This window comes from Borborobacter xinjiangensis, from assembly GCF_047739745.1.
Taxonomy (GTDB): Bacteria; Pseudomonadota; Alphaproteobacteria; order Rhizobiales; family Rhizobiaceae; genus Pseudaminobacter.
The window spans coordinates 1-112,792 of the sequence record NZ_JBLLVA010000008.1; the positions used below are offsets into that span (position 1 = coordinate 1).

107 protein-coding genes (1 of these 107 cut by a window edge) are annotated in these 112,792 nt (G+C 62.6%); 61 read left to right on the forward strand and 46 right to left on the reverse strand.

Annotation, left to right across the window (positions count from 1 at the left end; translation table 11 throughout):
- Positions 1-61: 61 nt before the first annotated feature.
- Together ACLKMW_RS10830 and ACLKMW_RS10835 are read right to left on the reverse strand one after the other, a co-directional pair.
- On the reverse strand, positions 62-544 hold the full coding sequence (locus ACLKMW_RS10830; RefSeq protein ID WP_415724637.1) for a hypothetical protein: 483 nt from the start codon (positions 542-544) through the stop codon (positions 62-64).
- A gap of 8 nt (positions 545-552) precedes the next feature.
- Positions 553-1,323, reverse strand: coding sequence for a response regulator transcription factor (locus tag ACLKMW_RS10835; protein WP_415724475.1), 771 nt, complete (start codon positions 1,321-1,323; stop codon positions 553-555).
- A gap of 584 nt (positions 1,324-1,907) precedes the next feature.
- Between ACLKMW_RS10835 and ACLKMW_RS10840 the strand changes: the two genes are divergently transcribed.
- The 8 genes from ACLKMW_RS10840 to ACLKMW_RS10875 all read left to right on the forward strand — a co-directional run bounded on the left by ACLKMW_RS10840 (position 1,908) and on the right by ACLKMW_RS10875 (position 14,996).
- Entirely contained in the window at positions 1,908-3,764 is a 1,857-nt protein-coding gene (locus tag ACLKMW_RS10840) for a hypothetical protein (RefSeq protein ID WP_415724476.1), read from the forward strand.
- Positions 3,765-3,896: 132 nt separating this feature from the next.
- A complete protein-coding gene (locus tag ACLKMW_RS10845; RefSeq protein ID WP_415724477.1) occupies positions 3,897-5,897 on the forward strand; it encodes a type I secretion protein in 2,001 nt (666 codons plus the stop codon).
- A 21-nt stretch (positions 5,898-5,918) separates the two neighbouring features.
- Positions 5,919-8,285 carry a type I secretion system permease/ATPase gene (locus tag ACLKMW_RS10850; RefSeq protein WP_415724478.1) on the forward strand — a complete coding sequence of 789 codons (2,367 nt, stop codon included), beginning with the start codon at positions 5,919-5,921 and terminating at the stop codon, positions 8,283-8,285.
- A gap of 15 nt (positions 8,286-8,300) precedes the next feature.
- Complete coding sequence (locus ACLKMW_RS10855) at positions 8,301-9,644, forward strand: HlyD family type I secretion periplasmic adaptor subunit (RefSeq protein WP_415724479.1); 1,344 nt, start codon at positions 8,301-8,303, stop codon at positions 9,642-9,644.
- Positions 9,645-10,073: 429 nt separating this feature from the next.
- Positions 10,074-10,499, forward strand: coding sequence for a dihydrofolate reductase family protein (locus ACLKMW_RS10860; RefSeq protein ID WP_415724480.1), 426 nt, complete (start codon positions 10,074-10,076; stop codon positions 10,497-10,499).
- A gap of 152 nt (positions 10,500-10,651) precedes the next feature.
- Positions 10,652-13,276 (forward strand): DNA translocase FtsK, encoded by a 2,625-nt coding sequence (locus tag ACLKMW_RS10865; protein WP_415724481.1) that lies wholly within the window; start codon positions 10,652-10,654, stop codon positions 13,274-13,276.
- A 107-nt stretch (positions 13,277-13,383) separates the two neighbouring features.
- Positions 13,384-14,067 carry an outer membrane lipoprotein carrier protein LolA gene (locus ACLKMW_RS10870; protein WP_415724482.1) on the forward strand — a complete coding sequence of 228 codons (684 nt, stop codon included), beginning with the start codon at positions 13,384-13,386 and terminating at the stop codon, positions 14,065-14,067.
- 116 nt (positions 14,068-14,183) lie between these two features.
- On the forward strand, positions 14,184-14,996 hold the full coding sequence (locus tag ACLKMW_RS10875) for an exodeoxyribonuclease III (protein WP_415724483.1): 813 nt from the start codon (positions 14,184-14,186) through the stop codon (positions 14,994-14,996).
- Positions 14,997-15,464: 468 nt separating this feature from the next.
- On the opposite strand, the gene ACLKMW_RS10880 is transcribed toward ACLKMW_RS10875, so the two are convergent.
- Positions 15,465-15,920, reverse strand: coding sequence for a cyclic nucleotide-binding domain-containing protein (locus tag ACLKMW_RS10880; protein ID WP_415724638.1), 456 nt, complete (start codon positions 15,918-15,920; stop codon positions 15,465-15,467).
- 168 nt (positions 15,921-16,088) lie between these two features.
- Entirely contained in the window at positions 16,089-16,772 is a 684-nt protein-coding gene (locus ACLKMW_RS10885) for a response regulator transcription factor (protein WP_415724484.1), read from the reverse strand.
- A 100-nt stretch (positions 16,773-16,872) separates the two neighbouring features.
- Here ACLKMW_RS10885 and ACLKMW_RS10890 point away from each other — a divergent pair, with 100 nt between their 5' ends.
- Positions 16,873-17,451 (forward strand): L,D-transpeptidase family protein, encoded by a 579-nt coding sequence (locus tag ACLKMW_RS10890; protein WP_415724485.1) that lies wholly within the window; start codon positions 16,873-16,875, stop codon positions 17,449-17,451.
- 5 nt (positions 17,452-17,456) lie between these two features.
- Here ACLKMW_RS10890 and ACLKMW_RS10895 read toward each other — a convergent pair whose 3' ends face one another.
- From ACLKMW_RS10895 to tsaD, 5 genes are read right to left on the reverse strand one after another with little or no spacing between them, the layout of a single operon-like run.
- Complete coding sequence (locus tag ACLKMW_RS10895; protein ID WP_415724486.1) at positions 17,457-18,146, reverse strand: class I SAM-dependent methyltransferase; 690 nt, start codon at positions 18,144-18,146, stop codon at positions 17,457-17,459.
- A complete protein-coding gene (locus ACLKMW_RS10900) occupies positions 18,101-18,535 on the reverse strand; it encodes an EVE domain-containing protein (protein WP_415724487.1) in 435 nt (144 codons plus the stop codon). The genes ACLKMW_RS10895 and ACLKMW_RS10900 overlap by 46 nt, the downstream gene beginning before the upstream one ends.
- Positions 18,536-18,547: 12 nt before the next feature.
- The gene (locus ACLKMW_RS10905) at positions 18,548-18,844 is read right to left on the reverse strand and encodes a YciI-like protein (protein ID WP_415724488.1); all 297 of its coding nucleotides are present in this window, start codon (positions 18,842-18,844) and stop codon (positions 18,548-18,550) included.
- A 25-nt stretch (positions 18,845-18,869) separates the two neighbouring features.
- On the reverse strand, positions 18,870-19,853 hold the full coding sequence (locus ACLKMW_RS10910) for an NAD(P)H-dependent glycerol-3-phosphate dehydrogenase (RefSeq protein ID WP_415724489.1): 984 nt from the start codon (positions 19,851-19,853) through the stop codon (positions 18,870-18,872).
- On the reverse strand, positions 19,850-20,938 hold the full coding sequence (tsaD, locus tag ACLKMW_RS10915) for a tRNA (adenosine(37)-N6)-threonylcarbamoyltransferase complex transferase subunit TsaD (RefSeq protein ID WP_415724490.1): 1,089 nt from the start codon (positions 20,936-20,938) through the stop codon (positions 19,850-19,852). Before tsaD ends, ACLKMW_RS10910 begins: the two co-directional genes overlap by 4 nt.
- 94 nt (positions 20,939-21,032) lie before the next feature.
- Here tsaD and hemC point away from each other — a divergent pair, with 94 nt between their 5' ends.
- From hemC to ACLKMW_RS10935, 4 genes are all read left to right on the forward strand, one after another.
- Positions 21,033-21,962, forward strand: a complete 930-nt coding sequence (gene hemC / locus ACLKMW_RS10920; RefSeq protein ID WP_415724491.1) for a hydroxymethylbilane synthase — start codon at positions 21,033-21,035, stop codon at positions 21,960-21,962.
- 2 nt (positions 21,963-21,964) lie between these two features.
- On the forward strand, positions 21,965-22,684 hold the full coding sequence (locus tag ACLKMW_RS10925) for a uroporphyrinogen-III synthase (RefSeq protein WP_415724492.1): 720 nt from the start codon (positions 21,965-21,967) through the stop codon (positions 22,682-22,684).
- A gap of 91 nt (positions 22,685-22,775) precedes the next feature.
- Complete coding sequence (locus ACLKMW_RS10930; RefSeq protein WP_415724493.1) at positions 22,776-24,161, forward strand: COG4223 family protein; 1,386 nt, start codon at positions 22,776-22,778, stop codon at positions 24,159-24,161.
- 16 nt (positions 24,162-24,177) lie between these two features.
- Positions 24,178-25,809: a heme biosynthesis protein HemY gene (locus ACLKMW_RS10935; RefSeq protein ID WP_415724494.1), complete on the forward strand. Its 1,632-nt coding sequence runs from the start codon at positions 24,178-24,180 to the stop codon at positions 25,807-25,809.
- Positions 25,810-25,816: 7 nt separating this feature from the next.
- Here ACLKMW_RS10935 and ACLKMW_RS10940 read toward each other — a convergent pair whose 3' ends face one another.
- Positions 25,817-26,884, reverse strand: coding sequence for an ornithine cyclodeaminase (locus tag ACLKMW_RS10940; protein WP_415724495.1), 1,068 nt, complete (start codon positions 26,882-26,884; stop codon positions 25,817-25,819).
- Positions 26,885-26,889: 5 nt separating this feature from the next.
- Positions 26,890-27,810: an arginase gene (rocF, locus tag ACLKMW_RS10945; protein WP_415724496.1), complete on the reverse strand. Its 921-nt coding sequence runs from the start codon at positions 27,808-27,810 to the stop codon at positions 26,890-26,892.
- Positions 27,811-27,938: 128 nt separating this feature from the next.
- Here rocF and ACLKMW_RS10950 point away from each other — a divergent pair, with 128 nt between their 5' ends.
- Together ACLKMW_RS10950 and holA are read left to right on the forward strand one after the other, a co-directional pair.
- Entirely contained in the window at positions 27,939-28,379 is a 441-nt protein-coding gene (locus ACLKMW_RS10950; RefSeq protein WP_415724497.1) for an Lrp/AsnC family transcriptional regulator, read from the forward strand.
- Positions 28,380-28,505: 126 nt separating this feature from the next.
- Entirely contained in the window at positions 28,506-29,555 is a 1,050-nt protein-coding gene (gene holA / locus ACLKMW_RS10955; RefSeq protein ID WP_415724498.1) for a DNA polymerase III subunit delta, read from the forward strand.
- 32 nt (positions 29,556-29,587) lie between these two features.
- Here holA and ACLKMW_RS10960 read toward each other — a convergent pair whose 3' ends face one another.
- From ACLKMW_RS10960 to hemE, 8 genes are all read right to left on the reverse strand, one after another.
- Positions 29,588-30,460 (reverse strand): ParB/RepB/Spo0J family partition protein, encoded by an 873-nt coding sequence (locus ACLKMW_RS10960; protein WP_415724499.1) that lies wholly within the window; start codon positions 30,458-30,460, stop codon positions 29,588-29,590.
- A gap of 32 nt (positions 30,461-30,492) precedes the next feature.
- The gene (locus ACLKMW_RS10965; protein WP_415724500.1) at positions 30,493-31,290 is read right to left on the reverse strand and encodes a ParA family protein; all 798 of its coding nucleotides are present in this window, start codon (positions 31,288-31,290) and stop codon (positions 30,493-30,495) included.
- A gap of 48 nt (positions 31,291-31,338) precedes the next feature.
- Positions 31,339-31,971 (reverse strand): 16S rRNA (guanine(527)-N(7))-methyltransferase RsmG, encoded by a 633-nt coding sequence (gene rsmG, locus ACLKMW_RS10970; RefSeq protein ID WP_415724501.1) that lies wholly within the window; start codon positions 31,969-31,971, stop codon positions 31,339-31,341.
- The gene (gene mnmG, locus ACLKMW_RS10975) at positions 31,968-33,842 is read right to left on the reverse strand and encodes a tRNA uridine-5-carboxymethylaminomethyl(34) synthesis enzyme MnmG (RefSeq protein WP_415724502.1); all 1,875 of its coding nucleotides are present in this window, start codon (positions 33,840-33,842) and stop codon (positions 31,968-31,970) included. The genes rsmG and mnmG overlap by 4 nt, the downstream gene beginning before the upstream one ends.
- Positions 33,843-33,993: 151 nt before the next feature.
- Positions 33,994-35,316: a tRNA uridine-5-carboxymethylaminomethyl(34) synthesis GTPase MnmE gene (gene mnmE, locus ACLKMW_RS10980; protein WP_415724503.1), complete on the reverse strand. Its 1,323-nt coding sequence runs from the start codon at positions 35,314-35,316 to the stop codon at positions 33,994-33,996.
- 493 nt (positions 35,317-35,809) lie between these two features.
- Positions 35,810-37,075: a transcription termination factor Rho gene (gene rho, locus ACLKMW_RS10985; RefSeq protein WP_415724504.1), complete on the reverse strand. Its 1,266-nt coding sequence runs from the start codon at positions 37,073-37,075 to the stop codon at positions 35,810-35,812.
- A 165-nt stretch (positions 37,076-37,240) separates the two neighbouring features.
- The gene (gene hemJ, locus ACLKMW_RS10990) at positions 37,241-37,777 is read right to left on the reverse strand and encodes a protoporphyrinogen oxidase HemJ (RefSeq protein WP_415724505.1); all 537 of its coding nucleotides are present in this window, start codon (positions 37,775-37,777) and stop codon (positions 37,241-37,243) included.
- Positions 37,774-38,808, reverse strand: coding sequence for a uroporphyrinogen decarboxylase (gene hemE / locus ACLKMW_RS10995; protein ID WP_415724506.1), 1,035 nt, complete (start codon positions 38,806-38,808; stop codon positions 37,774-37,776). Before hemE ends, hemJ begins: the two co-directional genes overlap by 4 nt.
- Before the next feature lie 399 nt (positions 38,809-39,207).
- Here hemE and ACLKMW_RS11000 point away from each other — a divergent pair, with 399 nt between their 5' ends.
- The 5 genes from ACLKMW_RS11000 (at position 39,208) to dnaQ (ending at position 42,874) form a co-directional block, all read left to right on the forward strand.
- Entirely contained in the window at positions 39,208-40,029 is an 822-nt protein-coding gene (locus tag ACLKMW_RS11000) for a pyruvate, water dikinase regulatory protein (protein WP_415724507.1), read from the forward strand.
- Between the two features lie 30 nt (positions 40,030-40,059).
- On the forward strand, positions 40,060-40,659 hold the full coding sequence (locus ACLKMW_RS11005) for a Maf-like protein (protein WP_415724508.1): 600 nt from the start codon (positions 40,060-40,062) through the stop codon (positions 40,657-40,659).
- Positions 40,652-41,494, forward strand: coding sequence for a shikimate dehydrogenase (locus tag ACLKMW_RS11010; protein ID WP_415724509.1), 843 nt, complete (start codon positions 40,652-40,654; stop codon positions 41,492-41,494). The genes ACLKMW_RS11005 and ACLKMW_RS11010 overlap by 8 nt, the downstream gene beginning before the upstream one ends.
- A complete protein-coding gene (gene coaE / locus ACLKMW_RS11015) occupies positions 41,491-42,081 on the forward strand; it encodes a dephospho-CoA kinase (protein ID WP_415724510.1) in 591 nt (196 codons plus the stop codon). Before ACLKMW_RS11010 ends, coaE begins: the two co-directional genes overlap by 4 nt.
- A gap of 64 nt (positions 42,082-42,145) precedes the next feature.
- Entirely contained in the window at positions 42,146-42,874 is a 729-nt protein-coding gene (gene dnaQ, locus ACLKMW_RS11020; protein ID WP_415724639.1) for a DNA polymerase III subunit epsilon, read from the forward strand.
- Positions 42,875-42,881: 7 nt separating this feature from the next.
- Here dnaQ and secB read toward each other — a convergent pair whose 3' ends face one another.
- Together secB and ACLKMW_RS11030 are read right to left on the reverse strand one after the other, a co-directional pair.
- Positions 42,882-43,385 (reverse strand): protein-export chaperone SecB, encoded by a 504-nt coding sequence (gene secB / locus ACLKMW_RS11025; protein ID WP_415724511.1) that lies wholly within the window; start codon positions 43,383-43,385, stop codon positions 42,882-42,884.
- Between the two features lie 104 nt (positions 43,386-43,489).
- Positions 43,490-43,975 carry an FxsA family protein gene (locus ACLKMW_RS11030; RefSeq protein WP_415724512.1) on the reverse strand — a complete coding sequence of 162 codons (486 nt, stop codon included), beginning with the start codon at positions 43,973-43,975 and terminating at the stop codon, positions 43,490-43,492.
- Between the two features lie 213 nt (positions 43,976-44,188).
- Here ACLKMW_RS11030 and ACLKMW_RS11035 point away from each other — a divergent pair, with 213 nt between their 5' ends.
- From ACLKMW_RS11035 to ACLKMW_RS11050, 4 genes are read left to right on the forward strand one after another with little or no spacing between them, the layout of a single operon-like run.
- Entirely contained in the window at positions 44,189-44,908 is a 720-nt protein-coding gene (locus ACLKMW_RS11035) for a Tim44/TimA family putative adaptor protein (RefSeq protein WP_415724513.1), read from the forward strand.
- A 22-nt stretch (positions 44,909-44,930) separates the two neighbouring features.
- The gene (mltA, locus tag ACLKMW_RS11040; protein ID WP_415724514.1) at positions 44,931-46,025 is read left to right on the forward strand and encodes a murein transglycosylase A; all 1,095 of its coding nucleotides are present in this window, start codon (positions 44,931-44,933) and stop codon (positions 46,023-46,025) included.
- Complete coding sequence (locus ACLKMW_RS11045) at positions 46,025-46,564, forward strand: Smr/MutS family protein (RefSeq protein ID WP_415724515.1); 540 nt, start codon at positions 46,025-46,027, stop codon at positions 46,562-46,564. The genes mltA and ACLKMW_RS11045 overlap by 1 nt, the downstream gene beginning before the upstream one ends.
- Positions 46,561-46,920 (forward strand): helix-turn-helix domain-containing protein, encoded by a 360-nt coding sequence (locus ACLKMW_RS11050; RefSeq protein WP_415724516.1) that lies wholly within the window; start codon positions 46,561-46,563, stop codon positions 46,918-46,920. Before ACLKMW_RS11045 ends, ACLKMW_RS11050 begins: the two co-directional genes overlap by 4 nt.
- Positions 46,921-46,940: 20 nt before the next feature.
- On the opposite strand, the gene sugE is transcribed toward ACLKMW_RS11050, so the two are convergent.
- From sugE to hslV, 7 genes are all read right to left on the reverse strand, one after another.
- Positions 46,941-47,258 carry a quaternary ammonium compound efflux SMR transporter SugE gene (gene sugE, locus ACLKMW_RS11055; protein ID WP_415724517.1) on the reverse strand — a complete coding sequence of 106 codons (318 nt, stop codon included), beginning with the start codon at positions 47,256-47,258 and terminating at the stop codon, positions 46,941-46,943.
- A gap of 29 nt (positions 47,259-47,287) precedes the next feature.
- Positions 47,288-48,037, reverse strand: coding sequence for a F0F1 ATP synthase subunit A (locus ACLKMW_RS11060; protein ID WP_415724518.1), 750 nt, complete (start codon positions 48,035-48,037; stop codon positions 47,288-47,290).
- Between the two features lie 282 nt (positions 48,038-48,319).
- Positions 48,320-49,282: a DUF1402 family protein gene (locus ACLKMW_RS11065; protein ID WP_415724519.1), complete on the reverse strand. Its 963-nt coding sequence runs from the start codon at positions 49,280-49,282 to the stop codon at positions 48,320-48,322.
- 120 nt (positions 49,283-49,402) lie between these two features.
- Positions 49,403-50,716 carry an ATP-dependent protease ATPase subunit HslU gene (gene hslU, locus ACLKMW_RS11070; protein WP_415724520.1) on the reverse strand — a complete coding sequence of 438 codons (1,314 nt, stop codon included), beginning with the start codon at positions 50,714-50,716 and terminating at the stop codon, positions 49,403-49,405.
- A 4-nt stretch (positions 50,717-50,720) separates the two neighbouring features.
- Complete coding sequence (locus tag ACLKMW_RS11075) at positions 50,721-51,311, reverse strand: DUF2585 domain-containing protein (protein WP_415724521.1); 591 nt, start codon at positions 51,309-51,311, stop codon at positions 50,721-50,723.
- Positions 51,301-51,831: a GNAT family N-acetyltransferase gene (locus ACLKMW_RS11080; protein WP_415724522.1), complete on the reverse strand. Its 531-nt coding sequence runs from the start codon at positions 51,829-51,831 to the stop codon at positions 51,301-51,303. The genes ACLKMW_RS11075 and ACLKMW_RS11080 overlap by 11 nt, the downstream gene beginning before the upstream one ends.
- Positions 51,821-52,369: an ATP-dependent protease subunit HslV gene (gene hslV / locus ACLKMW_RS11085; RefSeq protein ID WP_415724523.1), complete on the reverse strand. Its 549-nt coding sequence runs from the start codon at positions 52,367-52,369 to the stop codon at positions 51,821-51,823. Before hslV ends, ACLKMW_RS11080 begins: the two co-directional genes overlap by 11 nt.
- Positions 52,370-52,559: 190 nt before the next feature.
- Between hslV and hisB the strand changes: the two genes are divergently transcribed.
- From hisB to coaA, 7 genes are all read left to right on the forward strand, one after another.
- Positions 52,560-53,159: an imidazoleglycerol-phosphate dehydratase HisB gene (gene hisB / locus ACLKMW_RS11090; protein ID WP_415724524.1), complete on the forward strand. Its 600-nt coding sequence runs from the start codon at positions 52,560-52,562 to the stop codon at positions 53,157-53,159.
- Between the two features lie 3 nt (positions 53,160-53,162).
- Positions 53,163-53,636: a DUF2628 domain-containing protein gene (locus tag ACLKMW_RS11095; RefSeq protein ID WP_415724525.1), complete on the forward strand. Its 474-nt coding sequence runs from the start codon at positions 53,163-53,165 to the stop codon at positions 53,634-53,636.
- 1 nt (position 53,637) lies between these two features.
- Positions 53,638-54,288 (forward strand): imidazole glycerol phosphate synthase subunit HisH, encoded by a 651-nt coding sequence (gene hisH / locus ACLKMW_RS11100; RefSeq protein ID WP_415724526.1) that lies wholly within the window; start codon positions 53,638-53,640, stop codon positions 54,286-54,288.
- Entirely contained in the window at positions 54,285-55,049 is a 765-nt protein-coding gene (hisA, locus tag ACLKMW_RS11105) for a 1-(5-phosphoribosyl)-5-[(5-phosphoribosylamino)methylideneamino]imidazole-4-carboxamide isomerase (protein WP_415724527.1), read from the forward strand. The genes hisH and hisA overlap by 4 nt, the downstream gene beginning before the upstream one ends.
- Before the next feature lie 61 nt (positions 55,050-55,110).
- On the forward strand, positions 55,111-55,896 hold the full coding sequence (hisF, locus tag ACLKMW_RS11110; protein ID WP_415724528.1) for an imidazole glycerol phosphate synthase subunit HisF: 786 nt from the start codon (positions 55,111-55,113) through the stop codon (positions 55,894-55,896).
- 24 nt (positions 55,897-55,920) lie between these two features.
- Entirely contained in the window at positions 55,921-56,244 is a 324-nt protein-coding gene (locus tag ACLKMW_RS11115; RefSeq protein WP_415724529.1) for a phosphoribosyl-ATP diphosphatase, read from the forward strand.
- A 22-nt stretch (positions 56,245-56,266) separates the two neighbouring features.
- Complete coding sequence (gene coaA, locus ACLKMW_RS11120; RefSeq protein WP_415724530.1) at positions 56,267-57,226, forward strand: type I pantothenate kinase; 960 nt, start codon at positions 56,267-56,269, stop codon at positions 57,224-57,226.
- 162 nt (positions 57,227-57,388) lie between these two features.
- Here the strand turns inward: coaA and ACLKMW_RS11125 are convergent, their stop codons facing one another.
- Entirely contained in the window at positions 57,389-58,861 is a 1,473-nt protein-coding gene (locus tag ACLKMW_RS11125; RefSeq protein WP_415724531.1) for an aldehyde dehydrogenase family protein, read from the reverse strand.
- A 535-nt stretch (positions 58,862-59,396) separates the two neighbouring features.
- Here ACLKMW_RS11125 and ACLKMW_RS11130 point away from each other — a divergent pair.
- Positions 59,397-59,765 carry a septal ring lytic transglycosylase RlpA family protein gene (locus ACLKMW_RS11130; RefSeq protein ID WP_415724532.1) on the forward strand — a complete coding sequence of 123 codons (369 nt, stop codon included), beginning with the start codon at positions 59,397-59,399 and terminating at the stop codon, positions 59,763-59,765.
- Positions 59,766-59,814: 49 nt separating this feature from the next.
- Here ACLKMW_RS11130 and cobF read toward each other — a convergent pair whose 3' ends face one another.
- Complete coding sequence (gene cobF / locus ACLKMW_RS11135) at positions 59,815-60,579, reverse strand: precorrin-6A synthase (deacetylating) (RefSeq protein WP_415724533.1); 765 nt, start codon at positions 60,577-60,579, stop codon at positions 59,815-59,817.
- A 200-nt stretch (positions 60,580-60,779) separates the two neighbouring features.
- Here cobF and ACLKMW_RS11140 point away from each other — a divergent pair, with 200 nt between their 5' ends.
- The 10 genes from ACLKMW_RS11140 to ACLKMW_RS11185 all read left to right on the forward strand — a co-directional run bounded on the left by ACLKMW_RS11140 (position 60,780) and on the right by ACLKMW_RS11185 (position 70,435).
- Entirely contained in the window at positions 60,780-61,034 is a 255-nt protein-coding gene (locus ACLKMW_RS11140) for an acyl carrier protein (RefSeq protein ID WP_415724534.1), read from the forward strand.
- A gap of 1 nt (position 61,035) precedes the next feature.
- Complete coding sequence (locus ACLKMW_RS11145; RefSeq protein ID WP_415724535.1) at positions 61,036-62,247, forward strand: beta-ketoacyl-[acyl-carrier-protein] synthase family protein; 1,212 nt, start codon at positions 61,036-61,038, stop codon at positions 62,245-62,247.
- A gap of 367 nt (positions 62,248-62,614) precedes the next feature.
- Complete coding sequence (locus ACLKMW_RS11150) at positions 62,615-65,533, forward strand: monovalent cation/H+ antiporter subunit A (RefSeq protein ID WP_415724536.1); 2,919 nt, start codon at positions 62,615-62,617, stop codon at positions 65,531-65,533.
- The gene (locus tag ACLKMW_RS11155) at positions 65,533-65,874 is read left to right on the forward strand and encodes a Na+/H+ antiporter subunit C (protein ID WP_415724537.1); all 342 of its coding nucleotides are present in this window, start codon (positions 65,533-65,535) and stop codon (positions 65,872-65,874) included. Before ACLKMW_RS11150 ends, ACLKMW_RS11155 begins: the two co-directional genes overlap by 1 nt.
- Complete coding sequence (locus ACLKMW_RS11160) at positions 65,874-67,511, forward strand: monovalent cation/H+ antiporter subunit D (RefSeq protein WP_415724538.1); 1,638 nt, start codon at positions 65,874-65,876, stop codon at positions 67,509-67,511. The genes ACLKMW_RS11155 and ACLKMW_RS11160 overlap by 1 nt, the downstream gene beginning before the upstream one ends.
- On the forward strand, positions 67,508-67,993 hold the full coding sequence (locus ACLKMW_RS11165) for a Na+/H+ antiporter subunit E (protein WP_415724539.1): 486 nt from the start codon (positions 67,508-67,510) through the stop codon (positions 67,991-67,993). The genes ACLKMW_RS11160 and ACLKMW_RS11165 overlap by 4 nt, the downstream gene beginning before the upstream one ends.
- A complete protein-coding gene (locus ACLKMW_RS11170; protein WP_415724540.1) occupies positions 67,990-68,271 on the forward strand; it encodes a K+/H+ antiporter subunit F in 282 nt (93 codons plus the stop codon). Before ACLKMW_RS11165 ends, ACLKMW_RS11170 begins: the two co-directional genes overlap by 4 nt.
- On the forward strand, positions 68,268-68,636 hold the full coding sequence (mnhG, locus tag ACLKMW_RS11175) for a monovalent cation/H(+) antiporter subunit G (protein ID WP_415724541.1): 369 nt from the start codon (positions 68,268-68,270) through the stop codon (positions 68,634-68,636). Before ACLKMW_RS11170 ends, mnhG begins: the two co-directional genes overlap by 4 nt.
- 166 nt (positions 68,637-68,802) lie before the next feature.
- Positions 68,803-69,387 (forward strand): peroxidase-related enzyme, encoded by a 585-nt coding sequence (locus ACLKMW_RS11180; protein ID WP_415724542.1) that lies wholly within the window; start codon positions 68,803-68,805, stop codon positions 69,385-69,387.
- Positions 69,388-69,448: 61 nt separating this feature from the next.
- The gene (locus tag ACLKMW_RS11185) at positions 69,449-70,435 is read left to right on the forward strand and encodes an MDR family oxidoreductase (RefSeq protein WP_415724543.1); all 987 of its coding nucleotides are present in this window, start codon (positions 69,449-69,451) and stop codon (positions 70,433-70,435) included.
- A gap of 18 nt (positions 70,436-70,453) precedes the next feature.
- Here the strand turns inward: ACLKMW_RS11185 and ACLKMW_RS11190 are convergent, their stop codons facing one another.
- A complete protein-coding gene (locus tag ACLKMW_RS11190; RefSeq protein ID WP_415724544.1) occupies positions 70,454-71,071 on the reverse strand; it encodes a ribonuclease D in 618 nt (205 codons plus the stop codon).
- Between the two features lie 15 nt (positions 71,072-71,086).
- Positions 71,087-72,475: a M20/M25/M40 family metallo-hydrolase gene (locus ACLKMW_RS11195; protein ID WP_415724545.1), complete on the reverse strand. Its 1,389-nt coding sequence runs from the start codon at positions 72,473-72,475 to the stop codon at positions 71,087-71,089.
- A gap of 385 nt (positions 72,476-72,860) precedes the next feature.
- On the opposite strand from ACLKMW_RS11195, the gene polA reads away from it, so the two are divergent.
- Both polA and mgrA read left to right on the forward strand, forming a co-directional pair.
- Positions 72,861-75,770, forward strand: a complete 2,910-nt coding sequence (polA, locus tag ACLKMW_RS11200) for a DNA polymerase I (protein WP_415724546.1) — start codon at positions 72,861-72,863, stop codon at positions 75,768-75,770.
- 41 nt (positions 75,771-75,811) lie between these two features.
- Positions 75,812-76,861 (forward strand): L-glyceraldehyde 3-phosphate reductase, encoded by a 1,050-nt coding sequence (gene mgrA, locus ACLKMW_RS11205; RefSeq protein WP_415724547.1) that lies wholly within the window; start codon positions 75,812-75,814, stop codon positions 76,859-76,861.
- 27 nt (positions 76,862-76,888) lie between these two features.
- Here the strand turns inward: mgrA and ACLKMW_RS11210 are convergent, their stop codons facing one another.
- Positions 76,889-78,472, reverse strand: a complete 1,584-nt coding sequence (locus ACLKMW_RS11210; protein ID WP_415724548.1) for a peptide chain release factor 3 — start codon at positions 78,470-78,472, stop codon at positions 76,889-76,891.
- Between the two features lie 167 nt (positions 78,473-78,639).
- On the opposite strand from ACLKMW_RS11210, the gene ACLKMW_RS11215 reads away from it, so the two are divergent.
- Entirely contained in the window at positions 78,640-79,368 is a 729-nt protein-coding gene (locus tag ACLKMW_RS11215; protein WP_415724549.1) for a class I SAM-dependent methyltransferase, read from the forward strand.
- Positions 79,369-79,375: 7 nt separating this feature from the next.
- On the opposite strand, the gene ACLKMW_RS11220 is transcribed toward ACLKMW_RS11215, so the two are convergent.
- Positions 79,376-79,594 (reverse strand): DUF6356 family protein, encoded by a 219-nt coding sequence (locus tag ACLKMW_RS11220; RefSeq protein WP_415724640.1) that lies wholly within the window; start codon positions 79,592-79,594, stop codon positions 79,376-79,378.
- A 99-nt stretch (positions 79,595-79,693) separates the two neighbouring features.
- Here ACLKMW_RS11220 and ACLKMW_RS11225 point away from each other — a divergent pair, with 99 nt between their 5' ends.
- The 4 genes from ACLKMW_RS11225 (at position 79,694) to ACLKMW_RS11240 (ending at position 82,639) form a co-directional block, all read left to right on the forward strand.
- Positions 79,694-80,164, forward strand: coding sequence for an Lrp/AsnC family transcriptional regulator (locus ACLKMW_RS11225; protein WP_415724550.1), 471 nt, complete (start codon positions 79,694-79,696; stop codon positions 80,162-80,164).
- Between the two features lie 55 nt (positions 80,165-80,219).
- Positions 80,220-80,693: a dUTP diphosphatase gene (gene dut, locus ACLKMW_RS11230; RefSeq protein ID WP_415724551.1), complete on the forward strand. Its 474-nt coding sequence runs from the start codon at positions 80,220-80,222 to the stop codon at positions 80,691-80,693.
- Between the two features lie 135 nt (positions 80,694-80,828).
- The gene (locus ACLKMW_RS11235; RefSeq protein WP_415724552.1) at positions 80,829-81,638 is read left to right on the forward strand and encodes an isocitrate lyase/PEP mutase family protein; all 810 of its coding nucleotides are present in this window, start codon (positions 80,829-80,831) and stop codon (positions 81,636-81,638) included.
- On the forward strand, positions 81,635-82,639 hold the full coding sequence (locus ACLKMW_RS11240; RefSeq protein WP_415724553.1) for a proline racemase family protein: 1,005 nt from the start codon (positions 81,635-81,637) through the stop codon (positions 82,637-82,639). Before ACLKMW_RS11235 ends, ACLKMW_RS11240 begins: the two co-directional genes overlap by 4 nt.
- Positions 82,640-82,645: 6 nt before the next feature.
- Here ACLKMW_RS11240 and ACLKMW_RS11245 read toward each other — a convergent pair whose 3' ends face one another.
- Positions 82,646-83,374: a sulfate transporter family protein gene (locus tag ACLKMW_RS11245; RefSeq protein WP_415724554.1), complete on the reverse strand. Its 729-nt coding sequence runs from the start codon at positions 83,372-83,374 to the stop codon at positions 82,646-82,648.
- Between the two features lie 175 nt (positions 83,375-83,549).
- Here ACLKMW_RS11245 and ACLKMW_RS11250 point away from each other — a divergent pair, with 175 nt between their 5' ends.
- Entirely contained in the window at positions 83,550-84,542 is a 993-nt protein-coding gene (locus ACLKMW_RS11250) for an adenosine kinase (RefSeq protein ID WP_415724555.1), read from the forward strand.
- A gap of 9 nt (positions 84,543-84,551) precedes the next feature.
- Here the strand turns inward: ACLKMW_RS11250 and ACLKMW_RS11255 are convergent, their stop codons facing one another.
- Positions 84,552-86,837 carry an NADP-dependent malic enzyme gene (locus ACLKMW_RS11255; RefSeq protein WP_415724556.1) on the reverse strand — a complete coding sequence of 762 codons (2,286 nt, stop codon included), beginning with the start codon at positions 86,835-86,837 and terminating at the stop codon, positions 84,552-84,554.
- A gap of 138 nt (positions 86,838-86,975) precedes the next feature.
- Here ACLKMW_RS11255 and mutS point away from each other — a divergent pair, with 138 nt between their 5' ends.
- Positions 86,976-89,672, forward strand: a complete 2,697-nt coding sequence (mutS, locus tag ACLKMW_RS11260; RefSeq protein WP_415724557.1) for a DNA mismatch repair protein MutS — start codon at positions 86,976-86,978, stop codon at positions 89,670-89,672.
- Between the two features lie 192 nt (positions 89,673-89,864).
- On the opposite strand, the gene ACLKMW_RS11265 is transcribed toward mutS, so the two are convergent.
- A complete protein-coding gene (locus ACLKMW_RS11265) occupies positions 89,865-90,842 on the reverse strand; it encodes a small ribosomal subunit Rsm22 family protein (RefSeq protein WP_415724558.1) in 978 nt (325 codons plus the stop codon).
- Positions 90,843-91,134: 292 nt separating this feature from the next.
- On the opposite strand from ACLKMW_RS11265, the gene ACLKMW_RS11270 reads away from it, so the two are divergent.
- The 5 genes from ACLKMW_RS11270 (at position 91,135) to ACLKMW_RS11290 (ending at position 97,963) form a co-directional block, all read left to right on the forward strand.
- Entirely contained in the window at positions 91,135-93,942 is a 2,808-nt protein-coding gene (locus tag ACLKMW_RS11270; RefSeq protein ID WP_415724559.1) for a [protein-PII] uridylyltransferase, read from the forward strand.
- 16 nt (positions 93,943-93,958) lie between these two features.
- Positions 93,959-95,563, forward strand: coding sequence for a murein biosynthesis integral membrane protein MurJ (gene murJ, locus ACLKMW_RS11275; RefSeq protein ID WP_415724560.1), 1,605 nt, complete (start codon positions 93,959-93,961; stop codon positions 95,561-95,563).
- 77 nt (positions 95,564-95,640) lie between these two features.
- Positions 95,641-96,708, forward strand: a complete 1,068-nt coding sequence (trpS, locus tag ACLKMW_RS11280; RefSeq protein WP_415724561.1) for a tryptophan--tRNA ligase — start codon at positions 95,641-95,643, stop codon at positions 96,706-96,708.
- Between the two features lie 78 nt (positions 96,709-96,786).
- The gene (locus ACLKMW_RS11285; RefSeq protein WP_415724562.1) at positions 96,787-97,278 is read left to right on the forward strand and encodes a universal stress protein; all 492 of its coding nucleotides are present in this window, start codon (positions 96,787-96,789) and stop codon (positions 97,276-97,278) included.
- A gap of 109 nt (positions 97,279-97,387) precedes the next feature.
- On the forward strand, positions 97,388-97,963 hold the full coding sequence (locus ACLKMW_RS11290; protein ID WP_415724563.1) for a NifU family protein: 576 nt from the start codon (positions 97,388-97,390) through the stop codon (positions 97,961-97,963).
- A gap of 152 nt (positions 97,964-98,115) precedes the next feature.
- Here ACLKMW_RS11290 and ACLKMW_RS11295 read toward each other — a convergent pair whose 3' ends face one another.
- Positions 98,116-98,736 carry a L,D-transpeptidase gene (locus tag ACLKMW_RS11295; protein WP_415724564.1) on the reverse strand — a complete coding sequence of 207 codons (621 nt, stop codon included), beginning with the start codon at positions 98,734-98,736 and terminating at the stop codon, positions 98,116-98,118.
- Between the two features lie 251 nt (positions 98,737-98,987).
- On the opposite strand from ACLKMW_RS11295, the gene ACLKMW_RS11300 reads away from it, so the two are divergent.
- Positions 98,988-99,488 carry an MmcB family DNA repair protein gene (locus ACLKMW_RS11300; RefSeq protein WP_415724565.1) on the forward strand — a complete coding sequence of 167 codons (501 nt, stop codon included), beginning with the start codon at positions 98,988-98,990 and terminating at the stop codon, positions 99,486-99,488.
- A gap of 50 nt (positions 99,489-99,538) precedes the next feature.
- Here the strand turns inward: ACLKMW_RS11300 and ACLKMW_RS11305 are convergent, their stop codons facing one another.
- From ACLKMW_RS11305 to ACLKMW_RS11330, 6 genes are all read right to left on the reverse strand, one after another.
- Entirely contained in the window at positions 99,539-100,099 is a 561-nt protein-coding gene (locus ACLKMW_RS11305) for an ActR/PrrA/RegA family redox response regulator transcription factor (RefSeq protein WP_415724566.1), read from the reverse strand.
- A 140-nt stretch (positions 100,100-100,239) separates the two neighbouring features.
- Positions 100,240-101,565, reverse strand: a complete 1,326-nt coding sequence (locus ACLKMW_RS11310; RefSeq protein ID WP_415724567.1) for an ActS/PrrB/RegB family redox-sensitive histidine kinase — start codon at positions 101,563-101,565, stop codon at positions 100,240-100,242.
- A 37-nt stretch (positions 101,566-101,602) separates the two neighbouring features.
- Entirely contained in the window at positions 101,603-104,065 is a 2,463-nt protein-coding gene (hrpB, locus tag ACLKMW_RS11315) for an ATP-dependent helicase HrpB (protein WP_415724568.1), read from the reverse strand.
- A complete protein-coding gene (locus tag ACLKMW_RS11320) occupies positions 104,062-104,709 on the reverse strand; it encodes an ATP-binding cassette domain-containing protein (protein ID WP_415724569.1) in 648 nt (215 codons plus the stop codon). The genes hrpB and ACLKMW_RS11320 overlap by 4 nt, the downstream gene beginning before the upstream one ends.
- A 30-nt stretch (positions 104,710-104,739) precedes the next feature.
- Positions 104,740-106,419 (reverse strand): ABC transporter permease, encoded by a 1,680-nt coding sequence (locus ACLKMW_RS11325; protein WP_415724570.1) that lies wholly within the window; start codon positions 106,417-106,419, stop codon positions 104,740-104,742.
- A gap of 90 nt (positions 106,420-106,509) precedes the next feature.
- Complete coding sequence (locus tag ACLKMW_RS11330; RefSeq protein ID WP_415724571.1) at positions 106,510-107,733, reverse strand: ABC transporter substrate-binding protein; 1,224 nt, start codon at positions 107,731-107,733, stop codon at positions 106,510-106,512.
- A 374-nt stretch (positions 107,734-108,107) separates the two neighbouring features.
- Here ACLKMW_RS11330 and phnN point away from each other — a divergent pair, with 374 nt between their 5' ends.
- Positions 108,108-108,734 carry a phosphonate metabolism protein/1,5-bisphosphokinase (PRPP-forming) PhnN gene (gene phnN, locus ACLKMW_RS11335; RefSeq protein ID WP_415724572.1) on the forward strand — a complete coding sequence of 209 codons (627 nt, stop codon included), beginning with the start codon at positions 108,108-108,110 and terminating at the stop codon, positions 108,732-108,734.
- A 10-nt stretch (positions 108,735-108,744) separates the two neighbouring features.
- Here phnN and ACLKMW_RS11340 read toward each other — a convergent pair whose 3' ends face one another.
- Positions 108,745-109,632 (reverse strand): D-alanyl-D-alanine carboxypeptidase family protein, encoded by an 888-nt coding sequence (locus ACLKMW_RS11340; RefSeq protein ID WP_415724573.1) that lies wholly within the window; start codon positions 109,630-109,632, stop codon positions 108,745-108,747.
- A gap of 174 nt (positions 109,633-109,806) precedes the next feature.
- Between ACLKMW_RS11340 and ACLKMW_RS11345 the strand changes: the two genes are divergently transcribed.
- Both ACLKMW_RS11345 and ACLKMW_RS11350 read left to right on the forward strand, forming a co-directional pair.
- Complete coding sequence (locus tag ACLKMW_RS11345) at positions 109,807-110,415, forward strand: nucleoside triphosphate hydrolase (protein WP_415724574.1); 609 nt, start codon at positions 109,807-109,809, stop codon at positions 110,413-110,415.
- Positions 110,416-110,509: 94 nt separating this feature from the next.
- The gene (locus ACLKMW_RS11350; protein ID WP_415724575.1) at positions 110,510-110,638 is read left to right on the forward strand and encodes a hypothetical protein; all 129 of its coding nucleotides are present in this window, start codon (positions 110,510-110,512) and stop codon (positions 110,636-110,638) included.
- Positions 110,639-110,682: 44 nt separating this feature from the next.
- On the opposite strand, the gene folE is transcribed toward ACLKMW_RS11350, so the two are convergent.
- Positions 110,683-111,285, reverse strand: a complete 603-nt coding sequence (gene folE, locus ACLKMW_RS11355; RefSeq protein ID WP_415724576.1) for a GTP cyclohydrolase I — start codon at positions 111,283-111,285, stop codon at positions 110,683-110,685.
- A gap of 168 nt (positions 111,286-111,453) precedes the next feature.
- On the opposite strand from folE, the gene ACLKMW_RS11360 reads away from it, so the two are divergent.
- Positions 111,454-112,792 carry the 5' portion of an FAD-dependent oxidoreductase gene (locus ACLKMW_RS11360; RefSeq protein ID WP_415724577.1) on the forward strand. Its footprint extends 188 nt past the window's final position, so the window shows 1,339 of its 1,527 coding nt (coding positions 1-1,339); its start codon is at positions 111,454-111,456; its stop codon lies off the right edge, out of view.

Here is a 112,792-nt window from a genome sequence, read left to right on the forward strand (position 1 = left end):
CCGTTTGCTTACAGCTGCAAAGACTAAGGACGGGCCGCCGCTCAGACCACGGTCATAACGTCTAGAATGGGAAGGCGTTTTCCTTCACCACCTTCCAGATCCGCTTGTTGATTTTACCGATTTCATCAATGCTTTGCGTGACCCGCGCGAGCTCGGCGTCGTTCAGCTCCTCGATTTTCCCGTAGCGAATCTCGTCCTTGGCGTCGAAGATGCGCATGAGCTGCGTGCTGCCATTGGCCCCGGTTTCATCGAACGAATAGATGCAATGATTATATTTGTTCCGCAGCTTGCCCTGCTGGGTCAGCTCCGCGGTGATATCGAGAATTTCCCGGCGGCGGGCCGCAGGCGTCTTGCGCATCTTGGCCAGCCGCTCGACCAGGTCGATGCGTGCCCGCGTGGTGTTCAAGGTGAGAAAGATGACGATCGCCGTTTCCTTGTCGACCTTGGCGAGTCCTGCGATCAGGTAGATGAGCAGGCTTTCGGTGTTGGTCCATGTATAGTTGAGCTGGCCGACAAGAAGCAGGATATCCTGGAAGCGCGGCATCTGCATGCTCATTCGCTCGGCCTGTTGCCTATGCCGTCCGCGCCTGCCCCGCCCGAACCGGCAAAACGGGCGCCCTCGAGAAAGATGGCGGCGGCGGCCGTGCGGTTCTGTGCGCCGAGCTTCTTGATGATGTGGTGGAGGTGAACCTTCACCGTATATTCCGACAGCTTGAACTTCGCCGCGATCAATTTGTTCTGAAGGCCATGCGAAACCATCTCCAAAATCTGGATTTCGCGTTCGGTAAGGGTCTTCAGACCTCCCTTGCGTGCCTTTTCGGGACCATGCCCGTTGTACAAGGCCTCGCCGTTGCGGCCGAATCCGGTCCTTGCCTGGAACAGGGAGGAGGGAAAATATTCCCCGCCACGCAGCATCAGGCGGATGATCGAAAGCCAAAGATCGAGCTTCAGATTCATGGGCAGCACCCCGCGAACCGTTCGTGAGGCCAATATCCTTTCAGCCGCGTCGCCGCGCCCAAAAGCATCGTCATACATCACCGCCATGAGCGCTGCAGGGTGACGGAGCGAAACTTCACCGCAGAAGAGATCGAGATCGTCGAGCAGGCTGGGATCGACGAGGATCAGCGAGACCGGATGATCGAAGCTGCCGCAGGCGTCCTTGATGCAGTCGACCTGTTCGACGGATATCCAGGGGAACTCCTGCTGTATGGCGCAGATCAGGCAATCGGAAACGCTTCCGACCGGGGCGGCGACCACCAGCGCCCTACCGAAAGCGGAAGTGACCCGCTCAATTCCCGGCGTGGCATTCTTCGTCCCGAACATTGATGTGCCTCACCCATGCCCATGCGGAAGCTTTGATCATTCCGGCTGGAGCATCGTAGATTGCGCAAAAGGCGTCGCTGCGTCCATTCCTCCGCTAAGCGACAGCCATTCTCTTAATGAATGACACGCTCTTCCTACGCGGGGCGTAAATAGCTCGAACGACGTAAGCTTCTTACACGCTCGGCGCGCAAAATCCGGCGACTGCCATCCGCCAGTCGCCCGGCCGATCATTGGAGCTATGAGCCGCGGGCTGTCCCGCTCAAACGAGCTAGCTCCATTTCGCAACTATTCTTTTCGGACCTCCCGGCCGAAGGTTTTCGTGCCTGGGCAATGGCTTGGCGAGCGCGCGGTTGTTTTGTTCAAACACGTGCGATCGTCCTGGATGGAGGCGTTCGGCAGCATAATGCGGGCCTCAGAGCCGCACCGCTCGCCTCCGACCACAACCAGGAACGGCAAAGGTGCATCCGGATCTCGACGCTCCGGCGGCCCTTTCCGAAAGGCAAAGCAACCGTCCGCAGCAGCTGAAAACACCGTATGAGATGAATGGTGGTTATGCTGTCCGCGGCCTTGATGAGGACAGTGAAATGGGTACTAACGGTAATAACAACCACAATCTTTTCTGGCTTCCCTCGCAGAGCCAACATCAGGACCAGGACCAGGATCAAGACCAGTTGCAGGCTCAGGCGCAGGCCCAATTGGGACTCCAACTGCAGGGCCAGGGCCAAGGTCAGTACCAGGAATCCTACAACACCAACGAGAACGACAATACAAACGGCAACGACAACACGAACGACAACACCAACAGCAATTCCAACACCAGCGATAACACGAACGACAATACCAACGACAACACGAACGATAACACCAATTCCAATACCAACGAGAACACCAGCACCACCAATGTCGATGTGCAGGTGGACCTTGACTTGACGGGGTGGGACCCGTCCGATGACGACTTTGCCGATATCGATCTTCAGAACTCGACCGTCGACAATCTGTTCGTCAATCGCGACGGCGAGATCCACTACAATCCGGGCGACGACATCTCCTTCGACGACATGCTGAACGGCGCGCTGGGCGGTGAAGGCAACGACATGTCCTTCGTCCAGAACCAGGTCGGCGACCTTGAAGACAACGACACGCTCGAAAGCGCCTATGTCGAGAACAACGCCGCCTTCAACCAGAACGGTAATGCGAATGGCGGCGAAGCCTTTGCCGACGAAGGCATCGATGCCGGCGGCGGCGGCGGCGGCGGCGGCGGCGAAGCCTTTGCCGATGGCGGCAACGGCGCCGATGGCGGCAATGCCACTGGCGGCGGCGCCACAGGCGGCGCAGGCACAGGCGGCGCGGCCACCAGCAGCGCGACCGGCGGAGCCGGAACGGGCGGATCGGCGTTTGGCGGCATAGCCACGGGCGGTCAGGGCTTCAGCGGCGCGGCCACCGGCGGAGCCGGAACGGGCGGTGCTGGCGCCGGTGGCGCAGGCGCGGCAGGCGGTGCCGGCAATGGCACGGGCGCCGGCCTCGGCGGTCTCGGTGTAGGCGTCGGCGTTGGTGCTGAAGGCGGCGATGGCGGCGATGCTGGCGACGGCGGCGCCGGCGGCGACGGCACCGGCGGCGCGGGTGGCAATGGCAACGGCGGGGACGGCGGCGATGGAACTGTCGGCGATGCCGGCGATGCCACCGGCGGCGATGGCGGCGCGGCAGCGGCTGCTGCAGCGGCTGCGGCTGCGGCAGCGATCGTTGCTGACGCTGACGCCGGGGCTATTGCGGCCGCGATAGGCGGCGCGGGTGGTGACGGCACAGGCGGAGCTGCTGGAGACGGTACAGGCGGCGACGGCGGCCTCGGCAGAGGCGGCGATGGTGGTGACGGTACTGGCGGCGCGGGCGGCGACGGCGGTGACGGTGGCGCGGGCGGCGAAGGCGGTCTCGGCGCAGGTCTCGGCTTAGGGGCCGGAGTGGGCGTCGGGATCGGCGCGGGCCTCGGCGGTGACGGCGGCAACGGCGGTGACGGCACCGGTGGTGACGGCACGGGCGGCGCAGGCCGGAGCGGTGACGGCACCGGCGGAGCAGCCACGGTCGGCGCAGCCAATGGCGGCGACGGCGATGGCGGACACGGCCTCAGCGGCGCCTGGGCCGGTGACGGCAATGGCGGCGATGCGTGGGGCGGCGACGCCACCGGCGGGGACGGCGGCAATGGCGGCGATGGCGGTGTTGCCACGACCGGCTTCGGCGGCGCCGGCGGTAACGGCGGACAGTGGGGTTCCGGGAATGGCGACGACGGCATCGTCAACGGCATTTCGGAGGCTCATGCCGACGCGTCCATCGATCTGACCGCCTTCAACCAGAGCATCGTCATGGGTGCCAACCTGATGGGCAACACCATCGACATGACGGTTGTCGGTAGCGATCTCAACAGCACGTTCACCGGCGAAGACGTCTAAACGATAAAAATCCGCAGTCGCACAATCAAGAAGGGCTGCGCGGAGATTCTCCGCGCAGCCCGCCACTGAGCAAGTCCGCATTGGTCGTCAGTACGCGTCGACCGCACCAAGAAGGAGGCTACTCCCGTGGTTATGGACAAGATCACCGAGGCGATCGCGCATTTCATCGGCTTGTTCGAAATCGCGGTCGAAGAAGACCGCCTGAGAAAGGATTATACGGAATTCCAGGCCGCGAAAGCCGCGGCGGCAGAGCAGCCGGAACTGCCCGACTTCGACGCGCAAACCAAGGCGCCCTTTGATTTTCTCGGCATGGATCCGGGGCTGCGCTACGTGCCGCCCGCTCCTGAACTGGTCAAGGCGGCCACCTGGTGGGAAGGCGTCTATCCGGCGCCCGAGGTTCCCACTGGCCCGGTACGTTTCCTTTCGCCTGAGGGACGACTGCCCGAGGCGGATTTGCCGTCCATGGCGTCGGTGCGCTTCTCCATGGAAATCGATCCGCCGCATTCCGTGGCGGCCCGGATGAACCAGGACATCGCCCTTCACGACAATGACTATGTCAGCGTCGGTGGCCACGGCCTGAAGTTCACGCCGGTGACCGATCATGCCCCCGAAATCGCCGAACTCATCGCAAACAGCGCCGAACTGTCGCCCTTTGGAGCGCTGCAGCAGCCGGGTTCGTCTGAAGAGATCGGCAGCTTCATTCAGCAGGCTGCCTCCACCCTGACTGCTTTCGCTCAAGAACACGCCGAAGACGACGGCATGTTCATCGTCGATCAGGATGTGATCACCGGCATCTACGTCAACGGACAGGTGGTCGCCGAACGACCGGACCTGAAGGAGCACCTCCCCGGAAATGACGAGGAGGAGACGGAGGAGGAGACGGGCGATGCATCCGATCCGACGGTGCATCAGGTTTCCGGCTCCGGCGAGTTGCAGATCGACGCATCGGTCGAACTGGAAGCCGGCGGCAATACGCTGGTCAACACGGTGATGGTGAGCAGCAACTGGCTGGCCGCAACGGTGACCGCCGTCGTCGGCGATCATATCGAGCTCAACGCGATCGTTCAGATCAACGCCTGGAGCGACAACGACCTCGCCGGCTCTAGCCTGAACGGGTGGACGCTGGATCCCGAGAGCCTGACCGAGAGTTTCAACATCGCGATGTTCCAGCGCATCGACCCGACCGACAGCGCCGAGCAAGCCGCGCAGCCGGTCGACGACTTTCCCGAGAATTGGGTGGTTACTCAGATCGATGGCGACATGATCTTCATGAACTGGATCGAGCAGTTCAGTTTCGTCATGGACAACGACGTTCACGTCCTGTCCTCGTCCGGGGTCACGACCACGGTAACGACTGGCGCCAATACCGCCTTCAACGACATCTCCTTCCAGGAGCTTGGCTTCTACTACGACCTCATCATCGTCGGCGGAAACATCTATGACGCCAACATCATCCAGCAGATGAACGTGCTCTTCGACGACGATCTTGTCGGCGCGGTCGACGGTTTCCAGACCACCGGTGATGCGAACCTTTCCACCAGCGGCAATTTGCTCTGGAACAGCGCCAGCATCACGAATATCGGCGGGGCCGACCGTTTCGACGCGCTGCCGGACGCTTATCGCCTGGCTGCCGAAAATCTCGCGGCCGGCAACAAGGATTTACCCGACCAGGTGTTGCAGGACGACGCCTTCGCCAATTTCGGCGGCCTGCGGGTGCTCTATGTGACCGGCGACATCCTCGACCTGCGATATGTCAAACAGACCAACGTGCTCGGCGACGCCGACCAGGTTGCGTTGGCCATGGAGCAGGTGGGCGAGGGCCATCCCGAGGCCGATTGGACGATTGCCACCGGATCGAATGCGTTGGTCAATGTCGCCGGCATCATCGACGTCGATTCGGGCGCGAAAACCTATGTCGGTGGCGATCACTATTCGGACGAGATCCTGATTCAGGCCGAACTCGTCTCGGCCGACCCCGAACTTGGCGGCCGCGACCCGGACGTACTGGTCAGCGAGGCGGTCGCCTTTCTCGATGACGACACGTCCGATGCGAGCACCGGAGAAGCCCTCCCTGCTCCTCCTCCGGCAATCGATGCCGGGCACGCGGATGGCATGCAGTCGATATTGGCTTGAACGGAATCTCAAGGGGGCAAGATGTCTGGTCAACCATGGTGGCGGCCGCTTGACGATGAAGACGAGCGCGAATTTCCAAGGGCGCCTGTCGCCGAGATGAACGGCCCTCTGTCGCTCGTGCTCGACAGGCAGGAAAGGATCATCGAACAATCGCTAGCCGATCTCGACAAGGTCATTGCCGACCTCTACCAAACGGCGGGTCCGGAGCGCGCGAGACCAGTCCCTGACCAGAGCATCCTGCCCGCCCTCGACACCGCTTCCCCAGAACCCCTCCAGATCGATCGTACCGCTCAGTCGCCGGAGCAGAACTCCGCCATCGAAGCGGTCACCGCTGCCGCCGCCGCGGAACTGGAAGCCAGCTACGCGGAACTGAGCCAAGCCGTCCAATCGGAACGCCGGCAGCACCCGGTGATCGAACATCGCGAACCGGAAGCTGCAACTCCCGCGCAGGAATCGTCCCCGGCCGAAGCCGCGCCCGAACCGGCAACCGGGCGCAGCGCGCCGGAAGATCCGGCACCCTCCGCACCAGAAGCGAAGTCAGCGCATGGGACGCCTGGAACATTGACCATCGAAGGCGACAGCGGTCCGATCAAGTCCGAGAGCCAGGTGCCGACGGCAGACGGCAACAAGGGTGGGAAGGGCGGCGGAGGGCGGTTTCATCGCCGGCTGGGGCCGATAAATTTCGCGGACAACCTCAAGGCAGGGCTGAATGCGGTCAGGCAGAACCTGCTGATCGTGATGATGTTCACCGTTGCCAGCAACATTCTCGTATTGGCGATTCCCATCTATCTCTTCCAGATTTCCGACCGCGTGCTGACGAGCCGTTCGCTCGACACGCTTGTCATGCTCACCGCCGTGATCGTCGGGGCGGTGCTGCTGCAGGCGACCCTCGACGCCATCAGGCGCTTCATCCTCATGCGCACCGCCGTCGAGGTCGCCGCCCAGCTCGGCGGGCCAATCCTGAGCGCTGCCGCGCGCGCTTCGCTGCACAGCAACGGTCGCGAATACCAGACGCTCGGCGACCTCCAACAGCTTCGCTCCTTCCTGGTTTCGGGAACCTTGCTGGCGTTTCTGGATGCGCCGATGGCGCCCTTCTTCATCCTGGCGGTGTTTCTCGTGCACATCCATCTCGGCTTCATCGTCGTCGGATGCGCGCTGCTGCTGCTGGTGGTCGCGCTGATCAACCAGCGCGCGACCGCCGGCCCTTTCGGAGAAGCCAGCGTTCATCAGAGCAAGGCCAATCTGCATCTCGATTCGATGTCGCGGAATTCGCAGATCATCAACGCGCTGGCCATGATACCGGAGGCGGTGCGCCTATGGGGCCGCGACACCGCCGGTTCGCTCAAGGCGCAGGTCATTGCACAGGACCGCAACATCGTTTCGGCCGCTACCTCGAAGGCCTGTCGCCTGCTGACGCAGGTCGCCATGCTTGGCTGGGGCGCCTATCTGGCGATCGAAGGTCAAATCACCGGGGGCATGGTGATAGCCGCTTCGATCATCGCCGGCCGCGCCCTGGCGCCCGTCGAAGGGGCGATCGAAGGCTGGAATCAGTTCGTGCAGTCGAGAGCCGCCTATGGGCGCATTTCCGCGCTGCTGAAGTCCTCACCGCTCAATTTCGAGCGCCTCAACCTGCCGCGTCCGGAAGGGCGGCTCGATGTCGAGCGCCTGCTGTTCGTGCCGCAAGGGACGAAGCGCGTGGTGCTCAACGGCATCACTTTCTCGCTCAATCCGGGCGATTCGCTGGCGATCATCGGCAATTCCGGCGCAGGCAAGACGACGCTCGGCAAGATGCTCGTCGGCTCGATCCTGCCCACCTCCGGAAATGTCCGGCTCGACCTCATGGACCTGCGCAATTGGGACCAGCGTCAGTTCGGCGAGAACATCGGCTACCTGCCCCAGGACGTCCAGCTCTTCCCTGCCACGATCAAGGCGAACATCGCGCGCATGCGCGAAGACGCCAGCGACGCCGACATCTATCAGGCCGCGATGCTGGCCGATGTCCACGAGATGATCGCCACTTTCCCGCAAGGCTACGAGACCTTCGTGGCGGGCGACGGCGCACCGCTGTCTGGCGGCCAGAAGCAGCGCATCGCGCTGGCGCGCGCGTTCTTCGGCAATCCGCGCATGGTCATCCTCGACGAGCCCAACTCCAATCTGGACAGCGCCGGCGATGCCGCACTGGCGCGCGCGCTTGCCCATGCCAAGCAGGAGAAGATCACCGTCATCACGATCACCCAAAGACCGTCGCTGCTTCGCAGCGTCGACAAGATCCTTCTGCTCACCAACGGCACCGTGTCGCTGTTCGGCCGGCGCCAGGAGGTTCTGGCGGCACTGGCGGCGAGGGGGATGGGGCCGGATGCCGGCGCGGTCGCCAAGCAGGCGGGTTGAACAGGGCAAATGACGATGACGATAGTCGACGACGCGAAGCCTCACCACGCCGAATGGTACTCGGAAGTTCCCCGCTCCATCCGCAAGCAGACCATTATCGGCCTGACGTTGATGGCGGCTTGTTTCGGCGGCTTCGGCACCTGGGCCATGACAGCCCCGCTGGCCGCCGCCGTGATAACCCAGGGCAGCTTCGTCGCAACCGGGCAGAACAAGATCGTCCAGCACTTCGGCGGCGGCATCATCAAGGAACTGCTGGTCAGCGAAGGCGATCATGTCGAGCTCGGTCAACCGCTGATCAAGCTCGACGAGACGGCAGCCGAGACGAATGAACGCCAGCTGTTCCTGCGGCGGCTGCGGCTCGAGGGCATCATCGCCAGGCTCTCGGCCGAAGTCGACGGTCGCGAGACGATCTCCTTTCCCGACATAATCATGGAAAATCGGACCGACGACGACGTTGCGGCGATCATGGAGAGTCAGAATCTCAATTTCCAGGCGTCGCGAAGCAAGCTGAAGAGCGAGATCGGACTGCTCACTCAGAACATCGAGGCGCTGAAATTCCGCGCCAGCGGCTACCAGCAGCAGCTGGAGTCGATGGAGCGGCAGCTCTTGCTCCTCAAGGAGGAGTATGTCGGCAAGAAGACGCTTGCGGAGAAGGGACTTTTGCGCGCCACCGAGGTGAAAGCGATCCTGCGCGCCATCGCCGACGCCGAAGGTCAGATGGGCAGGCTGCAGGCCGAGGTGTCGGAAACCGGCGCGCAGATAAAGAAGCACGACCAGCAGATCATCCAGACGACCGATGCCTACAAGCAGGTCGCGCTCGATGAACTGCAAAGCATCGAGGCCGAGCTTGATACCGTGCGCGAACAGTCGCGCGAAGCCGAAAGCACGCTGCGGCGCACGACCATCCATGCCCCGGCTGCCGGCACGGTGGTGCGCATGATGTATCACACCTCGGGGGGCGTCATCGAAAGCGGCAAGACCATCCTGGAGATATTGCCCTCCGAAGTGCCGCTCATCATCGAGACGCAGGTGCCGCGCACCGACATCGACAATGTCCATGTCGGGCAGAAGGCGACGGTGCGGCTGATAGCGCTCAACATGCGCACGACGCCCGTCCTCAATGGCGAGGTCTACTATGTCTCGGCAGACTCCCTGCCGGACACGACCGGCAATGGCCAGCGTGAGGTCTATCTTGCGCGCGTCAACCTGCCGGTCAGTGAACTAACCCGCGTTCCCGGCTTTTCCCCGACGCCGGGCATGCCTGCCGAGATCATGATCCAGACGGCCGAGCGGACCTTCTTTTCCTACCTTACCAAACCGATCGCCGACAGCATGTCGCGGGCATTCATGGAACAGTGAGGCGGACGCGGGCGCATCATGCCGGCGCCTCAATAACGCCTCTTGGGAAATCCGGTTTGTGCGCCTCTCTTGACGGCGGGCGTGGTCCGCTGTCCGCAGTCAGCCGCCAGGAAGCTGGGGCGGCTTTGGCGTCCGGTCGGGCTTCGGCCTTGGCGACGGGCCGGGACCTGCGGGCACCGGCTCGTCAGGCACCTCGGGATGCTCCTCCGGTTGATGGTCGCTATCCTGCGGTTTTGACGAATGGCGACGGTTCGGATCAGTCTTTTTGGGATCATCGCTCATTGTTGTTTTCTCCTGTCATCCAATGACAATTCGACGGAAAGGCCGATTGTTCCAAGGACAGGGTCGGCCTGCGAGGCTGGATGAAACGAACCTGGACTTCGAGCGTTTGGCATTGGCAGCAAGCTTGCACGCCCAGGGATGACTCCCATGCAGCAAACCATAGTCAGAGTGATCTGCGCCATCGGCGAATCGGGGCAGCTTGGTCTCGAGGGCCGCTTGCCTTGGGAAGGCAACCGATCACCGGAATTTACAGCCGACGTTGCGCGCTTCTTCGACATCACCAGAGGACATGTCGTGATCGCCGGCCCCAAAACGATAGCCAGCGTTCCCGAATTCGCCCGTGTTGACCGGGAGTTTTTCCTGCTTCGCTCCAGCATGGCCCCTGAGGAGACGCTCAAGCGCTTTGCCGGCCGTGTCGTCTTCATCGGCGGCGGACCACCGGTCTGGGACGCCTATGCGCGCTTCGTCAGCCATTGGGATATCACACGACTGCCCTATGACGGGCCGGCTGACCGCTGGTTCAATCCGCGATGGCTCACGGCAGGCGGCTCGCAACCAGAATCCAAACCGTAAGTGATGCTGAGCGACGGCGGCAAGATTGGCGCTGCAAGCTTACAAAAACTCCATGGTTAATGCCGCCTTAACCTTCGCCCCGATAGTCTGACGGCGGAATCTGCCTGTGCGCGTTCGCGCCGGGGGACACATTGTTGCGGACGGGGAAAGGCATGCGTTCAGCCACACAATTCGCGCTGACCGAGGCGGAGCACGGTATCCAGGCATTTGCGCGTCGGCAGCTCGGCCGAATCGCCGGACTGGCGTGTTTCGCCTTTGTCGGTTTCGGCCTAGCCAGCCTCGGCACCTGGAACGTCGCCGATCCCAGCTTCAGCCATGCCACGGACAATCCGGTCACCAATGCGATGGGCTATCCCGGCGCGGTCTTTGCCGACCTCGCCATGCAGTTCTATGGACTTTCATCTGTGGCAGCGCTGGTGCCGGCGGTCATCTGGGGGTTTCTGCTGGCGACGGCGCGCGGCGTAGACCGCAAACCACGCCGCGCCGCCACCTGGTTCGGCGCCTCGCTCCTGCTTGCCGGCATCGCCGGCTGCACGACGCCGCCGGCAACCTGGCCGCTGCCGACGGGCCTTGGCGGCGTCTTCGGCGACATGGTGCTGAAAGTGCCGGGCATGGTCACCGGCGGATATCCTAACGGTTGGGCTGCAAGCCTGGTGGCGGTGATTCTTGCGGGCCCGGCGGTCTGGCTGCTTGCCTTCGGATCGGGACTCACATCGCGGCCTAACGGCTTTGCGGTGATGGACGATGCCGATGTCGCGCCCGAGCGGGAACCGGACAATCTTACCTTCGATGACGAGGAGGAAGGCGAAGGCATCCTGGCGATCGGCGCGATCACGCATTGGTGGCTGTCGTTCCGGGCCTTTTTGCGCCGCCGGGCGGCACGCCGCAGCGCGCATGACGAATTCGGCGGCCTCGACGCCCGTCCGCCGAGTGCCTGGCGGCAGGCGGCCGCGCGCGTCGACTTTGCCGAAGAGGCCGAGGCACGCGTCAGCAAGAATGGCAGGGCGCGCGTCGAGCCGGAATTCTTCGCCTCGATGGTGGCCGACGGCCGCACTGTTTCGGTCGACCCCGACGACGAGGATAGCGAGCCGGAAGACAATCTCGACTTCATGCCGGCTCCCGAGGCACCAGCCGCGCAGCCGGCCCAAGTACAGAATTTCCGTTCGCCGGCGCGCGTCGCAAGCCCAGCGCAACGCCCGGTTCCGGGAGCGCGCATCCAACGCGAGGCGCAGGCATCTCTGATCGGGTCCAACGATTTTGAAATGCCGTCGCTGCATTTCCTCAGCGAACCGAAGAATGTCGCTCGCGACCCTAGCCTGTCCGAAGACGCGCTCGAACAGAATGCGCGCCTGCTCGAAGGCGTGCTGGAGGATTTCGGCGTCAAGGGCGAGATCATCCATGTCCGGCCGGGTCCCGTGGTGACGCTCTACGAACTGGAGCCGGCTCCCGGCATCAAGTCCTCGCGCGTCATCGGGCTTGCCGACGACATCGCCCGGTCGATGAGCGCCATCGCCTGCCGCGTCGCGGTCGTGCCTGGCCGCAACGCCATCGGCATCGAACTGCCGAACGCCAAGCGCGAAACCGTCTATCTGCGCGAGATCATGGCAAGCCGCGATTTCGAACAGACCAAGGCGAAGCTCGCGCTGGCGCTCGGCAAGACGATCAATGGCGAGGCGGTGATTGTAGACATCGCCAAGATGCCTCACGTCCTGGTCGCGGGCACCACCGGCTCGGGCAAGTCGGTCGCCATCAACACCATGATCCTGTCCTTGCTCTACCGGATGACGCCGGACCAGTGCCGTCTGATCATGATCGATCCGAAGATGCTCGAACTGTCGGTCTATGACGGCATCCCGCATCTGCTCACCCCGGTGGTGACCGATCCGAAGAAGGCTGTGGTGGCGCTGAAGTGGACGGTGCGCGAGATGGAGGACCGTTATCGCAAGATGTCCAAGGTCGGCGTGCGCAACATCGACGGCTTCAACGCCCGCGTCGCGCAGGCGCAGAAGAAGGGCGAGCAGATTTCGCGCACCGTGCAGACCGGCTTCGACCGCCAGACCGGTGAGGCGATCTACGAGACGGAGGAACTCGACCTCGAACCGCTGCCCTATATCGTTGTTATCATCGATGAGATGGCCGACCTGATGATGGTCGCCGGCAAGGATATCGAAGGCGCGGTGCAGCGTCTGGCGCAGATGGCGCGTGCCGCCGGCATCCACGTCATCATGGCGACGCAACGCCCCTCGGTCGACGTCATCACCGGCACGATCAAGGCGAACTTCCCGACGCGTATTTCCTTCCAGGTGACCTCCAAGATCGACAGCCGCACCATCCTGGGCGAGCAGGGCGCCGAACAACTGCTTGGCATGGGCGACATGCTCTATATGGCAGGCGGCGGGCGCATCCAGCGCGTGCACGGTCCCTTCGTCTCGGACGATGAAGTCGAGAAGATCGTCGCCCACCTCAAGCTTCAGGGCGTTCCGGAATATCTCGACGCCATTACCGAGGACGATGACGAGGGAGACGAGGGCTCCTCGAAGGGCGGTGGCAGCGGCGGCGGCAATTTTGAGGAATCCGACGACCCCTACGACCAGGCCGTCGCCGTCGTACTGCGCGACGGCAAGGCCTCGACCAGCTACATCCAGCGTCGCCTCGGCATCGGCTACAACCGCGCCGCCTCGATAATTGAGCGGATGGAACAGGAAGGCATCGTCGGACCGGCCAACCACGCCGGCAAGCGCGAAATCCTGGTGCCGACGGAAGAGGACAAGTTCTGAAAATGCCGGCTTTGGTGGGCGCGGCCCCTTGCCGCCGCCCAACTTCAGCCCAAGTAAATGCTTACCGAACGATGGCGATATCGACGAATTCGAGAGTGATCAACGGTATGAACAGAAACGCATCGACCTCGAGCTTCCGGATGCAGGCAGGCCGTCGCAAGTTTGTCGGCATCATGCTCGCCGGCCTTGGACTTGCGACCCTCCAGGGTGCCGGCTTCGGCATGGTCACCCCGGCCTCGGCGGTGCCCTCGGACACCGCGCAAAAGATCGCCGATCATTTCGCCGGCGTGCGTACGATGACCGGTGAATTCGTGCAGTTCGGCCCTCGTGGCGAGCAGACCGGCGGCAAGTTCTATATCGAACGACCCGGCAAGATCAGGTTCAACTATGAGGGCTCGTCGGGCTTCAAGGTGATTTCGGATGGCCAGTCCGTCGTTCTCGACAACAAGAAGCTGAACACGGTCGATCTCTACCCGCTATCGAAGACCCCGTTGAAGCTTCTGCTCGACGAGCGCATCGATCTCTCCGGCGACAAGGTCAGGAGCGTCAAGGAAGAAGACGACCTCACCACGATCCAGCTTGCCGACAAGTCGGTGTTCGGGAATTCGACCATCACCATGATGTTCGATCCCAAGTCCTATGAGTTGCGCCAATGGACGATCACCGATGCCCAAGGCAAGGACACGACCGTCATGATCTTCAATGTGAGGAACGGCGTGACGTTCGACCAGGATCTGTTCAAGATCGATTACCGGCGCAATCTCGAGGTCAACAGGAAGAAAAACCGCTGATCCGCAGCCCGCATTGTGGACAGGGGCGTCGCGACGACATGGCGCCGCCTCTGGGCTTGTAATTTGTCGCCTGCACTGCCAGTTTCCGGGCATCTTCCTTAAGTGCCGGATTCCCCATGACGTTTTCGATTGCGACCTGGAACATCAATTCCGTACGGTTGCGCATGCCCTTGGTCGAGCGGTTTCTTCTCGACCATGCCCCCGACGTTCTTTGCCTGCAGGAAACCAAGTGCCCGGACGATCTGTTTCCGGCCAAGGCGTTCCAGAAGCTCGGCTACGAGCACATCGCAATCAGCGGCCAGAAGGGCTATCACGGCGTGGCGACCGTGGCGCGGCGTCCAATCGAACTCGTCGAAAAGCGGCAATTCTGCATGATGAACGATTGCCGGCACCTTTCGGTGCGGGTGACCGGCCGCAATAAGACGCTGCTTCTGCACAATTTCTACGTGCCCGCAGGCGGCGACGAACCTGACCCCGAGATCAATCCAAAGTTTCGTCACAAGCTTGATTTCGTTGCCGAAATGAACACGATTCGCGCCGAGCACGACGAAACGTCGGGTTCAATCCTGGTCGGCGACCTCAACATCGCGCCGCTCGAGCACGACGTATGGTCGCATAAGCAGTTGCTGAAAGTGGTCAGCCACACGCCGATCGAGACCGAGAATTTCGAGGCGATGCGCAAGGCCGGCAACTGGGTCGACCTGATGCGCCTCAACGTGCCGGACGACCAGAAAATCTACACCTGGTGGAGCTACCGCGCCCAGGACTGGGAGGCATCGGACCGGGGACGCCGGCTCGACCACGTCTGGTCGTCAGCAAACCTGGCGCCGAGCCTGCGCGGCATCGAGATCCTGCGCGAGGCGCGCGGCTGGGAACGACCTTCCGACCATGTGCCGGTGATCGCGCGCTTCGATCTGGCGCAGCTTTGAGTATACAGGCGCTTCCGGATTTTACGGAAACCGTTCTGTTTTACCGATGACGTGGCGAATCCCAAGAGGGCGCCGCCGCTGAACTAGGGCAAAACCCTGCGGGCGGGTTCAGGTCGGCGACGCAGACTTCACATCGGACCGCAATCTGCGGTCCATATCGGCCTGTCAGTAACCGCCACCATTCGTTCCACCACCATTCGTCCCGCCGCCACCCATGCCGCCTCCACTCGCATCTGAGGTGCTCGATGGTGGCGGTGGAGCTTCGGTGCGTGGTGCGGTCTGGCAAGCTGTCAAAAGCAACGCCAGGAGCAGGATAAGCAGGCGCATCGCAATGGACCTCCCTTGTCTCTCGACAAAGAGCATCGCGCCGATCGCCGAAGCCGTCAATTGGCCTTGATCCGCCCTCGTCTGCTCCTGAAGGGAACTGGCTCGGAGCAAGCCTGGCGCGGGAGACCATTCGCTATTCTGCTAGGGCGCCAGGCGCGGCGCGACCTCCTCGATGCGGCGGATCAGCGCCTGCAACTCCTCGGTGATGCGCCTATGCAGCCCAATCGCCAGTTCCGGATATTCCTCCAGGATGCGGCGAAACATTTTACGATTGAGGCGCAGCACCTCCGCATCCGTAGCCGCCGCCGCACTGGTCAGCCGTCGCGTGTCGCCGACCAGCGCCAGTTCGCCGAGAATCGCCCCTGGTTTGACGGTTGCGATGGGCGTGCGCGCCGCGTCGCCTTCGCTGAACAATACGATGCTGCCCTTGACCACGACATAGGCCGAGTCGGCCTCGTCCTCCTCGAGATAGAGCTTGCGCTGTGCTGGCAGCCGCATCGATTCGGCGCCGAAGGCCAACAGGCGAAGCTGCTCCTGGCTGAAGCCCTCGAACAGCCCCACGCCGGACAGAATGCGGATGTCGTCATCCAGCGCCATAGTGTCCCCGACTGCGTAGTGCATGATCCACCAAAGTCAGCATCTTTGGTGGATCATGCGCTAATTCAATAGCTTAGAGCGTGATCGAAGGCAAAACCGGAATTTCCCCCGTGATCGCCCGCCCCTCTGGCGCTCCTGCCCCGCATGCGGTCCCCCAACCGCAGCCGGTCAGGGAACCAGCTTGTATCCGCCGCTTTCTGTCACAAGAATTTCAGCTTTGGAAGGATCGCGCTCTATCTTCTGGCGCAACCGATAGACATGCGTTTCAAGCGTATGGGTGGTGACGCCCGAATTGTAGCCCCAGACTTCCTCCAGCAGCACGTCCCGGGTCACCACTTTCTGGTCGGCACGATAGAGATATTTGATGATCGATGCTTCCTTCTCCGTCAGGCGCACCTTCGCCCCTCGCTGATCGAGCAGCAATTTCTGGCTCGGCTTGAAGGTATAAGGCCCGACCGAAAACGTCGCGTCCTCGCTCTGCTCATGCTGGCGCAACTGCGCCCTGATCCGCGCAAGCAGCACCGCGAAACGGAACGGTTTGGTCACATAGTCGTTGGCGCCGGCCTCAAGCCCGAGAATGGTGTCGGAATCCGTGTCATGCCCGGTCAGCATGATGATCGGCGCCTTGTAACCGCCCTTGCGCAGCAGCTTGACTGCCTCGCGCCCGTCCATGTCGGGCAGGCCGACATCCATCACCAGAAGATCGACCAGCCCGGCGCGGGCGGCGGCAACACCCTTGGCGGCGGTGGCTTCCTGCAGCACATCGAATTCCTCGTAGAGCGACAGTTGCTCGACGAGCGTGGCGCGCAGGTCTTCGTCATCGTCGACGATCAGGATGGTGCGTGATGTCATGGATCAATCCATTGTTTTGAAATCAAGAATTCTGTTGACCACTCATCGTTTATGCGGAACCTCGTCGCCGAGACAGGCGGTCACGGTGATTTGTTTGCGCATGCGATCATACTCCAAAAAACGTGAGTACAATGCGGCTGGGGCAAAAATACGCAAAGGCCTGCGCATAGTGACGGTGCGCGCCAAGCCGGGCGACCAGCGCAGGGGCCTCCTGAACGCCGGCGGTACGGTGTTTTCCTGCGCGCTGGGAAGCGGCGGCATCTCGGCAAACAAGCGCGAAGGCGATGGCGCCACGCCGCTGGCGGCCATGCGCATACTATCCGGCTATCACCGCCGCGACAACCTCGCGCTCCCGCCGACGCGGCTGAAGATGACTCCGATCGGCCCTCGCCTTGGCTGGTGCGACGCGCCGCACGACCGCAACTACAATCGCCCGGTCAAGCGGCCTTATCCGGCAAGCCACGAAGATATGTTGCGGGCGGACCACCTCTATGACGCCTGCCTGGTTCTGGATTGGAACATCCGGCCGCGACGAGGGGGACGCGGCAGCGCCATCTTTTTCCACCTCGCGCGACCGGGCTTAACGCCGACACATGGCTGTGTTGCGATCACCGCAAGGGCCATGGCGCGGCTGTTGCCGCATCTTTCAAGACACACGATTTTGAAGGTTCTGCGGTAACTCGTTCAGGCGAAACGCCACACCGTCGTTCGCTTGACCTCCGAGTCCTCCAGCGCGCGAGTGACCGCAACCTCGTAGACGGCGAGCGCTTCCAGCCCGCCCTTCGGCAAATAGGCGCGACCAGGATCGCCAACGAGGACGGTCGCGCCGCGCTGCCGAAGCGCGGCAAACCACGGGCCCAGCCGGTCGGCCAGCGGCTTGTCGTAGAACACGTCGCCGGCGAGCACCACATCCCAACCGTCGTCAGTGCCGATCCGGTCGACGCCGGAAAAGCCCAGGCGAAGTCCGTTAGCTCGGCTGTTGAGCTCGACGGCCATCCGGCAGAAAGGATCTATATCGGCGGCTACGACCTCGCGCGCCCCGGCCTTTGCCGCGGCGATCGCCACCAGCCCGGAGCCGGAGGCGAAGTCGAGCACGTATTTGTTGCGCACAGTCTGCGGCTGGTCGAGCACATAGCGGGCCAATCCTTGCCCACCGGCCCAGGCAAACGCCCAATAGGGCGGCGGCAGGCCTATCGCCGCCAGTTCTTCCTCCGTCTTGTGCCAGAGATCGTGGGCCTCATCGGCGAGGTGAAGCTTAATCTCCGGCACATGTGGCGGCGCCATCAGCGCCGTATTGGCAAGGATGAAGTCTCTGGCGGCCTTCGGTGTCACGGCGCCGGATCGAGCCCGCCCATGCGACAGACTTCCCGCCATTCGTCGGGGGTAACCGGCTGCACCGAAAGCCGCATCGAGGTGACCAGCGCCATCTTCGCCAACGCCGGATTAGCCTTGGCATCCGCCAGGCTCACCGGCTTCGGCATGTCGCGCACGGCGCGAATATCGACGCATTCCCAGCGCGGATCGTCCGTCGTCGTATCATGGTGGGCAAGTGCGCAGACTTCGACGATGCCAACCACCTCCAACCCCTCGTTGGAATGATAGAAGAAGCCGAGATCGCCGATCTGCATGGCGCGCATATTGTTGCGCGCCTGATAGTTGCGCACTCCGTCCCATTGCTCGCCGGCCTTGCCCTTCGCCTTCAGCATATCGAAGGAGAATTTGAACGGCTCGGACTTGAACAGCCAATAGTTCTTCACGCTCATGCCGCCCATGCCTCAACCGTTCGCCGGATTGTTGAAAACCCAATTCCACGGCTGAATCTCGACAGCCGCGAACAGGCCAGCCTTCGCATAGGGATCGCCCGCTGCGATCGCCGCCGCGGCCGGCTTGTCTGCTGCATCGATCACCACGAGACTGCCGCATGGATTGCCGTTGTCGTCGAGAAACGGGCCGGCGAATTTAAGTGTGCCGGTGGCGTTGAGGTCCTTGAGATAGGCGACGTGGTCCGGCCGGATGTCGAGCCGCAATTGCAGATGATCGGGCTTGTCCTTGCAGATGAAGGCAAACAACATGTCTTATGGCTCCTCGGCGGCTAGGTTATTCGGCTTCGTGGCGCAGCGGCCGCGACATCAGCGCCGACACCGCTTGCTGGATGGTGATCTGGCCCGACAGGATCTGCGCAACGGCGACAATGATCGGCGCGTCTACGCCCCGCTCCCGGGCAATCCTTGAAGCGATGCCCGCAGTGGCAACACCTTCGGCGAGCGGACGCCCGGCAAGGGGCTCGCCACGGCCGAGCGCCAGCCCGTAGGCGAAATTGCGCGACTGGGCGGACGAGCAGGTGAGCAGCAGATCGCCAAGCCCTGAAAGACCCATCAGCGTTTCGGGCCTTGCGCCGAAAGCCGCGCCGATGCGGCGCAGCTCCACGAAACCACGTGTGACCATGGCTGCCTGCGCGCTGGCGCCAAGGCCGGCACCAGTGACGGCGCCGGCGGCAATCGCGAACACGTTCTTCAGCGCGCCGCCGATTTCGACGCCGGTGAGATCGTCGGTGGAGTAGCAGCGGAACATCTCGGTCGAAAATCGATGCGCAAGTTCCGCGGCACGCGCCTCCTCGCGCGCGGCGACGACCACGGCGGTCGGCAGGCCGCGCGCGACATCGGCCGCGAAACTCGGGCCGGACAGGAATGCCACCGGATTGCGCCCGACAATCTTCTCGGCGATTTCGGACAGAAGCGTGCCGGTGTCGCTCTCTATGCCCTTGGCGCAGATCACCAACGGAACGGAATCCGGAATATGGGTCTTGGCTTGCCCAAGCACCTGCCGCAGCACCTGCGCCGGCGTGACCACGAGCACGCAATCTGCCCCTGCCAGGGCGGCTGCGAGATCCGTGGTCGCTTCAAGCTCCGGCTCCAGCCGAATGCCGGGCAGATAGCGCGGGTTTTCACCCTTGGCGAGTGCCGCCACTGTTTCGGCGTCACGCGCCCACAGCCGCACTTGGTGGCCGGCGCGCCGCATGGTGAGCGCAAGCGCCGTCCCCCAGGCGCCGCCGCCCAAAACGGTCACACGATAGTCGGTCATGCCTTGGCCCCCCGTCGTCCCGAACCGACACGCGGCGCCGATATGCCATCCAGCGGCCAGCGCGAGCGCGGCACGAAATCCATCGCGTCAGGCTCGCTGAGGCCGGCGCGCAGCCGCTCGATGCCGGCCCAGGCGATCATCGCCGCATTGTCGGTGCAAAGCGCGTGCGGCGGCGCCACAAAAGCGAAACCCCGCTCGCTGCACAGCCTCTCGAGCGTGGCGCGAATCTCGCGATTCGCCGCAACCCCGCCGGCGACCACCAGCGCCGGTGCAGCGGCACCCGGATACTCCTCGTGGAAGCGGGTAAGCGCGCGGCCGACGCGATCGCCAAGCGCATCGGACACCGCAGTCTGGAACGACGCGCAGATGTCAGCGACATCCTGCTCGCCAAGAGGAGCGATGGCTGTCGCCGCCTGGCGCACGGCGGTCTTCAATCCGGAAAACGAAAAGTCCGGACGTACCTCGCCCTTCATCGGGCGCGGAAAGACGAAGCGCGCCGCATCGCCCCGCGACGCCGCCTTCTCGACATTCGGTCCGCCCGGATAGGGCAGACCAAGCATCTTGGCCGTCTTGTCGAAGGCTTCGCCAAGCGCATCGTCAATGGTGGTGGCCCAGCGCTGATAGTCGCCGACGCCAGCAACCCGCACGATCTGGGTGTGGCCGCCGGAAACCAGCAGCAGGAGATAGGGAAACGGCAGGCCGTCCGTCAGCCGCGCCGTCAGCGCATGGCCTTCGAGGTGGTTGATCGCAATCAGCGGCTTGCCCGCGGCCGAGGCGATGGCCTTCGCCATCATCAGGCCGACGATCAGCCCGCCGACGAGCCCCGGCCCGGCAGTGGCGGCAATGGCATCGATATCGCCAAGCCCGGTCTCGGCATTTGACAATGCTGCTTCGATGATGCCGTCCAGCGCCTCGACATGAGCGCGCGCGGCAATTTCCGGCACCACGCCGCCGAAGGCCGCATGCTCCTCTATCTGGCTCAGCACGACATTCGACAGGATTTCGGGCGCAGCTCCCGGACGAAGGCCGACCACGCTGGCCGCGGTCTCGTCGCAGCTTGTTTCGATCCCGAGCACGCGGATCATGGCGTCATTTCGTTGCATTGCCCGACCGTTGTTTCCCCGATAGGAGGATAAAGGGTATAACCCATCGCCGGGTGGGTATCACGGACCGAGCCTCATGCAAACAAAAGCGTTGAAAATCGGCACGCGCGCCAGCCTTCTGGCGCTTGCGCAAGCCACCGAAACCCGCGATCGCCTGATGGCGGCGCACGGGCTTGGCGAAGACGCGTTCGAGATCGTGCCGCTCACCACCACCGGCGACCAGATCCAGGACAAGCCTCTGTCCGAAGTCGGCGGCAAGGGTCTGTTCACCAAGGAATTGGAAGACGCGCTGTTCGACGGACGCATCGACATCGCGGTGCACTCGTCGAAGGACATGGCGACAGTGCTGCCTGAGGGCCTCCATGCCTCCACCTTCCTGCCGCGCGAGGACCCGCGCGACGCCTTTATCGGCAGGCTTGCCCCCTCCATCGAGGAGCTGCCGCAGGGCGCCACCGTCGGCTCTTCTTCCTTGCGTCGACAGGCGCTGATCCGGCGCATGCGGCCCGACCTGAACGTCATCATCTTTCGCGGCAACGTGCAGACGCGTCTGCGCAAGCTCGACGATAAAATCGCCGATGGCACAATCCTGGCCAATGCCGGCCTGCGCCGCCTCAACCTTACCCACATCATCACCGACCTGATGCCGCTGGACAGATTTCCACCGGCCCCCGGCCAGGGTGCAATCGGCATTGAAAGCCGGATAGGCGATGCGAATGTGGACCGCCTGCTGGCGCCGATCCACCATGCCCCGACCGGCCACGCCCTTGCCTGCGAACGAGCCTTCCTGCGCGTGCTCGACGGCTCTTGCCGCACACCCATCGCCGGCCATGCACAGGTGGAGGGCGACCGTCTCACATTCTACGGGCTGATTCTGTCGCTCGACGGCAGCGAAGCGCATGAGGTGCGGCGGGAGGGCACAACCGCCGAGGCCGCCGCCATCGGGCGCGCCGCAGGCGAATATCTGCGCCAGCAGGCCGGCACCCGCTTCTTCGAGGCATGGGGCTGAGAATGGCCGGCGCTCGGGTGCTGGTGACGCGCCCGGAGCCCGGCGCGTCGAAAACCGCACGGCGGTTGGAGGAAGCCGGATTTTCGCCCGTCATCCTGCCGCTTTCACGGACAGTGCCGTTGCCGGTTGGTATTTTTCCTACCGGACAGATCGATGCGGTCGCGGCGACCAGCGTTAACGCGCTTCGACATGCTCCCGCCGATCTGATCGCATCGCTCGCCTGTCATCGTTGCTTTGCGGTTGGCGCAAAGACGGCGGCTGTCGCGCGAGAGATGGGGTTTGCAGCGATTGTCGAAGGGCATGGCGATGCGGCAAGCCTTGCCGACATGCTCCTTGGCGAACCGGATATTGCAAATGTCGTTTATCTTGCTGGCCGAGTGCGGCGGGACGGGTTCGAGGACCGCCTTGCCGGAGGCGGCATAAAGATTTCCGTTATCGAGACATACGACACGCGGCCGGTAAAATACATGCCCGACGAACTGGATGCGGCGCTGGACGGCGGCACGATAGATGCCGTGCTGCTCTATTCGGCGAAGGCAGCCGAAGGGTTTTCAAACCTGCTTGCCGACCCGCTCCGGCATTCCCTTTTCGAAAGCGCGCGCTATTTCTGCCTTTCGCCAAGGATCGCCGCAGCTTTGAGCGGCGGCTCCAGGTCCAGGATTTTCACGGCCTCGAAGCCGACGGAGGACGATCTGCTGGCACGGCTGATCGAGGTCTTGTGACGCCCCGCCATCACCCGGCCCCTTTTCACATCATGCTGGTGTGATAGGGGTTCATGGTCCCACCCACTAGCAGGCAACGCGGAGTTCTCACATGGTCAAGACGCCGAAGATGCGGCACTCGAAACCACATCGGGACCCGGTGACGATCGACTTGGAGCCAGGTGCGGTTTCACGCGTTTCGGGCACCGAAGCACGCACGGAGGCCGACACCGAGGAGCAAGCCGACTTCGACCGGACAGCGACGTCGGACGCAGCCTCACCCGAGGATATCGCCACCGAAACCTCCACCGCCAAGACGGAATCCGGATCGGAACAGCCCGAGCCCTCCGGCTATGATTTTTCAGCAGACAGCGCGGCAAACAACAGCAGCGGCGGCGAGCCTCAACCAGTGACGCGCCCCGAGGAGACTGCGAGGAAGGCCGATTCGCGACCTAGCGGTCTTTCGATGCTTGCCGCCGGCCTAGCCGGTGGGCTGGTCGCGCTCGCCGGTGCCGGCGCGTTGCAGTTCGCCGGAATTCTGCCGACAGCCGGCTCTAACGGCACGTCGGCACTAGAGCCCGTCCAGGCTGAAGTCGCGCAAATGCGGCAGGACCTCGTGACGCTCAGGGACAATGCCGGCGGCAGCGATGCCGGATTGACGGGCCGCGTCGATGCGCTCGGCCAATCGGTCGAGCAGGTGAAAACTGATCTCGCTGGCCTGCAACAGGCCCTTTCATCTGCCGACAGCGGCGACGCCGGTGGCAACGAGGCGCTGAATGGCCGCATAGACGAGATCGAAAAGTCGATCGCGGCGCTGCGTCAGCAGAACAATCAGACCGAAGCCGCCGACATCGGCGCTATCAACGAACGGATTGCTGAGGCCGAGGCCTTGGCCAAGACGGCGAGCGACGCCATGACGGCGGCCAACAGCCGCGTTGCCGCACTCGAGCAATCGCTCAATTCCATGTCGAAGACGGTCGAAGCGCAGGCCGCCCAGCCAAAGATCGCGCTTGCGATTGCCGTTTCCGCCTTGAAATCGGCGACGGAGCGCGGCGGTCCGTTTCAGGCTGAATTGGAGACGTTCGCGGCGATCGCGCCCGATGCGCCGGAAATCGCCGCCCTTCGCCCCTATGCCGAAGAGGGTGTGCCCTCCCTCGACGATATCCTCGCCGAAAGCGATGCCGCGGTGAAGGCGATGATCGCCGCCTCGCGGCCGGTGGACGAGCAGGCCGGCTTCTTCGACCGGCTTTTGACCAGTGCTGAATCGCTGGTCACCGTTCGGCCTATCGGCGCTGTGGAAGGAACCGGCGTGCCGGAAACCGCCGCGCGCATGGAACTTGCGGCAAAGGCCGGAAACCTCGAAGAGGCGCTGGCCGAATATGACAGCCTCCCGGAAACGGTGCGGGCGGCGGGCAGTGAATTTGCCGGGAAGATGCGCGCGCGGCTGGAAGTGAAGAAGCTCGTCGATCAGGCAATCGCCGACGCGATGAAGTCATGAGGCGAGGGGCAGGCCAATGATCCGCATCCTGATTTTTCTAGCTGTCGTCTTTGCTCTCGGCCTGGGCTTTGCCTGGCTCGCCGACCGTCCCGGCGACATGGTGGTGACCTTCGGCGGCTATCAGTATGAAGTCAGCCTGATGGTCGCGGCGGTCGCCGTCACCGCCATTGTCGCCGCCCTCATGCTCGTCTGGTGGCTGGCCAAGGCAATCTGGAACAGCCCTTATACGATCGCGCGCTATTTCCGTGTTCGCCGCCGTGATCGCGGCTATCAAGCGCTGTCGACCGGCATGATAGCGGCCGGTGCCGGCGACGCAGCGCTGGCGCGCAAGATGAACAAGCAGGCGAAGCTCATCCGCTCCGACCAGGAGCCGTTGATCCAGCTGCTCGACGCACAGGCCTCCTTGCTCGAAGGCGATCACGAAACGGCGCGCCGCAAATTCGAGTCGATGCTCGATGATCCTGAAATGCGGCTGCTCGGCCTGCGAGGACTTTTCCTCGAAGCCGAGCGTCTCGGCGACAAGGCCGTCGCACGGCACTTTGCCGGCCGCGCGGCCGAGATCGCCCCGCAGCTTAACTGGGCCTCGGATTCCACCATCGAAGAGAAGGTGGAGCGTGGCGAATGGGATGCGGCCTTGCAACTCGTCAACGCACAGAAGTCGACCCGTCAGATCGAGCCGGCGGCCGCAAACCGCCGTCGCGCGGTGCTTTTGACCGCCAAGGCGATGTCGCTTCTCGATGTCGACCTGCCGAACGCGAAACTCGCCGCCGTCGAGGCAAATCGTCTTCAACCGGACTTTACGCCGGCGGCATTGATCGCCGCCAGAACGCTTTTCCGGCAAGACGACATACGCAAGGGCTCGAAGCTGCTGGAAGCAGCCTGGAAAGCCGAGCCGCACCCCGAAATTGCAGCTCTCTACGTCCATGCCCGTCCAGGAGACGCCGTTCTCGATCGCGTCGCGCGGGCGCGCAAGCTTCAGTCGCTGCGGCAGAACCATGCCGAATCGTCCCTTGCCGTCGCACGTGCCGCGCTCGACGCCGGCGACTACAGAGCCGCCCGCGCCGAAGCGGAAGCCGCCATCCGCATGCAGCCGCGCGAAGGTGCTTATCTGCTGCTGGCGGATATCGAGGAAGCCGAAACCGGCGACCAGGGCCGAGTGCGGCAGCTTCTGGCCAAGGCGGTGCGGGCACCGCGCGATCCGGCCTGGGTGGCCGATGGCGTCGTATCCGAGCACTGGGCTCCCGCCTCGCCCGTCACCGGCAAATTGGACGCCTTCGAATGGCGCGTGCCGGTCGAGAAACTAGCACCCTTGATCGAGCAGGAGGATTTTTCAGCGGCCGACACCAAGCCCGCGATCGCCCCGCCCGAGATCATCGCCCACGACGAAGACAAGATCATCGATGTCGCACCGGCGGCGACCGAAACCCCTCCCGCCGGCAGCGAGCCCATCGCCAATGCGGACGGCCAGACCGGCGGCAAGTCGCAGCCGGCTGCGGAAGCTGACACGGCCGCCGCCGCAGCTACGCCTCCACCGGACGTGGAAAAGCCGGGTGAGGAAGACAACGGGCCAATCCGCCTGCCCGACGATCCGGGCGTGGAGCCGGAAGATGCTACCCAACAATCGTCGAGCCGCTTCCGCCTGTTTTAAGCCGCCGCTATCCACCCGCGGTCGCGGCGCCTTCCTTTGCAGCCGCCCGCAGCAGCATGCCGAACAGGTCGCGCGGCTCATCCGGATCGGCAAGCAGGTCGAGCTCCTCGTACAGCCCGGTATGTCGAAGCTGGTCGCGGACATAGCGTAGTGCGGAAAAATCCTCGATGGCAAAGCCGACGGAATCGAACAGCGTTATCTGCCCGCTGTCGCTGCGTCCCGGCGCATTTCCGGTCATCACCTGCCAGAGTTCGGTGACGGGATAATCGGGGTCGAGCTGCTGGATTTCGCCTTCGATACGAGTTTGGGGCGTATACTCGACGAAAATGCCGGAGCGGGTCAGTATATCGCGGTGCAGCTCGGTCTTGCCGGGGCAGTCGCCGCCGACCGCATTTATGTGAACGCCGGCACCGACCATATTGTCTGTCAGGATCGTCGCATATTGCTTGTCGGCGGTGACGGTGGTGACGATCTGCGCGCCCTCGACCGCTTCCTGGCCTGAAGTGCACGCGGTGATGTCGAAACCTTTGTTGGCGAGATTCCTCGCACATTTGCGTGTCGCCGCGGGGTCTATGTCATAGAGCCGCAACCGGTTCACCCCGAGCAGCGCCTTGAAGGCGATCGCCTGGAATTCCGACTGCGCGCCATTGCCGATGATGGCCATCGTGTCGGCCCCCTTCGGCGCAAGGTATTTCGCCGCGACTGCCGAGGTTGCCGCGGTGCGCAATGCGGTGAGTATGGTCATTTCGGTGAGCAACATCGGATAGCCGCTGCCGACATCGGCGATCACGCCGAACGCTGTCACCGTCTGCCGGCCTTCTCGCGTGTTCTTGGGATGGCCGTTGACATATTTGAAGCCGTAGAGCTTTCCGTCGCTGGTCGGCATAAGCTCGATCACGCCTTCGGCGCTGTGCGAGGCGACCCGCGGCGCCTTGTCGAACAGCTCCCAACGGCGGAAATCCTCTTCGATATAGGCGGCGAGCTCGGTCAGGAAGCGTTCGACGCCGATGGCAAGCACCAGCTTCATCATGTGATCGACGCTGACGAACGGAACGATATTGAGTCTTGCGTCCATGATGATCAGTAGCTCCTTGTCGGACGATCCATGATGCGGCGGCCCATGAGGCTTGCGGTCAGATCGACCATCAACGTTGCAGTACGGCCGCGCTCGTCGAGAAACGGATTGAGCTCGACAAGGTCGAGGCTGGTCACCAGCCCGCTGTCGGAAAGCATCTCCATCGCCAGATGCGCTTCGCGCACGGTCGCACCGCCCGGAACAGTGGTGCCGACCGCCGGCGCGATGGACGGGTCAAGAAAATCCACATCGAGGCTCACATGCAGCATTCCGTTCACAGCAGCGACGCGTTCCAGAAAGGCGCGCAGCAGAGGCGCGATGCCGTGCTCATCGATTGCCCGCATGTCGTGAACCGTCACGCCGGCGCGGGTCAGCGCCGCACGCTCGGCGGCGTCCACGCTGCGCAGGCCGAGCGTGCAGATGCGCTCCGGTTCCACTGCGGCGGCGAGCGGCGGAAAATAGGGTTCAAAGCCGGGTTGCCCGCTGGCATAGGCAAGCGGCACGCCGTGCAGATGGCCAGTGACTGTGGTGTCGAGCGTGTGGAAATCGGGATGGGCATCGAGCCAAAGAACAAAAAGCGGGCGGCCAGTTTCGGCGGCGCGGCGGGCCACGCCTGAAACTGTCCCGGCCGAAATGCTGTGGTCGCCGCCGAGAAAGATCGGCATCGCATCGGCACTTGCCGCATAGGCAGCGTCGGCTATCGCCGCTGTCCATGCCGAGATTTCCGGTAGCGACTTAACTGCAGGATTGCTGTGTGCGCGAACCGGCGTCGGTGTTGCCGAAACAGCGCCGAGATCCGTGACCTCATGGCCCAGTTCGACAAGTGCTGCGACGAGACCGGCGGTCCTGAGTGCGCTCGGCCCCATCTCGCATCCCATGCGACCGGCACCATCCTGAACTGGTGCGCCAACAATCCGGCAGTGCATTCCGCTATCTCCAGGAAACCCTTCGCTAATGAAGGCCAATTCTCCGGCGATATGAACAGTGAGGATTGGCAATTACCGCATCGATGCTTATCATACTGAGCAGAGCAATTGCCGTTTTGGTAAATCGATTGGACTCTCTCGACGAAAATCTCATTAAATTACTGCGCCATGACGCCAGACGCAGCATTTCCGACCTTGCCGGCGATCTTGGGGTTTCGCGAGCAACCGTTCGCGCGCGCATGGAGCGCCTGGAACGCAGCGGGGATATCATCGGCTACACCGTTATCCTGCGAACTGACGCCGCCGACCAGCAGTCTATCCGCGGCATCATGATGATAGACATCGAGGGACATGCCGCCGACCGCGTGGTGCGCGCGCTTGGCGGGCTGGCAGAGGTCTCGGCGATCCACACCACCAATGGAAGATGGGATCTGGTGGCCGAACTCAGCGCCGCAACGCTGAGCGATTTCGATGCAGTGCTGCGGCGCATCCGGCTGATTCCGGGGATCACCGGCAGCGAAACCAACCTGCTGCTGGCAACGCCACGCAGCACAAGGGCCCGCCTGTAAAACCCACAGGCTCAAAGCCCGTTCGAATCGAGAGTGACGAAGCTCCGCAAGGGCTGGCCGCACCCGTTACGTCTTACGTGGCTGATTTCTATTCATTGCCGTCAACGGCCGTGCTAACCGACAGCGATGGCACAGAAGAAGGCACATGAGGTCGATTCGTGGCTTGCGCGGCCAAGTACGCAGGCGGCGATAGTGCTTATTTACGGCCCGGATCGCGGTCTGGTTGCCGAACGTGCCCGCGCATTCGCAGCAAAAACAGACTTGCCGCTCGATGATCCGTTTTCGGTCGCTCGCCTCGACGGCTCCGAGCTCGAGAAGGATGCGGGCCGCTTACTCGATGAAGCAAGGACCGTGCCGATGTTTTCGACGCGCCGCCTCCTCTGGGTTCGAAATGCTGCCGGTCAAAAGGCCCTCTCCGATGATGTGAAGGTGCTTTGTGCCGAACCGCCCCGCGACGCGACAATCCTGATCGAAGCCGGCGATCTTAAAAAGGGCGCCGCCCTTCGAAGCGCGGTCGAAACCAGCGAATGGGGCATGGCCCTGCCCTGCTATGCCGACGAGGCGAAAGGGATCGATTCGGTTATAGACGAGGAATTGCAAAGTGCCGGCATGTCGCTCACGCTGGAGGCGCGCCAGGTCCTGCGCCGTAATCTCGGCGGCGATCGGCTCGCCTCCCGTGGTGAAATTCGCAAGCTCGTGCTCTATGCAATGGGTCGCAAGCAGATTGAGCTTGACGATGTAAAGGCGGCAATCGGCGATGCGTCAGGCCTCTCTTATGACGACGCGATCGACGCGGTTCTGGAAGGCAGGGTCGATGAATTCGACTCTATCTTTGCTCGCCACACGCAGTCAGGCGGCCCGCCGTTCCTGCTGCTCGCTGCCGCCATGCGGCAATTCCAGGCAATACAGCTCATGCGCGGCGCAATGGAGGAAGGCGGGCGCACGGCATCCGCAGCGGTCGCCTCGGCGCGGCCGCCGATCTTCTTTTCGCGGCGGACGCTCATGGAAAACGCGCTGAAGCGCTGGGACGGCAATACGCTGGCCAGATGCCTGACCCGGCTTCAGGAAGCCGTTCTGCAAACACGCCGCAGACCGAACTTGTCGGTCGCCATCGCTCGCCAGGCTTTGCTGGGAATAGCTTTGGAAGCGTCGCGTCTGAAGCAGCGAAGAGGGTAAATTAGCCGGCTCTCCATCCCATTGCCGGCTAATCAATGCTGCAAACGGCGGCAGAGCTCATCGAGTTGTTCGAGCGATCGATAGGCGATTCGGATTTCTCCGCCCGAGCCGCGATGCGTGATGCCCACCTTCATGCCGGTGACATCGGATAGCAACTTCTCCAGCGCAAGCGTGTCGGCATCCTTTTCTACCGGAGCCGAAGTCTTGGCTTCATTCACACGTTCAGGCGGAAGCTGCGACAGAACTTCCGCCTGCCGCACCGAAAGGCCCTCCTCGACAATGCGCTTCGCCAAGCCTGCGGGATCCGCCGCGCTGACCAGCGTGCGGGCATGTCCTGCCGACAAGGCACCGTCGACCAGCATGTCGCGTATCACCTCCGGCAATTTGAGCAGCCGCAGCGTATTGGCCACATGACTGCGGCTCTTGCCGATCACCTGGCCAAGATCGGCCTGGGTATAGCTGTGCTCCTCAATCAGCTGCTGATAGCCGAGCGCCTCCTCGACCGGATTGAGATCGCTGCGCTGAACGTTTTCGATGATGGCCAATTCAAGCGCCGTGCGATCGTTGACGTCGCGCACGATGACTGGAATTTCCGTCAGTCCAGCCCGCTGCGATGCGCGCCAACGCCGCTCGCCTGCGATAATCTCATAGTGACCATTTTGACCGGCCGGTCGCACCACCACTGGCTGGACGACGCCATGCTCGCGGATCGACTGCGCCAGATCCGTGAGCTCCGCATCGCCAAAATTCCGGCGCGGATTTTTCGGATTCGGCGAGATGAATTCGATCGGCACGTGCCTGTCGGACGACACCGGCGCTTGGGACGGCGCGTCGGGCTTGTCCATTTCGCCGATCAGCGCCGCAAGACCCCGACCCAGGCGTCGTTTTGAGAGATCTTCGTTCATATGACGTCCAAAGCGTTCCTCAGAAATACTGATCAGGCGGCGCGCAGCTTGCGCTCCTGGCGAATGACTTCGGACGCCAGTTGCAGATAAGCCTGGCTGCCCGAACATTTGAGGTCGTAGAGAATCGCAGGCTTGCCGTGCGACGGCGCCTCCGAGACTCGCACGTTCCTCGGAATCACGGTTTCGTAGACCTTTGCGCCCATATATGCGCGAACGTCTTCAACCACCTGATTGGCAAGGTTGTTACGACCATCATACATGGTGAGAACGATGCCCTGGATGGTCAGATGAGGGTTGATGGACTGCCGAACCTGCTCCACGGTTTCAAGTAACTGGCTGAGTCCCTCAAGCGCAAAGAATTCGCATTGCAGCGGAACAAGAACTGAGTCCGCCGCGGCCATCGAGTTCAAAGTCAAAAGATTGAGCGACGGGGGGCAATCGATCAGCACGTAGGAGAACCGGCTTGCCCGAGCGGAAGACGCGCGTACCGCATTGCGCAACCTCACAGCCCGGTCCGGTGCTCCCGCAATCTCCATCTCCACGCCGAGAAGGTCCAGCGTCGATGGCACGATCGACAGTCCGGGCACCGCCGTCTGCATTGCCGCGTCTTCCAAGGCCCTGACACCGGTAAGGACGTCGTAGGACGAAATCGTACGCTCATGCCTATCGATGCCGACACCGGTGCTGGCATTTCCCTGAGGATCGAGATCGACGATAAGCACCTGCTCGCCGATCGCGGCAAGCGCTGTGGCCAGGTTGATTGCCGTCGTCGTCTTGCCAACGCCGCCCTTCTGGTTCGCGACAGTGATGATACGGGGGCCGCTTTTCATGCTCACGCTTCTTGTGATGAACCTATTCGACTGATCGGCGCCGCTCGACTACACCGCATTCAAATTACGAATTTCGAGGATGATACCTTCCCGGTCGATCTTACTTTCATGTTCTACCAGCTCGAATCGCCACAGTTGAGCGCTTTCTTCGAGTTCACGCCGGTAATCCCGGCCTTTGTGAAAGAGGCCCTTTGCTCCATTGGTCAGCCAGGGGGCAGCGAGGCCCAGCAACAGCGGCAAGGGCGCTAGCGCCCTGGCGGTTATGATCTCCGCATCGCGAATCACAGTGTAGCATTGTTCGACGCGCTGCGCATGAACCCGGCAAGGCAGCCCGAATTGGCCGACGACCGCCTGCAAGAAGGCGGCTTTCTTGCGATTGCTCTCGATCAGCTCGATCCGCGAACCTGGGCGGTCCATTAGCAGGAAGGCGATGACCAATCCGGGAAAACCGCCGCCCGAACCCAGATCGACCCAGCGCATCGCCCCTCCATCCAGCGAGGCAAGCTGACCACTATCGAGTATATGGCGGCTCCAGACCTCCTTCAGAGTAGACGGCGCGGAAAGATTAATGCGCTGCGCCCAGCGCAGGAAAACCTGCTCGAACTCGACCAGCCGCGCATATGTTTCACGTGAAACCATCGCGCCCACGGCCGTCAGGCTATCAATAGAACCAGATGTCACGCCGCGCCCTGCTGCGGATAACTCTCAGAGTGACGAATGTGAGCAATGATGACCGCCATCGCCGCCGGCGTCATACCGTCTATCCGCTGCGCTTCGGCGATCGTACGCGGCCGGCGCTCCAGCATCTTCTGCTTCAACTCGTTGGACAATCCCGGAACATGATCGAAATTTAGAGCGTCAGGAATGGCCAGTTCCTCCTCGCGGCGGATGCGGACCGCATCGCTGCTTTGTCTTTCAAGATAAACCGCATACCGCGCTTCGATCTCGATCGCCTCTGCCGTTCGTGCATCAAGCATGCCGAGCTGGGGCCAAACTGCTTTCAGCCGTGCCACATCAATGTCAGGATAGGACAACATGTCATAAGCCGAGCGACGGACGCCATCCATATTGACGACAAGTCCGTGCTGTCGAGCCTCGTTCGGGGTAATGGTAAGTGCACGTGTCAACTCACGCGCCTCGCTCATCCGCTCACTCATCTCGCCAAAGCGAGCCTGCCGCGCCTGCGACACGATCCTTAATTCGATCGCCTTCGGCGTAAGCCGGCTATCTGCATTGTCCGCGCGCAGCGACAACCGAAATTCGGCCCGGGAAGTGAACATCCGATAAGGCTCGGCGACGCCGCGGCTGGTCAGATCGTCAATCATTACCCCGATATAGGCTTCGGTGCGGCTAAAGCGGATGCCTTGCCCACCACCGGCTCTGCGGGCTGCGTTCAAGCCTGCCACAAGGCCTTGTGCCGCCGCTTCCTCATAGCCGGTCGTTCCGTTGATCTGTCCAGCCAGAAAGAGGCCCTGAATGCGTGTGGTTTCGAGCGTCTGCTCAAGTTCGCGCGGATCAATATGGTCATATTCAATAGCGTAGCCCGGCTGAAGCATGGCAGCGCGCTCAAGACCCGGAATGGTTTTAAGCAGATCAAGCTGAACATCTTCAGGCAGCGATGTGGAAATGCCGTTCGGATAAACAGTAGGGTCTTCCAGCCCCTCAGGTTCCAAAAAGATCTGGTGCCCATCGCGGTCACCAAATTTCACGATCTTGTCTTCGATCGACGGGCAATAACGTGGTCCGATGCCCTCAATATTGCCGGAATACATCGCCGATCTATTGAGATTCTTTCTGATCAGCTCATGGGTTCCTGCTGTTGTCCTTGTGATGCCACAGTCGATCTGCCGGTTTCGGATGAAATCAGTCATCAGCGAGAACGGCTCCGGCTCCGCATCGGCCGACTGCATATCCAGCCCTGACCAGTCGATCGTTCGTCCGTCAAGTCGGGGCGGCGTTCCGGTTTTCAGACGACCCAGCCGAAAACCAGCATTGGCTAGAGTGGCGGATAGGCCTGTCGTGGCACTCTCATGCATGCGGCCTGCCGGAAAGCTTCTCTGGCCGATGTGGATCAACCCACGCAGAAAGGTTCCCGTGGTCAAAACGACGGCTCCGCACCGAAGCTTCCTCCCATCAGCGAGAACAACAGCCTCGACACGTCCCTCGACAATCTCGAGATCGAAAACCTCGGCTTCAACGATATCAAGAGCATCGATGGCCTGGAGTTCAGCTTGCATGGCGGCTCGATAGAGACCGCGATCGGCCTGTGTACGCGGTCCTCTGACTGCCGGGCCTTTGCGGCGGTTCAGCAGCCGAAATTGTATACCGGCGGCATCGGCGACCCTGCCCATCAAACCGTCCAAAGCATCGATCTCGCGAACAAGATGCCCCTTGCCTAAGCCGCCGATGGCCGGGTTGCATGACATGACGCCGATCGTGTCAGCGCGCAGAGTGACCAGCGCCGTTCTAGCACGCATGCGAGCGGATGCCGCGGCTGCTTCGCACCCGGCGTGGCCGCCCCCCACGACAACGACGTCGTACTTGTCGTGCATCTGCTTACTCCTTCCTGTCACCGCATGATGGCATTCGCCCCGGCTGTCAATACACCAAGAGATTGTTTCACGTGAAACAGCCCCATTTGGCGTCCGGACGATGTTTCACGTGAGTCACGCTTTCACGTCTTGCCTTAGTGTTTCACGTGAGTCACTTGCCAATACAGAAATGTGAGTAGATCACATCAAGGAGGTCGTCCGGTGCTATGGCTCCCGAGATGCGCCCAAGTTGATCGCTAGCCAGACGCAGATTCTCCGAAGCCAGGTCCAGCGATTGCGCGGCTGTCGTCATCGCAGTTTCCAAGTGGCTCGCCGTAGTACGCAGCAATTCCACGTGGCGCTGACGTGAAGGCAATACGTCAGATGTATCACCGGCCGCCATAGATGCTTTGGCGCCGATTGCGACAATCAATTCAGCAATGCCCTGCCCGGTCACCACCGAAATTCGATGGTCGTACTGCGCGCGTGCACTGTCAGCTCCGGCCAAATCGATCTTCGTTCCGATCCGGAGCACATTCTTTAGCCCCACCAATTCGGTGATCGCTACTGGCGATGTCAGGTCTTCGATCTCGAGTACCAGATCTGCATTGCGGGCTCTGGCAATCGCCCTGGCAATGCCGATTGCCTCCACCTTGCCGGCCCCTTCTCGAAGCCCGGCCGTATCCGTCAGACGCACCTTCAATCCATCCAGGTCAAGCACAACTTCCACCAGATCGCGTGTGGTTCCGGCTTCATCCGTTACAATAGCTACATCTCTCTTTGCCAAGGCGTTGAGAAGACTCGACTTGCCGGCATTCGGCGCCCCGATGATGAGCACGTCGAAACCATCCCGGATAATTTCGGCGCGGCGAAAACCCGCTAAATGGTCGCGAATCTCTTCGATCATGCCCGTAACATCGGCCCAAATGGTCGATGATACCGAGCCGGGAATATCGTCCTCGTCTGCGAAGTCCATCTCCGCCTCGATCATGGCACGTGCATGGATCAGGCGCCGTCGCCAATCCATGTAAAGTTCGGACTGCCGCCCTTCACTGTTTGAAGCCGCAAAACGCCTTTGAGCTTCGGTTTCTGCTGAGATCAGGTCTGCGAGAGCCTCGGCCTCCAGCAGGTCGAGCTTGCCATTCAGGAAGGCGCGCCTGGTAAACTCCCCCGGTTCCGCCTGGCGGAAGCCGTCAAGCTCACCGACCCGCTCGAGAATTGCAGACACCACGGCGCGGCCGCCATGGACATGAAACTCCGCTGAATCCTCCCCGGTAAAGCTATGCGGCCCGGGAAAGAATAGGGTAAGTGCATCATCCAGTTTGCTGCCATCACCCGCGCGAAGCTGCCCATAGCGCGCTATGCGTGGCGTCGGCAGGCTGCCGGTTATGGTTTCGACCGCTCTCCGGACCCCCGGCCCAGACAACCGCACAACGGCCACGCCGGAAGGCAGTCGACCGCTCGATAGCGATACAATGGAATCCTGGAATATCACGGACTATTCCTCAGGCACCTAGATTTCTGTGAACAGCATTTTCAAAGCCGAATATGCCATGGGTTTATCGCAGAAAACCTGCTGAGGACACCAATATGGTGGTGAGCCGTCCCACTTAGCGCTCTAAAACTTAGCGCCTCCAATTACATGGATTCCCGTCGCTGGGAGACGCAACATATCTTGGCCATCTTCCCGCATGTCGACGGATGGCACCAATGCATGGGACCGGATCAAGAACCTCAGAATAAAGCTAAACCTAGCCGAACACTCGGAGGTCTAGCGACAACGTGGCAATTGAGCCGCCAAAGTAGCCGACGAGCTCATCCGTTGCAGCAGAATGGATTCGTTACGGACGCGAATCGATGTCCTGATTAGAACGACAGCGTCAGTAATGAACAGCAAACGCGCTCAGGTGAGGCCCACCGGCCGCACTCTGTCTCATTATCATTACCAACCTCAACGCCGGGAGCGCATCACCCCAACTGACAAAATGTCAGGTGTTCATGGAATCGAAGAAATCGGCGTTGGTCTTGGTTTGTTTGAGCTTGTCGATCAGGAACTCGATCGCGTCGGTGGTACCCATTGGCGCCAGGATGCGGCGCAGCACGAAGATTTTCTGCAGGTCCTGCTTCGCCACCAGGAGATCCTCCTTGCGCGTGCCGGACTTCAGGATATCCATCGCGGGGTAGATGCGCTTGTCGGCCACCTTGCGGTCAAGGACGATTTCCGAGTTGCCGGTGCCCTTGAATTCCTCGAAGATCACCTCGTCCATGCGGCTGCCGGTGTCGATCAGCGCGGTCGCGATAATGGTGAGCGAGCCGCCTTCTTCGATGTTGCGCGCCGCGCCGAAGAAGCGCTTCGGCCGCTGCAAGGCATTGGCATCAACACCGCCCGTGAGCACCTTGCCCGATGACGGCACCACCGTGTTGTAGGCACGGCCCAGACGCGTGATCGAATCAAGCAGGATCACGACATCGCGGCCGTGCTCGACCAGGCGCTTGGCTTTCTCGATGACCATTTCGGCCACCTGAACATGGCGCACCGCCGGCTCGTCGAAGGTAGACGACACCACCTCGCCCTTGACCGAACGCTGCATGTCGGTCACTTCCTCGGGCCGCTCGTCGATCAGAAGCACGATCAGGTAGCACTCGGGATGATTGGTGGTCACCGAGTGGGCAATATTCTGCAGAAGCACCGTCTTGCCGGTTCGCGGCTGCGCCACGATCAGCGCGCGCTGTCCCTTGCCGAGCGGAGCCACCAGATCGATGACACGGGGAGAAATGTCCTTGGTGGTCGGGTTCTCGACCTCCATCTTCAACCGCGAGGTCGGGTAAAGCGGCGTCAGATTGTCGAAATGGATCTTGTGCCGGATTTTCTCCGGATCATCGAAATTGATCGTATTGACCTTGAGCAGCGCGAAATAGCGCTCGCCTTCTTTGGGACTGCGGATCGGCCCCTCGACGGTGTCGCCGGTCTTCAGCGAAAATCGCCGGATCTGCGAGGGTGAGATATAGATATCGTCCGGGCCCGGCAGATAGTTGGCGTTGGCCGAGCGCAGAAAGCCAAACCCGTCCTGCAGGACCTCGACGACGCCCTCGCCGATAATCTCGGTGTCCTGAGCCGCCAGCTTCTTCAGGATCGCGAACATCAGCTCCTGCTTGCGCATGACGCTGGCGTTCTCGACCTCCAGCGTCTCGGCGAACGCGATGAGATCGGTCGGCTTCTTGTTCTTGAACTCCTGGAGTTTCATTTCCTGCATGGACGGACTCTGATCGTGAAGTGGCTTTGAAAAAATATCGACGAATGCGATGAGCGCCTGAAGCAGCCGCTGAACCGAAAGAGCGGCGCGTGGCGGAAAGGAAGATCTGTCTTTTAGACGCGTGCCTCGCAAAGAGCAAGGCACCTTTTATGGGATTTCATCCGCTCAGAACGGCTTCACGATGACCAATATGACGATGATGACCATCAGCACCGTCGGAATCTCGTTGACCATGCGCCAATGGCGAGCGGACTTCTCATTCCGATCCTCCCCGAAGCGGCGAACCGCGCCGGACAGATAGCCGTGTACCGCCGAAAGCAGCACGACGGCGGCAAGCTTCGCATGAAGCCAGCCACCCGAAAAGCCGAAGCCCTTCCATGCCAGCCACAATCCTAGAACCCAGGTCAGCGTCATTGCCGGATTGATGATCGTCCGAAGCAGCCGCTGTTCCATCGTCTTGAAGGTCTCGGATTGCACCGAGCCCCTTTCGGCGGCGACGTGATAGACGAACAGGCGCGGCAGATAGAGCATCCCCGCCATCCAGGAGATGACCGCAACGACATGCGCGGCCTTGATCCAGGGATAGAAATTCTCAGGATCGAAGTAGAAAAGCAGCGCCGCCAATACGACGAGGATCAGAATGGCGACAGTTGCTCTTTTTGCCGCATGCGAAACGCTCGAAGCGCTTTCATTGGTGCTCATCTGCCTGAAAAACTCCTGACTTGCCGGATCATTGCCTCGACATGCGCGATCGGCGTTTCCGGGGTGATGCCATGGCCGAGATTGAAGATCAGCGGCCCCGATCCGAGTGCGGACAGAATTGCATCCACACCTTCAGCCAACGCCCTGCCACCAGCGACGAGACGCAACGGATCCAGATTGCCCTGAACCGCTCCACCCTCCTGCAATGAACGCGCATAAGGCAATGGGACGGTCCAGTCGAGGCCCAGCCCCTCCACGCCGGTGCGGTCGCGATAGGCAGCGTAGCGTGCGCCTGCACCCTTTGGAAAGCCGATGACCGGAACGTTCGGATGGGCGGCGCGAACCTTTCGCACGATTTCAGCCACCGGCGCGATGCAAAAGGCCTCGAACCCCGGCTCGTCGAGCACCCCCGACCAGCTGTCGAATATCTGCACGGCATCGACACCGGCGTCGATCTGGCGGATCAGATATTCGGCTGAGTAGTCCGCAAGGATCGAGATGAGACGACCCATCGCCTCCGGCTCACTATAGGAAAAAAGCCGCGCCGGTGCCTGGTCCGGCGTTCCGTGGCCGGCGATCATATAGGTCGCCAGCGTCCACGGCGCGCCGCAGAAGCCGATCAACGTTGTCTTGGCGGGAAGTTCGGCGCGTAGCCGTTTCACCGTTTCATAGACCGGCGCGAGGTGCTGATGAAAATTCGACACGTCGAGCCGACCGATATCGGCGGCCGAAATCGGAGTCATCAGCGGTCCGCGCCCCTCTTCGAAACGCAAATCCCGACCGAGTGCATGCGGCACCACGAGAATGTCGGAAAACAGGATCGACGCATCGAAATCGAAGCGCCTTATCGGCTGCAGCGTCACCTCGACAGCGAAATCCGGATTGTAGCAGAGATCGAGAAAGCTCCCTGCCTTCTTTCTCAGTTCACGGTATTCCGGCAGATAGCGGCCGGCCTGGCGCATCATCCAGAGCGGGGGAGGGCATGATTTATGGCCTTTCAGGACATCCAGCATGATGCGGTTTTCAGGCATGAGCGATGTCCTCGCGGCTCTTTCTTAAAATATAAAGATTATTTTAAGGAATCTTTTTGATTCTTAGACTCTGTTGGAATCGGGGTTTGCCGCTTATCCCCGAGCTGTGCGGTCATCGCCAGCCAGCATAATGTCGCGCTCTTGCCGCTCCAGCTTGGAAAAGTCTGGGGACAGGCTTGATTCCGCTTGGCGTTACAAGAGGTTACAAAGCAGCCGCCGTCAAGCGCTTGTGGACCGAGCCGCTGTTTGCCATCTTATCCCCGTTGTTCTGCTCACCACGGGTACGAATCTGACAGCAGCACCAATTGTGGACAAATGGCCTTCTGATACAGTCGGCACCGTTCGCGAACGTGATTGCGAACCCTTATCCACATTCGACCACAGTCCAAGGCCGCTCCTGTGCATAAACCCGAACGCTTCTTCCATCTTCACATGATTTCGGATGCGACCGGCGAAACGCTCCTTGCGGCCGGGCGCGCGGCATCCGCCCAATACAAGGACGCCAGGGCGATCGAGCACATCTATCCGTTGATCCGCACCGAAAAGCAGCTGACGAAAGTGTTCGACGACATAGACGAACAGCCCGGCATCGTTCTCTACACGCTTGTCGACCAGGCGCTTGCCGGCCGCATAGACAAGCGTTGCGCCGAGATGGGGCTACCCTGCGTTTCGGTGCTGGAGCCGGTCCTGGCGGTTTTCCAATCCTATCTCGGCGCGCCGGCCGGTCGCCGCGTCGGAGCTCAGCACGTTCTGGACGCGGACTATTTCCGGCGTATCGATGCATTGAATTTCACCATGGAACATGATGACGGCCAGTTGCCGGCCGACCTCGATGAAGCCGATATCGTGCTAATCGGGGTGTCGCGAACCTCAAAGACGCCGACCAGCATCTACCTGGCCAACCGCGGCATCAAAACCGCCAACATTCCGATCGTGCTAGGCGTGCCGATGCCGGAAAATCTCACAAGTGCCAGGAAGCCGTTGATCGTCGGCCTGGTCGCGACGGCGGAACGTATTTCGCATGTCCGCCAGAACCGCGTCCTGGGCACCACCTTGGGCTATGACGCGCAAAGCTACGTCGATCGTGCGGCGATTGCCGAGGAGCTGGCCTATGCCCGGCAAATCTGCACCCGGCACAACTGGCCGATGATCGATGTCAGCCGCCGTTCGATCGAAGAGACGGCCGCCGCCATCGTTGCCCTGCGCAACAAGACGCGTTAGAGCATCGGTCCCTTGAATGGGGTTGAACGCATGACAGACAAAATCATACTGGCTTCGGGAAGTCCCTTTCGCAAAACGCTGCTGGCGAATGCCGGCATTGCCTTCACCGCCATTCCGGCGACGGTCGACGAGCGCGCGCTCGAAGCTCCGCTGGAGGGAACGGGGGCGACCCCCGACGATGTCGCATCGATCCTCGCGGAAGCGAAAGCCCTAAACGTTGCTGAAAGTCACGGCGACGCGCTGGTCATCGGTTGCGATCAGACGCTTTCGCTGGAGGGCCGCATCTTCCATAAGCCGCGCGACAAGGAGGAGGCGCGCCGCCACCTGCTCAGCCTTTCGGGCCGCACCCACCAGCTCAACAGCGCCGTGGTGCTGGTGCGCGGCGGGGAGACCCTTTGGCGCCATGTCAGTGTTGCCCATCTGACTATGCGTCATTTGGAGCCGGCTTTCATAGGCAGGCATTTGGCGCGGGTCGGCGACAAGGCGCTGTCGAGCGTCGGCGCCTATCAGATAGAAGGCGAAGGCATCCAACTCTTTGAAAAGATCGACGGCGACTATTTCACCATCGTCGGCCTGCCGCTCTTGCCTTTGCTTGCCGAACTCCGCGCTCGCGGGGCAATCGATGGCTGATGCAGGCGCCAAGGCCTTTGTCTGCGGCCATCCAATCGCCCATTCGCGCTCGCCTAAAATCCATGGGTTCTGGTTGAAGCAATACGGAATAGACGGTTCCTACGAAGCGGTCGACGTCGCGCCGCAAGATTTTGGCCGCTTCCTGGCGGAATTGCCCGAATCCGGCTTTCGTGGCGGCAACGTCACCATCCCGCACAAGGAAACGGCGTTCCGACTGGTCATGCGGCTCGACGAGGCCGCCGAAGCCGTCGGCGCGGTCAACACTCTGTGGCTCGAGAACGGTGTGCTGCACGGCGCCAATACCGACGCCCAAGGCTTTGCCGCCAATGTCGACGAGCGTGCGCCTGGGTGGACGCAAGCCGAGGTCGCGGTCGTCCTCGGGGCCGGCGGTGCGGCGCGCGCCGTGGTCCATGCGCTGAAGTCGCGCGGCTTGGGCGATATCCGCGTCGTCAACCGCACCCTCGGAAGAGCCGTCGAACTGGCCGACCACTTCGGCGCCGGCGTGTCGGCACATTCATTGAACGCAGCCGAAGAACTGCTTGGCGATACCGGGCTTCTGGTCAACACAACGTCGCTCGGCATGCACGGCAATGCCGACCTGCCGATCGATCCTGCCCGGTTGCCCGGCCATGCGATCGTCACCGACATTGTCTATGTGCCACTCGAGACGCCATTGCTTGCGGTCGCACGGGCGAGGGGCCTGAAAACCGTCGACGGGCTCGGAATGCTGCTTCATCAGGCGGTGCCCGGTTTCGAGCGTTGGTTCGGCGTCAGGCCGGCGGTCACCGCCGAACTGCGCGCGATGATCGTTGCCGATCTGGGCGTTGCGAAATGATCGTTCTCGGGCTCACCGGCTCCATCGGAATGGGCAAATCGACGACCGCCAGAATGTTTGCCGATGCCGGCGTGCCGGTCCACGATTCCGACGAGACAGTTCACCGTCTCTATGCCGGGAAGGCCGCGCCACTGGTGGAACAAGCCTTTCCGGGCACAGTGCAGGATGGGGTGGTCGATCGTGCATTGCTCGCCCGGCATGTGCTCGGCAATCCGGAAGCCCTGAAGAAACTGGAAGCCATTGTCCATCCGCTGGTGCGGGCCGACGCCGACGCTTTCCTTGAACGCCATCGGGCTGCACAAACGCCGATCGTGGTTCTCGATATCCCGCTTCTGTTCGAGACCGGTGGTCGCGAGCGGGTCGATCGCATTGTCGTGGTCAGTGCGCCGGCCGAGATCCAGCGCGACCGCGTGCTGGCGCGGCCTGGAATGACCGAGGAAAAATTTGCCAGCATTCTTGCCCGACAGGTTCCGGATGCGGATAAGCGGCGACAGGCGGACTTCATCGTCGATACGGGGCAGGGGTTCGAGGCGGCCCGCCGGTCAGTCGAAAACATAATAGCGACACTGACAGAAGAAGACGCGTGATCCACCGTCGCTCTTGCCCGAAGTCTGCGCGGCAGGAATCATGACAGCGCAACAGGGTGATTCGATGCGCGAGATTATTTTCGATACCGAGACGACGGGCCTCGATTCTCGAGAGGACCGGATCATCGAGATCGGCGGCGTCGAGCTCGTGAACCGGTTTCCCACCGGTCGCACCTTCCATGTCTATATCAATCCGCAGGGTCGATCGGTTCACCCGGAGGCGCTCGCCGTTCACGGCATCAGCAATGAAAGATTGGCCAGCGAGCCGACCTTTCCCGAAATTGCCGAAAGATTTCTGGAGTTCATCGATGGGGCGAAGCTGATCGCCCACAATGCCATGTTCGATTTAGGCTTCATCAATGCCGAATTCGCGCGGCTCGGCCATCCGTCGATAGAGGCCGAAAGGGTGGTCGATACGCTGGCGCTGGCCAGGCGCAAGCACCCGATGGGTCCGAATTCGCTAGACGCGCTCTGCCGGCGCTACGGAATCAACAACAGCCACCGCGAGCTTCACGGGGCGCTTCTCGATTCGGAGCTTTTGGCCGAGGTCTATATCGAGCTGATCGGCGGCAAGCAGGCCGCACTGGGGCTGGAGCCGGTCGCCAATGAGAGGCTGGAGACTGTGGTTGCGACGCGGATCGAAATTTCGATAGCGGCGCGACCCGCACCTTTGGCGCCACGACTGACGGAAGAGGAAAGGGCCGCGCACGCAAATCTGGTCGCGGCACTTGGTGAGAACGCCATCTGGCAGCGGTTCAGCGCTAGCGAACCGCTGACCAAGGCACGAGCTTGAAGGCCGATCAGCTGACCTTCACTTTGGCAGCGGCCTGATCCTCGGCCATCTTCTGCTGGAACATCTGCGCGAAATCGATCGGATCGAGCATCAGCGGCGGGAAGCCGCCGTTGCGGGTTGCCTCGGCGATGATCTGCCGGGCAAACGGGAACAGCAGCCGCGGGCACTCGATGAAGAGCAGCGGCAGCATATGCTCCTGCGGGAAGCCATCGATCTTGAAGACACCGCCATAGATCAGTTCGACATTGAACAGAACTTCCTTGTCGAAGGCCGCTTTCGCAGCCAGCGTCAGGTTGACGTCGAATTCCTTCTCCGAGAGCGGATTGGCATTGACATTGACATTGATGTTGATGCCCGGGGCCTTTTCGCGTCCGCGCAGTGAATTCGGCGCACCGGGGCTTTCAAAGGAAAGGTCCTTCACATATTGCGCCAGCACGTTCAGCGTCGGCTGCACCTTCTCGGCGTTTCCGTTACCCACCGCGCCCGATACAGCGTTGTCGTTCTTGGCCATAAGCCGCGATCCTCATGGTTCAGCCGCCCGGCGGCCCGGTTGAAATCGTGCGTTGGCTAGCATGGCCGGTCAGTCAAGACAAGGATTTGCCGGGGGCAGCATCCTTACTTGTCTCTGATCTGGTGTGACGGCGCAGGCTTGACCTTCTCCTCCGAATATTCCTCCGCGTCGAGGTCGATCGTATTTGATCGGTCGCCATAGGGACGCGAAAATCCGCCCATTGTGGTGAAATCGGCGGAAAAATTGATACGACGGCGCAGAAAACGCCAGCCAAGATCGCGTATAGGCGGTAAAAACAGCAGAATTCCGACGATATCAGTGAAAAAACCCGGGATCAGAAGCAGCACGCCGGCCGCCAGGACCATGACACCATGCGCGAGATCGCGGCTCGGGTCACGACCGGCTTGGACCTCCGAGCGGATTCGGTTCATGATGCCAAATCCCTGGTGGCGCAGCAGTGTGGCGCCGACGAATCCGCCGGCGATGATCAGGCCGAGCATCGGCAATACGCCGATTTGGCGGCCGACCAGCACGAAACCGGCGATTTCGATCAGGGGAAGCAGAAACAGCAAAATGAGAGAAACGCGCACGGACCCGCCAAAAATCAGGTTGCAACAAAATGCCCAACGCCCGAAGCTGGCGCATGCGGGTATAGATAGGTATGGATGCCTTTGATTTGAATGATGCCGCCACGCGTTCTATATGCATGGTGGAAGCGCGTAACGCGGCCGGACGGCGAAATTGCCGTTGCATCGCATCCTGAGTGCAGGGGCCTTACAACAAGGGACTGAGCGGCGAAAGACATGGAATTTTTCGACTTCGGCTCACTATTCTTCCTGATCGCGGCTGTGGTGATCTTTTTTCAGCTGCGCAACGTGCTTGGTCGCCGCACCGGCAATGAACGCCCGCCCTTCGATCCCTACACGGCAGGCCGCACGCGTTCCACCGACAAGGACAAGGATGCGGCGGAAACCACGTCTGAAAATGTGGTGTCGCTGCCGCGCAAGCGCCTCGCCTCCGACAATGAGGAAGCTTATGCCGCAATCGACACCCTTGCCAAGCCGGGCACGGCCCTGAACAAGGGTTTGCGCGCCATCAAGGACAGCGACCCGACTTTCGATCCCAAGACATTCGTCGACGGAGCGAAAATGGCCTATGAGATGATCGTCATGGCCTATGCCGACGGTGATCGCAAAACGTTGAAAAATCTCTTGTCGCGAGAGGTCTATGACGGTTTTGTCGCGGCGATCGCCGACCGTGAGGGCCGCTCGGAGAAGATACAGTCGTCCTTTGTCGGCATCGACAAGGCCGACATCGTTTCGGCCGAAATGAAGGGCGGCGAAGCCCATATCACTCTGCGCATTGTCAGCGAACTGATCTCGGCCACGCGCGACAAGGCCGGCGAGGTCATCGACGGCGATCCCGAGACTGTTGCCGAAGTCAAGGACGTCTGGACTTTCGCCCGCGATACGCGTTCGCGCGATCCCAACTGGAAACTCGTCGCGACCGAAGCGGAAGACTGATCCTTCCGCGGGAGTGCCGGCGGTGCCGTTGTCATCCGATTTCCGCGTCGTCTCGTTCGATGATCTGCCCGGCTGGGCGAACGACGATCATCAGGCGGCCTACGCGGCCTTCCGCCGCTCTGCCTTCCATGCGCCGGTAAAGCCCTACCGCTCTGGTGCGCTTGGCGTCGAGTTTGAGGCCTTTGCGAGCGCCTATAGCGAGGCGCGCTCCGAAGCTTCGCCGGATGCCCGAAATTTTTTTGAGCGACATTTCGCTCCTGCTCGCATCGGCCCCGCCGGTGCGAAATCCGGTTTCGTGACCGGTTTCTACGAACCGGAAGTTGAAGCTTCACCGGTGCGTACCGCCTTCTTCACGGTGCCGCTGCTTTCGCGCCCCGCCGACCTGGTCGACATCGATGACGCAAACAGGCCGCAGGGCATGGACCCCTACCTCGCTTTCGGCCGCGACACTCCGGCCGGCCTCGTCGAATATTTCGATCGGCAGGCGATCGAGCAAGGGGTGCTCGATGGGCGAAACCTTGAAATCGCGTGGCTCGCCGATCCGGTCGACGCCTTCTTTATTCACGTCCAGGGCGCCGCGCGGCTCAGGATGACGGATGGCCGGCTGCGCCGGGTGACCTATGCGGCGAAATCCGGCCAGAGATTTTCCGGACCCGGCAAGCTGCTGGCCGATCTCGGCGAGATCCCGCTCGAACAGGTGACCATGCAGACGATTCGCGCCTGGCTCGCGGCCAATCTGAAGCGCGTAAACGAGATTCTCTGGCAAAACCGATCGTATATTTTCTTTCGCGAAGCGCCGGTCGACGATCCGGCTCTCGGGCCGATCGCGGCCGCCAAAGTGCCGTTGACGCCCGGCCGGTCGATTGCTGTCGATCGCATGCTGCACACCTTCGGCACCCCGTTCTATATCGAGGCGCCTGGCCTGACGGCATTCGGCAGCGACGGTTTCCGGCGTCTCATGATCGCCCAGGATACAGGCTCGGCGATTATCGGCGCCTCGCGCGGCGACCTGTTCGCGGGCTCAGGAGCCGCGGCCGGGGAAATTGCCGGCGTCGTGCGCAACAGCGCGGTTTTCTTTGCGCTCATTCCACGTGCTCTGGCCGAAGGAGCCTCGTGATGAGCCGGAAGCCGGCGAAAGCGCTGAGCGACGAAGACCGCATCCTGTGGAGCCGCGTGGCGCGCTCGGCGCAACCGCTCAAGGGCAGGCGCGCCGTCGAGGAGGCACCCGCCGCGCCGATGACCATGGGCGAGGCGATGGACAGGATCGAGACCACGCCGGTGCCTGCGCACCCGGCCCGGCCGCGCCAGACCGTCGCGCATTCCTTCGACGCGCCGACGCATGACAAGCTGGCGAAAGGCCGGCTGCCGATCGAGGGCCGCGTCGATCTGCACGGGCTGACGCAGGCAGAGGCCTATTCGCTGCTTCTGTCGTTTCTCCATCGCGCCCATGCGGGCGGTGTGCGCTATGTTCTGGTCATCACCGGCAAGGGCTCGTCATCGGGCGGGGAGGGGGTCTTGCGGCGCACGGTGCCGGTATGGCTGGCCACTGCGCCTTTTCGCGCGCTGGTCAGCAGCCATGACCACGCCGCGCGCAATCATGGAGGAGCCGGCGCGCTCTATGTCAGGCTGCGCCGGCATGCGGCTCGCCGGTCATGACGCCATTCGGTGAAAAGTTGCGCGCGCTTCGCTGCGAAAGGGGGCTCAGCCAGAAGGACATGGCCGCGGCGCTCGGCGTCAGTGCGGCCTATCTGTCGGCGCTCGAACACGGCAAGCGCGGCGTGCCGACCTGGGCGCTGATCCAGAAGATCATCGGCTATTTCAATGTCATATGGGATGACGCCGAGGAATTGCAGCGCCTTGCCGAAAGCTCGCGCCCGCGGGTGGTCATCGACACGTCGAACCTCTCGCCCGCCGCGACCGAACTGGCCAACCGGCTTGCCGATACGATCGCCAAGCTCTCGGAGGAGGAGATCAAGGGCCTGATCGCGCAGCTTGGCAAGGCGGGCAAGTAGGTCAGGCCCCTGGCTGAGGGTCAGGGCGTCGACAGTTTCAGCCCGATTATGCCTGCCAAGATCAGGCTGACGCTGGCGATCCGGAAGAAGGTGGCTGCTTCGCCCAGCAGGAAGATGCCGACCAGGAAAGCGCCGACTGCGCCGATGCCCGTCCAGATGGCATAGGCGGTGCCCAATGGCAGCGAACGCATGGCGATGGCCAGCAGGGCAAAGCTGATGATCATGGTCACCACCGTAATGATGCTTGGCATCAGCTTGGTGAAGCCTGCCGATTGCTTCATCGTCGATGCCCAAACGACTTCGAATATGCCGGCAAGGACCAGATAGACCCAGTGCATGTTTGTTGTTCCTCTGTGAGTTGTCTCGGTTAGTGGCTCGGATGCAGGGCGTCGTTGAGATACATGCAGGTCAACATGGTGAAGATATAGGCCTGGATGACCGACATCAGCAGTTCAAGCGCGGTCAGCAGGACCGTCATGACGAACGGCACCAGCGCGCCGAGCATGCCGAGCGCGCCAAAGCCGCTCAGCGCGACCACGAAACCGGCAAAGACCTTGAGGGTGATATGGCCGGCCAGCATGACGGCAAACAGGCGGACCGAGTGGCTGACCGGGCGGGAAATATAAGAGATCACTTCGATCGGAATAATGATCGGCGCGAGCATCACAGGCACGCCCGATGGCATGAATAGCCGACGAAAACCAGCCCCATGCCGCAGCACCCCGTAGATCGTCACGGTCAGGAACACCAGCATCGCCAGCGCGAAGGTCACGATGATGTGGCTGGTGACGGTGAAGGCATAGGGAACCATGCCGATCAGGTTGGCCACCAGGATGAACATGAACAGCGAAAACACCAGGGGAAAGAAACGCATCCCCTTTTCGCCGGCGTTGTCCCGCAAAGTCTTGGCGACGAATTCGTAGAGGGATTCTGAGGCCGACTGCCATCGATTCGGAACCAGTGCGCGCCGATTGGTGGAAAGCACTAGGAACAGGCCAGCGACAGCAACCGTCAACACCATGTAGGCGGAGGAGTTCGTGAAGCTGATCTGGTGGCCGGCAATCTCGGCAATGTGAAAGAGCGGCTTTATTTCAAACTGTTCGATAGGACCGGCCATCACAGACCTCCTTCAGGGGATGGAAAGGAAAGATCCGGCGCTGGCGATGCCAACGGGGCAGGCCGAAGGGCATAGGCGCAAGCGGACGCGCCTCGCGGTTTCATGCACCGTGGGGGCGGAGAACGCCTTAGACCGGAATGTTCAGGAGATTTTATGGGGGACACTGCGCAACTCCATCATCTCGTTCGTTGAGATAATGGGGCCGTCCCCGAATGAAGCATCGGCGCAGGCCGTCCCGCGCAGGGGTTCTCTAGCCGCGGTGCAGGCTAAAGGCAAGGCGTCCTAAAGTAGCGCCCGCAGTTCGGCGAGCTTGTCGTTCACCAACCATCCGTAATAGTTTTCTTCCGGCAGGCGTTCTTCCTGCCCTTCACTCCGGCGCCGCTGGTTTTCGGCCTTCAGCGCGTAGGCGCGCTCCTCCGGATTGCCGATATTGTAGAGGGTGGCGGTCACGCCCGGATTCATGGAAATGTCGAAGCCCGCAATCTCGCGATAGGTGTCGATGGCGGTCTTCAAGGTCGCCGCCACGTAAGGCAGTGTCAGATCCGGGTCCATGATCGTCTCGTAGATCTTGTGCGGTTGGCCGGCATCGAGGCGCGGCAGGCCCGAAACGCGATGCACCAGATCGCTCATCTGCAGGGCGGTCAGCGGGTTGAGCTGGCCGATGCCGAACGTCTGCCCGGCATAAAGCGGCTGAAAGAAAGTGGCGCTGAAGCGATTGTCGGGATAGATGGTTCCGCCAACCGTCTTGCCGCGAAACGCCCGGTTCCAGATCGACTCCCGGCAGGTCCAGAGGTGATAGCTGTCGGTCTTGTCCGAGCAGGAGGAAAATTCCGGGCGCTCGACGAAATCGGCGACATTCTCGCCCTGATAGCCAAAATTCAGCTGGTTGGAGAGATAGGAGACCGCCTTGACGTAATAGGTCTGCAGCCGGTCATATGCGTCGACATTGTAGGTGTGTTCGCCGACGATCGCGCCGACGATGTGGATAGGGTCGATCTGGTAGGCGGTCGCGGCGGCCCGAATCTTTGCGCGGAGGTCGCCGTCATTTTTCAGCAGCGCGTAGACTTTTCGATATTTGGCCTCGAAACTCGACTTGCTCGCCCTGGTTCGCTTGGACGAAGCGCCGGGCACCGCCGGCTGTTCGATGTTGCGGTTTCCCGGCGCCACCAGGGTTTGCGCCTGAAGGTGCTGGCTGGAGAACGCCAGGACCAGAACGGATGACGCCAATAGAGACAGTATTCTCATGCAGGGCCGCAAGCTTGAGGGTGACGGCTGCGCAACCTATGGAAACTGCCTTGGGGAGTCGAGCCTTTTCCTTTGGACCGGGAACCGGCGCGACGGGCGCGCCGGCGCAAGGGCCGCTTACTACAGGATAAATCTCGACAAATCGGTGTTCCGCGACAAATCGCCAACATTTTTCTCGACATAGGCGGCATCGATCGTCAGCGTCGTGCCCGGCTGGTCCGGGGCATGATAGGAAATATCGTCGAGCACGCGCTCCATGACGGTCTGCAGGCGGCGTGCGCCGATATTTTCGACGCTGGCATTGAGGTCGACGGCAATGCCGGCAAGTGAATCGATTGCGTCGTCGGTGAAATCCAGCGTCACGCCTTCGGTGCTCATCAGCGCAATATACTGCTTGATGAGGCTCGCCTCCGTTTCGGTCAGGATCCTGCGGAAATCGTCCTTTTCCAACGCCCGCAACTCGACCCTGATCGGCAGGCGGCCCTGAAGCTCGGGCAGCAGGTCCGAGGGCTTGGAGATATGGAACGCGCCGGAGGCGATGAACAGGATGTGGTCGGTCTTGACCGGCCCGTATTTGGTCGCCACCGTCGTGCCCTCGACCAGCGGCAGCAAGTCGCGCTGCACGCCCTCGCGGGAAACACCGGCTCCGAGCCCCCCATCACGCGCGGCGATCTTGTCGATCTCGTCCAGGAAGACGATGCCGTCGTCCTGGGTCGCCGTCAGAGCGCGCTGCACGACCTCGTCCTGGTCGAGCAGCTTGTCCGACTCGTCATTGATCAGCAGCGGGTACGACTCCTTGACCGTGGTCTTGCGGGTCTTGGTCCGCGTGGCGCCCATGGCCTTCGACAACATGTCGTTGATATTCATCACGCCGATATTGGCCCCCGGCATGCCCGGAATCTCGAAGCCCGGCATGCCGCCGCTTCCAGAATCGGCAACCTCAATCTCGATCTCCTTGTCGTCCAGCTCGCCGTCGCGCAATTTGCGGCGGAAGCTGTCGCGGGTGGCGGGGCTGGCGGTCTTGCCGACCAGCGCCTCGAGCACGCGTTCCTCCGCATTGAGATGGGCGCGCGCCTTGACGTCCTCGCGCATTTTTTCGCGCACCAGACCGATCGCCACCTCGACGAGATCGCGGATGATCTGTTCGACGTCACGGCCGACATAGCCGACTTCGGTGAATTTGGTCGCCTCGACCTTGATGAAGGGCGCGCCGGCAAGCTTGGCCAGGCGGCGCGAGATTTCAGTCTTGCCGACGCCGGTCGGCCCAATCATCAGAATGTTTTTCGGCATGACCTCTTCGCGCATCGCGCCTTCGAGCTGCTGGCGGCGCCAGCGGTTGCGCAGCGCGATCGCCACGGCACGCTTGGCGTCCTTCTGGCCGATGATGAAGCGGTCGAGTTCGGAAACGATTTCGCGGGGAGAGAAATTTGTCATGATGTCACACGGTTCCAGACTGCCACTGCCGGATGAAGTCGAATGGATGCAGCAGCATGATCACGTTTAGCGTCAGATTGTCTCGAATAACCAGGCCGACGCCGATTTCGAACAGGAGGGCAAGCGTTATGATCACCCATATAGGAAGCCTTGCCGCCATCACAAAGCCCAGCACCATCGCCAGCGAATCGGCGACCGAGTTCAGGATGCTGTCGCCGTAATAGTCGAGGGAGATCGTGCCTTCGCGATAGCGGTTGATGATGAAGTCGCTGTTCTCGACCAGTTCCCAGGCGCCCTCCAAACCGACTGCCAGCGCCAGCCGCAGCCAGATCGAACTGCGCGGAAGCAGGAACCAGAACAAGCCATAGAAAAGAAAGCCGTGGATGAGATGCGAGAACGTGTACCAGTCGCTTATATGCTGGGAGTTTTCCGAGCTTTGGACGATGCCGTGCCACAGCTTGATCGTCCCGCATTCGCAGATCGGCACGCGGCCCATCGCGTAGAGGATGGCTGCTTGGGCGATGAGCAGACCGGCGGCAACTGCCACACCAATGCGCGGCGAGATTGCCCGGGAGCTAACGTCTTCAACTGCCATTTCTTGGTCCGCCGCCTGAACCCACATCGACTGCCATCAAAAGCACGTCGCCATATTCTGAATGACGCCTGCCAAGCGCGCGGAAACCCGCTTTTTCATAAGCGCGAATGGCGCGAGCATTGCGCGGATCGGGATCGATGATGACGCGCGGTGCCCCTTCGTCGAACAGCAATTGCAGGAACTGGCGTATGATGGCCGATCCATGGCCGATGCCGACCAGTTCCGCCGGGCCGATGGAAAGATCGATACCCAGCGTGCCGAAAGGCTGGTCGGCATAGGGATGATTGTCTTCGAGGTGCGGATCGTAGCTTTGAAGATAGCCGATCGGCCTGCCGTCCAGTTCCACGATAAGCGGCTCGACCGAGATGCTTTCCATATGTTCGCGGATGTGGCCGATCTCGGTTTCCGGATCCTCCCACCATTCCGCCACATGCGGCGCGGCGAGCCAACCGGAAATCATCGGCAGATCGGCCTCGGCGACCGGTCGAAAGTCATAGGATCCGTGCGGCTCAGCCCGCATCGAGCGTTTCGACGACGAAGCTATGGTTGGTATAGACGCAGATGTCGGCGGCGATTTCCATCGCCTTGCGCGCGATCTCCTCGGCACTGTTGTCGGTGTCGACCAGCGCCCTTGCCGCGGCCAGCGCGTAGTTGCCGCCCGAGCCGATCGCCATCACCCCATGCTCGGGCTCCAGCACGTCGCCGGTTCCGGTGAGCGCCAGCGAAACGGATTTGTCGGCCACCAGCATCATGGCTTCGAGCCGCCGCAGATAGCGGTCGGTGCGCCAGTCCTTGGCAAGCTCCACGCAGGCGCGCGTCAACTGATCGGGATATTGCTCGAGCTTGGCTTCGAGCCGCTCGAGCAGCGTGAAGGCATCGGCGGTCGCGCCGGCGAAACCGGCGATGACATTGCCCTTGCCAAGCCGCCGGACCTTCTTGGCATTGCCCTTCATGATCGTCTGGCCGAGGCTCACCTGGCCGTCGCCGGCAATCACCACCTTGCCGCCCTTGCGCACGGTCAGGATGGTCGTGGCATGCATGGTCAATTCATTGGACATATATGGCTCCGATTTCGCGCCGTCCCGATTGCGGCGACTGGCGCGCTACGAGGTGTTTCGCCATATGTATGCACAGGCTTCGCGATTGCAAAGAGCCTGCCGCGACCTGCTGCAGGAGCCCGCCTGATAGCTGGAAATCGCCGGGGCATGCTGTTAGAAGGCTCTCGTTTTCAACTGCAAGGACCTGGCCATGAGCCGTCGCGCCGCCGAAATCAGCCGCAAGACCAAGGAAACCGAGATTTCGGTTTCCATCGACGTGGACGGCACCGGCCGCTCCGATATGTCGACGGGCGTGGGTTTTTTCGACCATATGCTCGACCAGCTGTCGCGCCACTCGCTGATCGACATGACGGTGAAGGCCAAGGGTGACCTGCATATCGACGATCACCACACCGTCGAGGACACCGGCATCGTGCTCGGCCAGGCTTTATCTAAAGCGTTGGGCGAGCGTCGTGGCATCATGCGCTATGCCTCGCTCGACCTTGCCATGGACGAAACATTGACCCGCGCCGCGATCGATGTATCCGGGCGGCCGTTCCTCGTGTGGGACGTGAATTTCACCGCGCCCAAGATCGGCACCTTCGACACCGAACTGGTGCGCGAGTTCTTCCAGGCCCTGGCGCAACATGCCGGCGTCACGCTGCATATCACCAATCTTCACGGCGCCAACAACCACCACATTGCCGAGACCTGCTTCAAGGCGGTGGCAAGGGTGCTGCGCACCGCGCTCGAGCGCGACCCGCGCCAGCCGGATGCGGTTCCTTCCACCAAGGGTTCGTTGAAGGGCTGAACAATGGCCAGCTACGTCGTCATGGAACCGCCAGGACGAAAGGGCGAGGCGGCAAGCAACGCAGTTTTCGTGCGCGACGGCTTTTCGCTGGTCGCCTTCCTGGTGCCGCCGCTCTGGTTGCTGTGGTACCGGCTGTGGATCGAGGCAGCGCTGGCCGTTGCCGCAGCACTTGCCCTCGGCGCATTGGGCGAGATCGCCGGCTTCGGCATGACGGGTACGCTGCTGTCGCTGCTCGTGTCGGTCTATGTCGGGCTGGAAGGTGCGGCACTGCGGATTGCCGCGCTTCGCCGCCGTGGATGGCACGAATGGGGCGTCGTGGAAGCCGACCGGGCAGGGGACGCCGAGCTGCGCTATCTGGCGGAAGCCGATTTTGCCGACAGCGCGGTCGAACCGGTGCTCGCACCTTCGCCGCAGCCGTCGCGGGCACGGCCGGCGGGACCCGCTCTCGGCCTGCTCAACTATCCGGGAAGAGCCTGACATGCGCGTCGCCATAATCGACTACGGATCGGGAAATCTCCGTTCCGCCACCAAGGCATTCGAGCGAGCGGCACGGGAATCCGGCATTGCCGCCGAGGTCGAACTTACGTCCGACGCCGGCAAGGTCCGAGGTGCCGATCGCATCGTCCTGCCCGGGGTCGGCGCTTATGCCGACTGCCGCGCTGGTCTCGATGCCGTACCGGGTATGGTCGAGGCGATCGAGATGGCAGTCGTCAGGCAGGGCCGGCCGTTTCTCGGCATCTGCGTCGGCATGCAACTGATGTCCGAGCGTGGGCTGGAGAAGACGATCACCAAGGGGCTGGGCTGGATTGCCGGCGACGTGAAGGAAATCACACCGGGCGACCCGGCGCTCAAGGTGCCGCAGATCGGCTGGAACACGATTCACGTGAAACATTCGCACCCGCTTCTCGACGGAATCGCCACCGGGGAGGGAGGGCTGCATGCCTATTTCGTGCACTCCTATCATCTCGATGCACGCAATCCCGACGAGGTGCTGGCCACGGCCGACTACGGCGGCGAGATCACCGCTGCGGTCGCCAGGGACAATATGGCCGGCACTCAATTCCATCCCGAAAAGAGCCAGGCGCTTGGTCTGGCGCTCATCGCCAACTTCCTGAGGTGGAAGCCATGATCCTTTTTCCGGCAATCGACCTCAAGGATGGAAAGTGCGTGCGCCTGAAGCTCGGCGACATGGATCAGGCGACCGTCTACAACACCGATCCCGCCGCGCAGGCGAGGGCATTCGAGGAACAAGGTTTCGAATGGCTGCATGTCGTTGATCTCAACGGTGCTTTCGCCGGTGCCAGCGTCAACGGCAAGGCGGTAGAGGCGATCCTGAAGGCGACGAAGAACCCCGTCCAGCTTGGCGGCGGCATTCGCACCATGGCCGATATCGAAAGCTGGCTGGAAAAAGGCCTGGCGCGCGTCATTCTCGGAACCGTCGCCGTTCGCGATCCTGAACTGGTCAAGCAGGCCTGCAAGGCGTTTCCCGGCAAGATCGCGGTCGGCATCGATGCCAAGGGCGGCAAGGTTGCGGTGGAGGGCTGGGCGGAGGCGTCGTCGCTCGGCGTCATCGAGCTGGCGAAGAAGTTCGAGGGCGCAGGCGTCGCCGCCATCATCTACACCGATATCGATCGCGACGGCGTGCTTGCCGGCATCAACTGGGATGCCACCATCGACCTCGCCAATGCGGTGTCCATGCCTGTCATCGCTTCGGGTGGCCTGGCGTCGATCGCCGACATCGTCCGCATGACCATGCCCGACGCGAAAAAGCTCGAGGGTGCGATTTCCGGCCGCGCCCTCTATGACGGGCGCATCGATCCGGCGGAGGCGCTCGGCGTGCTCAGCGGCAGCTTGAAGCCGGAGCCCGCCCTGTTCGAGGAACGGAAATGATTCCGCGCCGACCGCAGCCGCGAAGCGGCGAGGACGCGCAAACGAATTTGGAGGCCGTCCTTTGACCCTGAAAGCCCGCGTTATTCCATGCCTCGACGTTAAGGATGGCCGCGTCGTCAAGGGCGTGAATTTCGTCAATCTCGTTGACGCCGGTGATCCGGTCGAGGCGGCCAAGGCCTATGATGCGGCGGGGGCCGACGAGCTCTGCTTCCTCGACATCACCGCTTCGTCCGATAATCGCGAGACGATTTTCGATATCGTGGCGCGCACGGCCGAACAGTGCTTCATGCCGCTAACGGTCGGCGGCGGCGTGCGGCAGGTTGCGGATATAAGGAAACTGCTGCTGGCCGGGGCCGACAAGGTGTCGATCAACACGGCGGCCGTGAAGAACCCGGACTTTGTCGCCGAAGCAGCCGACAAGTTCGGCAATCAATGCATCGTCGTCGCCATCGACGCAAAGAAGGTTTCGCAAGCCGGCGAAAGTGATCGCTGGGAAATCTTCACCCATGGCGGTCGCGAGAAGACCGGCATCGATGCGATCGAGTTCGCCAGAAAGATCGTTGATCTCGGCGCTGGTGAAATCCTGCTGACTTCGATGGACCGGGACGGAACCAAGGCCGGGTACGACATCGCCCTGACGCGCGCTGTCGCCGATGCCGTGCGCGCGCCGGTCATCGCTAGCGGTGGCGTTGGCACGCTCGACCACATGGTGGCGGGCATTCGCGACGGCCATGCAACGGCGGTGCTGGCCGCATCGATCTTTCATTTCGGCACCTACACCATTGCGCAGGCCAAGGAACACATGGCAAAAGCGGGTTTGCCGATGCGGCTCGATGTTGCCGCCTGATTGATCTTGCTTGCCGAGGCGCGAATGGCCGATTTTTCGCTGGATGACCTCGAACGCATCGTGGCCGCACGCGCCCGTTCCGGGGCCGCCGATTCCTGGACCGCGCGGCTCTACAGCCAGGGCATCGAAAAAGCCGCGCAGAAACTTGGCGAGGAGGCGGTCGAGACGGTCATCGCGGCGGTCAAGGGCGACACCAAGGGTCTCGTTTCCGAAAGCGCCGACCTCCTCTACCATTGGCTGGTCGTTCTGGCGGTTGCTGACGTTCCGCTGGCCGACGTGCTTGCCGAATTGGAACGGCGCACAGCCCAGTCGGGTCTTGCCGAGAAGGCGTCGCGCAGTCAGGGCTGACTGCTCCCGGAGAGGAAACGCGATGGATCAACTCGTTCCCACCGCAAGATACTCGCCATACCGTTTTTTCACCGCCGAGCGATGGGCCGAGTTCCGTGCCGATACGCCGCTGACCCTGACCGCCGACGAAGTCAAGCGGCTGAGTTCGCTCTATGATCCGATCGATCTCGACGAGGTGCGCCGCATCTATCTGTCGATGTCGCGCCTGCTTTCGGCCCATGTCGAATCGAGCCAGATGCTGTTTCACCAGCGTCAGGCCTTCTTCGATGCCGGCGAGGTCACCAAGACGCCCTTTATCATCGGCATGGCGGGCTCGGTCGCCGTCGGCAAATCCACGACCGCCCGCGTCCTCAAGGAGCTTCTGGCGCGCTGGCCGTCGAGCCCTAAGGTCGACCTCGTCACCACCGACGGATTCCTGCTGCCCAATGAGGTGTTGCGCCGAGAAAACCTCATGGAGCGCAAGGGCTTTCCCGACAGTTACGATGTCGGCGCCTTGCTGCGCTTCCTCTCGGCGATCAAGTCTGGCGAACGCAATGTGCGCGCGCCGCTCTATTCGCATCTCACCTATGACGTGATGCCCGGCGAATTCGTTACCATCGACCGGCCGGACATACTGATTTTCGAAGGGCTAAACGTGCTCCAGACACGTGAGCTGCCGACCGACGGCAAATTCGTGCCGTTCGTCTCGGATTTCTTCGACTTCTCGATCTATATCGACGCCGAGGAAGAGCTGATCCATAGCTGGTACATCAAGCGCTTCATGAAGCTGCGCGAGACGGCGTTCCGAAACCCGGAGTCCTTCTTCCACCGCTATTCGCAATTGTCGGAAGAGGCGGCGCGCGCCATTGCCGAAGGGCTTTGGAACAACATCAACCTGAAGAATCTCAGGGAAAACATCCTTCCCACCCGGCCGCGCGCCGATCTCATCCTGCGCAAGGGCGAAAACCACCGGGTGCACGAAGTGGCGCTGAGAAAACTCTGATCTGGCTGCTGCTGCGACGGGTCGGTTTCAGGTGACAAGCACCCGCCCGCTATCCAGCTTCAGCCGCTCCACGAGCCTGCGGGGCACTGGGTGAAGCTCTGGTTCTCAATAAGAATGCCCCGCCAGGCGGAGCATTCTCGATGGGCTTCGCTTCCCGGCTACCTACTGGCCCTCCCAGCCGGACACTGCCTTGACCTCAAGGAAATCCTCCAGACCCCATTTTCCGCCTTCGCGGCCGAGGCCGGACTGCTTATAGCCGCCGAAGGGGCTGCCCGAGCCGCGATCGGCGCCGTTGATTTGGACCATGCCGGTGCGCAGGCGTCTGGCGACGCGTTGGGCCTTCTGCGCATCCCCTGTCTGGATATAGCTCGACAGGCCGTAGGGCGTGTCATTGGCGATGGCGATGGCCTCCTCCTCCGTGTCGAAGGGGATCATCGCCAGCACCGGCCCGAAGATTTCCTCCTGGGCGATGCGCATGTCGTTCGAGACATCGGCGAACACCGTCGGGCGTACGAAATAGCCACGGTTGAAGCCTTCCGGCCGGCCAAGCCCGCCGGCAACCAGCCGGGCGCCTTCCTTGATGCCGGCATCGATCAGTCCCTGGATCTTCTCGAACTGTGCGGACGAAACCACCGGCCCGATATGATCGCCGTCCTCGGCCGGATTGCCGACCTTGGCATTGGCCGCGTATTCGCCGGCCACTTCGACGGCGCGCTCATAGACCGACCGCTCGACCAGCATGCGGGTCGGTGCGTTGCAGGATTGGCCGGTATTTTCGAAGCAGTGCTCCAGGCCACGCTCGACGGCCTGCGGCAGGTCGCTGTCGGCAAACACGATGTTCGGCGACTTGCCGCCGAGTTCCAGCGTCACGCGCTTGACGGTCTCGGCCGCCGCCTTGGTGACGGCGATGCCGGCGCGTGTCGAGCCGGTGAATGACATCATGTCGATGCCCGGATGGCGCGACATGGCCTCGCCGACGGTCGGTCCGTCGCCATTGACCAGGTTGAACACGCCGGCCGGAAAGCTGGCTTCCTCGACGATTTCGGCAAAGACAATCGAAGACATCGGCGCGATTTCGGACGGCTTCAGCACCACCGTGCAGCCGGCGGCCAGCGCCGGAACGACCTTGAGCGTGACCTGGTTCATCGGCCAGTTCCACGGCGTGATCAATCCGCAGACGCCGATAGGCTCATGCACGATCCGGTCGTTGGGCGCAGCCTCGCTCAGCACATGCTCGAACTCGAAAACCTTGAGCTCACGGATGAACATCTTGATATGGCTGATGCCGACCGCTGCCTGAGATTCGGTCGCAAGCTTGACCGGCGCGCCCATCTCGGCGGAAATTGCACGGGCCATGTCCGGCATGCGCTTCTTGTAGGCGGCAAGCAGCCTTTCCAGATAGTCGAGCCGCTCTTCGCGGCTGGTCAGGCTCCAGCTATCAAAGGCCTTGCGCGCCGCGGCGACCGCCTTGTCCACATCCGCGGCCGTGCCGAGCGAGATCACCGCGAAGGGCTGCTCGTCGGCGGGATTGATGACCTCCAGCTCCCGCGGCGAGGTCGGAGCGACCCATTTTCCGTCGATGAAGAAATCGGTCTTGCGCAGCATGGAAGTCTCCTTTGGCGGTATTCCGGGCATGCGGCCACCGTGCTTTTCGGCACTCGGTGCAGCCAGCCTTTCAGTTAATTCTATTTTCGTCACTACGACCTAATAAGCGATAAGACATTGTTCAAACGGCAATGCCAACCCGAGCCGCCCGTGGGGCGCAAATATTGCGCCTGTGGCCCAAATTTTCCGGCCTTGCGGCTGACTTGCCGCGTCGGCCGAAGGCCATGCGGGAGGGCGGCCGGGGCATCGAACCGGACCGTGGAAAATCGTTTCAAGCCCAAGATCAGTTTGGCCGAAAGTTGCAATTTTTACATCTAATTATGTATGCTTGGCCGAAGCGGTTCCTTGGTGATAAAAGTTCTTCGCAGCGCCACAACTGCCCGCCAGAAGTTCTGATAGAGTAACTTACAACATTCGCTGCGTGCGGCCGGAAATCTGACCGTTTATTTCGACGTGATTCGAAAATTGTTCAGGCGCTTCGAAACAATGTGGCGTTCGCCACATATACGGCCGCATTTGGATTCGAAAGGCTTCGCAGTATCAACAGCGGAGCTTTCCCCAAAAGATGACGAACACCAAGACTGCCCTGCCGGCAATGGTGCTGGCGGCTGCATTGACGAGCGCCTTTGCCGTCCCCGCTTCGGCCCAATGCGGCCGCGCCTCCTGGTACGCGCTTACCTCCAAAACCGCCTCGGGCGAGCGCATGAATCCGTCGGCAATGACGGCAGCTCACCGCACCTTGCCGTTCGGCACCAAAGTGCGGGTCACCAACAAGAAAAACGGACGCACCGTGGTCGTGCGCATCAATGACCGGGGTCCGTTCATTCGCGGCCGGGTGCTTGATCTGTCGAAAGCCGCCGCCCGGCGTCTCGGCTTCGTCAAATCCGGTCATACCGCCATTTGCCTGGCCAAGGCCGGAGAGGCTCGCGGATAGGTCTAGTCGCTTCGGGCCAAGAAGAAATGCGAGTGGCAATCACGCCGCTCTAATCGCCTCTAGTGCGCCGCAGCAGGTAGGTGTCCATGATCCAGCCCTTTCGCTGCCGCGCCGCTTTTCGCACGCGTGTTATCTCCTCGGAGACCTCGCGCAATCTGCCGGAAACGAGAATTTCGTCTTCGGTGCCGAGATAAGCGCCCCAGAAGATGTCCACGTCCTCTTCGACGGCGGTGAAGCTGTTTTCGCCGTCGAGCATCACCACGACGCTGCCGGCGTTTTCTGGAAATCCTTCCGCCAGCTTGCGTCCGGTCGTGATCGCGATCGGCTCGCCGATGAGGTTCAGCGCGATCCTGTGTCGGGCCGCCAGCGCCTGGACGCTGCTGATCCCCGGGATAATCTCGAAGTCGAGATCGAGCGCCTGGCTGGCATTGATGGCATCGAGAATCCGTATGGTGCTATCGAAAAGCGCCGGCTCGCCCCAGACAAGGAATGCGCCGCATTCGCCGTCCTGCATCTCGTCGGCAAGCATCCCCCGATAGATGTCGCCTATCCTGGCATGCCAGTCGGCGACGCCGCCGCGATAGCTTGCCGAAGCTTTTTCGCGAACCGGAACGTCGAATTCGACCATCCGGTAGGTGCGGTCGCGGATAAAGCGGTCGCAGATTTCACGGCGGAGCCGCGCCAATTCCTCCTTTTCAGCACCCTTGTTGGGTATGAAGAAAACGTCCGCCCGGTTGAGCGCGTCGATCGCCTGAACAGTGATATAGTCCGGATTTCCCGCACCTATTCCGATGACAAGGACGTTCCGCTTCATGGGCATTTCATTCCGCTCCTGGCCGCTGTCCGTCTTCAGATATCGCTTGTTGCTGGATCGGCTTTCAGTTTTTATAGAGAGTGTTCCTTGCCGCAATCGCTTGTCCTGGCGCAAGCCATGTTTGGCGGCCGGCACGTTCGAGACGCGAGATATCGTTTGGCGTTTGCCTCGGCTGGCGTCGGAATTGGGAGACAGGCGCGTTGGCCGATCAGCTTGCTCAGGAAATCATCGACAGGATAAAGCCTCATGCCGAGCCTGACGGCGGTGAGATAACGACTGAAACGGAGCTGACCTCCCTCGGTATCCATTCGCTCGAACTGACCGAGATCATCTTCGACATCGAGGAAGCCTACGGCATCGAGATCGAGATGAATACGGTCGAGGCCTGGAGCAACCTCAAGAATGTCGGCGACATGGTCGAAGCCGTTCGCGCGCTGATCGCAAAAAAAGCCTGACATGGCTCGCACCCGTATCGTGATAACGGGCCTTGGCGGTCTGTGCGCCCTCGGCACGAACGTCCCGGACTTGTGGGAGTCGATGCGCGCCGGCCGCTCCGGCATCGGCGAAATCACCAATGTGCCGCTGCATGAGCTGAAGGTCCGCATCGGTGCTGAAATCAAGGAACTTCCTGAGCACGGCATCGACAAGAAGCGCCTGGTCACCATGGACCGGTTCAGCCTGCTTGCCGTCATCGCGGCTGGTGAAGCGCTGCGGCAAGCCGGCATCGAGGCAACGGCCACGAATGCCGCGCGCATGGGCGCGGCGATCGGCACCGGCATATTCGGTGGCGAAACCGTCGAGGATAATTATCGAGGGCTGCTGCTGGAGGGTCGCGCGCGCGCCAGCGTATTTGCAGTGCCGAGGATAATGCCGGGTGCGCCCGCCGGCCAGGTCAGCATGTGCCATGGCCTGCGCGGTCCGGTGTTCGGGGTCACCTCGGCCTGCGCCTCGTCCAATCACGCTCTGGCGCTCGCGGCCGACCAGATCCGGCTCGGCCGCGCCGATGTGATGGTCGCTGGCGGCACCGATGCGCCGCTCGTCTATGGCGTGCTGAAGGGCTGGGAGGCGTTGCGCGCGCTTGCCCGCGAAACCTGCCGGCCGTTTTCGGCCGATCGCGACGGGCTGGTGATCGGCGAGGGGGCCGGCGTCGCCGTGCTCGAAACCTACGAACACGCCATGACGCGCGGAGCAACCATACTGGCGGAGCTGGCCGGCAGCGGCATGTCGGGTGACGCCACCGATATCGTGGCACCCACGGTGGAAGGTCCGGTTGCAGCAATGCAGTCCTGCCTCGCCGATGCCGGCCTGTATCCCGAGGAGGTGGACTATATCAATGCGCACGGCACCGGCACCAAGGCGAATGACGAGATCGAAACCTCGGCGATTCGCCAGGTGTTCGGCGCGCATGCGGAACGACTTTCCGTATCGTCGACCAAGTCCATGCATGCGCATTGCATGGGCGCGGCGGGCGGGCTCGAAATGATCGCCTGCGTCATGGCGATTAGGGATGGCGTCGTGCCGCCGACGGCAAATTACCGAGAGAAGGACGCAGCCTGCGACCTCGACGTCACGCCCAATGTCGCCAAAAAGCGCGAGGTCCGCGCAGCGATCAGCAACGGCTTCGCCTTCGGCGGCACCAATGCCGTCGTCGCCTTCAAGCAGGCGTAGAGCCGCTTGGTCTGACAGAAGAGATCGCCGGCGTCAGCCGAAAATGCCCGAGAGGTTGAGCTGGTGCTCCCGGACAGCCATGCTCTGCTGGCGCGGTTCACGCCTTCTCATGCTGGTTGACGGTGCGACAAATGCGCCGCCTATTCAGTGCAGACCCAGTAAAAGCGAGGACCGGTTTTCCGTCCGCAGTTGCTTGGAAATAAAGAACTGACGAGGTCCACGGTCAGTCGAAGCCGTAACTCTGCCGGTCAGGGGCTTTGCTCCTGAAATCGAATCGCCGATAAGGTCTTGCCGAATGTTAATCAAATCCATCATAATTGGTGGCATCACACCGATACCGATTTCTCAAGATGAGCCGTAGCCGCGAATGACGGACGACACATCGCTGATTTTGATGCTCGTCCTGCCCTTTGTCGGCAGTTTTCTCGCCTCCCTCCTTCCATCCAACGCCCGCAATGCCGAGGCCTGGCTCGCCGGCGGCGTCGCGCTCATCGGATTGGCGATTGCGATCTCCTGTTATCCGTCGGTCGCCGCGGGCGGAGCCATGCGCACCGAGATCGAATGGTTGCCCTCGATTGGCCTGAACATCTCGTTGCGGATGGACGGCTTTGCCTGGCTGTTTGCCATGCTGATCAGCGGCATCGGCTTCCTCGTGGTGCTCTACGCACGCTACTACATGTCGCCGGAAGACCCCGTTGCACGCTTTTTCTCGTTTTTCCTCGCCTTTATGGGCGCGATGCTCGGCGTGGTCATCTCGGGCAACCTCATCCTGCTGGTGGTGTTCTGGGAACTGACCAGCATCTTCTCCTTCCTGCTGATCGGCTACTGGCATCACAATGCAAGCGCCCGCGACGGCGCGCGCATGGCGCTGACGGTGACTGCCACCGGCGGCCTTGCACTGCTCGCCGGCGTGCTTTTGATCGGTCATATCGTCGGCAGCTACGATCTCGATCGCGTGCTCGCTTCGGGCGACACGATCCGCTCGCACGATCTTTATATTCCGGTGCTGGTCCTGGTCCTGCTTGGGGCGCTCACCAAGAGCGCCCAGTTTCCGTTTCATTTCTGGCTGCCCAATGCCATGGCCGCGCCGACGCCGGTTTCCGCCTATCTGCATTCGGCGACGATGGTGAAGGCAGGCGTGTTCCTGATGGCGCGGTTCTGGCCGGTGCTGGCAGGCTCCTATGAGTGGTTCTGGATCGTCGGCTTCGCCGGCATGATGTCGCTTCTGCTCGGCGCCTATTTCGCCATTTTCCAGCAGGACATCAAAGGCCTGCTCGCCTATTCGACGATCAGTCATCTCGGACTGATTACGCTGCTGCTCAGCCTCGGCAGCCCGCTTGGCGCGGTCGCGGCCATCTTCCACATGATGAACCACGCGACCTTCAAGGCCTCGCTGTTCATGGCGGCCGGCATCATCGATCATGAAAGCGGCACGCGCGACATAAGGCGCTTGAGCGGTCTTTTCCGGTTCATGCCGGCCACCGCGACTTTGGCCATGGTGGCAAGCGCGGCGATGGCCGGCGTGCCGTTGCTGAACGGGTTCCTCTCCAAGGAGATGTTTTTCGCCGAGGCAATCGAAACCCATGAGGTTTCGATTCTTGACACGGCGGCCCCCTATGCCGCGGTGCTGGCGGGCGCTTTCGCGGTCACCTATTCAATCCGCTTCATCCATGGCGTGTTCTTCGGGCCGCCGCCGACGGAATTGCCGCGCGAGCCTCACGAGCCGCCGTTCCTCATGCGCTTTCCGATCCAGCTTCTGGTCCTTGCCTGCCTTGTCGTCGGCATCGTTCCGGGCATAACCATCGGCCCCTATCTTCACACAGCGGTGACTTCGGTTCTCGGGATCAATACACCCGCTTACAGTCTCGCCGTCTGGCACGGCTTCACCCTACCTCTGATAATGAGCGTCATCGCGCTTGCTGGCGGCGTCGTGCTTTATCAGTTGTTGAAGAACTATCTGGCCCGGTGCGAGGAAGGGCCGCCGCTCCTGCGCCGCCTCAAGGGCCAGCGCATCTTCGAACGCATCATGGTGACGCTGTCGTGGCGATGGGCGCGCACGGTTGAAAGCCGCCTGGGCACGCGCCGGCTTCAGCCGCAGCTTCGCCTTCTGGTACTGGTGGCGTTTGGCGCAGCCGCCTGGCCGCTATATCGCGGCGGGTTCCAGTCGGGCGGACTGACATTGGCCGGTGCTGATGTGGTCTTCGCCTGCATATGGGTCATCGGCATCGCTTGCGCGATCGGAGCGGCCTATCAGGCGAAGTTCCACCGGCTCGCTGCCCTCATCCTTCTCGGCGGCGCCGGGCTTGTTACCTGCATCACCTTCGTCTGGCTGTCAGCGCCCGATCTGGCGGTCACGCAATTGCTGGTGGAGGTCGTTACCACGGTCCTCATTCTGCTCGGTTTGCGCTGGCTGCCGAAGCGCCTCAAGATGGACTTGCGTGAGCCGACTACCATTGCGGCACGGCTTCGCCGCATCCGCGATCTCGCACTTGCTGTCGCCGCCGGCCTGGGCATGACGCTCATCGCCTATGCGGTGATGACCCGCACGCCTCCGAACACGATCGCCGACTATTTCCTTGAGCGGGCCTATCTCGAAGGTGGCGGCCGCAATGTCGTCAACGTCATACTCGTCGACTTCCGCGCCTTCGACACATTTGGCGAGATCACCGTTCTTGGCATCGTCGCGCTGACGGTGTTTGCGCTGCTGCGCCGTTTCCGGCCGGCCCCTGACAGTGTCGAATCCCCTGAACAGCAGCGCATCCAGTCCGCGTTCGACGACGCGCGGCCGGACCGCAAATCCGGCGACACGCTGAGCGACTATCTTTTCGTGCCCTCGGTCATCATGCAGTGGCTGTTCCCGGTCATCATAGTCTTTGCGGCCTATCTTTTGCTGCGCGGCCACGATCTTCCGGGCGGCGGCTTTGCGGCCGGCGTGGCGATGGCGGCGGCTTTCATCCTGCAATATATGGCGGCGGGAACAAAATGGGTCGAGGACCGGCTGAGGGTCCTTCCTGTCAACTGGATCGGCCTCGGCCTGCTGATTTCGGCTTGCGTCGGGGCGGGGTCGTGGATTTTCGGCTATCCGTTCCTCACGTCGCATTCGCGATATCTCGACCTTCCGCTGGTCGGCGAGGTGCCGGCCCCAAGTGCCGCGCTGTTCGATCTCGGCGTTTTCTCGCTCGTCGTCGGCGCGACGGTGCTGATGCTGATCGCGCTCGCCCACCAGTCGATCCGCAGGCTGCGCGCCTCCAAGGTTGCGGCCGCGGCCGAGGAGGAGGCGGCGTAATGGAACTCATCCTGTCCATCGGCATCGGCGTGCTGATCGGTTCCGGCGTCTGGCTGCTGCTGCGGCCGCGGACCTATCAGGTCATTGTCGGGCTGTCGCTCATCTCCTATGGGGTCAACCTGTTCATCTTCAGCATGGGGCGGCTGAGGGTGAATGCATCGCCAGTGCAGGCGCCGGGCCTGCCCGTCGATCCGGCACAATTCACCGATCCCATTCCGCAGGCCCTCGTGCTGACCGCGATCGTCATCGGCTTTGCCACGACCGCCCTGTTCCTCGTGGTGCTGCTGGTCTCGCGCGGGCTGACCGGAAGCGACCATGTCGACGGCAGGGAGCCGAATTGATGCGGCTTGCCGAACACCTCATCGTGCTGCCGGTGCTGCTGCCGCTGATTACCGGCGCGCTGCTCTTGCTGTTCGACGAACGCCGACGGTTCCTCAAGGCGTTGATCAGCGCGATTTCGGTTTTGGCGTTGGCGGTCGTGGCGGTCGCGCTGCTGAGGATCGCCGACGCACCTTCCGAAGGCGTGCCGGTCACCGGCGTCTACCTGCTCGGCAACTGGGCGGCGCCTTTCGGCATTGTTCTGGTGCTCGACAGGCTGGCGGCGCTGATGCTGGCGCTGACCGCGATGCTTGCCTGCGCTTCGCTGGTTTTCTCGCTGGCGCGATGGCACAAAAGCGCGCCGCACTTCCACACGCTGTTCCAGTTCCTGCTGATGGGCCTGAATGGCGCATTCCTCACCGGCGATCTCTTCAATCTGTTCGTCTTCTTCGAGGTGCTGCTGGCGGCCTCCTACGGATTGGTGCTGCACGGTTCCGGCACGCTTCGCGTCAGGGCCGGCCTGCACTATATCGTCATCAACCTTGCCGGCGCATCGCTGTTCCTGATCGGCGTCAGCCTGATCTACGGCGTGACCGGCACGCTGAACATGGCCGATCTCGCCACCCGCATTCCAGCGGTACCCGAACAGAACCGGGCGCTGCTGGAGGCGGGGGCCGCGGTTCTCGGCATCGCCTTCCTGGTCAAGGCAGGCATGTGGCCGCTGAGCTTCTGGCTGCCGAGCGCCTATATGGCCGCGGCGGCTCCGGTCGCGGCGATTTTCGTGATCCTGAGCAAGGTCGGCGTCTATATCATCCTGCGGCTGTCGCTGCTTCTGTTCGGCGCCGGAGCCGGCACTTCTTCCGGCTTCGGCGAAGCCTGGCTGCTGTTCGGCGGCATGGCCACGATCGCCTTCGGAGCAATCGGCGTCCTGGCATCGCAGGCGATGGGCCGCCTGGCGGGCTTCAGCATACTGGTGTCGTCGGGCACGCTGCTTGCGGCGGTCGGGCTGGCCAGCATCGAGGTCACGTCGGGCGCGCTGTTCTACATGGTCAGTTCGACGCTGACGATCAGCGCTTTCTTCCTGCTGATCGAACTGGTCGAGAGGGCGCAGGACCCGGCGGCCGACGTGCTTGCGGTCACGCGCGAAGCCTACGGCGAGGATCTGGAAGAGGAAGAGGAGGAAGAGGACGTCGGCGTCGCAATTCCGGCCACGCTGGCCGTTCTCGGCATCTGCTTTGCCGGCTGCGGCGTGCTGCTCGCCGGCATGCCGCCGCTCTCCGGCTTCATCGCGAAATTCGCCCTGTTGACGGCGATGCTCAATCCGGACGGCCTCGGTGCCGGCGATCCAATCTCGGCGACAACATGGGCGCTGGTGGCATTGCTCATACTTTCGGGGCTGTCGGCCATGATCGCGATGACGCGTGCCGGCATCCGTACCTTCTGGGCGCCGATCGAGGGCACGGTACCGCGCGTTCTGGTCATTGAGATTATCCCGGTCGCCTTCCTGCTGGCGCTTTGCCTGGCCATGACGGTGCAGGGTGGGCCGATAATGCGCTACATGGAAGCGACGGCGCGGTCGCTGCATGCGCCCGAACACTATGTGCGCGACGTTTTGACGGCGCCGCGCGTGCCGGCACCCGGCGGGGAGGCGCAGCAGTGAGCCGCTGGCTGCCCTATCCGCTGCTGACGGCCGCTCTGCTGCTCATGTGGTTGCTCCTCAACCGCTTTTCCATCGGCCACCTCATTCTCGGCAGCGTCGTTGCAATCGTCGCGTCCTGGGCGATGGTGGCGCTTCAGCCCTCCAAGCCGAGACTGCGGCGCTGGGTCTTGATCCCGAAGCTTGTCTATCTGGTGCTTGCCGACATATTGCGCTCCAACATCGCTGTTGCGGGAATAATCCTGCTTGGCCGGCACCGGCGGCTGACCTCCGGCTTTGTAACCATCCCGCTTGAGCTGCGCGATCGCACCGGACTTGCCATCCTCGCCTGCATCGTCACCAGCACGCCGGGAACGGCCTGGGTCGAATACAACGCCGCCACCGGAAGACTGCTGATCCACGTGCTCGATCTGATCGACGAGCAGGAGTGGATCGACGTGATCAAGCAGCGCTACGAATATATGCTGATGGAGATTTTCGAATGAGCAGCGTCGTTCTGATCCTGTCCATTGCGCTTTCGCAGCTTTTTCTCGTCGCTGCGATGGTCTGCAGTATCTATCGCATGGCGCGAGGCCCGCGGGCGCAGGACCGCGTGCTCGCCTTCGATGCGCTCTATGTCAGCGCCATGCTGCTGGTACTGACCTTCGGCATCCGGTCGGGCGTCACGCTCTATTTCGAGATTGCGCTCATCATTTCCCTGCTTGGTTTCGTGTCGACCGTTGCGTTGGCCAAGTTCCTCATGCGCGGCGAGGTGATCGAATGACGCATCCCGTCGATCTGCCGGCCTGGGCGGCGTTGCTCGTCGCCTTCTTTCTGGTCCTCGGGTCGGGGTTGACCCTTGTCGGCGCCATTGGCCTGCTGCGGTTGAAAAGCTTCTACGAGCGCATGCATTCGCCGACGCTTGGCACCACGTGGGGAGCCGGCGGCGTCCTCATCGCCTCGATCATCTGTTTTACCGTGCTGGAAGGGCGGCCGGTGCTGCACGAAATCCTGATCGCCATCTTCATCACCGTCACCACGCCGGTGACGCTGATGCTGCTTGCCCGAGCCGTGCTTTACCGGGACCGTGCCGAGTCCGGCGACAATGTGCCCCCATTCGAACCCGTCGACGAGCGCGGCCGGACTTGAGGCTTGGCTGTCACTTTCGGCATCTTTGCCTTGACAGCATTGCGATTCGGGCGGTCATCTTCCGTTCTGAGCATCGGTCCGGTTTTCGGATCGATCCGATGCTCAATTGAAGCGTTGGAGCGTCTTTTGGGCGGCCGTTTGGACGCAGGCGCTCTGGGAGGATGACATGGCCAACCTGCCGATCAGCCGGTTTCCTGTTCCTGAGATTGCCGATCTGCCGGCCGATATCGCCGAGCGCATCCTTGCCGTGCAGGAAAAATCCGGTTTCGTGCCGAATGTCTTTTTGGTGCTTGCGCATCGACCGGACGAGTTCCGCGCCTTCTTCGCCTATCATGACGCGCTGATGGACAAGGCCGGCGGCATCACCAAGGCCGAGCGCGAAATGATCGTCGTCGCCACCAGCAACGCCAATCAGTGCCAATATTGCGTGGTGGCGCACGGCGCGATCCTGCGCATCCGGGCCAAGGACCCGCTTGTCGCCGACCAGATCGCGATCAACTACCGCAAGGCCGACATTACGCCGCGCCAGAAGGCGATGCTGGACTTCGCCATGAAGGTTTCCGCTCGCGCCCATGAAGTCGACGACGCGGATATGGAGACGCTGAAATCCCATGGCTTCACCGATGAGGATGCCTGGGATATTGCCGCCATTGCTGCTTTCTTCGGCATGTCGAACCGCATGGCGAACGTCACCAACATGCGGCCGAACGACGAGTTCTACACGCTCGGCCGGGAAGCACCTTCGAGCTGAACGCGCTTGCCGTACCCTGCATACAGCTCTCGACAACCAAACAGACTATCTGGAGGCGGGCATGACCCAGTTTGATGCATTGATGATCGAGGAGATCGACGGCAAGCCGAGGGCGAGCTTTAAAACGCTATCCCTTTCGGACCTGCCGGATCACGACGTGCTTGTCGAAGTGGCGTTTTCCACTCTCAACTACAAGGACGGCCTGGCGATTTCAGGAAAGGGGCGCATCGCGCGCAAATTCCCGATGGTCGCCGGCGCCGATCTGGCCGGAACCGTGGTGGAATCGCGCTCGCCCGAATGGAAGCCGGGAGACCGCGTCATCGTCAATGGCTGGGGAATGTCGGAGACGGAATGGGGCGGCTATTCGAAATTCCAGCGGGTAAAGCCGCAATGGCTGACGGCGCTGCCGCCGGCATTCACGCTGGAGCAAGCTATGGCCATCGGCACCGCCGGCTATACCGCGGCACTTTGCGTCAATGCGCTGGAGGCGTGGGGGTCCATTGCCGCCGACGGCAAGGAAGTTCTGGTCACTGGTGCTGCCGGCGGTGTCGGTTCGATTGCGGTCGCGTTGCTGTCGCGGCGCGGCTACACGGTCACGGCATCGACCGGCCGGCCACAAACCCATGACTATCTTAAGTCGCTCGGCGCGACCGGATTTATCGACCGCGAATCGCTTACGCAAAAAGGCGGCCCGCTGCAGAAGGAGCGCTGGGCTGGAGCGATAGATTCGGTTGGCTCGACGACCCTTGCCAACGTGCTGGCGCAAACCACCTATGGCGGTGCGGTCGCAGCCTGTGGGCTTGCCGGCGGCGCCGACCTGCCGGCGACGGTGCTGCCGCACATTTTGCGCGGCGTCGCCTTGCTGGGCATCGATTCGGTCATGGCTCCACATACGAGGCGCGCCGCCGCTTGGAAGACGTTGTCGGAAAGCCTCGACCCAGCTTCACTTGCCAGCATGACCACGGTGGAGCCGCTCTCGCGGCTTCCCGAACTTGCGGATGAGATCATGCGCGGCCAGACAAGGGGTCGGGTCGTCATCAAGATTTAGCCAAGCTTCTTCAGGCGCTCAGCTATGGGCGAAGATGTCGGTCTCTTCCCAGCCGAGCAGATCGAGCTTTGCCCGTGTCGGCAGGAAGCGGAAACAGGCGTCCGCCACGTCCACCCGGTCTTCGCGCGCCAGCCGGCCGGCAAGCACGTCTCGCAGCCGGTGGAGGTAGAGCACGTCGGACGCGGCATATTCGAGCTGTTCGGGGCTCAGCGTTTCGGCGGCCCAGTCCGAAGACTGCTGCGCCTTAGAAAGGCTGACGCCCAAAAGTTCCGCGCATATATCCTTGAGGCCGTGACGGTCGGTGTAGGTGCGCGTCAGGCGTGAGGCGATCTTGGTGCAGAACACCGGTTCCGGCATCACGCCGAATGCGTGATAGAGAACCGAAAGGTCGAACCGGCCGTAGTGAAACAGCTTGGTTATCCTGTCGTTCCGGAGCAGGCTGACCAGATTGGGCGCGGCCTTTTGGCCGGGCGCGATCTGGATGACGTCGGCGGTTCCGTCGCCCGGCGAGATCTGCACCACGCACAGGCGGTCGCGATGTGGGTTGAGGCCGAGCGTTTCGGTGTCGATGGCCACTGCATCGACTTCGTAATGCGTGAGGTCGGGCAAGTCCTGCTTGTGGAAACGAATTGTCATCTGTTGTCGTCCGGTTCAGCGTGTCAGCGCATCGAGGATGCGCGCCCATGACCGCTGCCCCTTGTGGAAGGAGGAGAGGTCGTATTTCTCGTTCGGCGAGTGGATGCGGTCGTCGACCAGCGCGAAGCCGGCGAGAAGCGATTCCATGCCGAGGAAGGTCTGGAAATCTCCGACGATCGGGATCGAGCCGCCCATGGCGATCATGATGGCGTCATTGGGCCATTCGTCGGACAGCGCCTGCTTGGCCTTTGTCAGGAAGGGCGAATCGTAGGAAAGCTGGATCGCCGGCGAGCCGCCATGCTCGTGGAATTCGACGGAGCAGTCGGCCGGGATGCGCGCCCGCACGAAGTCGCGGAAGGCTGCCCTTACTTTCTTCGGGTCCTGCTTGTGGACGAGGCGGAACGAGACCTTGGCCGACGCCTGGGCTGAGATGACCGTCTTGAATCCCTTGCCGGTGTAGCCGCCGTTGATGCCGTTGAACTCGGCGGTCGGACGCGCCCAGGTGAGTTCCAGCACCGAGCGGCCCTTTTCACCCGAAGGGATGGAAAGCCCGACCTCGCCGAGGAAGCCTTCGGCGGTCTCGCCGAGCGCTTCCCAGGATTTCAGGATTGGCGAGGGAGTTTCCTCGACCCCGTCATAGAAACCGGGAATGGTCACGCGGCCGGTCTCATCGTGGATATCGGCGAGCACCTTGGTCAGGATGCGAATAGGGTTCGCCGCGGCCCCACCGAATTCGCCCGAATGAAGATCGCGGTTTGCGGCGTGTATCGTGATCTCCTCGCCAACAAGCCCGCGCAGGCCGACGCAGATCGCCGGCGTGTCCTTGTCCCACATGCCGGTATCGCAAACCATGGCGAAATCGGCCTTGAGCTCGGCGGCATTCGCTTCGAGGAACGGCTTCAGCGAGGGCGAGCCGGATTCTTCCTCGCCCTCGAACAGGATGGTGATTCGGCAAGGCAGCTTGCCATGCACCTGCTTGTAGGCGCGGCAGGCCTCGACGAAGAGCATGAGCTGGCCCTTGTCGTCCGACGATCCGCGCCCGGTGATGACCTTGCGTCCGGGACTGATCTCCTTGAGCGCCGGATCGAACGGATCGCTTTCCCAAAGCTCGAGCGGGTCGACCGGCTGCACGTCATAGTGACCGTAAAACAGCACATGCGGCGCATCGGCGGAGGGGCCATCATGGTGCGCCACCACCATCGGGTGTCCCGGCGTGTCGCGCAGGCTGGCCTCGAAGCCGATCGACTGCAGATCGGCGACCAGCCACTCGGCTGCCTTGCGGCAATCCGCGGCGAAGGCCGGATCGGTGGAGATCGACTTGATCCGCAAAAGGTCGAACAGACGTTCGATGCTTTGATCGAGATGTGCGTCGAGATGGTCGAGGACGGGCGCGATGGGAAGCATTGTTGAGGGCCTTTCGAATCTGCGCGCTACCCTAAAGCGCCGCGGCAAAAACGGAAAGTCCGCGCTGATCGGCGCGTCCTGCAGCCCATAAAATGCCGCCGTGGCGGAGGGGGAGCCACGGCGGCCTTACTTCAAAAGCTGCGGCAGCCCGGAGAGGGGGAATTAGGCTGCCGCATTGTCCGGTCCAGGCGGGGGACGGGCCTTCTTCCGGACTCGGCGAAAATTGCCGATGCCACCTATCTGGAGGTGCGAACATGGCGATTCAAGGGCACGAAGATTACAAGTTTGTAACATACGCGTGAACCGTCAGGAGCACGGCAAGACGCAATGTGTGCGGCCCGGTTTGCAATGGACAGATTCCGGTGTGCACGTTAGGTCTTGGCCCATGAAAAAAGGCGATCATCTGTTCCTCATCGACGGCTCCGGCTACATCTTCCGGGCTTATCACGCACTGCCGCCGCTGACGCGCAAATCCGACGGCTTGCCGGTCGGCGCCGTGTCTGGCTTCTGCAACATGCTGTGGAAGCTGATGAAGGATGCGCGCAACACCGATGTCGGCGTGGTGCCGACCCATTTCGCGGTGATCTTCGATTATTCCTCCAAGACGTTTCGCAACGAGCTTTACGCGGAATACAAGTCGAATCGCTCGGCGCCCCCGGAAGACCTCATCCCGCAATTCGGCCTGATCCGCCAGGCGACACGTGCCTTCGACCTGCCCTGCATCGAGATGGAAGGGTTCGAAGCCGACGACCTGATCGCCACCTATGCGCGCCTTGCCTGTGAGGCGGGCGGCGATACGACGATCATTTCGTCGGACAAGGACCTGATGCAGCTCGTCGGACCGAGCGTGTCGATGTACGACCCCATGAAGGACCGCCAGATCGGCATTCCCGAGGTCATCGAGAAATGGGGTGTGCCGCCGGAAAAGATGATCGATCTGCAGGCGCTGACCGGCGATTCGATCGACAATGTGCCGGGCATCCCCGGCATCGGCCCGAAGACGGCCGCCCTGCTCATCGAACAGTTCGGCGATCTCGACACGCTGCTGGCGCGTGCCGGCGAGATCAAGCAGGACAAGCGTCGCCAGTCCATCATCGACAATGCCGAGAAGGCGCGCATTTCGCGCGAGCTGGTGCGCCTGAAATATGACGTGCCGGTGGTCGACCCGCTCGAGGATTTTGTCCTTCAGCCGCCGAATGGCCCGAAATTGATCTCCTTTTTGAAGGCGATGGAGTTTTCTTCGCTTACCCGCCGCGTCGCGGAGACGACCGGCACCGATCCGGCCGCGATCGATGCCGAACAGATCAGGGTGGAAGCCGGCGTGCAAGCGCACGGCCCTGACCTTGACGTGGACGTGCCTGTCGCAAATGGCGAGGGCAAGGAAGCTGGCCCGTTGACGCCGGCGCAATTGGCGAAATCTCGGGCTGAGATGGCGACCGCGGAAAAAATCGGCCTCGCCGAGCCCGAATGCATTCGCGATCGCGCCACTCTCCTGGCATGGGTCGCCGAGGCGAGGGAAGCCGGAGCAGTGGCCTTCAGGACGGAAACCACGTCGCTCGACCCGATGCTGGCCGAGCTGGTCGGCTTTTCGCTGGCGACCAGACCCGGCCGCGCCGCCTATGTTCCGCTCGCGCATCGCTCGGCTGCAAGCGATCTGCTGGGCGGCGGCCAGAGGGAGAACCAGGTCTCGTTCGACGATGCCATGGCCGCGATCCGGCCACTGCTCGCCGACCCATCGGTGCTCAAGATCGGCCACAACATCAAATATGACTGGCTGCTGATGCACCGGCTCGGTGTCGATATCGCGGCCTTCGACGACACCATGCTGATGTCCTATGTGCTCGATGCGGGCACCGGCGGCCACAGTCTCGACGCGCTGGCCGACCGCTGGCTGGACCACGCCGTCATTCCGTTCAAGGATCTGGTCGGTTCGGGCAAGAGCGTCGTCACCTTCGATTTTGTCGACATCGAGCGCGCGACCACTTATGCCGCGGAAGGTGCGGACCTCGCCATCCGATTGTGGCGGGTTCTGAAGCCGCGCCTTACCGCGAACGGCCTTGTCTCGGTCTATGAGCGGCTTGAGCGGCCGCTGATCCCGGTACTGGCGCGCATGGAAGAACGCGGCATCACGGTCGATCGCCAGATGTTGAGCCGGCTTTCGGGCGAGCTGGCGCAGCGTGCCGCAGCTCTCGAGGACGAGATCTATCAGGTGGCCGGGGAGAAGTTCACCATCGGCTCGCCGAAGCAGCTCGGCGACATCCTGTTCGGGCGCATGGGCCTGCCGGGCGGTTCGAAGACCAAGTCGGGGCAGTGGTCGACCACCGCGCAGGTGCTTGAAGAACTTGCGGCGGAGGGTTACGAACTGCCGCGCAAGATCGTCGATTGGCGCCAGCTCACCAAGCTCAAATCGACCTATACAGACGCGCTGCCGGACTATATCCATCCCGATACGCGGCGCGTCCACACTTCTTACGCGCTCGCCTCGACCTCGACCGGCCGGCTGTCCTCCTCCGAGCCCAATCTGCAGAATATCCCGATTCGCACCTCCGAAGGCCGGCGCATCAGGACGGCGTTCATTGCCGACAAGGGCAACAAGCTCGTCTCCGCCGACTACAGCCAGATCGAACTACGGGTGCTTGCCCATGTCGCCGATATCCCTCAGCTCAGGCAGGCCTTTGCCGACGGCGTCGACATTCATGCGATGACGGCGTCGGAAATGTTCGGCGTGCCGGTGGCCGGCATGCCTTCGGAGGTGCGCCGGCGCGCCAAGGCGATCAATTTCGGCATCATCTACGGCATTTCCGCCTTCGGCCTTGCCAACCAGCTTTCGATCCCGCGCGAGGAAGCAAGCGACTATATCAAGCGCTATTTCGAGCGTTTTCCGGGCATCAAGGACTATATGGACGGCACCAAAGCCTTCGCGCGCGAAAAAGGCTATGTCGAAACCATCTTCGGGCGCCGCGCGCATTATCCGGAAATACGTTCATCTAATCCGCAGCACCGCGCTTTCAACGAACGGGCGGCGATCAATGCGCCGATCCAGGGCTCGGCGGCGGACATCATCCGCCGCGCCATGGTGCGCATGGATGCGGCGCTGCAAGAAGCGAAGCTTTCGGCCCGCATGCTGTTGCAGGTGCATGACGAACTGATTTTCGAAGTGCCGGAGGAAGAGGTGGAACAGACCTTGCCGTTGGTGCGCGCGGTGATGGAGAATGCCGCCATGCCGGCGGTCAATCTGGCGGTGCCGCTTCAGGTCGATGCGCGTGCCGCGGTCAACTGGGACGAGGCGCATTAGGCACCGCTCGCCGGAATGCACGGATCAGCGAGGAGATCGACATGAACTGGCATCCGGCTGAAAATCGTTATGAAACGATGCGCTATAACCGCTGCGGGCGCTCCGGGCTGAAATTACCGGCGATTTCGCTCGGGCTCTGGCACAATTTCGGCGAAGACACGCCATATCGCACCAAACGCGCGATCTGCCGGAAAGCGTTCGATCTCGGCATCACCCATTTCGACCTCGCCAACAATTACGGCCCGCCGCCCGGCTCGGCCGAGACCGCTTTCGGCGAGATATTGCGCACCGATTTTGCCGGCTTCCGCGACGAGATCATCATCTCCAGCAAGGCTGGATACGACATGTGGCCCGGCCCTTACGGCGAATGGGGCAGCCGTAAATATCTGCTGGCCAGCCTCGATCAGAGCCTCAAGCGGATGGGGCTCGATTATGTCGACATCTTCTATTCGCACCGTTTCGACCCGGAGACGCCGCTCGAGGAAACGATGATGGCGCTAGATCAGGCGGTTCGCTCCGGCCGGGCGCTTTACGCAGGCATTTCATCCTACAATTCGCAACGCACAAGCGAGGCGGCTTCGATATTGCGCAGTCTCGGCACCCCCTGCCTGATCCACCAGCCGAGCTACTCCATGCTCAATCGCTGGGTGGAAGATGACGGGCTGCTCGACACGCTTGACGGTCTCGGCATCGGCTCCATCGTGTTCTCGCCGCTGGCGCAGGGCATGTTGACGACCAAATATCTGGACGGCATTCCGGAAGACAGCCGCGCCGCCAAGGGAAGATCGCTGCAGCGGGATTTCCTCGCCGAAAAGACGCTCGCTAATATACGCGCATTGAACGCCATTGCCGAAGGGCGCGGCCAGACGCTGGCGCAGATGGCTCTGGCCTGGGTGCTGCGCCAGGGCCGCGTGACCTCGGCGCTGATCGGCGCCAGCCGTCCAGAGCAGGTAGAGGATTGCGTCGGCGCGCTGAACAAAGCCGATTTCACCGAGGCCGAGCTGGTCGAGATCGACCAGTATGCGCGCGATGCCGACATCAATATCTGGGCGCGCTCGTCGGAGCGCCCGGGTCCCGTACGGCGGAAATAGGCTGCGGAGGCGGCAGGTTCACGCCACCTAATCGCGGACCTGATAGTCCTTGATCGCGGCGAAGCGGATCGCCTTCCAACGCTCGGCCTCGTAGTTCAGCGAGAATTCATGCTGCGCCAGAAAGACCGGATCGTCGTCGAGATCGCGGGCGATGTCGCCGCGATGTGCTTCGACGAAGCGGTGGATGTCGGCCGGGTCGTCGGCATCGATCCAGCGGCAGACCGAAAAGCGCGCAACCTCGAAATCGACCGGGAGGCCATATTCCACCGATAGCCGTTCCTTCAGCACGTCGAGCTGCAGCGCGCCAACCACGCCGACGATGGCCGGTGAGCCGTCTTCCGGCGAAAACAACTGCACCACGCCTTCCTCGGCCATCTGGTGCAGCGCTTCCTTCAGCTTCTTGGCCTTCATGGCATCGCCGAGGCGGACACGGCGAAGGATTTCGGGTGCGAAGTTAGGTACGCCCCTGAAAAGGATTTCTTCGCCCTCGGTCAGGGTATCGCCGATGCGCAGCGTGCCATGGTTGGGAATGCCGACCACGTCGCCGGCATAGGCCTCGTCGGCGGTGATACGCGAGCGGGCAAAGAAAAACTGCGGCGCCGAAAGGCTCATCGGCTTGCCGGTGCGCACCAGCTTGGCTTTCATGCCGCGCTCCAGCTTGCCCGAGCAGACACGCACGAAAGCGATGCGATCGCGATGGTTCGGGTCCATATTGGCCTGGATCTTGAAGACGAAGGAGGTCATCTTCTCCTCCGTCGCCTCGACCTTGCGGGTGTCGGCCTCCTGCGCGCGGGGCGCCGGGCCGAAGGCGCCGAGCGCCTCGATCAGGTCGCGCACGCCGAAATTGCGCAGTGCCGAGCCGAAGTAGACCGGCGTCAGATGGCCTTCACGGAAGGCATCCTCGTCGAACGGCCGGCAGGCCTCGCGGGCCAGTTCCAGTTCCTCGATGAAGGCCTCGCGCTCGTTGACCGGCAACAAGCCGGCGACGCGGTTGGAATCGGGGCCGTGGACAGGCGTGCGCTCCACCTCGCTGTCGCCATGCCGTACGGCGTTCTGGGCCAGATGGTAGGTTCCGGAGAACGTCTTGCCGCGTCCGATCGGCCAGGTGACGGGCGCGGTGTCGAGCGCCAGCTTCTCTTCGATCTCGTCGAGCACCTCGAACGGGTCGCGGCTTTCGCGGTCCATCTTGTTGATGAAGGTGATGATCGGGATGTCGCGCAGGCGGCAGACTTCGAACAGCTTCAGCGTGCGTGGCTCGATACCCCTTGCCGCATCGATGACCATCACCGCGCTGTCGACCGCCGAAAGCGTCCGGTAGGTGTCGTCGGCGAAATCCTCGTGGCCGGGGGTGTCGAGCAGGTTGAAGACATTGTCGCCATATTCGAAGGTCATCACCGAGGTGACGACCGAAATGCCGCGCTCGCGCTCGATCTTCATCCAGTCCGAGCGGGTCTGGATCTTGTCCTTCTTGGCCTTGACCTCGCCGGCGAGCTGGATGGCGCCGCCGAACAGCAGCAGTTTTTCGGTCAGCGTGGTCTTGCCCGCGTCCGGGTGCGCGATGATCGCGAAAGTGCGGCGGCGGGCGACCGCCTGCTTTATGGTCTCGGCCATGTCGTGAAGTCCTTTGTCGCGCGGGCTTCTAGCAGGAGGGCAGGCTGCTGTCGAGAAAAGCGAGGAACGTTCCAGCGCCGACCTCCGAATGCTGGTCATGCGCGTGAGCGACAAAGTTGACAGCGACGAAGCTTTCGCTTTGATCGTTCCGGCGAATGGAACATAGAATGGCGCAAAACATCTACGACAATCCGGAATTCTTCGAGGGCTACAGCCGGCTCGGCCGCTCGCTCGAAGGTCTGGAGGGTGCCGCGGAATGGCCGGCGCTGCGCGCACTATTGCCGGAGTTGCGCGGCAGGAGGGTGGTTGATCTCGGTTGTGGCTTCGGCTGGTTCTGCCGCTGGGCGCATGAACAGGGTGCCGCGCAGGTGCTTGGCCTCGACATATCCGAGAATATGCTGGCGCAGGCCCGCGCCACTTCCACCAGCACGACGATAGATTATGCCAAGGCGGACCTGGAGCGGCTTGCCCTGCCGCAGGCGTCATTCGACCTGGCCTACAGTTCGCTCGCCCTGCACTATGTCATGGATTTGGCGGGACTGTTTGCCGTAATACATCGAGCTCTTGTTCCCGGCGGCTCGTTCGTATTCTCGAGCGAGCATCCGATCTATATGGCGCCGACCAGTCCGGGCTGGTCGATCGATGCCCAGGGGCGCAAGAGCTGGCCGGTCGACAGCTACCAGATGGAAGGTCCGCGCGTGACCGACTGGTTGGCACCGGGCGTCATCAAGCAGCACCGCACCATCGGCACCACGCTCAATCTCTTGATCCGCTGCGGCTTCGCCATCTCGCATGTCGAGGAATGGGGTCCAACGGATGCGCAGATCGCCGCCAGACCCGAACTGGCGGAGGAACGCGAGCGTCCGATGTTCCTGCTGATCTCGGCGGCCCGTTAAGCCGAAGTCATGCCTTCGTCGCTCGGTTGTGCGTGCGCTCATAGAGCTGGCGAATGATTCGGCTCGCTGTGGTTTCGAACAGGAACGGCAAGACGGCATGAACCAGAGCGGCGCAGGCCGCGACGAACAGCCGTCCGGAGAATTTTCCGGCAAAGGCCATATGTTCCAAATAGCTTTCGTCAACCGAGGCTGGATGGCTGGTGAACAGTTTTGCGACGCGGTTCATCATGAGCCCTTTCTGTTTTGGCGACTATTGCCCGCCAATCGCGGAATTTTGTCCCAAATCGTCCTTCCGTGGGACCAGATTTCGGGATAAAATACCGCAATGCTCGCCAATCTCGATACGATAGACCGAAGGTTGCTTGCCGAGCTGCAGCGCGACGGCACCCTTTCGGTCGATCAATTGTCGGAACGCGTCAGCCTTTCGCGCAACGCCTGCTGGCGGCGGGTGAAACGGCTGGAGGACGATGGCGTCATCACCAGGCGGGTGGCGCTGGTCGACCCTGAAAAGCTCGGCCTTGCCCTTTCCGTCTTCATCATCGTGCGCACCTCCAGCCACGACCCGCAATGGCTGACGAAATTCCGGGATGCGGTGTCGGTCTTTCCGGAAATCACCGGCGTCTATCGCATGTCTGGCGACCTCGACTATGTGCTGCGGGCCCGTGTCGCCGATGTGAAGGCATATGACAGGCTCTATCAGCGGCTGATCGCCAAAGTGCCGCTGACCGATGTCTCGGCATCCTTCGTCATGGAGGAGATCAAGGACACGACCGCCGTTCCGGTGGAAATCCGCTGAGTTGAGCGGACTGTGGAATTGACGAAAGGCCGCGATGGTCCGATAGATCGCGGCCATGAAAGCGGCCCTGAAGAAAACCCCCTCACTCGGCATTGTCCGGCTTCCCCATGGCGACGGCCTCGATTTGCCGGCCTATGAAACGGCGGGCGCCGCCGGCATGGATCTGCGCGCGGCGGTGCCGGACGATCGGCCCCTGCTTATTCTGCCGGAACGGCGCGCTCTGGTTCCAACGGGAATCATTCTTGAAATTCCGGAAGGACATGAAGGCCAGGTGCGGCCGCGCTCGGGCCTTGCCCTGAAGCACGGCATCACCTGCCTCAATACGCCGGGCACCATCGACAGCGACTATCGCGGCGAGGTCAAGGTGCTGCTGATCAATCTCGGCGACGAGGATTTTACCGTGACGCGCGGCATGCGCGTGGCGCAGATCGTCTTTGCTCCGGTGGCCCAGTTGCGGGTCGTGGAGCGTAGCCTGGCTCAGGCGACCGAGCGCGGCGCCAACGGCTTTGGCTCGACCGGCAACTCGTGAGACGCAAAGCTCCTGCCTGTCATCTGTTGTCAGTAGCACATGCCGGCCATTGATGGGCCAGCCTGAATTGGATTTGCCGCGCTTGGCAGGCCAGCGTAGGATCGCAAGAATCCACTCAGGCTGAGGGTTGTCACGATGGATAAGGGCGCGTTGTTTCGCCAGCTTCACGAGGCGCCGGGCGCCTTCCTCATTCCCAACCCATGGGATATCGGTACGGCAAAGCTGCTTGCTTCGTTCGGGTTCAAGGCACTGGCCACCACCAGCGCCGGCTTTGCCTTCTCGCGCGGCCTGCCCGACGGGGCCGTCGCCTTCGACATGATGATCACTCATTGCAAGGAAATCGTCGCGGCGACCGACCTGCCGGTTTCGGCCGATCTGGAACGCGGCAAGGGCGACAGCCCCGAAAGCGCCGCCGAGACGATATTCGCCGCGCAGGCGGCCGGGCTCGCAGGCTGCTCGATCGAGGATTATACCGACGATCCGGACAATCCGATCTATGATTTCTCGCTCGCGGTCGAACGTGTGGCGGCCGCGGCCGAAGCCGCCCGCGCCCTGCACAATGATTTCGTCTTCACGGCGCGCGCCGAAAATTTCCTGCACGGCCGCCCCGATCTCGACGACACGATCGCGCGTCTGCAAGCGTTCGAACGTGTCGGCGCCGATGTCCTATATGCGCCGGGTATCACCGATATCGAGATGGTAAGGACGATCTGCTCCTCGGTCTCGAAGCCCGTCAACGTGCTTGCCGTGCCGGGGTTCACCATGCCAGCCCTCGCCGATGCAGGCGCCAGCCGCATCTCGCTCGGCTCCAAGCTTACGACTCACGCCTTTGGCATGATGCAAAGGGCTTCGCGCGAAATGCTGGAGCAGGGCACGTTCGAATTCTCGAAGGATTGCATGCCTTACGTCGACCTTCAGCGGCTGTTTTCGACCGGCAGTCTATGAGCGAGGTTGTTGCCGTTACAGACATGCACACCGGCGGCGAGCCGGTGAGGATCGTTACCGCCGGCTATCCGCGCATACCCGCAGGCACGATCCTCCAGAAACGGGCCTATGTGCGCCAGAACCTCGACCATCTGCGCAAGATGCTGATGTTCGAGCCGCGCGGCCATTATGACATGTATGGCGCCTTGCTGGTTGAGTCGTACCTGCCCGGAGCCGATCTCGCGGTGCTGTTCATGCACAATGAAGGCTACTCCACCATGTGCGGCCATGCCGTCATCGCGCTCGGCCGCTACGCTGTAGATCAAGGCATCGTTCCCGCACGTGAACCGGTGACGACGGTCAACATCGAATGCCCCTGCGGCATGGTCGTCGCCTCGGTCGAGGTGCGAAACGGCAAGGCAGGCGCGGTCTCATTCGAGAGCGTGCCGGCATTCCTTTTTGCACGGGAGCAGCGGGTCGAGTTGCCCGGCCGCGGCCTCGTCGACTTCGACATCGCCTATGGCGGCGCTTTCTATGCCCTGGCCGATTGCCGGCAGCTCGGGCTGGAATTCGGCCGCGATCGCGTCCGCGACTTCGTCGATGCGGCAAGCGCGCTGACCGAAACGGTGAAGCGCGAATTTCCGCTCTTCCATCCCGACCACGAGGATCTCGCCTTTCTCTACGGAACGATCCTGACCGATGGAAAGGATGCGTTCTCGGATGAGCCCACCAAGAATGTCTGTGTCTTCGCCGATGCCGAGGTCGATCGCTCGCCGACCGGCTCCGGCGTCACCGCGCGCCTCGCAGCCATGCATGCGAAAGGCCAGATTGGCATCGACCAGACACGTGTCTTTGAAAGCATCGTCGGTTCGCGCTTTACCGGCGCGGTGGCCCGAACGACCACGGCCGGAGCGCATGAAGCGATCATCGCCCGCGTCGGCGGCCATGCGCATTATTGCGGCAAGGCGGAATTCTTCCGCGAAGAAGATGACGAACTGGGCCGCGGCTTCCTGGTGGTTTGAGGCGGCTCACGCCGCCCCAGGTTCCCGCGCCCGGCCAAGCTCTCGCGCCGATATCATCTTGTGCAGGTGAACCATCATCGCCGTCGCAAAGAGCGGCGTCAGCAGATTGACGAAAGGCACGGCAAGGAAAGCCGCGATGATGAGACCGGCGAAAAACACCGTGCCGGCATGTTTGCGCCTCAGCGCCTTGGCTTCGGCTTCGGTGCGAAAGCGCATGGCGGCGAATTCGAAGAATTCGCGGCCAAGCAGATAGGCGTTGACGATGAAGAAGGCGGCGATGTTGACGCCCGGCACGAACAGCAGCAGCAGCGCGAACAGATTGGCGAGGACGACCACGCCGAAGAATTTCAACGAGATCAGCAGCGCCGGAAGCGCCGGCATAGCCTGGCCGGGCGGGTCGGAGGGATAGTCGGTCCTTTCAACGACCTCGGCGATGTCGTCCAGGAACAGGCCGGCGACGATTGCCGTAACGGGCGCCACCAGCAGCGCCATTGCCAGCGCAAGACCGATGCCGACCAGGATGGCGGCGATCAGGGCAAGCCAGCCGGCCCAATCCGGAAAGCCGGGAAGGAGTGTGTCGATCCAGGGCAGCGCCAATGCATCGAATGTCTGGTGAAGGCCGAACCAGAGCGCCGCCAGCGCCAGAATGGTAATGCCGAGCGATTTAAGCAGCACGCGACGGAATTCCGGGGTGAAAAGTCGCCCAACCGCAGCGCGAGCGGCCTCGATGATCATTGCCGGCACTCCCAATGCTTCTGCATTCAGACGCAATTGCCTGAACGGCGGCCCAGCGCAATGAGATAGGCGGCTGAACCGCAAGCCGCAAGAATGCCTTTCGGCGGGTTTTCAAAGCCGCCGCCAGCCGCTAGAGGATCGAACCGACAAATGGCAGCGGTTTCGCGGGGACTTCATGACGGATTACGACGTGCTTTGCGTCGGCAACGCGATTGTCGACATCATCGCCCAATGTGACGAAGCCTTTCTCAAGGACCACGGCATCATCAAGGGCGCGATGAATCTGATCGATGTCGAGCGCGCCGAACTGCTCTACGGGCATATGGGCCCGGCGATCGAAGCTTCCGGCGGCAGCGCGGGCAATACGGCTGCCGGCATCGCCAGCTTCGGCGGGCGCGCCGCCTTCTTCGGCAAGGTGTCGAAGGATCATCTCGGCGGGATCTATACGCATGATATCCGCGCGCAGGGCGTCGCCTTCGACACCGTGCCGCTCGAAGGCAATCCGCCGACGGCGCGCTCGATGATCTTCGTCACGCCGGACGGCGAACGCTCGATGAACACCTATCTCGGCGCCTGCGTGGAGCTTGGACCGGAGGATGTCGAAGCCGACAAAGTGCGCGGCGCGAAGGTCAGCTACTTCGAGGGCTATCTTTGGGATCCACCCCGCGCCAAGGAAGCGATCCGGCTGGTGGCGCAGCATGCCCATGAGGCGGGTCGCCAAATGTCGATGACCTTGTCCGATCCATTCTGCGTCGATCGCTATCGCGGCGAGTTTCTGGAGCTGATGCGCAGCCGCACCGTCGATATCGTCTTTGCCAATGAAAGCGAGCTGAAGTCGCTCTATCAGACCGAATCGTTCGAACAGGCGCTCGATCTGGTCCGCGCGGACTGCCGGCTGGCCGCCGTCACCCGCTCCGAGCTCGGCTCGGTGATCGTGCGCGGCGAGGAGACCGTTCGGGTCGATGCGATCGACATCGCCGAGCTGGTCGACACCACCGGCGCCGGCGACCTTTACGCCGCGGGCTTCCTTTTCGGCTACACTTCGGGCCGTAGCCTGGAGGATTGCGGCCGCCTCGGCTCGCTCGCCGCCGGGCTGGTCATCCAGCAGATCGGACCGCGCCCCCGCCAGAACCTGCGCCAGGAGGCCGAGCAGGCCGGGCTGCTGTAGGACATCGCCTCAATTGTCGGCGCTGTAGGCGGCGATCACCGCCATATTGACGATGTCGCTGTCCTTGGCGTTGAGCGGCACGATCTGCGCCGGCTTGTTGAGCCCGACCAGCAGCGGCCCGATCACGGTCGAGCCGCCGAGCTCCTGCAGCATCTTGGTCGAGATCGACGCCGAGTGGTAGGCCGGCATCACCAGCACATTGGCCGGACCTGACAGGCGGCAGAACGGATATTGCTGCATGAGGCGCGGATTGAGCGCCACATCCGCGGCCATCTCGCCGTCATATTCGAAATCGACGCGGCGCTTGTCGAGGATCTTCACTGCCTCCTGGATGCGCTCGGAGCGCTCACCGGCCGGATGGCCGAAGGTGGAATAAGCGAGCATGGCCACCCGCGGCTCATAGCCCATCCGGCGCGCGAAGCCGGCGGCTTCTTCGGCGATATCGGCGATCTGCTCGGCATTCGGCATATCGTGCACGGCGGTGTCGGCGACGATCACCGTGCGGCCCCGGCACAGCGCAATCGAAACGCCGATGACGCGATGGCCGGGCTTGGCGTCGATCACCCGGCGCATGTCGTCGAGCACGATCGAATAGTTGCGCGTCACTCCGGTCACCACGCCATCCGCATCGCCGAGCGCCACCATCGTGGCGGCGAAATGGTTGCGGTCGTTGTTGATCAGCCGCTGGCAATCACGGAACAGGAAGCCCTTGCGCTGCAGGCGCTCGTAAAGATAGTCGGCGTAGATGGCGTTGCGGCGTGAAAGCCGCGCATTGATGATCTCGATGCCTGGCTTGCCGAGATCGATGCCGGCATTGCGCGCGTTTTCCTTGATGATGTCATCGCGTCCGACGAGAATGGCCGTTCCGAGTTCCTGATTGGCATAGGAGACGGCCGCGCGCATAACCTGCTCTTCCTCGCCTTCTGCAAAGACGATCCGCTTGGGCTGACGGCGCACGCGATCGTATATGCGCTGCAGCGTCGAGGCGATCGGGTCGCGGCGGGCCGAGAGCTCATTGGCATATTTGGCGAGATCGAGGATCGGCCGGCGGGCGACGCCGGAATCCATCGCGGCCTTCGCCACCGCCAGCGGCACAGCGGCGATCAGGCGCGGATCGAACGGCACCGGGATGATGTAGCTCGGTCCGAATTTCGGCCGGCTGCCTCGATAGGCTGCGGCGACATCGTCGGGAACGTCCTGGCGGGCAAGCGCCGCCAGCGCCTCGGCGGCGGCGATCTTCATCTCCTCATTGATGGTGGTCGCCCGCACGTCGAGCGCACCGCGGAAGATATACGGGAAGCCGAGGACATTGTTGACCTGGTTCGGGTAGTCGGACCGGCCGGTTGCCATGATGGCGTCGTCGCGGATCTGCGCCACCTCCTCGGGGGTGATTTCCGGATCGGGATTGGCCATGGCAAAGATGATCGGGTTCTTCGCCATCGACCGGACCATGTCCGGTGTCAGCGCGCCCTTGGCGGAGACGCCGAAGAAAATGTCGGCGCCGTTCATTGCGTCGGCCAGCGAGCGCGCCTTGGTCTTCACCGCATGCGCCGACTTCCACTGGTTCATGCCTTCGGTGCGGCCCTGGTAGACCACGCCCTTGGTGTCGCACAGAATGATGTTTTCGGCCACGAAACCCATCGCCTTGATCAGCTCGATGCAGGCAATGCCGGCCGAGCCCGCGCCATTGCAGACGAGCTTCGCCGACTTCATGTCGCGGCCGGTCATCTCGAGCGCGTTGATGAGGCCGGCGGCGGCGATGATCGCCGTTCCATGCTGGTCGTCGTGGAAGACCGGGATGTCCATCAGTTCGCGCAGGCGCTGCTCGATGATGAAGCATTCCGGCGCCTTGATGTCCTCCAGGTTGATGCCGCCGAAGGACGGGCCGAGATAACGCACACAGTTGACGAATTCATCGACATTCTGGGTGTCGATTTCGAGATCGATGGAATCGACGTCGGCGAAGCGCTTGAACAGCACCGCCTTGCCTTCCATCACCGGCTTGGAAGCGAGTGCGCCGAGATTGCCAAGGCCTAGGATCGAGGTGCCGTTGGAGATGACGGCAACCATGTTGCCGCGCGCCGTGTAGTCGAAGGCGCGGGAGGCATCTTCGGCGATGGCAAGCACCGGCGCGGCGACGCCCGGCGAATAGGCCAGCGACAGGTCGCGCTGGGTGGCCATCGGTTTGGTCGGGCTGACCTCCAGTTTTCCAGGGCGGCCGCTGGCATGAAAATCCAGTGCTTCCTGGGCGCTGACGGACGGGCCCGCATTGTCGGATTTGTTGCCGGATGCCATGGTCGGTCGCCCCCCTTCCTTGATGCCGTTTGTTTTTGTGGAGGATTCGGGATTAAGGCTACACTCCGGGGCTGTAAACCGCCAAGCAGGACGAAGCTCTTTTTTGATGACGCATTGAATAGGGAAACGCCGATCCGCATGGACAACACTTCGCCGGCTCCGGCCATGGGCGCGCCGACGCCGATGATGGAGCAATATATCGAGATCAAGGCGGCCAATCCGGACTCGCTGCTGTTCTATCGCATGGGCGATTTCTACGAGCTGTTCTTCGATGATGCGGAAGCTGCCTCGCGCGCGCTCGGCATCGTGCTCACCAAGCGTGGCAAGCATCAGGGCCACGACATCCCCATGTGCGGCGTACCGGTGCATGCGGCCGACGACTATCTGCAGAAGTTGATTGCGCTGGGCTTCCGCGTCGCCGTCTGCGAACAGATCGAGGACCCTGCCGAGGCCAAGAAGCGCGGCTCTAAATCGGTCGTGAAGCGGGATGTCATCCGGCTCGTCACGCCGGGTACCATCACCGAGGAAAAGCTGCTGGCGCCTTCGGAATCGAATTTCCTGATGGCGCTTGGGCGGGTGAAGGGGGGCAGCGAGAGTGCCTACGCCTTGGCCTGGATTGAGCTGTCGACCGGCATTTTCCGTGTCGCCGAGACGAGCGCGGAAAATCTTCTGGCGGATATTTTCCGGGTGGATCCGCGCGAGTTGATCCTTGCCGAACCGGTATTCCGTGACGAGGAACTGAAACCGGTATTCGATCTGCTTGGCCAGGTCGCCAGCCCGCAGCCGCCGAGCCTGTTCGATTCTGCCTCCGCGCCGGCCCGCATCGCCCGCTTTTTCGAAGTGGCGACGCCGGACAGTTTCGGCACCTTCTCGCGCGCCGAACTATCGGCGATCTCCGGCATCGTCGCTTATGTCGAGAAGACCCAGAAGGCCGAGCGTCCGCCGCTGTCGCGACCTGAACGCGAACACGCCGGCGCGACGCTGTTCATCGATCCGGCAACGCGCGCCAATCTGGAGCTGCTGCGCACCACCGCCGGAAGCCGTGAGGGCTCGCTGTTCAATGCCATCGATCGCACCGTCACCGGAGGCGGCGCACGGCTCCTCTCCGACCGTCTGATGTCGCCGCTGACCGATCCGAAGGCCGTCAACCGGCGTCTCGATTCGGTCGCCTTCTTCCTCTCCGAACGTCGGCTTTGCGAGGCCTTGCGAACCTGCCTCAAGGGCGTGGCCGACATGCCGCGCGCTTTGACCAGGCTGGCGCTTAATCGCGGGGGCCCGCGCGATCTCGGCGCGCTGCGCTCAGGCTTCGAGGCAGCCGTGGCGCTGCGGACGCTGTTCACCGACGCGATCGTGCCAGCCGAACTCAAGGCCGCGCTCGAGGACATCTCGGCGCTGCCGATCCGCTTTGCCGATCATCTGACCGCCGCGCTTGCCGAGGAGCTGCCGCTGCTCAAGCGCGACGGCGGCTTCGTGCGTTCGGGCTACAATGAGGAACTCGATGAGATGCGGGCGCTGCGCGACGAGTCGCGGCGCGTCATCGCCGCAATGGAGCGCGACCTCATTGAGGAAACCGGCATCCGTTCGTTGAAGATCCGCCACAACAATGTTCTTGGCTACTATATCGAGGTGACCGCCAACCATCAGGCCATCATGACGGGAACGGACGAGGCGAAGGCCCGCTTCATCCATCGCCAGACCATGGCGAACGCCATGCGCTTCACCACGACGGAGCTTGCCGGCCTCGAAACGAAGATCGCCAACGCTGCCGACCGGGCGCTGGCGATCGAGCTCGCCGCGTTCGATGCGCTGGTAGCGGAGGCGGTTGCCCACGCCGATGCGATCCGCGCCGGGGCCGGCGCGCTGGCTATGCTCGATGTGTCTTCCGCTCTCGCGGTGCTTGCCGGGACCGAGGCTTGGTGCCGGCCGGTGGTTGACGACAGCCTGGCCTTCGAGATCGCCGGCGGCCGCCACCCGGTGGTGGAACAGGCGCTACGGCGTGCGGCGGCAGGCGAATTCGTCGCCAATGACTGCGATCTGTCGCCGGAAGATAACGCCAAGGCCGGCGCGATCTGGCTGCTGACCGGCCCCAACATGGGGGGCAAGTCAACCTTCCTGCGGCAGAACGCACTTATGGCGATCCTGGCGCAGATGGGCTCCTATGTTCCGGCGACCTCGGCGCGCATCGGCGTCGTCGACCGGCTGTTCTCGCGTGTCGGCGCCTCCGACGACCTGGCGCGCGGGCGCTCGACCTTCATGGTCGAAATGGTCGAAACGGCGGCGATCCTCAACCAGGCGGGCGACAGGTCATTGGTCATCCTCGATGAGATAGGCCGCGGCACCGCCACCTTCGACGGGCTGTCGATCGCGTGGGCAGCGGTGGAATATCTGCATGAGAAGAACCGCTGCCGCGCCATCTTCGCCACGCACTTCCACGAGATGACGGCGCTGGCCGGCAAGCTGGCGCGGCTCCACAACGTCACCATGCGGGTCAAGGAATGGGAGGGCGACGTCGTCTTCCTGCACGAGGTCGGCAAGGGTGCTGCCGACCGCTCCTATGGCGTGCAGGTGGCGCGGCTCGCCGGTCTGCCCGATGCGGTGGTGCAGCGGGCGAAGGATGTGCTGCACCAGCTCGAAGCCGGCGAGACCTCGGGTAAGGCCGACCGCCTGGTCGACGATCTGCCGCTGTTTTCGGCGGTGGTGCGCAAGGAGCCGCCCAAGCCCGTAGCGAGCGACGCGCTTGGCAGCGCGCTCGCCGCGCTCAATCTCGACGAGATGACGCCGCGCGAGGCACTGGACGCGCTTTATCGGCTGAAGGAGATGGCGGCGAAGGGGTGAGCCCCCTCACCCGGCTTGCTTTGCAAGCCACCCTCTCCCCGGCGGGGAGAGGAGACCAGCTTCTCCGCTGCGCTTCCCTTTCGCCATGGCAGAGCGGCGCGTCGACGCTGCTTCCTCTTCTCCCCTTGGGGAGAAGGTGGCCCGAGGGGCCGGATGAGGGGGCAAAGGAGCGCAAGCCAAGGCACAAGACTCCTATTCCGGCTCACCCCACACCGCATCGCCCCAATCTAGCTTCCGCGCAACTTTGAATGAAGCGCCGTCGCGGCGAGTGACGAGGCGCTCGACGGCGACCCCGCCTGCATAGCAGAGCTTGAGCCGCACCATGCCGCTGGATGCCTGCGGCGGACTGAGCACGCGCGCGCCGGCGCGCTCGCCCACAAGGCGCGAGGCGGCAATGAAGATATATTTCTCGTCTTCCCACGGCACTTCGCCGCCCTTGGCGAGCCGGTGCAGCCGCGAGCGGGCGACGCGGCGCGAAAAATGGCACCAGTCGGGTGCCACAAGCGGACAGTCCTGCTGATGCGGGCAAGGGGCGACGAGATGCGCGCCGGCCTCAATGAGGCGCGAACGCGCGCTGAGGATGCGCCGCCAGCCAGCGGGCGTTCCGGGTTCGACGATCACCAGCATGTCCTCGGTGAGATGCCACAGCCGGTCGATCAGCGGCTCGATCTCATCCGGTGCGATTTCGTCCAGTACATAGGCGAGCATTACCAGTTCGGCGGGCTGGAGATCGGGCAACACGCCGGTGACGTCGGCGGCAATGAAGCGCGCCGAAATAGGCCCGGCATGGCCGGCAAGATTGCCGCCGACCGCTCGGATCGCCGGACTGGCCTCGACCAGCACCGCGTGCCGAAGGCTTTCCCAGCAGTCGCGCGCCGCCCACAATGCAGTGCCCGGGCCCGCGCCGACGTCGAGCAGGCTGCGCGGCGAAAAGTCCGGGCGGCTTTCGGCCACCCTGCCCAGGCTGGCGCGCACCGCCGCATAGGTCGCTGGCAGCCGGGTCGCCAGATAGGCCTTCGCCGCCAGTTCGTCCGACAGATGCAGCCGGCCATCGCGCGTCTCGGCACGGTAACGGCGCGACAGCAGGTCCGCTGCCTGCTTGAGCGCCGGCAGCGGCATACCTTCCAGGGTCTTGTCGACTGCCTGGCGAAGCGCGGCAGGAAGTTCCATGGCCCCTCACGCAATCCCGAATTTGCGCGCCGGGCGGCGGCCGTTCTTGAGGATGCCGAGGGTGTAATTTGACGTGCCGCCGCTGATCGGGCTCATAATGTCTTCCTGTGCGTGATGGTTGCCGCGGCGTGCGGAAACTGGCGGTTACACAAGGCCAGCGGCAATGTCGAGACGACAGGATGACTTTTCGGAAGCTTGGTCGAACAAAGAACAGGGCCAATCCATGCCCCATACCCAGGACGCGAAAAACGCGCTATAGACGCCGCCCGAAACGCGAGTCTTTTGCATAGGCATGGCGAAGGTTCCCCTCAAGCTCGAACAGCTGATCGACGGCACGGCGTTGCGCCGTGACCTGACCGCGCTGACCGTTGGCCGGGACGGCAATGGGGCGGGCGCGGCGATACGCGCGCAGGTGCTGCAGATTTTGAAGGAACGCAATGCCGCCGGTCGGGCCATCGCCGAACAAATGCTGAGGGAAGACGGCGGCGGCCGGGCTTGCGCCGCCCGGCTTTCCCACCTGATGGACGAAATCATCCGGGCGCTTTACGATTTTGCCGTCACGCACGTCTATCGATCGAAGAACCCGTCGGCGGCCGAGCGAATTTCGGTCGTAGCAGTCGGCGGCTATGGGCGCGGCACGCTGGCGCCGGGCTCCGATATCGATTTGCTGTTTCTGCTGCCCTACAAACAGACGCCCTGGGGCGAGCAGATCGTCGAATACATCCTCTATATGCTCTGGGACATGGGGCTGAAGGTCGGCCATGCCACCCGTAACCTCAGTGAGTGCATGAGGCTGTCGCGCGACGACATCACCATCCGCACCTCGGTTCTCGAGGCGCGGTTCCTGTGGGGCGACAAGGCGCTGCATAACGAGTTTCTGGTGCGCTTCGACAAGGAAGTGGTCAGGAATACCGGACCCGAATTCGTCCAGGCGAAGCTTGCCGAGCGCGATGACCGTCACAACAAGGCCGGCGAAAGCCGTTATCTGGTCGAGCCGAACGTAAAGGACGGCAAGGGCGGCCTGCGCGATCTGCATACGCTGTTCTGGATCGGCAAGTATTTCTATCGGGTCCGCACCGGCGCCGAACTGGTGGAAAAGGGCGTTTTCACGCGTGCCGAATACAACCAGTTCCTGAAGGCCGAGGATTTTCTGTGGGCGGTGCGCTGCCACATGCATTTCCTGACCGGCAAGGCCGAGGAAAGGCTGCATTTCGACATTCAGCGCGATATTGCCGAACGGCTCGGCTACACCAGCCATCCCGGCCTGTCGGCGGTCGAGCGCTTCATGAAGCATTATTTCCTCAACGCCAAGGTGGTTGGCGATCTCACCCGCATCTTCTGCGCCGGGCTGGAGGAAGAACAAGCCAAGCATGTGCCGGGCTTCGACCGCATATATCTCACCTTCTCCAGGCGGCGGCGCAAGCTTGCCGGCACCAGCGATTTTGTCGTCGACAATCATCGCATCAGCGTCGCCGACGATCAGGTGTTCGTCCGCGATCCGGTCAATCTCATCCGGCTGTTCTGGTTCGCTGATCGCCACGCGCTGGAGTTCCATCCGGATGCGCTGAAGCTTCTGACGCGCTCGCTGTCTCTGGTCGACAAGAACCTGCGCCGCGACAAGGAAGCCAACCGGCTCTTCCTCGACATACTGACCTCGGAGCGAAATCCGGAGCTCAATCTGCGGCGGATGAACGAGGCCGGACTGCTCGGCAAGCTCATTCCCGATTTCGGCCGCATCGTCGCGATGATGCAGTTCAACATGTATCACCACTACACGGTCGATGAGCATCTGCTGCGCTGCATCGGCGTTTTGTCGGAAATCGATCGGGGCAACGGCGAAAAAATCCACCCGCTGTCGCATTCGCTGATCGGCGGAATCAAGAAAAGACGCGAGGCGCTCTATGTCGCCGTGCTCCTGCATGACATCGGCAAGGGTCGGCCGGAAGACCATTCGCAAGCCGGAGCGAGGATCGCGCGCCGCATCTGCCCGCATATGGGCCTCTCGCCGGCCGACACCGAAACGGTGGTCTGGCTGGTCGAGAACCATCTCGCCATGTCGATGACGGCGCAGACGCGCGATCTCAACGACCGCAAGACCATCGAGGATTTCGCGGCCCTGGTGCAGACGGTTGAGCGGATGAAGCTGCTCTTGATCCTGACTGTGTGCGACATTCGCGGCGTCGGCCCCGGCGTGTGGAATGGCTGGAAAGGCCAGTTGCTGCGCACGCTCTATTACGAGACCGAACTGCTGCTGACCGGCGGTTTCTCCGAAGTGTCGCGGGCACAGCGCGCCGAGGAGGCACGCGCCACACTTGCCGCTGCACTGACCGAGTGGCCGGAGCCCGCGAAAAAGCGCCTGATCGGCCTGCACTATGAAAACTATCTGCTGGCGGTCGACCTTGGCGATCAATTGCGCCACGCCGCCCTCATCCGCGAGTCGGACGAGCAGGACAAGAAGCTCGCCACCATGGTGAAGACGCATGAGTTCGAGGCGGTGACCGAAATCACCGTGCTGGCGCAGGACCATCCGCGGCTTTTGTCGGTGATCACCGGCGCCTGTGCCGCGGCCGGCGCCAACATCGTCGACGCGCAGATATTCACCACGTCGGATGGCCGCGCGCTGGATACGATCCTGATCAGTCGCGAATTCGACCGCGACGAGGACGAGTTCCGCCGGGCCGAGCGGGTGGGCCAGTTGATCGAGGATGTGCTGTCAGGGAAGGCTTGGCTTCCGGAGATGATCGCCAAGCGGACCAAGCCGAAACGCGGCGCCAAGGCGTTCCGGATTCAGCCACGGGTCGATATCCGCAACACGCTTTCGAACCGCTTCACCGTCATCGACGTGTCCGGGCTGGATCGGCCGGGCCTGCTGTCGGAGATCACAGGTGCGCTGTCGGACCTGTCGCTCGACATCGCCTCCGCCCACATCACCACTTTCGGCGAAAAGGTCATCGACACTTTCTACGTAACGAGCCTGACCGGGCAGAAGATAGAAGCCGCTTCCAGGCTGCAGGCCATCCGCGCGCGGCTCATCGCCACGCTGGAGGGCGAGCCGGGCCAGCGCGGCGCCAAGACGCGCGCCGCCGCGGCAGCCGAATAGACGGACCGATGCCCGCATGAGCCTGATCAGGAAATTCGCCACCGTCGCGTCCGGTACACTGCTCAGCCGCGTCTTCGGCTTCACCCGCGAAATGCTGATGGCAGCAGCGCTTGGCACCGGCCCGGTTGCCGACGCCTTCAACGCCGCCTTCCAGTTTCCGAACACCTTCCGCCGGCTCTTTGCCGAAGGGGCCTTCAATACCGCTTTCGTGCCGCTGTTTGCCAAGGAGATCGAAGCCAATGGCAATGACGGCGCGAAGAAGTTTTCCGAAGAGGTTTTCGGCGTTCTTTTCAGCGTGCTCGTCCTGCTGACAATCCTGATGGAACTGGCAATGCCGCTCCTGGTCTCGACCATCGTGGCGCCGGGCTTTGCCGACGATCCGGCAAAGTTCGACCTGACGGTGGCGCTGGCGACCGTCATGTTTCCCTATCTCATGTGCATGTCACTGGCGGCGATGATGAGCGGCATGTTGAATTCGCTGCGCCGCTATTTCGCGGCGGCACTCGCACCGGTATTCCTCAATGTCATCCTGATCGCTGTGCTGGTCTATGCCTGGTACGATGGGTATGACGAGTTGAAGGTCGGCTATGCGCTGGCCTGGGGCGTGCTCGTTGCCGGCCTCGTCCAGCTGGCGATCGTCTGGGGCGCGGTGCGCCATGCCGGCATCTCGATCGGCTTTCGCCGCCCGCGCTTCACCCCCAATGTCAGGCGGCTTTTATGGCTGGCATTTCCGGCGGCGATCACCGGCGGCATTACCCAGATCAATCAACTGATCGGCACGGCCATCGCATCGGGCCAGGCAAGTGCCGTTTCCTCGCTCGCCTATGCCGACCGCGTCTACCAGCTTCCGCTCGGGGTCGTCGGCATCGCCGTGGCGATCGTGCTCCTGCCGGAACTTGCCCGCGCGCTGAAGGCAGGCAACCTCAAGGAGGCCGCCAATCTGCAGAACCGCTCCGTCGAGTTCACGCTGTTCTTGACCTTGCCGGCGGCGGCGGCGCTGCTTGTCATGTCCGAGCCGATCGTGCGGGTGCTCTATGAGCGCGGCGCCTTCGCCGCCTCCAACGGCACGCCGATGGTTGCGGCAATCCTGGCGATCTTCGGCCTCGGCCTGCCCGCCTTCGTGCTGATCAAAGCGTTCACGCCAGGTTATTTCGCGCGCGAGGATACGCGCACGCCGATGGCCTTCGCCGCGATCTCGGTGGCAGTCAACATCTCCGCGGCACTGGCCTTGTTTCCCTCGATGGGCGCGCCCGGCATCGCGGTCGCATCGGCGCTCGCCGGCTGGGTCAACGCCGCGCTCCTGCTCGGCATGCTGATCCGGCGCGGGCACTGGGGCAGCGATATTCCGCTCTTCACGCGCATTCCGCGCCTGGTGCTGGCGGCGGCGGTGATGGCCGGCTTCCTTTATTTCGCAGTTCGCTATCTCGCGGCCTATCTGGCGCCCGCCACTCCCGTCCATGTTCAGGCGGCAACGCTTGCCATGCTGATCGTCGCGGCGGCGATCGTCTACTTCGCCGTGGCCTTCGGCATAGGCGGTGCGGATGCCGGCATGGTACGGCGCAGCCTGAGACGCGGCCCGGCGAAGCCACGTGAAGAGACCGAAGAGCCGCCCCTTGAATGAATGCAACCGGCGCGGTATCAGCGCCCCGCACCTCTCACCTCTTTACGAGGCCCTCCACCAGCTCTCGGGGACATTTCATGACCGCCTTCAAACCGCTCGTCTTTTCCGGTGTACAGCCGACCGGAAACCTTCATCTCGGCAACTATCTCGGCGCCATTCGCCGCTTTGTGCTGCTTCAGGAGAGCCACGACTGCATCTATTGCGTGGTCGATCTGCACGCGCTGACCATCGCGCCCGATCCGGTCGAGCTGATGAAGGCGACGCGCGAGGTGACGGCGGCGTTTCTGGCGGCCGGCATCGATCCGAAGAAGCATATCGTCTTCAACCAGAGCCGAGTGATGCAGCACGCCGAGCTAGCCTGGGTGTTCAACTGCGTCGCCCGCATGGGCTGGCTGAACCGCATGACGCAGTTCAAGGAGAAGGCCGGCAAGGATCGTGAAAACGCTTCGGCGGGGCTGTTCGTCTATCCGAGCCTGATGGCGGCCGACATCCTCGTCTACCGAGCCACCCATGTGCCGGTCGGCGACGACCAGAAGCAGCATCTGGAACTGACGCGCGACATTGCCCAGAAATTCAACAACGACTATTCCGACCGCATTGCCGATCTCGGCGTCGGTGTCGAGATGATGTCGGGCGAGGAGAAGGTGAACGGCTTTTTCCCGCTGACCGAGCCGCTTATCGAAGGGCCGGCGCCACGCGTCATGTCGTTGCGCGACGGCCTCAAGAAGATGTCGAAATCCGACCCTTCGGACCTGTCGCGCATCAACCTGACCGATGATGCGGAAACCATTTCCAAGAAGATCCGCAAGGCGAAAACCGATCCGGCAGGCCTGCCATCCGAGGTCGAAGGGCTGAAGGAGCGTCCCGAAGCCGAGAACCTCGTCACCCTTTATGCGGCCCTTGCCGAAACCAGCAAGGAGAAGGTGCTGGCGGAGTTCGGCGGCCGCCAGTTTTCCGAGTTCAAGCCGATGCTGGCCGATGTCGCGGTAGCCAAGCTTGGCCCGATCGCTGAGGAGATGCGCCGCATCTCGGCCGACCAGGCCTATGTCGACGGCGTCCTGCGTGATGGCGGCGAGCGGGCCGGCGTCATCGCCGAGACGACGATGAAGGCGGTGCGTGACATTATCGGTCTGGTCAGCGGCTGACGACAGGATGACGCTTGCCGCCGGCCCGTGCTGGTGGCAGATTGCGTCGACGCGAACCTCCCGTAACGGGGTTGTAATATGGTCTCGAAACGCCTCAGCCGGGAAGCCGGACATCGGCGGAAATTTCTGACGATCGTCGATGACACGCCCGAATGCCAACGTGCGGTGGCCTATGCTTCGCGGCGGGCCAAGAACACGTCAGGCGTGGTCGTGCTCCTCTATGTCATCGAGCCGGACGATTTCCAGCACTGGCTGGGCGTCGAGCAGATCATGCGCGAGGAAGCCGCGGAAGCCGCGCGATCGACCCTCGACGGCTACGCGTCCAAGGTGCGCGAGACCCTCGGCATCGAACCGGAGCTGGTCGTGCGCGAGGGCAAGCGCACGGAGGAAATCCATCGGCTGATCGAGGAGGATCAGGATATTGCCATTCTGGTGATCGCCGCCGGTTCCTCCAAGGAGGGTCCAGGCCCGCTGGTGAGCTCGATCGCCGGCAAGGGCGCAGCCTTCCCGATTCCGGTCACGGTCCTGCCCCAGAACCTGTCGGAGGAAGAGCTCGACGAGCTGGCCTGACCTTGAGATCAGCACTTCCCGCGACACTGTTTCGCTTGAATGTCGCCTGGGCAAAGACTATTTAGAATTATTCCAGATTTCACGCGCAGACGCGCACGGAGAAGCGGCCATGTTCATCCAGACCGAGGCGACCCCAAACCCCGCCACGTTGAAGTTCCTGCCCGGCAAGGAAGTCCTGGCCCAGGGTACCGTCGATTTTCGAAACGCCGAGGATGCGCGCGAAGCCTCGCCGCTTGCCGGGAAGCTGTTCGACATCCCCGGCGTCACCGGGGTCTTCTTCGGCTACGACTTCATTACCGTCACCAAGAACGACCCGGACTGGCAGCATCTGAAGCCAGCCATTCTCGGCACGATCATGGAGCATTTCATGTCGGGCGCGCCGGTGATGGCGGTGGGTGGCCATGCGGCGGCTTCCGAAGCCGATCGCAGCGGCGAGTTCTACGGCGAGGCGGACACCGAAATCGTTGCCACGATCAAGGAACTGCTCGACACGCGGGTGCGTCCGGCAGTCGCGCAGGACGGTGGCGACATCACCTTCCGCGGTTTCGAGAACGGCACCGTCTTCCTGCACATGAAGGGTGCCTGCGCCGGCTGTCCCTCCTCGACGGCGACGCTGAAGCACGGCATCCAGAACCTGCTTCGTCACTTCGTGCCGGAAGTCCAGCAGGTCGAACAGGTCGCCTGACCGCCTAATCTGATCTGAAAACAAAAAACCGGGCTTTTGGGCCCGGTTTCTGTTTGGACGTCCGTGTTGCCGAGACGGTCCGCTTGTATACTCATTTGAGGCAATTCCAGGAAACTATCCACTCCGTTCAAAATTTCTTGGCAAACAAGAACTTAAAGCACGATCACCTTCGCGCCGACTTCGGCGCGATTGTAGAGATCGATGATGTCCTGGTTGATCAACCTTATGCAGCCGGAAGACATCGACTTGCCGATCGAGGCCCATTCCGGCGTGCCGTGCAGCCGGTAGCCGGTGTCGCCGCCCTTGTTGAACAGGTAGAGGGCTCGCGCGCCGAGCGGATTGTCCAGGCCGCCGGGCTGGCCGCCGCGCCATTTTGCCAGCTCCGGCTGGCGTCCGATCATCGGCGCCGGTGGCGTCCAGACCGGCCATTCGCGCTTGAGCGCAACGCGCGCCGTGCCGCTCCACTCGAAACCTTCACGTCCGACGCCAATTCCATAGCGCACCGCCTTGCCTTCGGGCAGCACGAAATAGAGATGCTTGGCTGATGTGTCGACGATGATGGTGCCGGGCTTCTCGCCAGTCTCATAGGGTACGATCTGGCGATGATATTTCTTGTCGACCTTGTAGATCGGGATCGACGGAAGCTGATAGCCGGCATCCGTGCGCGAGCCGTAGTCGGAGGAGAACACCTTGTAAGCGCCGAAGCTAGTGCAGCCGGCAAGCGCGGTTGCAAGGGCCAGGCCAGCGGCGACGACGAAGGGTTTCATGCGCATGCGGCAATCCATTGCTGTGAACCAGACCCCCGTTCGGCCCGATTCGAGCCGCATTTTCGCCGTTATTTGTAAGAGACGCGCTCCGGCATTGCCAAGTGGCAAGGCGATCCCGAAGAGACCGACCTGCGCGTAAACTCTCCGCTATGGTATTTTGGCAACACGCATAGGATGCAGGGACGCCCCGTTTAAGGCGACGAGAAGTTTCTTCGCGCCGGGTTCAAAACGAGAACATTGCATGGCATACTCGCCCCATGCCGCTCGTCTCGCCGATTCTCAAAAACCCGCTTGCAGATGGTCGCCAATCGGAATGGGCGATGGTGGTGCGCCGCGGCGTGCAACGCCTTCTGAGCGAAATGGGCGCGCATGTATTGCCGGAGCTGTCGCTCGCAAGCGGTCGACGCGCCGATCTTGTCGCGCTGACGCGGCGAGGCGACATCTGGATCATTGAAATCAAGTCATCGATCGAGGATTTCAATGTCGACCGCAAGTGGCCCGACTATCGGCTGCATTGCGATCGCTTCTTCTTCGCCACCCATCCCGGCGTGCCGGCGGAAATCTTCCCCGAGCAATGCGGCTTCATTCTTTCGGACGGCTACGGCGCCGAAATCATGCGCGAAGCACCGGAGCATCGGATTGCGGCCGCGACGCGCAAGGCGCTGATGCTGAGGATCGCACGCGCGGGCGCTGCCCGGCTGCTTGCAGCCGAACTGGCCGGCGTCGCGGTGCCGGTGCTGGAAAACGAGAGCGAATAGCAATCGGCGTTGGTCCGAAAGCCGGACCGCACGGGCACGGACAGGATAACTTAACGCGGCGCGCGCTTTGCCAGAATGCGTTGCAGCGTGCGCCGGTGCATGTTGAGGCGCCTTGCCGTTTCCGAGACATTGCGCTCGCACATCTCGTAGACCCGCTGGATATGTTCCCAGCGCACGCGATCGGCCGACATCGGGTTCTCCGGAGGAGCCGCCCGCTCGCCGCTGGTTCTGGTGAGGGCCGCGAAAACGTCGTCGGCGTCGGCCGGCTTCGACAGGTAGTCGACGGCGCCGAGCTTCACGGCGGTGACCGCAGTGGCGATGTTGCCGTAGCCGGTCAGGATGACGGTGCGGGCGTCGGCGCGCTTTTCGCGAATGGCTGCGACCACATCGAGACCGTTGCCGTCGGCAAGCCGCATGTCGACCACCGCATAGGCGGGCGCGTGGGCGCGCGCCTTGGCGACGGCCTCCTCGACGCTCTCGGCGGTTTCGACCTGGAAGCCGCGAGATTCCATGGCGCGCGCGAGGCGGGTCAGAAACGGTTTGTCGTCGTCGACGATCAGCAGCGAGGTGTCGTCGCCCGTAATGTTGCCGTCAACCGTCTCTTCTTCCATAACCGATCACCATGCGTGTCTTCGTTGGCGCGAATATAGGCTTTGGGTGTCGGATTTTCCACTCCAGGCGACTGCTCCAGTCGGCTGACCCTGGCCAATCCCCATTTTTATGGACGGCGGCGCCACCTCACTGCCTGCGATCAGACCCTGTCGAACATGGCAGACTCGGCTGACGGTGGATTGAGAAACACGTCGCGCGGCCACTCCACCTGAACGACGGCGCCTTTGCCGCGCTCATTGGCGTTGTAGAAGGACAGGGTTGCGCCCGAGCGCTCGAGCAGGGTCTTGGCGATGAACAAGCCGAGCCCCAGCCCGCCGCCGGGCTCGGTGCCCAGGCGGGTCGACATATAAGGCTCGCCGATGCGGTCAATGATCTCGGGCGGGAAACCGCGGCCGTCGTCGATCACCTCGAAGACGACATTTCGATCATCCCAGCGCCAGCGGATGGTGACGGTGCTGACGGCGAAATCGACGGCGTTCTCCACCAGGTTGCCGAAACCGTAGATGACCCCCGGATTGCGATGCCCCACCGGCTCGGGGCCGATCTGCTCGCCGGGTTCCAGTTTGATGGTGATGCCGAAATCGCGATGCGGTGCGATCACTTCCTCGACCAGGGAGGTCAGCGGCAGGCGTGCCATATGCTCTTCCGTGGTCGACGACAGGCTGGTCAGCCGCGTCAGGATCTGACGGCAGCGCTCGCTTTGCGTGCGCAGCAAGGTCACGTCCTCGTGGTATTTCGAATCCTTTCCGAGCGCCCTTTCCATCTCCTTGGCGACCAGGGCGATGGTGGCGAGCGGCGTGCCGAGCTCGTGGGCGGCGGCCGCCGCCAGCCCGTCCAGCGCGGAAAGGTGCTGTTCGCGCTGCAGCACGAGTTCGGTCGCGGCAAGTGCATTGGCGAGCATCCGCGCCTCCTCGGCTACCCGCCAGGCATAGACGGCGGTAAAGGCAAGTGTCGACAGCACGGCCAGCCAAATGCCGGCGACATAGAGGAACGGCATCGGCAACTCGTTGCCGTCGATCCAGGGCAACGGCAGGTGGAAGAACACCAGCAGCGTCGCCATGACCGTCACCAGCGCGCCGAGCAGGGCGGTCAGCGCCAGCGGCAGCGAGGTGGCGGAGATGACGACGGGCACCGTCATCAACAGCGAGAACGGATTGGTCAGGCCGCCGGTCATGTAAAGCAGGCCGGCTAGCTGTATCGAATCGAAGGTCAGTATGCCGAGTGCCGCAAGCGGCTTCAGCCGATGGGCGGCGGGATAGCGGAAGGTCAGGAGCAGGTTGAGCCAGGCCGAGCAGGCGATCAGCGCAAAACACAGGCTCACCGGCAACGGAAACGCCAGCCAATAGGCAACGATGATGACGGTGGCGCTTTGCCCGATGATCGCCAACCAGCGCAGCCGGATCAGCGTATTCAGCCGCAGCCGGTGCGGTTGCTGGAAGTCGGGCGTCTGCAGCATTCTGATCATGCGGTCTTATGCTCCGCAGACCGCCGCGCGCCAAGCATTATTTGAGCCGCGGCTTGGCCCTGCTGGTGGCCGCCGCCGAGAGCGGATCTTCCGGCCAGACGTGCTTTGGGTAACGCCCGCGCATGTCGGCACGCACATCGGCCCAGGAGCCACGCCAGAATCCCGGCAGATCGCGCGTGGTCTGGATAGGCCGGTGGGCAGGCGACAGAAGCTCGAGCGTCAACGGCACAGTGCCGCCCGCTATCGCCGGATGCCGGTCGAGCCCGAACAGTTCCTGCACGCGGATCGCCAAAACGGGTTGTTCGCCCTCATAGCTTATCGGCACCCGGCTGCCCGACGGTGCGTCGAAATGGGTGGGCGCCAGCGAGGCGATCCTGCGTTGCAGATCGTGCGGGACCAGCGACATCAGACCAGCCTGCACGGTGCCTGGATCGATGCGCGCGAAGGATGCTTCTCCAGTGAGAAAGGGCAACAGCCAGTCATCGAGGCCGGCAAGCAATGCCGCGTCGGACATATCGGGCCAGGGCGGCCCAAGTCCCTGATGAAGCCAGCGCAGGCGGTCGCGCAAGCTTTGCGTCTCCTTGCTCCAGTCGAGCAGCGAAAGCCCGTGCTCGCGCAAGGCGTTGATGATGGCGCGGTCCGCATCCGCGCCGCTCGGTGCCGGCAGCATGCGCTCCGACAGGATGATCGCACCAAGCCGCACCGTTTCACGCACGCGCACGCCGCGCCGCTCGCGGTCGAAAGCGGTTTCGGTACGCCTTTCAAGCCGGGCGCCGAGCGTGTCGCGGATTTCGGTTTCCGAAACGGGCGCCGCAGCGGTGATGCGCGCATTCTGCGCCTTACCTTGCATATCGGCGACGACCAGATAGGCCGCGCCGGCAAGGGGGTCGGCCGGGTCGAGCGCCGCACCGCTGCCATTGGCAAGCAAGAAGCGACCGCGTTCGCCGCGCGCTTTGGCGACACGGTCGGGCCAGGCGAAGAGTAGCAGGCGGCTGGGCGAAGGAGGTTCGCTTTCGGATGCGCTGGAGGCCCCAGCCTGTCTTGAAAGCCGTTGCGCCAGTTGGCGAGCGGATGCGGCGCGAGGCGAGCGTTCGCCGCGAAAGCGCGACAAACGTCGTTCCAGATCCGTGGCCTCGCCGCCGAGGCCACGTTCGGTGAGCAGGACGGCAAGCAGCGCCGCGTCCTCGGCACATCCGATCTTCGCCGCTTCCGCGACCATATGCGCGAGCCGGACCGGCAGCGCCAGCTTGCGCATTTCACTTCCCGATGATGTTAGCCGTCCGGCCGCATCGATGGCGTCGAGCGCGCGAAGCAGGGTCTTGGCCTCGGCAAGAGCGGGTGCAGGCGGTGGATCGAGGAATGCAAGTTGTGCTGGATCGGCAACGCCGAAGGAGGCGCAGTCGAGTACCAGGCCGGACAGATCGGCCTCGAGAATTTCGGGCGGCGTGAAGGCGGGCAGTGCCGCCGTCTGCTCGGCACGCCAGAGTCTGATCGCGACGCCCGGCTGGGTGCGTCCGGCGCGCCCGGCGCGCTGGTCGGCCGAGGCGAGCGAAACACGCAGGGTTTCAAGGCGGGTCAGCCCGCTTGCCGGCTCATATTTCGGCAGGCGCGACAGGCCGCAATCGATCACCACCCTCACGCCGTCGATCGTGATCGAGGTTTCGGCGATCGCGGTGGCCAGAACCACCTTGCGGCGTCCAGCCGGCGAAGGCTTGATGGCCGCATCCTGCGCGCGGCCGTCGAGCATGCCGTAGAGCGGTGCGATATCGATGTTTTCGGCAAGCCGCCCCTGCAGCCGCTCGGCCGTGCGCTCGATTTCGCGCTGACCGGGGAGGAAAGCCAAGATGCTGCCGCTCTCAGCGGCGAGCGCCTCGCGGATGGCGCTTGCCATCGCTTCTTCCACTGGCATGCCGGCGGTGCGTTCGCGGTAGCGAATGTCGATCGGAAAGCTGCGGCCTTCGCTCTCGATCACTGGCGCCGAGCCGAGCAGTTTCGCCACGCGCGCGCCGTCAAGTGTTGCCGACATCACCAGGAGCCGCAGGTCCGGCCGCAACGCACCCTGCACATCAAGCGCCAACGCCAGCCCGAAATCGCCGTCGAGCGAGCGTTCATGAAACTCGTCGAAAATGATCGCCGATACGTCCGGCAGATCCGGATTATCGAGGATCATGCGCGCCAGAATGCCTTCGGTCACGACCAGAATTCGCGTCCGAGCCGACATCCTGCGCTCCATGCGCATGGCATAGCCGACGGTGCCGCCGGGCTCCTCCCTGAGAAGCTCGGCCATGCGCCGCGCGGCAGCGCGCGCGGCCAGCCGGCGCGGTTCCAGAAGCAGTATCTTTCCGCTGCCGAGCCAGGGTGCGTCGAGCAGCGCCAGTGGCACCAGCGTGGTCTTGCCGGCGCCCGGCGGCGCCACGAGCACCGCCGCCGTTCCGGTGGTGAGCGCTTGCGCCAGCTCGGGCAGCACGGCAGTGACCGGAAGGTCAGGCAAGGCGGTCATTCGGTGGCCCCGACATGGACGATCGGCCCGCCGGCCGCGCGCGCATCTGCTTCGTCATGGGTGACCAGCACCACCGGAAGCCCGCTGGTGCGGGCCTTGGCAAAGACGAGTTCGCGCATCTGGCTGCGCAATTCGGCGTCGAGCTTCGAGAACGGCTCGTCGAGCAGGAGCAGGCGCGGCGACGACAGGAGCGCCCGGGCAAGCGCGGCGCGTGCCTTCTGGCCTCCCGACAGCGTTGCCGGGTCGCGCGCCGCCATGCCTGCAAGGCCAACACCCTCGAGGGCGGCGTCGACAAGCGCGGATCGTGCCGCCTTTCCCTTCACCGAAGCCGGAATGCCAAACGCCAGGTTGCCGCCGACCGACATATGCGCAAACAGCAGCGGGTCCTGGAACAGGATGCCGGCATGGCGATCCTCGGCCGGCCGCGCTGTGAAATCGAAACCGTTGATGAGCACCCGGCCGGAGGCGGCAAAGGCCGGGTCGAGGAAACCGCCGATGAAGGCCAGAAGCGTCGACTTGCCCGAGCCGGACGGCCCCATGACGGTGAGCACTTCGCCGGGAAGGACGCGATGTGTGACGGCGACCAGTATCCGCCCGTTCAGCGCGATCGACACCCGGTCGAGAAACAGTCCCTTGTCGTCCATCGATCTTGCTGATTTCCAATGAAGCGCGGCTCAGACCCTGAGGCCGCGACGGTGCCGGAATATCAGCGCCGGCACGATGGTGGCAACCGCAAAGCCCACAGCCGGAAGCAGCATCTGCAGGAAGGTGTAGACGCCAATGATGCGGCGATTGCCGCCAGCGGCGAGCGCAACCGCCTCGGTGGTGATTGTTTCAAGGCGTCCCGCACCGATCAGCACGGTCGGCAGGTACTGGCCGACCGACACCGCAAAGCCGACCGCCGCCGCCACCAGAATGGCGCGCAGCAGCATCGGCAGCTTCACCCGCAACATGGTTTCCAGCCGCGTCCGGCCCAGCCCTGCGGCCACCGCTTCATAGCGCTTGTCGAAGGCGCGCCACGGATCGGCAAGCGACAGGAATACATAGGGCATGACGAAGATCAGATGCGCCAGCACCAGCGCCGGCAGGCTGGCGGCGGTGCCGGTAAGCAAAAACAGCAATTGCAATCCGAACAGGAAGGCGACCTGCGGCATGATCAATGGAAGATAGATCAGCAACAGCGCGCGGCGTCCGGCGATGCGACCGGTCTCATCTTCGCGCATGAGGCAGAGCACGGTCAACGCGACGGCGATCAGTGTTGAAAGCGTGGCGACCAGCAGCGTCGTGCTCAATGGTGCAAGCATGCGTGGCGCGGTCGCCACCCAGCTCTTGGCGGTGAAACTCTGGGGCAATGCGTCCGGGAACTGCCAGAGGCCGGCGATCGACCACACCGCAAGCGTGGCGAGCCCCGCAAGCACCGTCGATGCCGCAAGCATCATGGCGCCAAGCGCTGCCCGACCAAGCCACCGGTCGTGACGGAAGCGAAGCCCGCAGCGGCGCGCATGATCGCGAATTGCCGCACCTATATGTTCGAGCCCAATCCAGATCAGGATCGCCGCCGCGGTGACGCAAAGCTGCAGGAGCGCCCCGGCGGCCGCCATGAAGCGCGTGGCGAGCGCCGGATCGTTCATCCAGGCGAGGAGGCGCACGGCAAGCGGCGCCGGCGTTGTCGGACCGAGGATCGCGGCGACGTCGACCACCGAAGTCGAGAAGGCAATGACGGCGAAGACCGCCAGCCTGATCTGGCGATAGAGCGGCGGCCAGACGCCGTAGACGAAGCCGGCGATCCGGCCATAGCCGAGCGAGGCGGAGAGCGCCCTGGTGCGTGCGAGATCGATTTGCGGCAGTGCCGCCAGCGCAATCAGCAGCAGGAACGGTATTTCCTTCACGATCAAGCCGCCCATCATCGAGAGCCCGATGGGATCGTTGACGATGAGAAGATCGGGCGGCCGTTGCCAGCCGGTCAGCTCCGGCGAGATCAGCCGCGCGACCATGCCCGAGGGCGCGATGAGAAAGGCCAGCCCAAACGCCGCGGCCGCATGCGGCACCGAAAGCAGCGGCGAGACGATGTGCTGGGCGCGCGAGAATGTTGGGGTTCCGGCCCATGCGGCGATGAAAGCCGCAACGATCAAGAGGGCAATTCCGGCCGTCACCAGGCCGGAGGCCAAACCGAGCAGCGCCGAGGTGACGATGCCGGGCCGCGACAGGAGCTTGGCGAAATGATCCAGTGTGAACTCCATTCCACCCAGTGCCGGCAGATAGCCGAAGGCCGGCAGCAGCGTGCCGGCAAGCCCGATGAGGATCGGACCCGTAAGGAGGATTACCGTCAGGGGGGGCCCGAGCCGCGTCAGCATATGACGGCAAGGCCAAATGGCGAGGGCACACCGCTTGGTACTGCCGGGAGGGGGGTGCTTGCCGCTCCGGCCAACTGACTGATCATCTGTTCAGTTCGCCACGCCGTAGCGGCGTTTCCACTCGACTTCCAGCCGTTCCATCCAGCTCGGATGCGGTTCGTTAAGTGCGGGCCCGAGCTCGTCTGGCTTGAGCGTGGCTGCGCCGAGATCGAGCGCCTCGAAACCGGCCTTATCCTCGGGGGACAGCTTCGAGACCGCAAGCACGGTCGGGTCGCCCCAGATTTTCGGGTCCTGCTTGCGCAGTTGCGCTTCCGGCGAAATCAGGAAATCGGCGGTCACCAGGGCACCGGCCTTGGCGGCGGCGTTGTAGGGAATGGCGACGAAATGCGTATTGGCGAGCGTGCCGCGCGGGAAGACGAACGACCGCACCGTGTCGGGCAATTCGCCATTGGCGATGCCGCTGGAGGCCTCCGAGGGATTGAAGGCGAAGATGATGTCGACCTCGCCGTCGGCCAGAAGCTGTTTCATTGCAGGATAGTTCTGCGGAAACGCCTTGCCGCTGCGCCACAGCAGCGGATTCAACGCGTTGAGATAGGCAAAGAGCGGCGCGGTGGCCGTTTCGAACGAGGTATCGTCTACCGGCTGTTGCAGAACGGCAGGGTCAGACACCAGTTCTGTCAGAACCTGCTTGAGAAACGACAGGCCGGTGAAATCCGGCGGCTGCGGATAGGAGAAGCGGCCAGGATTGCTCTTGGCCCAAGCCAGCAGTTCCTTCGCCGATTTCGGCAGGGTGGCGGCGTCGATGCTGGCCGAATCGTAGAAGAACACCAGCTTGGCCATGCCCCATGGACTTTCGAGGCCCTCGATCGGTACCGTGAAATCGGTGCGGATAGTCGGCTTGCCGTCGACGTCGACGAACTTCCAATTGGGCAGCTTTTCGGCCCATCCCGGTGAGAACAGGAGGCCCTGCCGTTTCATCGAGGCGAAATTCTCGCCATTGATCCAGATCAGGTCGACCGTACCGCTCTCGTCACGGCCGGCTGCTTTCTCGGCAAGCACCTTGGCGACTGCGTTGGCGGTGTCGTCGAGCTTCACATGCACAAGCCTGATGCCGTAGCGCTTCTGCAATTCGCCGCCGGCCCATTCGAGATAGGCGTTGATGTTTTCCGCGCCGCCCCAGGCATTGAAATAGACGGTTTCGCCTCTGGCTTCGGCCAGAACGTCTTGCCACTTTGACGGATCGGGACTTCCGGCGCCAAGAGCTTGAAACGTCAGCGCAAGGAGCGCCGCCGCGGTCAAAACCGTTCTTCTCATCAAAATTCGCCCCGGCTTCATCTGCCGTCGCGATTGAGCATCGTTGCCGCACCCAGGTCAATGCACGCTGCACTCTCCAACCCTCACTTCGGTGTGAGGCGTGTGTGGTGACTTGCCGCCGCTTGTCTGCTATCACTTGGCATTGATCGGGCTTCGTCAATTCGTCATGCAAATCGCCTATGGCATCGAGGCGGCGAGGAACAGACGATGCGATATGCGATTAATTACACTCCGGGGCCAGAGTCCGTTCTGACGAGCGTCGCAGCCAGTTGGCTTGGCCGAACTCCGTTCACCGGACTTGCCGTCGTGGCGTCCGCCATCGATTGGCAGGTGCCGGCCGTGCATACCGTATGGCGACAGGGACGCCGCGTGGCATGATGGTCTCGGCCTCTATCGAGCGGGAGCAGGCCCGCGTCACATTTCCGATCCGCAACGGCGTCTTCATCGCCGTGGTCGGCCCCAGCGGTGCCGGCAAGGACACCGTCATCGACTATGCGCGCGAGCGTTTTACCGGTGATGACGCTGTCGCGTTCGTTCGCCGTACTGTCACGCGGCCGTGCGACAGCGGCAGCGAGGAGCACGATACGTTGGACGAAGCGGCCTTCGCGCGGGCCGAGGCGGCCGGCGCTTTCGCCCTTTCATGGCAGGCGCACGGCCTCAGCTACGGCATACCGGCAAGCGTCGACCAGGCGATCGGCGATGGCCGCATCGTCGTCGCCAATGTCTCGCGCGGCAAGATAACGGCGCTGCACCAGCGCTATGAGAATGTCGCCGTTGCCGTGATCACCGCGAAGCCGGAGGTTCTGAGCGAGCGTCTTGCGGTGCGCGGGCGCGAAACGCGCCAGGAGGTTCTCGCTCGGCTCGCCCGGGCCTCGGCCATGGAAACAGCGGGCGCCGGTGTCGTCACTATCGACAATAGTGGCGAACGCTCCATCGCCGGGGAACGGTTCGTCGCTGTCATTCGCAAGGCAATTGCTTTCGCCGATGTCGGCCGTTTCTGAGAGGCCGGGTTCAGTCCATCGCCATGAGATTTGGCGCGCCTGAGGCCGAGGGCAGGTAGCGCTCGATCAGTTGCTCGACCTCGGCGTTGCGGGCGCGCGCGGAATCGCCGCCCATCACCACCACCACCAGGTTACGGCCACCCCGCTTGACAGTCGTGGCGACATTGAAGCCCGAGGCGCGAATATAGCCTGTCTTGATGCCGTCGACCCCGTCGACATCCTTCAGCAGCCCGTTGTGCCCGCGGATTGCCTTGCCGTTGTAGACGAAGGACTGCTGCGAGAAATAATGGAAGTGCTGGGGGAAGCGCTTGCGCAGGCTCATGCCCAGCAGAGCCATGTCACGCGCCGTGGTCCTCTGCGCCTCGTCCGGAAGGCCGGAAGCATTGCGGAAGACGGTGCCGCGCATGCCGATTTGCCGCGCCTTGGCCGTCATCGCCGCGGCGAACTGACCTTCCGTGCCGCCCAGGAATTCGGCTACCGCTGCCGCCACGTCGTTCGCCGATTTGACGGCCAGCGCCTGGATTGCGGTTTCCACGTCGATCGACTGGCCTGGCCGCAGGTGAAGTTTGGAGGGAGGCTGCGCGGCAGCATGGGCCGAAACCGGGATCAGCGACGACTTCGAAATCCGACCCTCCTCCAGCGCCTCGAACAGCATGTAGAGCGTCATCATCTTGGTCAGCGACGCTGGATAGCGTGGCGCTTCGGCGTTTGTTTGAAACAGCACTTTGCCGCCGTTCCCGTCGACCACGATCGCCGCGTGTTTGGACGATACCGGCTCAGGTGCTTCGACGGTGTTCAGCGTCGACGTCGTCGAACATCCCGCGACCGCGCTAATGAGCAGCAGGATCGCCGCGACTTTGCGCAACGAGGGTGCAACGAAATGGAAGGCGTTTCGCAACGAGAACCTGTTCGTGTGGGCTGTTCAAGGGCCGGGACCCCAGGCGTTACAGCCTTGGACGGAATATCGCAATCCGGTTTTTCCGGAGGGACGCCGGACCGCTTCGCGAACTGCGTGTTTGAAATTTTCAACGGAGCGTCGCAAAATGCCGCCTCAACAGCTCACGGAGTGGTCATGTCCGAAATCGCCTCCGTTGCCGCCACGATTTTCCGCAGCGCTGCCAAGGCACGGCGCTTCATCGTCGCCATTGCCGGTGCGCCAGGCGCCGGCAAGTCCACCTTCTCGGAACTGTTGCGCGAAGTATTGCCCGAAGGCTCGACGGCGGTCATCCAGATGGACGGGTTCCATTTCGACGACGAGGTTCTGCGGCAGCGCGGCCTCAGAGACCGCAAAGGCGCTCCTGAAACCTTCGACTATGCAGGTTTCGAGCATCTCCTGCAGCGGATAAGGCGCGGAGAGGCGGACATCGCCGTGCCTGTGTTCGATCGCAGTCTCGAGATTGCCCGGGCGGGCGCGGCGATAATCGGGGCGGACGTCAAATTCGTGCTGGTGGAAGGAAATTACCTGCTTCTCGACGAGGCGCCCTGGAGCGGCCTTGCCCCGCTGCTTGATTTCGGCATTTTCCTCGAAGTCCCGCGCGCCGATCTCGAGCAACGCCTGCTTCAGCGTTGGAGCGAGCACGGCAAGTCGGAAGAGGAGGCGCGGGCCTGGGTCGCCTCCAACGACATGCCGAATGTCGATCGCGTGCTGCAACGGCGGCGCAAGGCCGATCTGGTGATCTGAAGCGCCACTATCGGCAAAGTGCACCGGAACCGAAGCTGCCGATCATCCATTGTCTGGTCGCGGCAATCATGCCGCCGGAACGAGGAATGGCAGAATGGCTGTCAAGAATGCATCTCCAAAAGCCGCAAAGCCGCTTGAGGCAAAGACCGGGGCCGGCGCGGCAGTCGCCGAGCGGTCGAAGGATGCGAAAACTCCCGCATCCTCGAAGAAGGCGAAGAGCTAGAATCCGATCGAGGCCAGGAATTCGCGCCGCAGACCGGCGTCGTCCTAGGCGCCGATCATACGCTTGGTCACCAGGCGCGTACCGTGAACATTGACCCCGCGCGAGCTCATGCACGCGTGCTCGGCCTCGATGACGACGGCGACGCCGCGTGGTCTCAGTGCAGCTTCGATGGCGTTGGCGATGTCGTCTGTCATCCGTTCCTGGATTTGCAGGCGCCGGGCGCAGGCTTCGACGACCCGCGCCAGCTTGGAGATGCCGACGACCCGTCCGACCGGCAGGTAAGCGATATAGGCCCTGCCGCGAATGCCGGCCATATGGTGCTCACAGTGCGAGTGGAATTCTATGTCGTGGAGCTCGACCGCTTCCTCGTAGCCGCCTATTTCCTCGAACGTGCGTTCCAGCAGTTCGACCGGGTGCTCTGCGTAGCCTCGAAACCATTCCTCATAGGCGCGCACCACGCGGGCCGGCGTGTCGAGCAGGCCGGGGCGCTGCGGATCGTCGCCGGCCCAGCCGATGAGGGTCGCCACCGCGGCTTCGGCCTGCTCACGCGTCGGCCGCTTCCTGATCGGCGGATGCGCTGGCGCTGGACCGAACAGCCTGTCGGCGAGGTCTGCCGATCCGTTCGCGCTTTTCAACATCGCATCCATCACGCGTTCTCCATCCGATCCGTTGCGGTTACGCCGGTTGGATGCGTCTTCCTGAAATCGGTTCCCGAAGATCGTGTTGCCTGCCCCAAAGCAGGCGGTCCATCGGGGAACCTTTGCGCGCCTTCCGCGTCCAAGTAACATATCAGCTCGAGCAGGAGGTATGTGGCGATGGGTTCGCAGTCAGGCAGCAATACAGGCCCCGACCTCACGCAAGGCGTTCCAGTGGAAATGCTCGAGGATGGAGTCATCATCGAAGGCCGCATTGGCAAGAAAACCGTCATTCTGGCAAAATCCGGCGATGAAATATTCGCCGTCGGCGGGGTCTGCACGCATTACAGCGGGCCGCTCAGCCAGGGGATCATCGTCGGCGACACGGTTCGGTGTCCATGGCACCACGCCTGCTTCAGTCTCCGAACCGGCGAGGCGCTAGGAGCCCCGGCTTTCGACCCGATCGCCTGCTGGAAGGTCGAGCACCGCGACGGCCGGGTCTTCGTGACGGAGAAGGCCGAGCCAGCACCAGCCCGGACCGTACAGCGGCCAGACCGGCCGGAGCGCATCGTCATCATCGGCGGCGGTGCGGCGGGTTTCGCCGCCGCCGAGATGCTTCGGCGCCTCGATTATGCAGGCGAGCTGACGGTCTTGAGCTCCGATGCCGACGCCCCTTACGACCGGCCGAACCTGTCGAAGGATTATCTTTCCGGAGCCGCTTCCGAGGACTGGATTCCGCTGCGGTCCCCTGAATTCTATGTCAAGAACAATATCGACCTGCGGCTGGAAACGACCGTCAGCCGCATCGATGGCGATGCGCGGACCGTCCTTGCCGTCGACGGCCAGCTTTTCCCTTTCGACCGGCTTCTGCTGGCTACAGGAGCCGAGCCCGTGCGGCTCGCCATTCCGGGCGCGGAAAAACCGCATGTCTTCATCCTGCGCTCACTTGCCGACAGCCGGGCGATCATCGAGCGGGCGAAGACGGCGAAAACCGCGGTGGTGGTCGGGGCGGGCTTCATCGGCCTCGAGGTCGCCGGCGCCCTGCGTACGCGCGGCGTCGACGTTCATGTCGTCGCGCCGGGCGCGCTTCCGCTCCAGCGAGTGCTTGGACCGGAATTGGGAGAACTCGTCCGCACCCTGCACGAACGCCACGGCGTAACGTTCCACCTGAACGACAAGGCGACCAGCATCGGCGAAAAGGACGTAACCCTGCAAAGTGGCGGCGTGCTCGCTGCCGATCTCGTCGTGGTCGGCATCGGCGTGAAACCGCGTACCGCATTGGCCAGGGATGCGGGGATAAATGTCGTGCAGGGCGTTTTGGTCGACGATCATCTGGAGACCAGCATTCCCGGCATATTCGCGGCAGGCGATGTGGCCGAATGGCCGGATGCCACCACCGGAGAACTGCGCCGCATCGAGCACTGGGTCGTTGCCGAGCGCCAGGGCCAGACGGCGGCCTTCAACATGCTGGGCGCGCGTCGGCGGTTCACCGACGTGCCTTTCTTCTGGAGTGCCCACT

Excerpts from the sequence above, each read along its gene's own strand:
- ACLKMW_RS10830 (WP_415724637.1), bottom strand. The coding sequence starts at position 544 with ATGCCGCGCTTCCAGGATATCCTGCTTCTTGTCGGCCAGCTCAACTAT.
- ACLKMW_RS10835 (WP_415724475.1), bottom strand. The coding sequence starts at position 1,323 with ATGTTCGGGACGAAGAATGCCACGCCGGGAATTGAGCGGGTCACTTCC.
- ACLKMW_RS10840 (WP_415724476.1), top strand. The coding sequence starts at position 1,908 with ATGGGTACTAACGGTAATAACAACCACAATCTTTTCTGGCTTCCCTCG.
- ACLKMW_RS10845 (WP_415724477.1), top strand. The coding sequence starts at position 3,897 with ATGGACAAGATCACCGAGGCGATCGCGCATTTCATCGGCTTGTTCGAA.
- ACLKMW_RS10850 (WP_415724478.1), top strand. The coding sequence starts at position 5,919 with ATGTCTGGTCAACCATGGTGGCGGCCGCTTGACGATGAAGACGAGCGC.
- ACLKMW_RS10855 (WP_415724479.1), top strand. The coding sequence starts at position 8,301 with ATGACGATAGTCGACGACGCGAAGCCTCACCACGCCGAATGGTACTCG.
- ACLKMW_RS10860 (WP_415724480.1), top strand. The coding sequence starts at position 10,074 with ATGCAGCAAACCATAGTCAGAGTGATCTGCGCCATCGGCGAATCGGGG.
- ACLKMW_RS10865 (WP_415724481.1), top strand. The coding sequence starts at position 10,652 with ATGCGTTCAGCCACACAATTCGCGCTGACCGAGGCGGAGCACGGTATC.
- ACLKMW_RS10870 (WP_415724482.1), top strand. The coding sequence starts at position 13,384 with ATGAACAGAAACGCATCGACCTCGAGCTTCCGGATGCAGGCAGGCCGT.
- ACLKMW_RS10875 (WP_415724483.1), top strand. The coding sequence starts at position 14,184 with ATGACGTTTTCGATTGCGACCTGGAACATCAATTCCGTACGGTTGCGC.
- ACLKMW_RS10880 (WP_415724638.1), bottom strand. The coding sequence starts at position 15,920 with ATGGCGCTGGATGACGACATCCGCATTCTGTCCGGCGTGGGGCTGTTC.
- ACLKMW_RS10885 (WP_415724484.1), bottom strand. The coding sequence starts at position 16,772 with ATGACATCACGCACCATCCTGATCGTCGACGATGACGAAGACCTGCGC.
- ACLKMW_RS10890 (WP_415724485.1), top strand. The coding sequence starts at position 16,873 with ATGCGATCATACTCCAAAAAACGTGAGTACAATGCGGCTGGGGCAAAA.
- ACLKMW_RS10895 (WP_415724486.1), bottom strand. The coding sequence starts at position 18,146 with ATGGCGGGAAGTCTGTCGCATGGGCGGGCTCGATCCGGCGCCGTGACA.
- ACLKMW_RS10900 (WP_415724487.1), bottom strand. The coding sequence starts at position 18,535 with ATGAGCGTGAAGAACTATTGGCTGTTCAAGTCCGAGCCGTTCAAATTC.
- ACLKMW_RS10905 (WP_415724488.1), bottom strand. The coding sequence starts at position 18,844 with ATGTTGTTTGCCTTCATCTGCAAGGACAAGCCCGATCATCTGCAATTG.
- ACLKMW_RS10910 (WP_415724489.1), bottom strand. The coding sequence starts at position 19,853 with ATGACCGACTATCGTGTGACCGTTTTGGGCGGCGGCGCCTGGGGGACG.
- tsaD (WP_415724490.1), bottom strand. The coding sequence starts at position 20,938 with ATGATCCGCGTGCTCGGGATCGAAACAAGCTGCGACGAGACCGCGGCC.
- hemC (WP_415724491.1), top strand. The coding sequence starts at position 21,033 with ATGCAAACAAAAGCGTTGAAAATCGGCACGCGCGCCAGCCTTCTGGCG.
- ACLKMW_RS10925 (WP_415724492.1), top strand. The coding sequence starts at position 21,965 with ATGGCCGGCGCTCGGGTGCTGGTGACGCGCCCGGAGCCCGGCGCGTCG.
- ACLKMW_RS10930 (WP_415724493.1), top strand. The coding sequence starts at position 22,776 with ATGGTCAAGACGCCGAAGATGCGGCACTCGAAACCACATCGGGACCCG.
- ACLKMW_RS10935 (WP_415724494.1), top strand. The coding sequence starts at position 24,178 with ATGATCCGCATCCTGATTTTTCTAGCTGTCGTCTTTGCTCTCGGCCTG.
- ACLKMW_RS10940 (WP_415724495.1), bottom strand. The coding sequence starts at position 26,884 with ATGGACGCAAGACTCAATATCGTTCCGTTCGTCAGCGTCGATCACATG.
- rocF (WP_415724496.1), bottom strand. The coding sequence starts at position 27,810 with ATGCACTGCCGGATTGTTGGCGCACCAGTTCAGGATGGTGCCGGTCGC.
- holA (WP_415724498.1), top strand. The coding sequence starts at position 28,506 with ATGGCACAGAAGAAGGCACATGAGGTCGATTCGTGGCTTGCGCGGCCA.
- ACLKMW_RS10960 (WP_415724499.1), bottom strand. The coding sequence starts at position 30,460 with ATGAACGAAGATCTCTCAAAACGACGCCTGGGTCGGGGTCTTGCGGCG.
- ACLKMW_RS10965 (WP_415724500.1), bottom strand. The coding sequence starts at position 31,290 with ATGAAAAGCGGCCCCCGTATCATCACTGTCGCGAACCAGAAGGGCGGC.
- mnmG (WP_415724502.1), bottom strand. The coding sequence starts at position 33,842 with ATGCACGACAAGTACGACGTCGTTGTCGTGGGGGGCGGCCACGCCGGG.
- rho (WP_415724504.1), bottom strand. The coding sequence starts at position 37,075 with ATGCAGGAAATGAAACTCCAGGAGTTCAAGAACAAGAAGCCGACCGAT.
- hemJ (WP_415724505.1), bottom strand. The coding sequence starts at position 37,777 with ATGAGCACCAATGAAAGCGCTTCGAGCGTTTCGCATGCGGCAAAAAGA.
- hemE (WP_415724506.1), bottom strand. The coding sequence starts at position 38,808 with ATGCCTGAAAACCGCATCATGCTGGATGTCCTGAAAGGCCATAAATCA.
- ACLKMW_RS11005 (WP_415724508.1), top strand. The coding sequence starts at position 40,060 with ATGACAGACAAAATCATACTGGCTTCGGGAAGTCCCTTTCGCAAAACG.
- ACLKMW_RS11010 (WP_415724509.1), top strand. The coding sequence starts at position 40,652 with ATGGCTGATGCAGGCGCCAAGGCCTTTGTCTGCGGCCATCCAATCGCC.
- coaE (WP_415724510.1), top strand. The coding sequence starts at position 41,491 with ATGATCGTTCTCGGGCTCACCGGCTCCATCGGAATGGGCAAATCGACG.
- dnaQ (WP_415724639.1), top strand. The coding sequence starts at position 42,146 with ATGCGCGAGATTATTTTCGATACCGAGACGACGGGCCTCGATTCTCGA.
- secB (WP_415724511.1), bottom strand. The coding sequence starts at position 43,385 with ATGGCCAAGAACGACAACGCTGTATCGGGCGCGGTGGGTAACGGAAAC.
- ACLKMW_RS11035 (WP_415724513.1), top strand. The coding sequence starts at position 44,189 with ATGGAATTTTTCGACTTCGGCTCACTATTCTTCCTGATCGCGGCTGTG.
- ACLKMW_RS11045 (WP_415724515.1), top strand. The coding sequence starts at position 46,025 with ATGAGCCGGAAGCCGGCGAAAGCGCTGAGCGACGAAGACCGCATCCTG.
- ACLKMW_RS11050 (WP_415724516.1), top strand. The coding sequence starts at position 46,561 with ATGACGCCATTCGGTGAAAAGTTGCGCGCGCTTCGCTGCGAAAGGGGG.
- sugE (WP_415724517.1), bottom strand. The coding sequence starts at position 47,258 with ATGCACTGGGTCTATCTGGTCCTTGCCGGCATATTCGAAGTCGTTTGG.
- ACLKMW_RS11060 (WP_415724518.1), bottom strand. The coding sequence starts at position 48,037 with ATGGCCGGTCCTATCGAACAGTTTGAAATAAAGCCGCTCTTTCACATT.
- ACLKMW_RS11065 (WP_415724519.1), bottom strand. The coding sequence starts at position 49,282 with ATGAGAATACTGTCTCTATTGGCGTCATCCGTTCTGGTCCTGGCGTTC.
- hslU (WP_415724520.1), bottom strand. The coding sequence starts at position 50,716 with ATGACAAATTTCTCTCCCCGCGAAATCGTTTCCGAACTCGACCGCTTC.
- ACLKMW_RS11075 (WP_415724521.1), bottom strand. The coding sequence starts at position 51,311 with ATGGCAGTTGAAGACGTTAGCTCCCGGGCAATCTCGCCGCGCATTGGT.
- ACLKMW_RS11080 (WP_415724522.1), bottom strand. The coding sequence starts at position 51,831 with ATGCGGGCTGAGCCGCACGGATCCTATGACTTTCGACCGGTCGCCGAG.
- hslV (WP_415724523.1), bottom strand. The coding sequence starts at position 52,369 with ATGTCCAATGAATTGACCATGCATGCCACGACCATCCTGACCGTGCGC.
- hisB (WP_415724524.1), top strand. The coding sequence starts at position 52,560 with ATGAGCCGTCGCGCCGCCGAAATCAGCCGCAAGACCAAGGAAACCGAG.
- ACLKMW_RS11095 (WP_415724525.1), top strand. The coding sequence starts at position 53,163 with ATGGCCAGCTACGTCGTCATGGAACCGCCAGGACGAAAGGGCGAGGCG.
- hisH (WP_415724526.1), top strand. The coding sequence starts at position 53,638 with ATGCGCGTCGCCATAATCGACTACGGATCGGGAAATCTCCGTTCCGCC.
- hisA (WP_415724527.1), top strand. The coding sequence starts at position 54,285 with ATGATCCTTTTTCCGGCAATCGACCTCAAGGATGGAAAGTGCGTGCGC.
- ACLKMW_RS11115 (WP_415724529.1), top strand. The coding sequence starts at position 55,921 with ATGGCCGATTTTTCGCTGGATGACCTCGAACGCATCGTGGCCGCACGC.
- coaA (WP_415724530.1), top strand. The coding sequence starts at position 56,267 with ATGGATCAACTCGTTCCCACCGCAAGATACTCGCCATACCGTTTTTTC.
- ACLKMW_RS11125 (WP_415724531.1), bottom strand. The coding sequence starts at position 58,861 with ATGCCCGGAATACCGCCAAAGGAGACTTCCATGCTGCGCAAGACCGAT.
- ACLKMW_RS11130 (WP_415724532.1), top strand. The coding sequence starts at position 59,397 with ATGACGAACACCAAGACTGCCCTGCCGGCAATGGTGCTGGCGGCTGCA.
- cobF (WP_415724533.1), bottom strand. The coding sequence starts at position 60,579 with ATGAAGCGGAACGTCCTTGTCATCGGAATAGGTGCGGGAAATCCGGAC.
- ACLKMW_RS11145 (WP_415724535.1), top strand. The coding sequence starts at position 61,036 with ATGGCTCGCACCCGTATCGTGATAACGGGCCTTGGCGGTCTGTGCGCC.
- ACLKMW_RS11150 (WP_415724536.1), top strand. The coding sequence starts at position 62,615 with ATGACGGACGACACATCGCTGATTTTGATGCTCGTCCTGCCCTTTGTC.
- ACLKMW_RS11155 (WP_415724537.1), top strand. The coding sequence starts at position 65,533 with ATGGAACTCATCCTGTCCATCGGCATCGGCGTGCTGATCGGTTCCGGC.
- ACLKMW_RS11160 (WP_415724538.1), top strand. The coding sequence starts at position 65,874 with ATGCGGCTTGCCGAACACCTCATCGTGCTGCCGGTGCTGCTGCCGCTG.
- ACLKMW_RS11170 (WP_415724540.1), top strand. The coding sequence starts at position 67,990 with ATGAGCAGCGTCGTTCTGATCCTGTCCATTGCGCTTTCGCAGCTTTTT.
- mnhG (WP_415724541.1), top strand. The coding sequence starts at position 68,268 with ATGACGCATCCCGTCGATCTGCCGGCCTGGGCGGCGTTGCTCGTCGCC.
- ACLKMW_RS11180 (WP_415724542.1), top strand. The coding sequence starts at position 68,803 with ATGGCCAACCTGCCGATCAGCCGGTTTCCTGTTCCTGAGATTGCCGAT.
- ACLKMW_RS11185 (WP_415724543.1), top strand. The coding sequence starts at position 69,449 with ATGACCCAGTTTGATGCATTGATGATCGAGGAGATCGACGGCAAGCCG.
- ACLKMW_RS11190 (WP_415724544.1), bottom strand. The coding sequence starts at position 71,071 with ATGACAATTCGTTTCCACAAGCAGGACTTGCCCGACCTCACGCATTAC.
- ACLKMW_RS11195 (WP_415724545.1), bottom strand. The coding sequence starts at position 72,475 with ATGCTTCCCATCGCGCCCGTCCTCGACCATCTCGACGCACATCTCGAT.
- polA (WP_415724546.1), top strand. The coding sequence starts at position 72,861 with ATGAAAAAAGGCGATCATCTGTTCCTCATCGACGGCTCCGGCTACATC.
- mgrA (WP_415724547.1), top strand. The coding sequence starts at position 75,812 with ATGAACTGGCATCCGGCTGAAAATCGTTATGAAACGATGCGCTATAAC.
- ACLKMW_RS11210 (WP_415724548.1), bottom strand. The coding sequence starts at position 78,472 with ATGGCCGAGACCATAAAGCAGGCGGTCGCCCGCCGCCGCACTTTCGCG.
- ACLKMW_RS11215 (WP_415724549.1), top strand. The coding sequence starts at position 78,640 with ATGGCGCAAAACATCTACGACAATCCGGAATTCTTCGAGGGCTACAGC.
- ACLKMW_RS11220 (WP_415724640.1), bottom strand. The coding sequence starts at position 79,594 with ATGAACCGCGTCGCAAAACTGTTCACCAGCCATCCAGCCTCGGTTGAC.
- ACLKMW_RS11225 (WP_415724550.1), top strand. The coding sequence starts at position 79,694 with ATGCTCGCCAATCTCGATACGATAGACCGAAGGTTGCTTGCCGAGCTG.
- dut (WP_415724551.1), top strand. The coding sequence starts at position 80,220 with ATGAAAGCGGCCCTGAAGAAAACCCCCTCACTCGGCATTGTCCGGCTT.
- ACLKMW_RS11235 (WP_415724552.1), top strand. The coding sequence starts at position 80,829 with ATGGATAAGGGCGCGTTGTTTCGCCAGCTTCACGAGGCGCCGGGCGCC.
- ACLKMW_RS11240 (WP_415724553.1), top strand. The coding sequence starts at position 81,635 with ATGAGCGAGGTTGTTGCCGTTACAGACATGCACACCGGCGGCGAGCCG.
- ACLKMW_RS11245 (WP_415724554.1), bottom strand. The coding sequence starts at position 83,374 with ATGATCATCGAGGCCGCTCGCGCTGCGGTTGGGCGACTTTTCACCCCG.
- ACLKMW_RS11250 (WP_415724555.1), top strand. The coding sequence starts at position 83,550 with ATGACGGATTACGACGTGCTTTGCGTCGGCAACGCGATTGTCGACATC.
- ACLKMW_RS11255 (WP_415724556.1), bottom strand. The coding sequence starts at position 86,837 with ATGGCATCCGGCAACAAATCCGACAATGCGGGCCCGTCCGTCAGCGCC.
- mutS (WP_415724557.1), top strand. The coding sequence starts at position 86,976 with ATGGACAACACTTCGCCGGCTCCGGCCATGGGCGCGCCGACGCCGATG.
- ACLKMW_RS11265 (WP_415724558.1), bottom strand. The coding sequence starts at position 90,842 with ATGGAACTTCCTGCCGCGCTTCGCCAGGCAGTCGACAAGACCCTGGAA.
- ACLKMW_RS11270 (WP_415724559.1), top strand. The coding sequence starts at position 91,135 with ATGGCGAAGGTTCCCCTCAAGCTCGAACAGCTGATCGACGGCACGGCG.
- murJ (WP_415724560.1), top strand. The coding sequence starts at position 93,959 with ATGAGCCTGATCAGGAAATTCGCCACCGTCGCGTCCGGTACACTGCTC.
- trpS (WP_415724561.1), top strand. The coding sequence starts at position 95,641 with ATGACCGCCTTCAAACCGCTCGTCTTTTCCGGTGTACAGCCGACCGGA.
- ACLKMW_RS11285 (WP_415724562.1), top strand. The coding sequence starts at position 96,787 with ATGGTCTCGAAACGCCTCAGCCGGGAAGCCGGACATCGGCGGAAATTT.
- ACLKMW_RS11290 (WP_415724563.1), top strand. The coding sequence starts at position 97,388 with ATGTTCATCCAGACCGAGGCGACCCCAAACCCCGCCACGTTGAAGTTC.
- ACLKMW_RS11295 (WP_415724564.1), bottom strand. The coding sequence starts at position 98,736 with ATGCGCATGAAACCCTTCGTCGTCGCCGCTGGCCTGGCCCTTGCAACC.
- ACLKMW_RS11300 (WP_415724565.1), top strand. The coding sequence starts at position 98,988 with ATGCCGCTCGTCTCGCCGATTCTCAAAAACCCGCTTGCAGATGGTCGC.
- ACLKMW_RS11305 (WP_415724566.1), bottom strand. The coding sequence starts at position 100,099 with ATGGAAGAAGAGACGGTTGACGGCAACATTACGGGCGACGACACCTCG.
- ACLKMW_RS11310 (WP_415724567.1), bottom strand. The coding sequence starts at position 101,565 with ATGATCAGAATGCTGCAGACGCCCGACTTCCAGCAACCGCACCGGCTG.
- hrpB (WP_415724568.1), bottom strand. The coding sequence starts at position 104,065 with ATGACCGCCTTGCCTGACCTTCCGGTCACTGCCGTGCTGCCCGAGCTG.
- ACLKMW_RS11320 (WP_415724569.1), bottom strand. The coding sequence starts at position 104,709 with ATGGACGACAAGGGACTGTTTCTCGACCGGGTGTCGATCGCGCTGAAC.
- ACLKMW_RS11325 (WP_415724570.1), bottom strand. The coding sequence starts at position 106,419 with ATGCTGACGCGGCTCGGGCCCCCCCTGACGGTAATCCTCCTTACGGGT.
- ACLKMW_RS11330 (WP_415724571.1), bottom strand. The coding sequence starts at position 107,733 with ATGAGAAGAACGGTTTTGACCGCGGCGGCGCTCCTTGCGCTGACGTTT.
- phnN (WP_415724572.1), top strand. The coding sequence starts at position 108,108 with ATGATGGTCTCGGCCTCTATCGAGCGGGAGCAGGCCCGCGTCACATTT.
- ACLKMW_RS11345 (WP_415724574.1), top strand. The coding sequence starts at position 109,807 with ATGTCCGAAATCGCCTCCGTTGCCGCCACGATTTTCCGCAGCGCTGCC.
- ACLKMW_RS11350 (WP_415724575.1), top strand. The coding sequence starts at position 110,510 with ATGGCTGTCAAGAATGCATCTCCAAAAGCCGCAAAGCCGCTTGAGGCA.
- folE (WP_415724576.1), bottom strand. The coding sequence starts at position 111,285 with ATGGATGCGATGTTGAAAAGCGCGAACGGATCGGCAGACCTCGCCGAC.